The 115,343-nt window shown below is 34.1% G+C and carries 102 protein-coding genes, 2 tRNA genes and 1 other RNA gene (1 of these 105 only partly in view); 60 read left to right on the top strand and 45 right to left on the bottom strand.

Going from position 1 to position 115,343, the window contains the following annotated elements:
• The 8 genes from aroB to FA045_RS08835 form a co-directional block, all read left to right on the top strand.
• Positions 1 to 425, top strand: the final stretch of a protein-coding gene (gene aroB, locus FA045_RS08870) for a 3-dehydroquinate synthase (RefSeq protein WP_136876633.1). Its footprint begins 634 nt before the window's first position; only the last 425 of its 1,059 coding nucleotides appear in the window; its start codon lies off the left edge, out of view; it ends in the stop codon at positions 423 to 425.
• A gap of 1 nt (position 426) precedes the next feature.
• Positions 427 to 1,362, top strand: a complete 936-nt coding sequence (locus tag FA045_RS08865) for a sterol desaturase family protein (protein ID WP_136876631.1) — start codon at positions 427 to 429, stop codon at positions 1,360 to 1,362.
• Positions 1,363 to 1,772: 410 nt separating this feature from the next.
• The gene (locus tag FA045_RS08860; protein ID WP_136876629.1) at positions 1,773 to 2,204 is read left to right on the top strand and encodes an endonuclease domain-containing protein; all 432 of its coding nucleotides are present in this window, start codon (positions 1,773 to 1,775) and stop codon (positions 2,202 to 2,204) included.
• A gap of 587 nt (positions 2,205 to 2,791) precedes the next feature.
• Complete coding sequence (locus tag FA045_RS08855; protein WP_136876627.1) at positions 2,792 to 3,628, top strand: prephenate dehydratase; 837 nt, start codon at positions 2,792 to 2,794, stop codon at positions 3,626 to 3,628.
• A 137-nt stretch (positions 3,629 to 3,765) separates the two neighbouring features.
• A complete protein-coding gene (locus tag FA045_RS08850; RefSeq protein ID WP_136876625.1) occupies positions 3,766 to 4,902 on the top strand; it encodes a chorismate mutase in 1,137 nt (378 codons plus the stop codon).
• A 78-nt stretch (positions 4,903 to 4,980) separates the two neighbouring features.
• The gene (gene aroA / locus FA045_RS08845; RefSeq protein WP_136876623.1) at positions 4,981 to 6,267 is read left to right on the top strand and encodes a 3-phosphoshikimate 1-carboxyvinyltransferase; all 1,287 of its coding nucleotides are present in this window, start codon (positions 4,981 to 4,983) and stop codon (positions 6,265 to 6,267) included.
• Positions 6,268 to 6,383: 116 nt separating this feature from the next.
• Positions 6,384 to 7,484, top strand: a complete 1,101-nt coding sequence (gene aroC, locus FA045_RS08840) for a chorismate synthase (RefSeq protein ID WP_136876621.1) — start codon at positions 6,384 to 6,386, stop codon at positions 7,482 to 7,484.
• A 178-nt stretch (positions 7,485 to 7,662) separates the two neighbouring features.
• Positions 7,663 to 8,268, top strand: a complete 606-nt coding sequence (locus FA045_RS08835; RefSeq protein ID WP_136876619.1) for a DUF1684 domain-containing protein — start codon at positions 7,663 to 7,665, stop codon at positions 8,266 to 8,268.
• 69 nt (positions 8,269 to 8,337) lie between these two features.
• Here FA045_RS08835 and FA045_RS08830 read toward each other — a convergent pair whose 3' ends face one another.
• Positions 8,338 to 10,764 carry an alpha-ketoacid dehydrogenase subunit alpha/beta gene (locus FA045_RS08830; protein WP_136876617.1) on the bottom strand — a complete coding sequence of 809 codons (2,427 nt, stop codon included), beginning with the start codon at positions 10,762 to 10,764 and terminating at the stop codon, positions 8,338 to 8,340.
• Between the two features lie 190 nt (positions 10,765 to 10,954).
• On the opposite strand from FA045_RS08830, the gene FA045_RS08825 reads away from it, so the two are divergent.
• Entirely contained in the window at positions 10,955 to 11,347 is a 393-nt protein-coding gene (locus FA045_RS08825) for a DUF1573 domain-containing protein (RefSeq protein WP_136876615.1), read from the top strand.
• A gap of 107 nt (positions 11,348 to 11,454) precedes the next feature.
• The gene (locus FA045_RS08820) at positions 11,455 to 12,654 is read left to right on the top strand and encodes a pyridoxal phosphate-dependent aminotransferase (RefSeq protein ID WP_136876613.1); all 1,200 of its coding nucleotides are present in this window, start codon (positions 11,455 to 11,457) and stop codon (positions 12,652 to 12,654) included.
• A gap of 79 nt (positions 12,655 to 12,733) precedes the next feature.
• Here the strand turns inward: FA045_RS08820 and ssrA are convergent.
• Positions 12,734 to 13,102: a transfer-messenger RNA gene (gene ssrA, locus FA045_RS08815) on the bottom strand.
• 921 nt (positions 13,103 to 14,023) lie between these two features.
• On the opposite strand from ssrA, the gene FA045_RS08810 reads away from it, so the two are divergent.
• Entirely contained in the window at positions 14,024 to 14,368 is a 345-nt protein-coding gene (locus FA045_RS08810; RefSeq protein ID WP_136876611.1) for a DUF6864 domain-containing function, read from the top strand.
• On the top strand, positions 14,365 to 14,712 hold the full coding sequence (locus tag FA045_RS08805) for a hypothetical protein (protein ID WP_136876609.1): 348 nt from the start codon (positions 14,365 to 14,367) through the stop codon (positions 14,710 to 14,712). Before FA045_RS08810 ends, FA045_RS08805 begins: the two co-directional genes overlap by 4 nt.
• A 52-nt stretch (positions 14,713 to 14,764) precedes the next feature.
• Here the strand turns inward: FA045_RS08805 and FA045_RS08800 are convergent, their stop codons facing one another.
• Positions 14,765 to 15,316 (bottom strand): DNA-3-methyladenine glycosylase I, encoded by a 552-nt coding sequence (locus FA045_RS08800; RefSeq protein ID WP_136876607.1) that lies wholly within the window; start codon positions 15,314 to 15,316, stop codon positions 14,765 to 14,767.
• Between the two features lie 196 nt (positions 15,317 to 15,512).
• On the opposite strand from FA045_RS08800, the gene FA045_RS08795 reads away from it, so the two are divergent.
• The 8 genes from FA045_RS08795 (at position 15,513) to FA045_RS08760 (ending at position 28,430) form a co-directional block, all read left to right on the top strand.
• On the top strand, positions 15,513 to 16,838 hold the full coding sequence (locus tag FA045_RS08795; protein ID WP_136876605.1) for an MFS transporter: 1,326 nt from the start codon (positions 15,513 to 15,515) through the stop codon (positions 16,836 to 16,838).
• Between the two features lie 46 nt (positions 16,839 to 16,884).
• Positions 16,885 to 23,250: an alpha-2-macroglobulin family protein gene (locus tag FA045_RS08790; protein WP_136876603.1), complete on the top strand. Its 6,366-nt coding sequence runs from the start codon at positions 16,885 to 16,887 to the stop codon at positions 23,248 to 23,250.
• A 79-nt stretch (positions 23,251 to 23,329) separates the two neighbouring features.
• A complete protein-coding gene (locus FA045_RS08785) occupies positions 23,330 to 23,614 on the top strand; it encodes a hypothetical protein (RefSeq protein ID WP_136876601.1) in 285 nt (94 codons plus the stop codon).
• Entirely contained in the window at positions 23,611 to 24,186 is a 576-nt protein-coding gene (locus tag FA045_RS08780) for a hypothetical protein (RefSeq protein ID WP_136876599.1), read from the top strand. The genes FA045_RS08785 and FA045_RS08780 overlap by 4 nt, the downstream gene beginning before the upstream one ends.
• Positions 24,187 to 24,456: 270 nt before the next feature.
• A complete protein-coding gene (locus tag FA045_RS08775) occupies positions 24,457 to 24,930 on the top strand; it encodes a phosphatase PAP2 family protein (RefSeq protein ID WP_169305038.1) in 474 nt (157 codons plus the stop codon).
• Between the two features lie 476 nt (positions 24,931 to 25,406).
• Complete coding sequence (locus FA045_RS08770; protein WP_136876595.1) at positions 25,407 to 26,780, top strand: exonuclease domain-containing protein; 1,374 nt, start codon at positions 25,407 to 25,409, stop codon at positions 26,778 to 26,780.
• Between the two features lie 353 nt (positions 26,781 to 27,133).
• On the top strand, positions 27,134 to 28,030 hold the full coding sequence (locus FA045_RS08765; RefSeq protein ID WP_136876593.1) for a helix-turn-helix domain-containing protein: 897 nt from the start codon (positions 27,134 to 27,136) through the stop codon (positions 28,028 to 28,030).
• A complete protein-coding gene (locus FA045_RS08760) occupies positions 28,008 to 28,430 on the top strand; it encodes a DUF983 domain-containing protein (RefSeq protein ID WP_136876591.1) in 423 nt (140 codons plus the stop codon). The genes FA045_RS08765 and FA045_RS08760 overlap by 23 nt, the downstream gene beginning before the upstream one ends.
• A gap of 8 nt (positions 28,431 to 28,438) precedes the next feature.
• Here the strand turns inward: FA045_RS08760 and FA045_RS18855 are convergent, their stop codons facing one another.
• The gene (locus FA045_RS18855) at positions 28,439 to 28,597 is read right to left on the bottom strand and encodes a hypothetical protein (RefSeq protein ID WP_169305037.1); all 159 of its coding nucleotides are present in this window, start codon (positions 28,595 to 28,597) and stop codon (positions 28,439 to 28,441) included.
• Between the two features lie 144 nt (positions 28,598 to 28,741).
• Positions 28,742 to 29,344 (bottom strand): LURP-one-related/scramblase family protein, encoded by a 603-nt coding sequence (locus tag FA045_RS08755; RefSeq protein WP_136876589.1) that lies wholly within the window; start codon positions 29,342 to 29,344, stop codon positions 28,742 to 28,744.
• Between the two features lie 158 nt (positions 29,345 to 29,502).
• Between FA045_RS08755 and FA045_RS08750 the strand changes: the two genes are divergently transcribed.
• The 3 genes from FA045_RS08750 to FA045_RS08740 all read left to right on the top strand — a co-directional run bounded on the left by FA045_RS08750 (position 29,503) and on the right by FA045_RS08740 (position 32,343).
• Positions 29,503 to 30,348: a CvfB family protein gene (locus tag FA045_RS08750; RefSeq protein WP_136876587.1), complete on the top strand. Its 846-nt coding sequence runs from the start codon at positions 29,503 to 29,505 to the stop codon at positions 30,346 to 30,348.
• 211 nt (positions 30,349 to 30,559) lie between these two features.
• Positions 30,560 to 30,757: a cold-shock protein gene (locus tag FA045_RS08745; protein ID WP_136876585.1), complete on the top strand. Its 198-nt coding sequence runs from the start codon at positions 30,560 to 30,562 to the stop codon at positions 30,755 to 30,757.
• Positions 30,758 to 31,017: 260 nt separating this feature from the next.
• Positions 31,018 to 32,343 (top strand): sensor histidine kinase, encoded by a 1,326-nt coding sequence (locus FA045_RS08740; protein WP_136876583.1) that lies wholly within the window; start codon positions 31,018 to 31,020, stop codon positions 32,341 to 32,343.
• A gap of 18 nt (positions 32,344 to 32,361) precedes the next feature.
• Here the strand turns inward: FA045_RS08740 and FA045_RS08735 are convergent, their stop codons facing one another.
• Complete coding sequence (locus FA045_RS08735; RefSeq protein ID WP_136876581.1) at positions 32,362 to 33,807, bottom strand: ATP-dependent DNA helicase; 1,446 nt, start codon at positions 33,805 to 33,807, stop codon at positions 32,362 to 32,364.
• A gap of 52 nt (positions 33,808 to 33,859) precedes the next feature.
• On the opposite strand from FA045_RS08735, the gene FA045_RS08730 reads away from it, so the two are divergent.
• From FA045_RS08730 to coaD, 3 genes are all read left to right on the top strand, one after another.
• Positions 33,860 to 34,678: a DUF3822 family protein gene (locus FA045_RS08730; protein WP_136876579.1), complete on the top strand. Its 819-nt coding sequence runs from the start codon at positions 33,860 to 33,862 to the stop codon at positions 34,676 to 34,678.
• Entirely contained in the window at positions 34,669 to 35,211 is a 543-nt protein-coding gene (locus FA045_RS08725; protein WP_136876576.1) for an RsmD family RNA methyltransferase, read from the top strand. The genes FA045_RS08730 and FA045_RS08725 overlap by 10 nt, the downstream gene beginning before the upstream one ends.
• Positions 35,212 to 35,422: 211 nt before the next feature.
• Complete coding sequence (gene coaD, locus FA045_RS08720; protein ID WP_136876574.1) at positions 35,423 to 35,884, top strand: pantetheine-phosphate adenylyltransferase; 462 nt, start codon at positions 35,423 to 35,425, stop codon at positions 35,882 to 35,884.
• 125 nt (positions 35,885 to 36,009) lie between these two features.
• Here coaD and FA045_RS08715 read toward each other — a convergent pair whose 3' ends face one another.
• The gene (locus tag FA045_RS08715; RefSeq protein WP_136876572.1) at positions 36,010 to 36,618 is read right to left on the bottom strand and encodes an NUDIX hydrolase; all 609 of its coding nucleotides are present in this window, start codon (positions 36,616 to 36,618) and stop codon (positions 36,010 to 36,012) included.
• Between the two features lie 292 nt (positions 36,619 to 36,910).
• Here FA045_RS08715 and pyrE point away from each other — a divergent pair, with 292 nt between their 5' ends.
• The 7 genes from pyrE to FA045_RS08685 all read left to right on the top strand — a co-directional run bounded on the left by pyrE (position 36,911) and on the right by FA045_RS08685 (position 46,832).
• Positions 36,911 to 37,564: an orotate phosphoribosyltransferase gene (gene pyrE / locus FA045_RS08710; protein ID WP_136876570.1), complete on the top strand. Its 654-nt coding sequence runs from the start codon at positions 36,911 to 36,913 to the stop codon at positions 37,562 to 37,564.
• A gap of 35 nt (positions 37,565 to 37,599) precedes the next feature.
• Positions 37,600 to 37,998, top strand: a complete 399-nt coding sequence (locus tag FA045_RS08705) for an SRPBCC family protein (RefSeq protein WP_136876568.1) — start codon at positions 37,600 to 37,602, stop codon at positions 37,996 to 37,998.
• Between the two features lie 125 nt (positions 37,999 to 38,123).
• Positions 38,124 to 40,784 carry an alpha-L-rhamnosidase gene (locus FA045_RS08700; RefSeq protein WP_136876566.1) on the top strand — a complete coding sequence of 887 codons (2,661 nt, stop codon included), beginning with the start codon at positions 38,124 to 38,126 and terminating at the stop codon, positions 40,782 to 40,784.
• A gap of 345 nt (positions 40,785 to 41,129) precedes the next feature.
• Positions 41,130 to 41,639, top strand: coding sequence for a hypothetical protein (locus tag FA045_RS19060; protein ID WP_225871307.1), 510 nt, complete (start codon positions 41,130 to 41,132; stop codon positions 41,637 to 41,639).
• 9 nt (positions 41,640 to 41,648) lie between these two features.
• The gene (locus FA045_RS08695; RefSeq protein WP_225871315.1) at positions 41,649 to 42,839 is read left to right on the top strand and encodes an alpha-L-rhamnosidase-related protein; all 1,191 of its coding nucleotides are present in this window, start codon (positions 41,649 to 41,651) and stop codon (positions 42,837 to 42,839) included.
• 547 nt (positions 42,840 to 43,386) lie between these two features.
• Positions 43,387 to 45,987 carry an ATP-dependent chaperone ClpB gene (clpB, locus tag FA045_RS08690; protein ID WP_136876564.1) on the top strand — a complete coding sequence of 867 codons (2,601 nt, stop codon included), beginning with the start codon at positions 43,387 to 43,389 and terminating at the stop codon, positions 45,985 to 45,987.
• 197 nt (positions 45,988 to 46,184) lie between these two features.
• Positions 46,185 to 46,832, top strand: a complete 648-nt coding sequence (locus tag FA045_RS08685; RefSeq protein ID WP_169305036.1) for an outer membrane beta-barrel protein — start codon at positions 46,185 to 46,187, stop codon at positions 46,830 to 46,832.
• A 71-nt stretch (positions 46,833 to 46,903) separates the two neighbouring features.
• On the opposite strand, the gene FA045_RS08680 is transcribed toward FA045_RS08685, so the two are convergent.
• Positions 46,904 to 49,411 carry a S9 family peptidase gene (locus tag FA045_RS08680; protein ID WP_136876560.1) on the bottom strand — a complete coding sequence of 836 codons (2,508 nt, stop codon included), beginning with the start codon at positions 49,409 to 49,411 and terminating at the stop codon, positions 46,904 to 46,906.
• Between the two features lie 198 nt (positions 49,412 to 49,609).
• Between FA045_RS08680 and FA045_RS08675 the strand changes: the two genes are divergently transcribed.
• The gene (locus tag FA045_RS08675) at positions 49,610 to 50,488 is read left to right on the top strand and encodes a polysaccharide deacetylase family protein (protein WP_136876558.1); all 879 of its coding nucleotides are present in this window, start codon (positions 49,610 to 49,612) and stop codon (positions 50,486 to 50,488) included.
• A gap of 86 nt (positions 50,489 to 50,574) precedes the next feature.
• Here the strand turns inward: FA045_RS08675 and FA045_RS08670 are convergent, their stop codons facing one another.
• The 3 genes from FA045_RS08670 to FA045_RS08660 all read right to left on the bottom strand — a co-directional run bounded on the left by FA045_RS08670 (position 50,575) and on the right by FA045_RS08660 (position 52,324).
• Positions 50,575 to 51,027, bottom strand: coding sequence for a 3-oxoacyl-ACP synthase (locus tag FA045_RS08670; RefSeq protein ID WP_136876556.1), 453 nt, complete (start codon positions 51,025 to 51,027; stop codon positions 50,575 to 50,577).
• Between the two features lie 93 nt (positions 51,028 to 51,120).
• Positions 51,121 to 51,696, bottom strand: a complete 576-nt coding sequence (locus tag FA045_RS08665) for a nitroreductase family protein (RefSeq protein WP_136876554.1) — start codon at positions 51,694 to 51,696, stop codon at positions 51,121 to 51,123.
• 76 nt (positions 51,697 to 51,772) lie between these two features.
• Positions 51,773 to 52,324, bottom strand: a complete 552-nt coding sequence (locus FA045_RS08660) for a hypothetical protein (protein WP_136876552.1) — start codon at positions 52,322 to 52,324, stop codon at positions 51,773 to 51,775.
• Positions 52,325 to 52,581: 257 nt separating this feature from the next.
• On the opposite strand from FA045_RS08660, the gene FA045_RS08655 reads away from it, so the two are divergent.
• Positions 52,582 to 54,207, top strand: coding sequence for an ABC-F family ATP-binding cassette domain-containing protein (locus tag FA045_RS08655; RefSeq protein WP_136876550.1), 1,626 nt, complete (start codon positions 52,582 to 52,584; stop codon positions 54,205 to 54,207).
• Positions 54,208 to 54,333: 126 nt separating this feature from the next.
• Entirely contained in the window at positions 54,334 to 54,963 is a 630-nt protein-coding gene (locus FA045_RS08650) for a Uma2 family endonuclease (RefSeq protein WP_136876548.1), read from the top strand.
• Here FA045_RS08650 and FA045_RS08645 read toward each other — a convergent pair.
• Entirely contained in the window at positions 54,960 to 55,193 is a 234-nt protein-coding gene (locus tag FA045_RS08645; RefSeq protein WP_136876546.1) for a hypothetical protein, read from the bottom strand. The genes FA045_RS08650 and FA045_RS08645 overlap by 4 nt on opposite strands.
• 205 nt (positions 55,194 to 55,398) lie before the next feature.
• On the opposite strand from FA045_RS08645, the gene FA045_RS08640 reads away from it, so the two are divergent.
• Both FA045_RS08640 and FA045_RS08635 read left to right on the top strand, forming a co-directional pair.
• Positions 55,399 to 56,430 carry a LacI family DNA-binding transcriptional regulator gene (locus FA045_RS08640; RefSeq protein ID WP_136876544.1) on the top strand — a complete coding sequence of 344 codons (1,032 nt, stop codon included), beginning with the start codon at positions 55,399 to 55,401 and terminating at the stop codon, positions 56,428 to 56,430.
• Between the two features lie 84 nt (positions 56,431 to 56,514).
• The gene (locus FA045_RS08635) at positions 56,515 to 57,597 is read left to right on the top strand and encodes a phosphotransferase enzyme family protein (RefSeq protein WP_136876542.1); all 1,083 of its coding nucleotides are present in this window, start codon (positions 56,515 to 56,517) and stop codon (positions 57,595 to 57,597) included.
• 252 nt (positions 57,598 to 57,849) lie between these two features.
• Here the strand turns inward: FA045_RS08635 and FA045_RS08630 are convergent, their stop codons facing one another.
• Positions 57,850 to 59,208 carry a DUF3472 domain-containing protein gene (locus FA045_RS08630; protein WP_136876540.1) on the bottom strand — a complete coding sequence of 453 codons (1,359 nt, stop codon included), beginning with the start codon at positions 59,206 to 59,208 and terminating at the stop codon, positions 57,850 to 57,852.
• Between the two features lie 347 nt (positions 59,209 to 59,555).
• Here FA045_RS08630 and FA045_RS08625 point away from each other — a divergent pair, with 347 nt between their 5' ends.
• From FA045_RS08625 to FA045_RS08615, 3 genes are read left to right on the top strand one after another with little or no spacing between them, the layout of a single operon-like run.
• Positions 59,556 to 60,185 carry an ABC transporter ATP-binding protein gene (locus tag FA045_RS08625; RefSeq protein WP_136876538.1) on the top strand — a complete coding sequence of 210 codons (630 nt, stop codon included), beginning with the start codon at positions 59,556 to 59,558 and terminating at the stop codon, positions 60,183 to 60,185.
• Positions 60,182 to 61,411, top strand: a complete 1,230-nt coding sequence (locus tag FA045_RS08620; protein ID WP_136876536.1) for an ABC transporter permease — start codon at positions 60,182 to 60,184, stop codon at positions 61,409 to 61,411. Before FA045_RS08625 ends, FA045_RS08620 begins: the two co-directional genes overlap by 4 nt.
• Before the next feature lie 12 nt (positions 61,412 to 61,423).
• On the top strand, positions 61,424 to 61,867 hold the full coding sequence (locus FA045_RS08615; RefSeq protein WP_136876534.1) for a hypothetical protein: 444 nt from the start codon (positions 61,424 to 61,426) through the stop codon (positions 61,865 to 61,867).
• A 425-nt stretch (positions 61,868 to 62,292) separates the two neighbouring features.
• Here FA045_RS08615 and FA045_RS08610 read toward each other — a convergent pair whose 3' ends face one another.
• Genes FA045_RS08610 through FA045_RS08600 form a run of 3 tightly spaced genes read right to left on the bottom strand, consistent with a single transcriptional unit; the run spans position 62,293 to position 64,444 of the window.
• Positions 62,293 to 63,930 carry an FMN-binding glutamate synthase family protein gene (locus FA045_RS08610; RefSeq protein WP_136876532.1) on the bottom strand — a complete coding sequence of 546 codons (1,638 nt, stop codon included), beginning with the start codon at positions 63,928 to 63,930 and terminating at the stop codon, positions 62,293 to 62,295.
• Positions 63,931 to 63,939: 9 nt separating this feature from the next.
• Positions 63,940 to 64,194, bottom strand: a complete 255-nt coding sequence (locus FA045_RS08605) for a Txe/YoeB family addiction module toxin (protein ID WP_136876530.1) — start codon at positions 64,192 to 64,194, stop codon at positions 63,940 to 63,942.
• A complete protein-coding gene (locus FA045_RS08600; RefSeq protein WP_136876528.1) occupies positions 64,187 to 64,444 on the bottom strand; it encodes a type II toxin-antitoxin system Phd/YefM family antitoxin in 258 nt (85 codons plus the stop codon). The genes FA045_RS08605 and FA045_RS08600 overlap by 8 nt, the downstream gene beginning before the upstream one ends.
• A gap of 118 nt (positions 64,445 to 64,562) precedes the next feature.
• Here FA045_RS08600 and FA045_RS08595 point away from each other — a divergent pair, with 118 nt between their 5' ends.
• The 5 genes from FA045_RS08595 (at position 64,563) to map (ending at position 72,618) form a co-directional block, all read left to right on the top strand.
• Positions 64,563 to 65,183: an L-threonylcarbamoyladenylate synthase gene (locus FA045_RS08595; RefSeq protein WP_136876526.1), complete on the top strand. Its 621-nt coding sequence runs from the start codon at positions 64,563 to 64,565 to the stop codon at positions 65,181 to 65,183.
• 177 nt (positions 65,184 to 65,360) lie between these two features.
• Entirely contained in the window at positions 65,361 to 69,518 is a 4,158-nt protein-coding gene (locus FA045_RS08590) for a T9SS type B sorting domain-containing protein (RefSeq protein WP_136876524.1), read from the top strand.
• 15 nt (positions 69,519 to 69,533) lie between these two features.
• The gene (locus tag FA045_RS08585) at positions 69,534 to 70,457 is read left to right on the top strand and encodes a PorP/SprF family type IX secretion system membrane protein (protein WP_136876522.1); all 924 of its coding nucleotides are present in this window, start codon (positions 69,534 to 69,536) and stop codon (positions 70,455 to 70,457) included.
• A gap of 189 nt (positions 70,458 to 70,646) precedes the next feature.
• Positions 70,647 to 71,843, top strand: coding sequence for a Na+/H+ antiporter NhaA (nhaA, locus tag FA045_RS08580; protein ID WP_136876940.1), 1,197 nt, complete (start codon positions 70,647 to 70,649; stop codon positions 71,841 to 71,843).
• Between the two features lie 10 nt (positions 71,844 to 71,853).
• On the top strand, positions 71,854 to 72,618 hold the full coding sequence (gene map, locus FA045_RS08575) for a type I methionyl aminopeptidase (RefSeq protein ID WP_136876520.1): 765 nt from the start codon (positions 71,854 to 71,856) through the stop codon (positions 72,616 to 72,618).
• 69 nt (positions 72,619 to 72,687) lie between these two features.
• Here map and trpA read toward each other — a convergent pair whose 3' ends face one another.
• The 5 genes from trpA to FA045_RS08550 form a co-directional block, all read right to left on the bottom strand.
• Positions 72,688 to 73,458 (bottom strand): tryptophan synthase subunit alpha, encoded by a 771-nt coding sequence (gene trpA, locus FA045_RS08570; RefSeq protein WP_136876518.1) that lies wholly within the window; start codon positions 73,456 to 73,458, stop codon positions 72,688 to 72,690.
• An 84-nt stretch (positions 73,459 to 73,542) separates the two neighbouring features.
• Positions 73,543 to 74,724 carry a tryptophan synthase subunit beta gene (gene trpB, locus FA045_RS08565; protein ID WP_205943127.1) on the bottom strand — a complete coding sequence of 394 codons (1,182 nt, stop codon included), beginning with the start codon at positions 74,722 to 74,724 and terminating at the stop codon, positions 73,543 to 73,545.
• Between the two features lie 78 nt (positions 74,725 to 74,802).
• Entirely contained in the window at positions 74,803 to 75,429 is a 627-nt protein-coding gene (locus tag FA045_RS08560) for a phosphoribosylanthranilate isomerase (RefSeq protein ID WP_136876516.1), read from the bottom strand.
• 89 nt (positions 75,430 to 75,518) lie between these two features.
• Positions 75,519 to 76,508 (bottom strand): anthranilate phosphoribosyltransferase, encoded by a 990-nt coding sequence (trpD, locus tag FA045_RS08555; RefSeq protein ID WP_136876514.1) that lies wholly within the window; start codon positions 76,506 to 76,508, stop codon positions 75,519 to 75,521.
• Positions 76,509 to 76,757: 249 nt separating this feature from the next.
• Positions 76,758 to 80,000, bottom strand: coding sequence for a S41 family peptidase (locus FA045_RS08550; RefSeq protein ID WP_136876512.1), 3,243 nt, complete (start codon positions 79,998 to 80,000; stop codon positions 76,758 to 76,760).
• A gap of 344 nt (positions 80,001 to 80,344) precedes the next feature.
• Between FA045_RS08550 and FA045_RS08545 the strand changes: the two genes are divergently transcribed.
• A complete protein-coding gene (locus FA045_RS08545) occupies positions 80,345 to 80,911 on the top strand; it encodes a DUF4377 domain-containing protein (RefSeq protein ID WP_136876510.1) in 567 nt (188 codons plus the stop codon).
• Between the two features lie 180 nt (positions 80,912 to 81,091).
• On the opposite strand, the gene FA045_RS08540 is transcribed toward FA045_RS08545, so the two are convergent.
• Genes FA045_RS08540 through recR form a run of 4 tightly spaced genes read right to left on the bottom strand, consistent with a single transcriptional unit; the run spans position 81,092 to position 84,191 of the window.
• Positions 81,092 to 81,988, bottom strand: a complete 897-nt coding sequence (locus FA045_RS08540) for an alpha/beta hydrolase (protein ID WP_136876508.1) — start codon at positions 81,986 to 81,988, stop codon at positions 81,092 to 81,094.
• The gene (locus FA045_RS08535; protein ID WP_136876506.1) at positions 81,989 to 82,804 is read right to left on the bottom strand and encodes an SDR family oxidoreductase; all 816 of its coding nucleotides are present in this window, start codon (positions 82,802 to 82,804) and stop codon (positions 81,989 to 81,991) included.
• A complete protein-coding gene (locus FA045_RS08530) occupies positions 82,794 to 83,567 on the bottom strand; it encodes a PI-PLC domain-containing protein (protein ID WP_136876504.1) in 774 nt (257 codons plus the stop codon). Before FA045_RS08530 ends, FA045_RS08535 begins: the two co-directional genes overlap by 11 nt.
• Before the next feature lie 6 nt (positions 83,568 to 83,573).
• Entirely contained in the window at positions 83,574 to 84,191 is a 618-nt protein-coding gene (gene recR, locus FA045_RS08525; protein ID WP_136876502.1) for a recombination mediator RecR, read from the bottom strand.
• A gap of 269 nt (positions 84,192 to 84,460) precedes the next feature.
• Here recR and FA045_RS08520 point away from each other — a divergent pair, with 269 nt between their 5' ends.
• The 3 genes from FA045_RS08520 to FA045_RS08510 all read left to right on the top strand — a co-directional run bounded on the left by FA045_RS08520 (position 84,461) and on the right by FA045_RS08510 (position 87,424).
• The gene (locus tag FA045_RS08520) at positions 84,461 to 85,969 is read left to right on the top strand and encodes a sodium:solute symporter (RefSeq protein WP_136876500.1); all 1,509 of its coding nucleotides are present in this window, start codon (positions 84,461 to 84,463) and stop codon (positions 85,967 to 85,969) included.
• A 115-nt stretch (positions 85,970 to 86,084) separates the two neighbouring features.
• On the top strand, positions 86,085 to 86,792 hold the full coding sequence (locus FA045_RS08515) for an LOG family protein (protein ID WP_136876498.1): 708 nt from the start codon (positions 86,085 to 86,087) through the stop codon (positions 86,790 to 86,792).
• Positions 86,793 to 86,929: 137 nt separating this feature from the next.
• Positions 86,930 to 87,424 carry a hypothetical protein gene (locus FA045_RS08510; RefSeq protein ID WP_136876496.1) on the top strand — a complete coding sequence of 165 codons (495 nt, stop codon included), beginning with the start codon at positions 86,930 to 86,932 and terminating at the stop codon, positions 87,422 to 87,424.
• 3 nt (positions 87,425 to 87,427) lie between these two features.
• On the opposite strand, the gene FA045_RS08505 is transcribed toward FA045_RS08510, so the two are convergent.
• Both FA045_RS08505 and FA045_RS08500 read right to left on the bottom strand, forming a co-directional pair.
• Positions 87,428 to 88,018, bottom strand: coding sequence for a DUF502 domain-containing protein (locus tag FA045_RS08505; protein WP_136876494.1), 591 nt, complete (start codon positions 88,016 to 88,018; stop codon positions 87,428 to 87,430).
• Positions 88,019 to 88,514: 496 nt separating this feature from the next.
• Positions 88,515 to 90,968, bottom strand: a complete 2,454-nt coding sequence (locus FA045_RS08500) for a bifunctional UDP-N-acetylmuramoyl-tripeptide:D-alanyl-D-alanine ligase/alanine racemase (RefSeq protein WP_136876492.1) — start codon at positions 90,966 to 90,968, stop codon at positions 88,515 to 88,517.
• Positions 90,969 to 90,990: 22 nt separating this feature from the next.
• Between FA045_RS08500 and FA045_RS08495 the strand changes: the two genes are divergently transcribed.
• The 3 genes from FA045_RS08495 (at position 90,991) to FA045_RS08485 (ending at position 91,856) form a co-directional block, all read left to right on the top strand.
• On the top strand, positions 90,991 to 91,515 hold the full coding sequence (locus tag FA045_RS08495) for a regulatory protein RecX (RefSeq protein ID WP_225871306.1): 525 nt from the start codon (positions 90,991 to 90,993) through the stop codon (positions 91,513 to 91,515).
• 129 nt (positions 91,516 to 91,644) lie between these two features.
• Positions 91,645 to 91,717, top strand: a tRNA-Gly gene (locus FA045_RS08490).
• A 54-nt stretch (positions 91,718 to 91,771) separates the two neighbouring features.
• A tRNA-Leu gene (locus FA045_RS08485) sits at positions 91,772 to 91,856 on the top strand.
• A 45-nt stretch (positions 91,857 to 91,901) separates the two neighbouring features.
• Here FA045_RS08485 and rhuM read toward each other — a convergent pair.
• Positions 91,902 to 92,897 (bottom strand): RhuM family protein, encoded by a 996-nt coding sequence (gene rhuM, locus FA045_RS08480; RefSeq protein WP_136876490.1) that lies wholly within the window; start codon positions 92,895 to 92,897, stop codon positions 91,902 to 91,904.
• Positions 92,898 to 93,008: 111 nt separating this feature from the next.
• On the opposite strand from rhuM, the gene FA045_RS19135 reads away from it, so the two are divergent.
• The gene (locus FA045_RS19135) at positions 93,009 to 93,137 is read left to right on the top strand and encodes a hypothetical protein (protein ID WP_262709609.1); all 129 of its coding nucleotides are present in this window, start codon (positions 93,009 to 93,011) and stop codon (positions 93,135 to 93,137) included.
• Positions 93,138 to 93,202: 65 nt separating this feature from the next.
• Here the strand turns inward: FA045_RS19135 and FA045_RS08475 are convergent, their stop codons facing one another.
• Together FA045_RS08475 and FA045_RS08470 are read right to left on the bottom strand one after the other, a co-directional pair.
• On the bottom strand, positions 93,203 to 93,895 hold the full coding sequence (locus tag FA045_RS08475) for a hypothetical protein (RefSeq protein ID WP_136876488.1): 693 nt from the start codon (positions 93,893 to 93,895) through the stop codon (positions 93,203 to 93,205).
• Between the two features lie 153 nt (positions 93,896 to 94,048).
• Positions 94,049 to 94,717 (bottom strand): response regulator transcription factor, encoded by a 669-nt coding sequence (locus FA045_RS08470; protein ID WP_136876486.1) that lies wholly within the window; start codon positions 94,715 to 94,717, stop codon positions 94,049 to 94,051.
• Between the two features lie 102 nt (positions 94,718 to 94,819).
• Here FA045_RS08470 and FA045_RS08465 point away from each other — a divergent pair, with 102 nt between their 5' ends.
• From FA045_RS08465 to FA045_RS08445, 5 genes are all read left to right on the top strand, one after another.
• Positions 94,820 to 95,230: a hypothetical protein gene (locus FA045_RS08465; protein ID WP_136876484.1), complete on the top strand. Its 411-nt coding sequence runs from the start codon at positions 94,820 to 94,822 to the stop codon at positions 95,228 to 95,230.
• Positions 95,231 to 95,236: 6 nt separating this feature from the next.
• Entirely contained in the window at positions 95,237 to 95,866 is a 630-nt protein-coding gene (locus tag FA045_RS08460; protein ID WP_136876483.1) for a hypothetical protein, read from the top strand.
• Positions 95,859 to 96,635 (top strand): sensor histidine kinase, encoded by a 777-nt coding sequence (locus tag FA045_RS08455; RefSeq protein ID WP_136876481.1) that lies wholly within the window; start codon positions 95,859 to 95,861, stop codon positions 96,633 to 96,635. Before FA045_RS08460 ends, FA045_RS08455 begins: the two co-directional genes overlap by 8 nt.
• Positions 96,636 to 96,757: 122 nt before the next feature.
• Positions 96,758 to 98,872 carry a glycoside hydrolase family 97 protein gene (locus tag FA045_RS08450; RefSeq protein WP_136876479.1) on the top strand — a complete coding sequence of 705 codons (2,115 nt, stop codon included), beginning with the start codon at positions 96,758 to 96,760 and terminating at the stop codon, positions 98,870 to 98,872.
• A 516-nt stretch (positions 98,873 to 99,388) separates the two neighbouring features.
• The gene (locus FA045_RS08445) at positions 99,389 to 99,802 is read left to right on the top strand and encodes an SRPBCC family protein (RefSeq protein ID WP_136876477.1); all 414 of its coding nucleotides are present in this window, start codon (positions 99,389 to 99,391) and stop codon (positions 99,800 to 99,802) included.
• Between the two features lie 76 nt (positions 99,803 to 99,878).
• On the opposite strand, the gene FA045_RS08440 is transcribed toward FA045_RS08445, so the two are convergent.
• From FA045_RS08440 to FA045_RS08390, 11 genes are all read right to left on the bottom strand, one after another.
• Entirely contained in the window at positions 99,879 to 100,472 is a 594-nt protein-coding gene (locus tag FA045_RS08440) for a 2OG-Fe(II) oxygenase (RefSeq protein ID WP_136876475.1), read from the bottom strand.
• 119 nt (positions 100,473 to 100,591) lie between these two features.
• Entirely contained in the window at positions 100,592 to 101,995 is a 1,404-nt protein-coding gene (locus FA045_RS08435; protein WP_136876473.1) for an efflux transporter outer membrane subunit, read from the bottom strand.
• Positions 101,996 to 102,006: 11 nt separating this feature from the next.
• Positions 102,007 to 105,183: an efflux RND transporter permease subunit gene (locus FA045_RS08430; RefSeq protein WP_136876471.1), complete on the bottom strand. Its 3,177-nt coding sequence runs from the start codon at positions 105,181 to 105,183 to the stop codon at positions 102,007 to 102,009.
• A gap of 54 nt (positions 105,184 to 105,237) precedes the next feature.
• Complete coding sequence (locus tag FA045_RS08425; RefSeq protein WP_136876469.1) at positions 105,238 to 106,407, bottom strand: efflux RND transporter periplasmic adaptor subunit; 1,170 nt, start codon at positions 106,405 to 106,407, stop codon at positions 105,238 to 105,240.
• 34 nt (positions 106,408 to 106,441) lie between these two features.
• Positions 106,442 to 107,026, bottom strand: coding sequence for a TetR/AcrR family transcriptional regulator (locus FA045_RS08420; RefSeq protein WP_136876467.1), 585 nt, complete (start codon positions 107,024 to 107,026; stop codon positions 106,442 to 106,444).
• A gap of 145 nt (positions 107,027 to 107,171) precedes the next feature.
• Complete coding sequence (locus tag FA045_RS08415; protein WP_136876465.1) at positions 107,172 to 107,750, bottom strand: peroxiredoxin family protein; 579 nt, start codon at positions 107,748 to 107,750, stop codon at positions 107,172 to 107,174.
• Positions 107,751 to 107,813: 63 nt separating this feature from the next.
• The gene (locus FA045_RS08410) at positions 107,814 to 108,830 is read right to left on the bottom strand and encodes a WD40/YVTN/BNR-like repeat-containing protein (protein WP_225871305.1); all 1,017 of its coding nucleotides are present in this window, start codon (positions 108,828 to 108,830) and stop codon (positions 107,814 to 107,816) included.
• 314 nt (positions 108,831 to 109,144) lie between these two features.
• Positions 109,145 to 109,576: a DUF2147 domain-containing protein gene (locus tag FA045_RS08405; RefSeq protein ID WP_136876463.1), complete on the bottom strand. Its 432-nt coding sequence runs from the start codon at positions 109,574 to 109,576 to the stop codon at positions 109,145 to 109,147.
• 89 nt (positions 109,577 to 109,665) lie between these two features.
• Complete coding sequence (locus FA045_RS08400) at positions 109,666 to 109,914, bottom strand: hypothetical protein (protein WP_136876461.1); 249 nt, start codon at positions 109,912 to 109,914, stop codon at positions 109,666 to 109,668.
• 76 nt (positions 109,915 to 109,990) lie between these two features.
• On the bottom strand, positions 109,991 to 110,455 hold the full coding sequence (locus tag FA045_RS08395) for a VOC family protein (RefSeq protein ID WP_317130572.1): 465 nt from the start codon (positions 110,453 to 110,455) through the stop codon (positions 109,991 to 109,993).
• Positions 110,456 to 110,545: 90 nt separating this feature from the next.
• Positions 110,546 to 110,971, bottom strand: a complete 426-nt coding sequence (locus FA045_RS08390) for a DinB family protein (RefSeq protein WP_225871304.1) — start codon at positions 110,969 to 110,971, stop codon at positions 110,546 to 110,548.
• Positions 110,972 to 111,095: 124 nt separating this feature from the next.
• On the opposite strand from FA045_RS08390, the gene FA045_RS08385 reads away from it, so the two are divergent.
• Positions 111,096 to 112,064, top strand: a complete 969-nt coding sequence (locus tag FA045_RS08385) for a GlxA family transcriptional regulator (protein ID WP_136876458.1) — start codon at positions 111,096 to 111,098, stop codon at positions 112,062 to 112,064.
• A 319-nt stretch (positions 112,065 to 112,383) separates the two neighbouring features.
• On the opposite strand, the gene FA045_RS08380 is transcribed toward FA045_RS08385, so the two are convergent.
• The 4 genes from FA045_RS08380 to FA045_RS08365 all read right to left on the bottom strand — a co-directional run bounded on the left by FA045_RS08380 (position 112,384) and on the right by FA045_RS08365 (position 115,006).
• Positions 112,384 to 112,875, bottom strand: a complete 492-nt coding sequence (locus FA045_RS08380) for a cupin domain-containing protein (protein WP_136876456.1) — start codon at positions 112,873 to 112,875, stop codon at positions 112,384 to 112,386.
• A 1-nt stretch (position 112,876) separates the two neighbouring features.
• The gene (locus FA045_RS08375; RefSeq protein ID WP_205943126.1) at positions 112,877 to 113,650 is read right to left on the bottom strand and encodes a pirin family protein; all 774 of its coding nucleotides are present in this window, start codon (positions 113,648 to 113,650) and stop codon (positions 112,877 to 112,879) included.
• 24 nt (positions 113,651 to 113,674) lie between these two features.
• A complete protein-coding gene (locus tag FA045_RS08370) occupies positions 113,675 to 114,247 on the bottom strand; it encodes an isochorismatase family protein (protein WP_225871303.1) in 573 nt (190 codons plus the stop codon).
• Positions 114,248 to 114,424: 177 nt separating this feature from the next.
• Positions 114,425 to 115,006, bottom strand: coding sequence for a Crp/Fnr family transcriptional regulator (locus FA045_RS08365; protein WP_136876452.1), 582 nt, complete (start codon positions 115,004 to 115,006; stop codon positions 114,425 to 114,427).
• Between the last annotated feature and the right edge of the window lie 337 nt (positions 115,007 to 115,343).

Genomic DNA, 115,343 nt, shown 5'->3' with positions numbered 1-115,343 from the left:
AGATTAAAAATGAAGTTGTAACCGAAGATCCATTAGAAAAAGGCTTACGCAAAATCTTAAATTTTGGGCATACCATTGGTCATGCGGTAGAAAGTTATGCGTTAACCAACAGCAAAAAACCTCTAACGCATGGCGAAGCAATTGCCATTGGTATGGTTTGCGAAGCGCATTTATCAGCAAAATATTGTAACTTAAAGGATGATGAACTTGCAGATATCAGCAAATACCTATTGTCCATTTATCCTAAATACAACATTAAAGAAAAAAGCTTCGATAAATTAATCGAGTTAATGCAAAGCGATAAGAAGAATGAAGATGGACAAATTATGTTCTCCTTATTAGATCAAATTGGCGAATGCGCTTTTAATTGCAGAGTAACCAAAGAAGATATTTTAAACAGCCTAACTTATTACAATAGTTTATAAAATGAAGTTTACCGGGAGCGATATATCTGTAGGGGGATTATTTGGTTTTGTGATCGTTTTAACCTTGGTTGAAATGTACATTAGTTACATACACGACAAGAAAATCTACGAAAAAAAAGATACTTGGACCAATATATACTTAATGACAGTTGCTGTAATCATTAATTTAGGAATGAAAACGGCCACTTTCTTTTTATTAGAATATTGCTATCAATTTAGGTTATTTCAAATCCCTAATTTCTGGATATATTGGATTGTACTCATTCTTGCGCAAGACTTTTTATACTGGTTTCTACACACCGTTGGTCACTATGTACGCTTTTTTTGGGCTATGCATGTAACGCACCATTCGTCAGAACATTTTAATTTAACTACTGGGTTCCGCTCAACAGTTTTCGAACCTTTGTACCGCGTTTTCTTTTATTTGCCTTTAGCTTTTATGGGTTTTACGGCTCTGGATATTCTTTTTGCTTATTTGGTAACTCAAATTTATGGCAATTTGGTACACACACAAGCCATTGCTAAAATGCCTGCTTGGTTCGAGTATATTTTTGTAACACCATCCCATCACCGTGTTCACCATGCTAGCAATGTGCGTTATTTAGACAAAAATATGGGTATGGTTTTAATTCTGTGGGATAGGTGGTTTGGCACTTTTCAAGAAGAATTACCAGAAGACACCATCAAATACGGCTTAACAACACAGCCAAAAGATACCGGACCAGTAAACATCATTTTCCATGAGTTTATCGCTTTAAAAAACGATGTAAAAAAAGCACCCACTTTTAAGGATAAAGTTAAATATATCTTAAATCCACCAGGCTGGAGCCACGATGGCAGTACTAAAGTTGCCAAAATTATGCAACAAGAGCTACACGAGCAAGAAAAAGAAAAGCGTCAAATTATCCAGTCAGATCAGTTTTTAAAGCAGGCTTAACAAAGTTAGTCATTGCCAGCATCACTGGTAATATTAATGCTCTAGATGGTAAATTTTAAAGTTTTAGCAAGAAAAAATCATAAATCTTGGTTTCGAAAGTTAAAGTTAGAAGCTTTTGGCAAAACCTGTCCTGCTATCCGTTTTACTGCTCCGCCGCGGCGGATACGTGCCCACTCCTATCAGGCTTAAATAACAAAGGCAGTAGTTCATTGGAAGATTAAGCTTTACAAAACCACCCCCAACCCCCGCCAGCGGGGGACACAGGATGTATAGCCCTTCAAAATGTAAATTCCAATTGCAAGTACTTTGTCTATTTGCAGGTAGTAAACTTTGCTGTCCCCCTCCTCGAGGGGGTTAGGGGGAGGAATAATAACAGAATTATTGAAATTATTCCATAGCTTTAATAACCTATGGAAAAAGCTAACAAAGACAATTTATATCATTACAATCAAAATCTCAAAGATTTTGCAAATGCAAATCGAAAAGAAATGACCAAGGCCGAAGCCTGCATTTGGAAGTATCTTTTAAGTAGAAAACAGATGATGGGATTTGCTTTTCGCAGACAGCGGCCTGTATTAAATTATATAGCAGACTTTATGTGCAAGGAACTAATGCTCATTATAGAAATTGATGGAATTACACATCAATGGGAAAATGTTTCTAAAAACGATAAAATAAGAACACAAATGTTGGAGGAAATTGGATTTACTATTATTCGCTTTAATGATGATGAAGTTTTAAGTGATATCAAAAATGTAAATCAAACAATTTGTTTTTATATTGAGGAGTATTTAGCAAAAACCACCCCCAACCCCCGCCAGCGGGGGACACTGGATGCTTAGCCCCCTCATAGCTCCAAATTTACAGTACAAAATAATGATAACATCCTTTGTAGGTAAGCAACTCTGCTGTCACCCTTTTGAGGTTTTTTTTTTTTGGGGGGGGGGAGGATTTATAACCATGAGGGTCAAAACCCAGCCAAGCACCACTACCTTTGTAATATAAACCCTACAGTCGTGTAGGTATTTTCATGCTAACGTGTACCGATATTTCATCGGTAGCGTAGTCGAAGCACACTACCGAAACAATGGCGGGGCTAAAGCTGCGATGGAAGACTGACATTGTTTTTCAATCAATTAAACATCCATGAGCAACAAATGAACCACTTCGCAAAACAGCCTTCTTAAAACAAAATTAAATTTTATTTAAAATATTTTCAATTAGGTATTGACAAATTAAATTTGGAAGTGTACATTTGACACCAAGAAAGAAAAAATGCAATTAACAAACACATATTACTTTGGTTACTTTTACTATTTTAGTAAGAGCCGGGGCTAGTATGCAAAAAGATAGATAAAAATATTTAAATGTATAACAAAAAGTCCCGGCCAAAAGCTGGGACTTTTTTTGTTTAACGCAATCAACAACAATGAAAACAAAAAAACCAAGAGTAGCCATACAAGGTATCAAAGCATCTTTCCATGAAGAAGCTGCATTTAAATTTTTTGGCAGAGAGATTGAAACAATTGAGTGTACCTCATTTAAACAGACCTGTGAAGTTTTAGAAAATGATGATGCTGATTTCGTTATTATGGCTATCGAAAACTCAATTGCTGGTAGCTTATTACCAAATTATACCTTAATTAGAGATTATAATTTTGCAGTTTATGGTGAAGTTTATTTACCTATCCAATTGCATTTAATGGCTTTACCTGGTGTTAAATTTGATGATATTAAATTTGCTACCTCGCACCCTATTGCCATTAGACAATGTGTTGATTTTTTTGACGATTACCCTAACATACAAGTAATTGAAAGTAGTGATACTGCGGCTTGCGCAAAAAAAATACGCGACGAACAATTAACTGATACTGTTGCAATTGCAAACACTTTGGCCGCAGAACTTTACGGATTAAACATTATTGAACGTAGAATAGAATCTAACAAGAAAAACTACACTCGTTTCCTGATCCTACAAAAAGACAAAACCGAAGACAGCAAAAAAATAAATAAAGCATCTATCTGCTTCCAAGTTGGCAACCATGTTGGTGCATTATCTAAAGTGTTAAATATCTTCGCAGAGCTTAACGTAAACTTAACCAAAATACAATCTATGCCTGTTTTAGGTAAAAGAAACGAATACTATTTTTATGTAGATATGGAATGGAAAGACATGGAAAATTATGATACCGCCATTCGCAAAGCGTTAAAATACACGGTAAACTTTAACATCATGGGCGAATACGAGAAGAACGATAAAGTATAAATGATGGAAGAGGTAAAATGGAAGATGGAATTAAAATCTGTGAAATCTTTTTAATCCCTGCCTGCCGGCAGGCAGGTGTGTAATCATCCGCAAAGCGAAATAAAAAACTAAATACTTAAATACAAATCCCAATAAAAATGAAATTAGAACTAAACATCCAACCATTAAATACTTGGATAAACATTAAAAACGAACCTTTAATTATCTCTGGACCATGCAGTGCAGAAACTGAAGATCAATTATTATCTACTGCTCATTTATTAAAAGCAACTGGAAAAGTTAGCGTTTTAAGAGCTGGTATCTGGAAACCACGTACTCGCCCAGGAGAATTTGAAGGTATTGGAAGCATCGGTTTAGAATGGTTAAAACGTGCTAAAGCAGAAACTGGATTACCTACAGCGGTAGAAGTTGCCAATGCAAAACACGTTGAAGAAGCGTTAGCCGCAGGAGTTGATATCCTTTGGATTGGTGCTCGTTCTACTGTTAACCCCTTTACTGTACAAGAAATTGCTGATGCATTAAAAGGTGTAGATATACCTGTGTTGGTAAAAAACCCTGTAAACCCAGATTTACAATTATGGATTGGTGCTTTAGAGCGTATCAACAAAGCTGGCATTACTAAATTGGGTGCAATTCACCGTGGATTTTCATCTTACGAAAAAAGCGCTTTCCGTAACGAACCAATGTGGGAACTGGCTATTCAATTGAAAACTTTATGTCCAGAATTGCCAATTATCAACGATCCAAGTCACATTTGTGGTAACCGTGAGTTAATTCCATACATCTCGCAAAAAGCGTTGGATTTAGATATGCAAGGCTTAATGATTGAGTCGCATTTAGACCCATCGGTTGCATGGACAGATGCTAAACAACAAGTTACACCAGCTGCTTTAGCAGAAATGGTAAGTAAATTTACATTACGTCAGCCTGAATCTAAAAATGAAGAATTTGCCGATAAATTAGCTGATTTAAGAAAAGAAATTGATAAAATTGATGATTTAGTTTTGCAAAAATTAGCTGAACGTATGAGCATCACTCAAAAAATTGGTGAATTTAAAAGAGACAATAAAGTAACCATTTTACAGGTTAACCGTTGGGATGAAATTATGCAAAAACGCACTTCATTTGCTAAAGCGTTAAAATTAGATGTAAACTTTACAGAGAAATTTTTAGAATTGGTACACGGAGAGTCTATCCGCAGACAAACAGAAATTATGAATGCTGGTAAAGTTGAAGCTGGAATTGCAGCTGAAGCACATGCTGAAGTGAAATAGCGAACAGCGACAAGTGTTTTGCGTTTTATACGCCACACGCAAACCGCTAAACAATTTTAACTAAGAAAATACATCAGAATGTCTAAAAACGTATTGCTTTCTTTTAAAGGAAACAAACAGATTGATACCGAAATAAAGCTAACTGGCTCAAAAAGCGAATGTAATAGAGCTTTAATTATCAGCGCTTTAAGTAAAGGAACCGTTAGTGTAGAAAACTTATCAGTTGCTGCTGATACAGTTACGCTTAACAAAGTACTTATTGAGTTGAGAGAAAAAAGTTTAGAGTTTGGAAATGTCTCAAATCTCAAATCTCAAATCTCAAATCTAGTTGACATCGGTCCGGCAGGTACAGCAATGCGATTTTTAACCGCTTTTTTAGCTATTCAGGACGGTAAATTTGTATTAGCCGGTTCTGAAAGAATGAAACAAAGGCCTATTGGGATTTTGGCCGAAGCTTTAAAAAGCATTGGAGGGAATATTTCTTACGAAGAAAAAGAAGGCTTCCCTCCTTTGCAAATTCTTGGTCCATTTAAACAAACAGCTAAAGAGGTAAAAATTAAAGGCGATATCAGTAGTCAGTATATTTCTGCTTTGCTAATGATTGCTCCTTCGCTCCCATTGGGATTAACTTTAGAAATTGAAGGCGAACTCACCTCTAAACCTTATGTAGAAATGACTTTGGCTATGTTGGAGCAAGTTGGTATTAGAAATGATTGGAATGAAAATACCATCACTATAGAACCTCAAACTTTTAATACTGCTAAACTTTACGTAGAACCAGATTGGAGCGCCGCTTCTTATTGGTACTCAATTGCGGCATTGGCTGATGAAGCCAGTATTTTTTTACCAGGATTAAATGGCTACAGCTTACAAGGTGATAGCAAAATCACCGAAATAATGGCAAATTTTGGCATTACCTCTCAATTTAAAGATGGAGGCGTTTTCCTAAAAAAAGAACCTAAAAAGGTAGAACGCAAAATTTTTGACTTAAAAGAATGCCCAGATTTGGCGCAAACTATTGTGGTAATTTGTGCTGTTTTAGGTCAAGATGCTACATTTACTGGCTTAGAAACTTTAAAGATTAAAGAAACTGATCGGGTTTTAGCTTTGCAAACTGAATTGGCTAAAATTGGGGTTAAATTCATCGAAAAAAACTTTAGCTATAAATTAGATTGCTCTGGTTTACATTTCCCAGAAAAAATTACCATCAGTACGTATGAAGACCACAGAATGGCGATGGCTTTTGCACCTTTAGCTTTAAAAATTAAGGAAGTAGAAATTGAAGAAAAACAAGTAGTAGAAAAATCTTATCCTTATTTTTGGGATGATTTGGAGAAGGCAGGGTTTGAAACAAGAGAGATTTGAGAAGTGAGATTTGAGATATGAGAAATCAAATCGTCTAATAATCATAGATTTAAAATAAATTTAATTGAAAAGTTACAAGTCTCATAGCTAACTTCTCAAATCTAACATCTAAAAAAATGGCAGGCAATACATTCGGTAAATTATTTAAAATCACAACCTTTGGCGAATCTCATGGTGTAGCAATTGGCGTAATCATTGATGGTTGTCCGGCTGGATTAACGATTGATATCGATTTTATCCAATCAGAATTAGATAAACGTAAACCTGGCCAATCTAAAATTACCACACAACGTAAAGAGAGTGATATCGTTCAGATTTTATCAGGTACTTTTGAAGGAAAAAGCACAGGCACACCTATCAGTTTGTTAATTCCGAATGAAGACCAACGCAGTAAAGATTACGGTCATAATGTAGATGTTTATCGCCCATCTCATGCAGATTACACCTATGATGCAAAATATGGCATCCGAGACCACCGTGGTGGAGGAAGATCATCTGCTCGTGAAACTGCTGCCCGTGTTGCGGCAGGTGCTATTGCAAAGTTGTTATTAAAAGAAAAAGGAATAGAAATTTTTGCACATGTTACCGCTGTTGGACAAATTAATGCACCTAACTTTAATTCGACTAATTTAGCAGAAGCTTTAGCTATTAGAGAAGAAAATATTGTGCGTTGTGCCGATCCTGCAACGGCTAACCAAATGATAGATTTTATTGATTCAATTAGAAAAGATGGTGATACCGTTGGCGGTAAAATTGGCTGTATCATTAAAAATTGTCCTGTTGGCCTTGGCGAACCAGTTTTTGATAAATTACATGCAGATTTAGGCAAAGCGATGTTAAGTATCAACGCTGTACATGGATTTGAATATGGCTCTGGCTTTGCTGGTAGCGAAATGAGAGGATCTGAACATAACGATCGCCCCATCCCAAACCCTTCCCCAAAGGAGAAGGGCTTAATAACCTTAACCAATTATTCTGGAGGCATACAAGGTGGAATTAGTAACGGAATGGATATTACCTTCATTACTGCTTTTAAGCCTGTTGCAACCATTATGCACAACCAACAAACCATAAATGCTGCTGGCGAAGCTGCCGAAATTAAAGGAAAAGGTAGGCATGACCCTTGTGTAGTACCACGTGCTGTAATTATTGTAGAAGCAATGGCGGCTTTGGTTTTAGCTGACCATTTGTTAAGACAAAGGAGTAATAAAATTTAATTAGTTCAATTGAGAATAAATAGATTTACTTTTTATTAGAAACTGTTTAAATTTCGACCAAATAATTTTCGTAATGCGTAGTCACCCTGAGCGTAGTCGAAGGGTTTATGTAGGGTCTTCGACTACGCTCAGACTGACAGTAATATTTAAATTCTATTTTTAAACAGTTTCTTAGTCTATGAAATTTCTCATCATTTTAATGGCATTTATCAGTTCTAATGTGTTTGCTCAAAGCTACAAAGAGCAAATTGCCAAACATAGAGAAGCTTATAAAGAAGATTTCTTAAAAGAAACACAATCTCCTATAAAAGAAGCCGACTTAAAAAACCTCCAATTTTTTGAGCCAGATAACACTTATAGCATTATAGCTATAGTAAAACTTCTAAAAAACGAAAAGATTTTTAAAATGCCAACTTACGATGGCACAAGCAAAGATTTTATCCGCTATGCGAAAGTTAAGTTTATATTAAATGATAAGCCTTTAGAACTAACGCTGTATAGAAACATTGGTTTAATGGTTAACCCAGCTTATAAAAATTTACTTTTTTTACCTTTTACCGATGAAACAAACACTACTACAACTTATGGTGGCGGAAGATACATCGATTTAGACTTAACTAAAATCAAAAATAAAAAGATAGAAATCGATTTTAACAAAGCTTATAACCCCTATTGTGCTTACAGCGACGGCTATCGTTGTCCTGTACCTCCAAAAGAAAATGATTTAGCTATTGAAATTTTAGCGGGAGAGAAATTATTTACTGGCGAGAAGAAACATCAATAGGTTAAAAACATAAAAAAGGCTTCGATATAATTTCCGAAGCCTTAAATTTTTAATTAAAAACAATATTCATTATTTAAACAATGCAGGAAATTTGGCTGAATTCGCCTCATTCATCATGGCATAAATTGCCTCAATAACATCATCTACAGATGGTTTAGAAAAATAATCTCCATCAGAGCCATACGGCGGACGGTGTGCTTTGGCCGTTAAAGTTTTTGGTTGCGCATCTAATAAATAGTAACCCTGCTGCACTTCTAAAATTTGCTGCAAAATATAAGCAGAGCCTCCACCAGGCACATCTTCATCAACCACTAAAAGCTTGTTAGTTTTAGCTAATGATTTTTTGCAAAGCTGGTCTGTATCAAATGGCAATAAAGTTTGCGGATCAATAATTTCAATTGAAATACCCAACTCTTCTAATTCTTCAGCTGCTTCTTCTACAATACGTAAAGTAGAGCCATAAGTAACTACCGTGAGATCTGTACCTTCTTTAATAATTTCGGCTTTGCCTAATGGCACTGTAAATTCGCCAACATTATCTGGCAGTTTTTCTTTTAAACGATAGCCATTTAAACATTCTATCACCAAAGCTGGTTCATCAGATCTAAAAAGTGTGTTGTACATACCAGCAGCTTGTGTCATGTTACGTGGTACACAAATATGTAAGCCACGTAATGAGCCCAAAATCATACCCATTGGAGAGCCAGAATGCCAAACGCCTTCTAAACGGTGACCTCTTGTACGTACAATTACTGGAGCTTTTTGCCCCGCTTTGGTACGGTATGATAAACTTGCCAAATCATCACTTAAAATATTTAAGGCAAATAATAAATAATCTAAATATTGTATTTCGGCAATTGGTCTTAAACCACGCATGGCTAGTCCAATTCCTTGTCCAACAATAGTCATTTCTCTAATACCAGTATCAGTAACTCTTAAATCGCCAAATTTAGCTTGTAAACCTGCAAAACCTTGGTTTACATCGCCAATGTTTCCTAAATCTTCACCAAAAGCAACTAAACGTTGGTCTCGGCTAAAATTAGCATCAAAACAGGCATTTAACAATTCTCTGCCATCCAACATTTTACTGTCTTCGCTGTAAATTGCAGGTACATTATTCACTAAAAACGGACTTTCTATTCCGTCAGTAAATAATTTAGAACTATATTTTTCTTCGTTAACTTCAACTTGTTTTTGGTACCATTTCAACAAAACATCACGCTCTGCCGATGGCAAATTTACACTTTGGCGTATGGCTTTTCTTGCAGATGAAATCACCTCTCTTCGTAAAGCATCTGGCGTAGAAGCCAATTGAGCAGCAATTTTACTTAAAACCGGATTTCCATTCGCAAAAGCATTGATCATTTGAATAACCTGAGTTTGCTCTTCCTTAATGCTCGATAAAAAATCACTCCAAGCCTCTTTCTGAATTTCTTTCACAAATTTCTTTGCGGTATTTTCTAATTCATCGAGTTCTTCGGCGGTAGCAATAGCCGATTCAATCATCCATTTGCGCATTTGCACAATACAATCGTATTCCTTTTCCCACTCTAAACGGTCTTTTAATTTATATCGCTCATGCGAGCCCGAAGTAGAGTGACCTTGCGGTTGTGTAACCTCAGTAACATGTATCAAAACAGGTACATGCTCTTCTCTACAAACATCAATTGCCTTTTGGTAAGTTTCGCATAAAGCGGGATAATCCCAACCTTTTACTTTAAATATTTCGTAACCGTTTGTACCTTCTTCTCGCTGAAAACCTTTTAAAATTTCAGAAATATCTTCTTTAGTAGTTTGATATTTTGCCGGAACAGAAATACCATAACCATCATCCCAAACTGATATCGCCATTGGCACTTGTAAAACACCCGCAGCATTTATCGATTCGAAGAAAACACCTTCAGAAGTTGACGCATTGCCAATTGTACCAAAAGCAACTTCGTTTCCTTTAACAGAAAAATTCTTTAAATAATCGAGTTCTGGATTTTGCCTAAATAATTTAGAGGCATAAGCCAAACCCACTAAACGAGCCATTTGTCCGCCAGTTGGCGCAATATCCGATGAGCAGTTTTTGATATCAGTTAAATCTTTCCAAGAGCCATCATCATTTAAAGAGCGTGTTGCAAAATGGCAATTCATCTGTCGGCCCGCTGATGAAGGATCTGCTTCTACACTCGGATTTGCATACAATTGGGCAAAAAATTCCTTTATGGTTGTAATTCCAGTTGCAAATGCAAAAGTTTGATCGCGGTAATAACCTGAGCGCCAATCGCCTTTTTTAAAAGCCTTAGCCATTGCTATTTGAGGTACTTCTTTTCCATCGCCAAAAATACCAAACTTGGCTTTTCCGGTAAGCACCTCTCTTCTTCCTAATAAACTTGCTTGACGGCTCTCGTAAGCAATTTTATAGTCGTTTATAACGATCAACTTAAAGTCATTAAAACTCAATTCCGAAGCGTCAATCTGATTGGTGGTAAGCTTGCTGTCTGACTTCATGGGCAAAATTGGTTAGGGCTCAAAGATACAATTCTTTCTAATTATGATGGAATATTCTGTGTAATATAAATATTGGAATACTTTTTGTTTAGCTTTAAAAACATTAAATTTGTTAATATCAATAAGATAACAAACAACATTATAATAAGTTGGGACAATGTTCTTATTGAATTAAATAAAACACAAAAACATGAAAAAGTTAATTTTAGTAGTAGCCTTGGTATTTGGAATTGGAATTGGTGTAAATGCACAAACTAAACCTGCAGAATTTAAGTTCGAGACCGAGACTTATGATTTTGGCAAAATTGCGCTGAATAAAGCGGCAGTTTATACTTTTAATTTTACCAACACTGGTGATGCACCTTTAATTATATCAAATGTAGAAACTACTTGCGGCTGTACAGTGCCCGAATATTCTAAAACTCCAATTAAAAGTGGCGAAAAAGGCTTTGTAAAAGTTACCATTACACCAGTTGGCGCAGCTTTACCATTTAACAAACAAATTACCTTAACCTCAAATGCCCGTCAAACCACTAAGGTTTTAATCATAAGAGGTCAATCGGTAGCTGGTGCTACTAAATAAAAAACAATAACATTTAAAACCTAATCAAAAGATGGTTTTTTTTTATTTTCATTATTATTTTACACTTAAAACCCCAATAATATCACGGGGTTTTTTATTTTTGTGGCATGCCAAAAATATCAGAAAAAGGGGTTCAAATGCCCGCTTCACCTATCAGAAAATTAACCCCATTTGCCGATAAAGCTAAAGCTAGTGGTAAAAAAGTTTATCATTTAAATATCGGTCAGCCAGATATTGCCACACCAGAGGGAATGTTAAACGCTATAAAAAATATTGATTTTGATGTTTGGGCTTATACGCCTTCTGAAGGAACCCTTTCATATAGAAAAAAACTTACTGAATATTATAACAAACTTGGTTACAACATTACGCCAGAAAACATATTGGTTACCGTTGGCGGTTCTGAAGCTATCACCATTGCCATGCAAACTTGCGTTAACGAAGGTGATGAAATTATCATTCCTGAACCTTTTTACGCCAATTACAATGGTTTCGCTTGCATGAGCAACGTAGTTGTTAAACCTATTTTATCTTACATCGAAAATGGCTTCGCTTTACCTCCTATTGCCGAGTTCGAGAAATTAATCACTGATAAAACCAAAGCTATTATTATCTGTAATCCAAATAATCCAACAGGCTATTTATACAGCAGAGAAGAATTAGAAGCATTAAAAGCGCTTTGTTTAAAATACGATTTATTCCTATTCTCTGACGAGGCTTACCGTGAATTCTGTTATGATGGCCGTGAATTTATCTCACCAATGCATTTAGATGGCTTAGAAGAAAACGTAGTAATTATGGATACAGTTTCTAAACGTTATAGTGCTTGTGGTGCTCGTTTAGGCTGTTTAATTACCAAAAACAAGGAAGTTATTGCTTCTGGCTTAAAATTCGCACAAGCGAGATTAAGTCCGGGTATGGTAGAGCAAATTGCTGGTACTGCTGCAGTTGATACGCCTGATAGCTATTTTGAAGAGGTAAACAAAGAATATACTTTACGCCGTGATACTTTGGTGGGTAGATTAAATAATATTGATGGTGTTTTTTGTCCTAACCCAGGTGGCGCATTTTATGTAGTAGCAAAATTCCCGATTGATGACGCCGATGCTTTTTGTCAATGGATGTTAGAAAGTTTTGAGCACAACGGATCGACAGTAATGATGGCACCAGCAACAGGTTTCTACTCGAGCGCTGGTTCTGGCAAAAACGAAGTTCGTATGGCTTACGTTTTAAATACTGATGATTTAAATGCAGCTATGGATTGTTTGGAGGTAGCTTTGGCGCAATATCCGGGCAGAAAGGTTTAAGTTAAAGATTAAATAAAAGTTTGATAAAATCTATTATAAATTACAAAAGACCCATTCTCAAAAGGATGGGTCTTTTATTTTGTGGAGCCGAAGGGGTTCGAACCCTTGTCCAGTTGTGTGATAAATTATGCCTTCTTCATGCTTATTTTCCAATTAGTTGTCGGGATCAGTCGGGCTGGAAACCGACCTTAACTTTCTCCTTAGATACTTTGTTTCGCGATGATGCCGTACCCTCATCAAAGCTAGCATTGTTATTATGATGCCTCTATTACTAACCTAACATTGCAGCAGTTAGCGAGACAAAAGCTTACGTAATTCTAAATTAGGCAGCTAAGGCGTAGTTATTTTCGCCAATTATTGTTTTGAACGTTCTCTTTAAAGTGCTCTCCGTACAACGCACTGCATGCTAACATACTTAGCTCCACCCTGTCAAATCCAAAACGGCCCCATGTCAGTTTTCAGTTAACAGTTTATAGTTTACAATTGTCGAACACAACCGCAAACAAACTCATAACCGAACCACAAATGTACAAATAAAATGCCAAAATTAGGTTAAGCCAAATTGGCAAAAACTAAGAAATGTTGATTTAATTGTTATTTTGAAAAGGAAATTCAGTAATCCTTTTGAGATTTCAGTCCCGCCCTCGCTTCAATCTTTTTGTTTTAATCAAACTTACGAAGTCTCTTGCCAGCGCTTTAAAAGACTTCGTAAGTTTAAAACAAAAAGTATTTCTCGCTAAGTCGGGTTTACAATTAAAGCAAAATGGTATTGGTAAAATTAATATGCTGCGAATTATATTTCTTCTATGGGCTGGTGTCCCACCTGCCGAAACCACATATTATTTCTGTCGGTGAGACACCGACCGATAGGTCAATATGCTGTGAATTATATTTCTTCTATCGGCTGGTGTCTCCACCCGCCGAAACCAAATTTTATTTATTTCGGTAACACACCGACCGATAAGTCAATCTTTTTGTCTTAATAAAACTTACGAAGTCTCTTGCCTGCGCTTTAAAAGACTTCGTAAGTTTAAAACAAAAAGTATTTCTCGCTAAGTCGGGTTTACAATTAAAGCAAAATGGTATTGGTAAAATTAATATGCTGTAAATTATATTTCTTCTATGGGCTGGTGTCCCACCTGCCGAAACCACATATATATTTTGCTCTGAAAGAAACTTATTGGTATTCCAATAATTTTTATTATAAACATAATCAGTAAAATCAATAATAAACAAAAGATACTTTTACATAAACAAAATTGCTAATTATAATTAGTATTTATTACATTACACATAGATTTTAAATAGAAAACAGAAGATGTCCCATTTAATTGATAATAGCACAAATATTAGCAATCTAAATCATATAATGACTAAGGTTGGTGAACTAGAAGTTGTAGATAGCAAATCTATTCAAGTAAATGATGACTATCCACTGACTTTGTTTATAGAGGATCTTTCCTTAAAGTTTGTATTTATTACAGATAGTAATTTTGAGGGTTATAAGACACAACTAATTACCATTACAGACAAAGATGTAGAATTGCGTTTAATAAACTTTACTTCCATACAACCAATAGGTTCTATGAAGCCTTTAAGGTTTGGCTCGGCATTTAATAGACATTGGTATTTCAATTTTAATGCATCTACACTAGATATAAGTAATGGGTTGAGAATAATCAATTATTCAATATTATTAGGAGAAAATGTATGAGTTTTATAAACATTGAGAATGAAAATATTTCACCTCCAAAAAGAACAAGAGCTAAGATTACAAATAACCATGACGATATTCCAATATCTATGGGCACAGTGCAGAAAACTATTGGAACTGGAGATAATGCTAAAAATTCCATTGTTTACTTAACAATTAAATGGGCGTTTATTTCTGCAACGATTGTGAGTTGTTTAATAGTGGCAAATGGATGGTTATTTAGGGAAAACGAAAAAATTCCAGACTTTACTGAAGATATTCAAACTGTATGGAAAATAGTTATACCAATTATAACTTTGGCATTAGGCTATGCATTTGGAAGACATGAAAATAGAGTTAAGTAAATATCTAACTTCATTTTTCTAATACGCATAATTTTTTTAGCTTAATCCAAACCTATAAATTCTCCCTCCACTTCACCCCTACTTTAAAAACCTCCTTATTCACCCAACAATTCTCATCATGAGCACCTGGCAAATAACCAATACTCATTAAAAATTCGTTTACAATTTCTCCGCCAGTAAATTTAAAAGTCATTTTAAACAGCTTAACCCACTCGGCTTTGGTTTTAGGATGATGATGGTCTAACCATTTTTCGAAAGAACCAAATTCTTGCTGCAGCAATACTATTGTTTTTGCGTTTTCAATGGCTGCGTTAATTTTCAATCGGTTGCGGATAATGCCCGAATCGTTTAGTAATCTTTCTCTATCCACTTCGGTAAAGGCCGCTACTTTTTTAATATTGAAATTGGCATAAGCATCTCTAAATGATTGCTGCTTTTTTAAAATCAACTCCCAACTTAAACCCGCTTGGTTAATTTCTAATACCAATCTGCAAAAAAGTTCATTGTCATTGTGTATGGGGAAACCATATTGAAAATCGTGATAGGCTTTGTGTAAAGCTTTTCTTTCTTCGGGCATTGTTTCAATTACAGTGCAATATGACATTTAGCGTTTGTTTTTGCTAATGTAGCAATTTCATTAAAAAATAATTTGGTTATCTTAGAAGCTGTCTTAATTTCATTAATTTTTATACACCTTGTCAGGTTGAGCAGCTTGTATGCTGAAGCTGATTTTCAAAAGACCATAAGTTAAAAATCTTCGACTACGCTCAGACTGACATACTAAAAATTTAATTAAATAAATGAACCAAACCACTCATCAAAAAGCAGAAGATCAAATTTCATCCAAAAGATTGAAAGCAATTTTTGGTGGCTCAATTGGCAATTTAGTAGAATGGTACGATTGGTACGCATATTCGGCCTTTGCGATTTACTTTTCAGCTTCATTTTTCCCGAAAGGAAATACAACTGTGCAATTATTAAATACAGCAGGGATTTTTGCTTTAGGATTTTTAATGAGGCCTTTGGGTGGTTATATCTTTGGTCGTTTGGCAGATCGAATTGGTCGTAAAAAATCGATGATGTTTTCGGTATTGCTGATGTCTTTCGGTTCATTACTAATTGCTTTTATCCCAACCTACCAAACCATTGGAATTGTAGCTCCTATCCTATTATTAACTGCTAGATTATTGCAAGGCTTAAGTGTGGGCGGCGAGTATGGCGTTTCGGCAACCTACTTAAGCGAAATGGCCTCAAAAAACCGTAGAGGTTTCTACTCTAGTTTTCAATATGTAACGCTAATTGGTGGTCAGCTGTTGGCATTGGGCATTCAATTGATTTTACAAAAAGTACTACTTACCGATGCGCAAATGCATGATTGGGGTTGGCGAATTCCTTTTGTTGTTGGCGCAATATTGGCTATTGTAGCACTTTACCTCAGAAAAAACCTGCAAGAAACAGAGGCCTTCGAAAGTCAAAAAAATCACTCATCTGATAAAAAAGGAACCATAAAAGCTTTGCTTAAACACCCAAAAGCGGTGATTAAAGTGGTTGGTTTAACATTAGGTGGCACTTTGGCTTTCTACACCTACACCACTTACATGCAAAAGTTTTTGGTAAATACCATGAGCATGAGCAAAGAAGATTCTACCTTAATGTCTTTCGCTACGTTATTCATTTTTGCTTGTCTGCAGCCTGTTTTTGGAGCATTGTCTGATAAAATTGGTAGAAAACCTTTACTTATTGGTTTTGGAGTTTTGGGCACCGTTTGCACAGTTCCATTACTCACCATTTTAAGTACAACTACTTCTCAATGGCAAGCATTTTTACTACTAATGTTTGCTTTGATTATTGTAAGCGGTTATACCAGCATCAACGCTATTGTAAAGGCAGAACTTTTTCCGGCAGAAATTAGGGCTTTAGGGGTGGGCTTGCCCTATGCATTAACTGTTGCTATTTTTGGCGGCAGTGCAGAATACATCGCCCTATGGCTAAAAGATATGGGCCAAGAAAATTATTATTATTGGTACATCACAGCCTGTATTTTTATCTCTCTGATAGTTTACATTAGTATGAAAGACACTAAAATTAAATCTGAATTAGATAAAGATCTAATCAATAAACCATAATTTATGGAATTTGTACAAAAATTCCATCTCCATACAAAACTTGCTTATGAAATCTATTTTACGCCTCCTAGCGCTCATCATTTTATGTGTAGTATATAATTTAACTGGTTTTGCGCAAAATTATACTGTACATGATTTTTACAAAGTAGATTCTATTGCAAAAGAAGCGCAACCAAAAGATGCTTTAGCATTAATAAACAAGATTAATTTACAGGCCAGAACCGATGGCAATTCAGCATTGCTAATTAAATCTGTTATTTATAGAATGATGTTTCAAAGTTATTTGGAAGAAAACGCATTCGACAAAATTTTAATCGACCTAAGAAAAGACATTAGTACGGCTAAACAACCAGAAAAGAGCATTTTACAATCTTTATTGGCAGAAAGTTATTGGAAATTTTACCAACAAAACCAATGGAAAATTATACAAAGAACAAACGTACAAGGCAACATTGGCGATGATATCAATACTTGGTCTACCAGAAAATTAATTGAAGAAATTACCAAAACATATTTAGCATCGCTTAGTGAACCTGAACTTTTACAACAAACCAAAGTAGATTTTTTAGATCATGTTTTGGCGGGAGATAAATACAACAGAAATTTTAGACCAACACTTTACGATTTATTGGCTCACCGAGCAATTGATGTTTTTACAAATACGCAAATTGCACTTACGCAAGCAGAAGAAGAAAGCTTAAATTTTAACGATCCGATTTGGTTTGCAGAGCGAAATGTGTTTTTAAATATTCAACTTCCAAAAAATGATAGTTCGTCATTTTACATCAGTACGTTACAAATTTTTAAAAACCTACTAAAAATTAAACCTAGCAATGAAATGGCATCAGCCGATGCAGATTTGAGAAGATTAAAGTTTATTTCGCTTAGAAACGATGATAAACAACAGTATTTTAAAGCGTTAGAAACACTAGCCAACCAAACAAAAAACAATGAGGTTTATGCGGATATTTTATTCGAACAAGCATCACTTTACAAAAATAATTTACTACCTGATAGCTTAAACCAACACTTAATAAAAGCAGTTAATTTAGCAAATAAAGCAGTTATAGCTTACCCAAAAAGTATTGGTGCACAAAATGCATCGAACATGATTTTGGGAATTAAATACCCAGAATTAGGTTTACAAACTAAAGCTAACATAGAACCACATAAAGCTGCTCAACTGTTAATAACTTATAAAAATTTGGATACGGTATACTTTAAACTTTATAAAAGACCAATTGACGAACAAACCGAAGCTGAACTTGACAATAAGGAAGATCTCTTTAAATTTTTAACTCAAAATAAACATCTCAAAAAATGGCTTATTGTTGTGCCTAATTCTAAAGATTTTAGATCACATACTTTGGTTACAAAAATTGATGGTTTGGATTTTGGTAAATATCTATTAATTGCTCAAAACACCAACAGCAACGAAAGCAGTAAAATTATTAATTACACAAACTTTACAGTAACCAATTTAGCTGTTACCGATAGATTATTAGCCAATAACTTGCATGAATATTTTGTAGCAAATAATACAACAGGTGCTGCAGTTAAAGAGGCAAAAATTCAGCAAAGAAAATATAACAATAAAGGTGTATTTATCAATTCGCAGCTATTAATAACAAACGAATTAGGTTATGCTACAACTAATGAAACACAAGGCATTTCGAACGCTATTGTTTATCAAAATAAAGATAGTTTAAACGTTAATATTAGCAATTACAATTATCGAACTAACAAAGATGAGGAGGATCAAAAGGTTATTTTATTTACCGATAGACCAATTTACAGACCCGGACAAACCATTTTTTACAAAGGGCTTTTTATAGGTTACAAAAACGATAAAAATACAATCCTGCCAGGAGAAGAAATAGACATTACTTTTGAAGATGTAAATGGTAAAGAAATTGAAGAAAAAACGCTAAAAACTAATGAATTTGGCACTTTTCAAGGCTCTTTTGTTATCCCTATGGGTAAACTAAACGGACAAATGGAATTGCAAACCGCTTACGGTAGCATTAAAGTACAAGTAGAAGAATATAAAAGACCAACTTTTGAAGTAGCTTTCGATGAACTTAACCGAAAGTATAAATTAAACGATAGTGTTAGCGTAAGTGGTAAGGCTATGGCTTTTGCAGGTTATTCGGTTAACAGCGCCAAAGTTTCTTATAAAATATTTCGCAGAGCGCTATACGATTATAGGATTAATTATTATGATAACAATTTCATTTATGGAAGCAGTATTTACAACAGACAACAAATTGCTTTTGGCAATACTATTACTAAGGACGGCGGTAAATGGGATTTTAATTTTTTAGCTAAAACACCTAATGAAAAGTTCAATTTTGCTTTTGATATAGAGATAACTATAACCGATTTAAATGGTGAAACTAGAACCAAATCAACATCAATTAACATTGGTAAAAAAGATATGGCTTTATCAGTTGCTAATGATCAAATTATCTTCTTAACTAGCAAGGAGACTAAAATTCCTTTTCACGTTAGCAATTTAAATAACGTTCCAATTAATGCTACTTTAACTGCCGAATGGTTTTTATTAGAAACTCCAAATCGATTGACTAATAAAAGTCCGTTTTACGCAGAAAATTATACTTATAGTAAAGATGAATTTATTAAAATTTTCCCTACAGATGATTATAATAATGAATTTGATTTAGCGAAATGGTCAATTTCTAAAAATCAGCTTAACCAAAACAGCAACGCTGATAAAGGAAAAGGAGCTTTTATTGTTAATCACAAAGATTTAATTGCGGGATATTACAAAGTAAAATTTACTGCAAAAAATGAAGCAAATGATACGCTAAATATTGAAAAATATGTAATTGTTTACACAGAAAAACCAGCAATAATTAAAACAAACACAGAATGGATTGTTGCTGAAACCAATTTGATTGAACCGAATGAAAGTGCAGTTTTTAGATTGGCCGGCTTAACACCAAATAGCTTAGCCTTTTACGAAATTTATTACAAAAACAATATTGTAGAAAAGGTATGGGTAAAAATTTCGCCTAAGCAAACCATTATTAAAATTCCAGCTAAAGCAAACTTCGAAGATGCTTTTGCAGTACAATTTACCATGATAAGCAATGGTACAACCTACAATTCTTTGCAAAATATTTACATCAACAACCTTAGCAAACAGCTAGATGTTAAGTTTTTAACTTTTAGAGATAAATTACAACCTGGCGAAAAAGAAAGTTGGAAATTACAGATTAGTAATAAAAATGGCGAAAGAGAAATGGCCGAGATGGTAGCTACTCTTTACGATGCTTCTTTAAACGATTTTAGGCAAATGAGTTGGAGCCAAAATTTGCGAAATACTTATAATTATCAAACCTATGTTTGGAGATTTAACAATAATCAACTTGCTCATAGCAACGAATTTTGGTTTACAAGAAACCATCCCTATTATGGTGTTAAAGTAAGGCAATATGAAACACTAAACCTGTTTGGTTACAACTATTACGGTGGTAATAATTACAACTACAGAAATTACCTTCAAAATATACAAAACAGACCAATGAAAGGATTATCGGCCGCTGCCGAAGTTAAACTTAAAGAACTGGAAAATGACAAAGTTTTACATGGTGTTGTGTTTGATAACCAAGGTTATGTAGTACCTGGAGCGATAGTAAAATTTGGCAAAATAAGCACCAGCACAAATTACTTAGGCATTTATACCATTAATGCAAAAGCAGGCGACGAATTAACCATAACCAGTTTAGGCTACAAAATATTAAAACAAAAAGTTGGACAAAAGAAAAGGTTAGATTTTAGGTTGTTTCCTGATGGTAACGCACTAAATGAAGTGGTAGTTACTGGTTATGGTGCTCCTATGAAAAAACAGAGTATAACTGGAGCTGTGAGTTCTGTTCAAGCCCAAGAAATTAAAATAAGAGGTACCAATAGTTTACCAGCAAAACAGGCTGGGCTAAAAACTGAAGCAGTTGTAGTAGAAGATAACACTGTTTACAATTTCATGAGTATGGAAAGTTACGACCCTAAAACTGGAATTGAAATGGTCAATGGGAAACCCATTTATAGAAAATCGACCATAATACCCCGTACCAACTTCAACGAAACCGCTTTCTTTTATCCTCAATTAAAAACGAATGAAAACGGCGAAATCAATATCGAATTTACCATACCACAATCATTAACTCGCTACAAAATGATGGGTTTTGCCCACACCAAAGATTTAAAAACTGCAACTGTTACAAACGAATTAATTACCCAAAAACAATTGTCTATTTCGGCAAATGCACCACGCTTTTTCCGCGAAGGCGATACCATTTTATTTAGTGCTAAACTTAATAACCTTTCTGGTAAAAGTTTAAAAGGCGATGCTTTATTAGAATTAAAAAATGCCTTAACAGGAAAACCAATTCAAATTTTAGCACTTAACGAAAATTTAAATCAAAACTTCGAGCTTGAAAATGATGGCAATAGCGTTTTAAAATGGAACTTGATTATCCCGACAGGAATTAGTGCAGTTACTTATAAAATTGTAGCACAAAGCGGAAAATTTAGCGATGGCGAAGAAATGACTATTCCGGTTTTACCAAATACCATGTTGGTAACAGAGAGTATGCCGATTAACGTTAGAGCTAATACCAGCAAAACGTTTACGATGGATAAACTGTTGAACTCAGGTTCATCTACTACTTTACGCAATCAGGCATTAACATTCGAATTTACGGCTAACCCTGTTTGGTATGCCATACAAGCACTACCCTACTTAATGGAATATCCTTACGAATGTGCAGAGCAAACTTTTAGTCGTTTTTATGCCAATAGTTTTGCAACTGGTATTATCAATAGTTCACCAAAAATTGCTGACGTTTTTAAACAATGGCAAAGCACCAACAATGGCGAAGCACTTCTATCAAACTTGGAGAAAAACCCTGAACTAAAATCAATTTTATTAGAAGAAACACCTTGGGTTAGAAATGCCAATAACGAAACTGAACGTAAAAAAAGATTAGCTAATTTATTCGACTTAAACAGAATGACTTATGAATTGAAAAGCAATTTCGAAAAGTTAGAAAAAATGCAGTACGCCGATGGTTCTTTTCCGTGGTTTACAGGCATGGAAGGCAATAGATACATTACTCAACATATTGTTTTAGGCATTGGTCAGCTCAAAAAGCTAAAATTAATTGACGAAAAAGCTTATCCAAACCTGAATATTGTGCTCAATAAAGCGATTATTTATTTAGACAAGCAGTTGGTTAACGATTACAAAAATGAACTATCTGGAAAGCGATTTGGTTACTTACAATTACATTATCTTTTTGCGAGAAGTTATACAAACCAGATTAACAAAAACACTGATTTTACTAAAGCAAAAGAATACTACACCAATAAAATAGCAACAAACTGGAAAACATTCGACAGCTATCAATTGGCACAAACTGCTTTAGTTTTACACCGAAATGGAAATAAAATAGAACCAGCTAAAATTATTACCCTACTAAAACAAACTGCACAGCAAAGCGATGAAATGGGTATGTACTGGTCTAAAAATACAAGTGGATGGTGGTGGTATCAAAATCCGATAGAAACCCAGTCTTTATTAATTGAAGCATTCGACGAAGTGGCTTCGGATAATAAAGCAGTTGAGGAAATGAAAATTTGGTTGCTTAAAAATAAACAAACCAACGATTGGAAAACTACCAAAGCTACCGCTGCCGCTTGTTATGCGCTTTTAATGAAGGGTTACGATATTTTATCAGAAAATAAAGACCCAGAAATTAAAATAGGAAACCAAACTATTGCACAATTAGGCTTTGCAAATTCGCCAAAAGAAGCTGGTACTGGTTATCAAAAAATAAATATTAACGGAGCCGATATAAAACCAGAAATGGCAAAGGTTGAAATTAAAAATAATAATAAAAGTATTGGTTGGGGCGCTTTATACTGGCAATATTTCGAACAATTAGATAAAATTACACCTGCAAATACTGGCGTTAAAATTAAGAAACAGCTATTTATACAAAATACTACCGTAAAAGGAAATTTGTTAACACCATTAACACCAACAAACGTATTAAAACCTGGCGATTTGCTAAAAGTACGCATCGAAATTTACAGCGATAGAGACATGGAATACATACATTTAAAAGACATGCGCTCTTCTAGTTTTGAGCCTGTTAATGTAATTTCTCGTTACAAATATCAAGATGGTTTAGGGTATTATGAAAGTACAAAAGATGCAAGTACAAACTTTTTCATCAGCTATTTACGTAAAGGAACTTATGTTTTTGAATACGAATTGAGGGTAACGCATAGTGGTAATTTTAGCAATGGCATTACTACGCTACAAAGTATGTATGCGCCCGAATTTACAACAAATAGTGAAGGAGTAAGAGTTATGGTGAAGTAAAATACTCATTTATTGGTATTGAATTAACTTAAAAAGAGGACTAGTTTTGAGGAACCTTTAACTTAAAAGAAAAATCAAAATGAACCAAGCAAAAAAATTCTTACTAATGGCAATGGCATTACCATTACTAATTGGCGGTTGCGAACTTTTAGAAGCAGAACCAGAAGAAGAAGAGCAAGTAGTAGACAAGACGACTTATACTTACAGCTACACTTGCCCTACTGGAAGAAAAAACACCATTCAAATTCCAAATCGTTTATCTGCTTCTTGTAAATCAAATTGGGAATATTACGCCAGAACTTATGGGTGTAACGATGCAAACAATTTTGCAGAAGCAGAAAGAAGAAAAAGACAATGTCCATGAGAGCGTTAATTTTTGGATTGCTGATTTGTATCTCGGCATTTGCTAAAGCACAAATTAACTTAACTTCAGGTCAATACATTACCGATGATGGTTATTATACCGTAACTATTAATTTCGGTGAAACCAGTTTAACACTTATAGAGCCAAACTTAACATCTATCTATAAAAAGGTTGCCCCAAATATATACTCTTATGTACACGCTCGTAATAATGTAGATTATAGAATTGAGGTTAAAGATGCAGCCACAATTCAGACATTTAAACCCAGTGTGAATAACAGCAGATATACTTTAAAACTTACCAATAGCAGTGATGTTGCTAGTTCAGCTCAATTTAAAAAATATTACGCATTAGCAGAACAGTATAAGGCAAAAATGCAGACTGATAAAAAGGACGCTCAATTGTGGTCGTTTTGTGCCGCTGCCGCAATGGCTAAAAGCACAATGAACGACGAAGGATTTATAGATTACGCTACAAAAATAGCTTTATCCATTAAACAAATTATCATCAACAAAACGAAATGCCCATGCGAAGATGCCATCCCACCAGATGTGTGGAATAATGCAAAATAATAATCAAACCCTCTCTAGGTGTCTTAGTCAAAAGCTAAGGCATTTTTTATTTTCAAAAATCTTTACTAAATCCTATATTAGTTTTTCACATTAAACCTAGTAGAATTTACAATGCGCCTAAATCGTAGTTTTTTAATCTTTTCATTTTTTGCGCTTGTTATTTCATTCATCATTTTAAGTTTTCTGGTTACAAAGCACCCAGTACCTAATTTAGATGTTCAAATTTCTCTATTTGTTCAAAAAATACAATCTCCTATTCTAGATCAAATTATGCTAGGCATTAGTTTTTTTGGAGAGTTACCATGGTCGCTCATTATGGTTTTAATTGTAGCAAGTATATTTTTTATTGCCAAATTCCGCCATGAGGCTTATTTCATTACTTCAATTTTGTCTTCTGGATTAGTTATTCTAGGTATAAAAAATATCATCAACAGACCAAGGCCTACAGAATTTTATGTTCGTTTGGTAGAAATTAATCGTTTTCAAAGTTTCCCCAGTGGGCATGTAATGTCTTATATTTTATTTTTCGGCTTTATCATTATACTAATGAAAAACCTTAAAAGCATACCCAATAGCATTAGGCAAACTGTAACTTACATTTCACTTTTTTTAATGCTTTTAATACCTTTTTCTAGAGTTTATTTAGGCGCACATTGGCTTAGCGACACTATTGGAGGCTTTATTTTGGGATTAATTTGCCTTTATCCAATCTGCTATTTTTATTTCAAAAAGAAACGGGAATAAAACTTTAGTCTTATCCCCGTCATCTAAATTAACGCTCTCATATATAAAAGCGTTCAAAAACCTATTTTATTGTTTAGCAGAATTATTTACTTACAACTTTAGAGAATAAACCTTTAAAAATATGTTCTTAAAAAAAGAGACGGCGATAAAACCTAAGTCCTATCGCCGTCATCTAAATTAACGCTCTCATCTATATAGACGATTAGTTTTTCATTTTATTATATCAGGGTGTATTTTTTTTATGGAAAAGCCAAACAAATGCTACTATAAACGTAAGCCTTGCTTTCCGCTAAACTCCCAACCGATGAAAAATCGGATCGGGATGTACCGCTGCAATCAAGTTTAATAAACAAAATTTATTGCTACTATTAAAATTAGCAACCCACCAAAACCATTAATTATAAGTTTAAAACAGACAAAAAACAACTTGTATTACTAACAATTTTAGTATACATTTGTCGCTACAATTAAATAATATGTTGTACGCAGTTGTAGATATTGAAACCACAGGAGGCTATGCAGCAGCACATGGCATTACCGAAATTGCCATTAAAATACACGATGGAGAAAGAGTTATAGATAGTTACGAAACTTTAATTAACCCGCACCAACATATTCCTATACATATACAAGCACTTACAGGTATTGATAACCAAATGGTAGCCGACGCACCTGATTTTAGGAGTGTAGCTGCTGAGATTTACAATTTACTGAAAGATAAAACCTTTGTTGCACATAATGTAAATTTCGATTATTCTTTTGTTCGTCATCATTTAGATGCTTGCGGCTACACACTTAACGTTAAAAAACTTTGTACGGTAAGATTAAGCAGAAAGATTTTTCCGGGTTTTGGTTCTTATAGTTTGGGTAAACTCTGTAATTCTTTAGGCATTTTGCTAAACAATAGGCACCGTGCTGGCGGAGATGCCGATGCTACCGCTATTTTATTAGGTATGCTAATTGCAAAAGACGAAGCTAATTTAATTAGAGATACGTTAAAAAAGACTTCAAAAGAGCAAACATTGCCTCCAAACTTGCATCGCTCAGAAATTGACAAACTACCCAATACACCTGGCGTTTATTATTTTAAAGATGAAAAAGGTAAAGTGGTTTACGTAGGTAAAGCAAAACAGTTAAAGAAAAGAGTTTGTACACATTTTAGTGGCAACAGCAGCAGTTTACAACGACAAAACTTTCTAAAAAGCATTCACAGCATAGATTTTAATACCTGCGGAACAGAATTAATGGCCTTTATTTTAGAAGCTGCAGAAATTAAAAAGCTGTGGCCAGAGAACAATAGAGCCATGAAACGTTTTGAGCAGAAATATTCGCTCTATTTTTTCGAAGATCAAAATGGTTATATCAGACTAGGGATAGATAAATACCGAAAAAATGGTTCGGTTTTATATAGTTTTAATAATCTTCTAGAAGGGCATCAACTTTTACGCACTATAGCTACAGATCATCAGCTTTGCGAAAAATTGTGCTTTATACAAACTACTAAGCTTGCCTGTACTGGCCATGAGTTGGGTACTTGCCAAGGTGCATGTGTAGGTTTAGAAACCACTGCAGTATATAACTTTAGAGTTAAGAGGGCAATTAAAGCATTGCAAGATTTATTACCATCATTTGCTTTAATTGATGAAGGCAGAACAGAAGATGAGAAAAGTTGTTTATGGATAGAAAAAGGTAAATTTTACGGTATGGGCTATATTTCAGACTATGTAGACATTAATGATACCGAAACCTTAAAATCTGCCATTACACCTTACCCATCAAATGATTATATCATGAATATGATATTATCCCACAGCTCACAATTCCCTCAAAAAATAATTTCTTTAGTTTAGTATTACTCAACAAGACTTTTTAATTCACTTTTTAGAGAAATGTTTATAAGGGTATGTATCATTATTGAACTTCAAAACTTATTAGCAGAATATTCCAACGGTCGTCATTCCCGTGAAAACGGGAATCGTAATGCAATAGAAAAATAAAAATCACATCATATCTAATGCATTACGATGCCCAGTCACGTGTCCAAAATTTACTTCGGGAAGCTGAGCAGGACGAATCTACCAAATTTAATTCTTCTAGAATTTTATGATTTCCTATTCTCAAAAACATCATCATCAGTAAATAGCACCATTTTATCTAAAGATTATACCATTTTAAACCACATTTTAAATGGTACTTTTGTAAGATGAAATCTGGTATTCCCATTTATGAGATCAATAACCTTAAAGCTTACAAAAATGATGATATTTTAGTAAGCAGGTTTCGTCATTATGCTAAAGAACATCAACATTTGCATACTGCTCACCGGCATACTTTTTATCATTTGGTATTTTTTACCGATGGGAGTGGCAAGCAACAAATAGATTTTAATACCTACGATGTAAAACCCGGATTGATTTATTTTATGATACCCGGCCAAGTGCATAGTTGGGATTTTGAGACCGAGCCAGAAGGATTTATCATCAATTTCTCTACAAATTATTTGAGTTCATTCCTTCTAAATCAGGATTACTTAGCTAAATTTAGTTTTTTTAGCGGTAAAACTAACCAACAGGTTATTGAACTGCCAATAGAAACGCAGCAAAAAATTACTGCTATTTTTGAAGATATTTTAAGAGAAGGGCATACCGAACTTACAGCAGAAGACGATTTAGTGAAAACTTTATTACTGAGGTTATTTATTGAAGTTTCAAGAAATTCTTCAAGCAATCAAAACCTAACCAATAACCTTTACAATCATACTTTGCTAAAGAGTTTCCAAAATTTAATTGAGCAGAATTTTACCAATTTACGCTTACCAAAACAATATGCTGCACTTTTATACATAACGCCCAACCATTTAAATGCTTTATGTAATGATTTTTTAGGCATCTCTGCAGGCACATTAATTAGACAAAGGGTAATTTTAGAAGCAAAAAGATTACTCATAAATTTAGATCTAATGGTTTCAGAAATAGCAGACAAACTAAATTTTGACGATCAATCTTATTTCATCAAATTTTTTAAAAAATACGAAGGAATTACCCCAGAAAAATTCAGAAAATTAAACACCAACAATCATGTCAACAATACAAGAAAATAAAAATATAAGATTATCTCAGTGGAGTGCATTTACTAAAGCTAAATGCCCAAGATGTAGGGTTGGTAATACTTTTAGCGGTCCAACTTATGGCTTTAAAGTACAGCAGATGAATGAATTTTGTCCGCATTGCAAGCTAAAATTTGAACGTGAGCCTGGTTATTTTTATGTGGCTATGTTTGTAAGTTACGCCATGAATGTAGCCGAAATGGTAACCGTAAGTGTGGCCGCTTACATATTCGGGCTAAAATTAGATTATGAGAATTTATGGTACTTTGTAGCTTTACTCTTTGGTACTACTTTAGTATTTTCGCCGTTCAATTACCGTTATTCAAGAATGATTTTATTGTATTGGTTATCGCCAGGTTTAAACTATGAACCAGAACGCAGTAAAAACAATTAATATTTGGCTTAGTGTGAGCTTTGATTTTTAATCTGTTTTTCGGCTTTTTTATTGCGGTTTTTTATATAGGTCTCTACAACAGGCGATGCGTGAGCACTTTGAGGTTCTTTTACAGGTTTCTTACTTTTCTGATTAATGTTTTGTGATGATGGATTTAATGAATTCATAATTATCAAGTTTAATCGTTATTTAAAACAAATTCGATAAAGAATAGTTTTCATAGATTATAGACAAGTATAAATTTCGCTTAAAAAAAATCCTTGTTGAAGATGCTCAACAAGGATTGATAGATTAAAATAACACAATTTCAACTATTTACTTTCTTTTAAAACCATATCAATAGTAATAGCTGTGGCTACAATAGCTACTTTTCTGTTATTCTCTGCATAATTCGGATCTATAGAAACATTATACTTATCTGCACTCGTAAAAATTTCTTTAACTGCTCCTGCCCATTTTTTGCTAATTTTTCCCATTTCTGCACCAGCGGGATTAGTAATGGTGAAATTCCAAGCTTTCCAATCGCCAGTTATTTGGGCAATATTTTCGCCACTAGCCGGATCGTTGATTAAAAAAGTAGGTTTAAAAAATTTAAATTTCTGTTTAATATGCCCTATTTCTGTTCCGCTCGGATCAGTAACTACAATTTTTGACATCCAAAATGTCCAACCTCTAGAAATAGTTGCCTGTAGTTGATTATTTGTATCCGTAATTTCCAACTGAAATGGCATCATAGCTTTGTTAATTAGCAAGGTTAAGGCTTTATGCCAACCACTCATCCGCTGCTTAATTACTCCAATTTGAGCACCTTGTTCATTATACACTTTATATTCATTTGTGAACTTTAAAAGATTCACCTTCTCATCGATAAAATATTCATCGCCAAGAAAAAATGTTGGTATTAACTGACTCATTAATTTAGTTTTTATATGGTAAATATGAAGTAAAGCTATTAATTTTTAATTCATTGAGCTGTATATCTACTACCTTTTTACCTCATAAAGTTTATGTAACTTTGCGCTAAGAAAATTTAATAGCCATTGAAGAAAATGGCTTAACTGAAAATTAAAAAATGATAGAAATTGGAAAATACAACGACCTAAGAATTGTTGCGAAAAATAGTGATGGCTTAAGTTTAAGCGATGGAGATAGAGAAATTTTATTACCCTACCAACACGTACCAACTAACATAGAACTAGGAGATAACATTAAAGTTTTTGTTTTTGTTAATAAGGATGGTAACACCATTGCAACAACACAACAAGCATTTGCTGAAGTTGATGATTTTGCTTTTTTAACTGTTGTTGATGCTAACGACGATGGAGCCTATTTAGATTTGGGCATTGGTAAAGACATTTATGTACCTACCCGCGAGCAAAAACGCATGATGGAAATTGGTGAAAGTTATGCTGTGTATGTTTATTTAGATGAAACAAATAATAGAATGCTTGCCTCATCTAGGTTAGATAAATTTATTGAAGAAGAGGATTTTGATTTTGATGAAGGTGATGAAGTAAGTTTGTTAATAACCGAAAAAACCGATTTAGGTTACAATGCCATTATTAACGATAAAAATATAGGTTTACTTTACCATAACGAGCTATTTGCCAATTTAAAACCTGGCGAAAGAAGAAAAGGTTGGATTAAAAAGGTACGTGTAGAAGGTAAAATTGATTTAACCTTACAACCCACTGGTTTTGGCCATATACTTGATTCGAAAGAAGTAATATTAAAAGAATTAAAAGAATGCGGAGGCACAATTGAGCTTGGTGATAAAAGCACACCAGATGAAATTTATGATCGTTTCCAAATTAGTAAAAGTGCGTTTAAAAAAGCAATTGGAGGTTTATATAAGGAACGTAGAATTACTGTGAGCGACAATGAAATTAAAATCGTTGTTGATCATTTGGCTGATTAAAATTTTTGTTACTAAAACAACCTATTTCAGGTATTTAAGTGTGTATTAGATAGTGTTTTTTCTACTCAAGGGTGTTTTTTTGTGAGGTTCGGCTTTACCGAGCGTACCTTTTGTTTTAATTTAAAGTGATTAAATTGTAATAGTGCGAAAATAATTTAACCTTTTATATTGAAATTGTTATCTTCACTTTTTAATTTAATAAAAAGAAGTTATGACAGGTACAGTAAAATGGTTTAATGATGCAAAAGGTTTTGGTTTCATTACCCCAGAAGAAGGTGGTAAAGATATTTTTTGTCACCACTCTGCTTTAGGAGGCACAAGATCTTTACAAGAAGGACAAGTTGTTGAGTATGAAGTAAAAGAAGGAAAAAAAGGTCCAGAAGCTGAAAACGTAAAAGTAGTAGGATAAGTAATAAAAAATTTATTTATTTATTTGATGCAAAAAAGCCATTACCGAAGGGATAATGGCTTTTTGAGTATAAATTGGTTTTTAAATCATGCTATTAAAACTTTAATAATTGTACAAGCCTTGCATTTTAAACCAAATTGCAGCGGCAGCTACCGATATAGCCGAAGGCATCGGTACTATAGCGTAAAGTTGGGCTATCTTTTTTATTTGCAGGCATTTGCTTTCAAAATAGTTGAATATTCCAATTAAATTATGTTATTTTGAAACCCTTTAATCATCCTGTATTGTTAACTCTTTTTAGCTATAAAACTCCTCTACAATTTATAGGTGAGTTTAAAAAATTTTACACCACTGCCAACCTAAAACAGGTTAAGGCATTAAGTATGACGATTTTTATCATCACCATATTAATTAGATTAATTGGCTTAATTTTTAAAGAAAAAACCGTTTTAATTATAAACTACGATGAGCATTCGCTAGGAAACTGGGTACAAATGGGTGGTGCTCTTGTGTTTTATTTGTTAAGCCGTTGGGCATTAAATAAACGAAACTTAAATTACAAAATAGGCAAAACCATTACCTTGCTTTTTGTAATATATGTATTATTAATTACACTTGGCGTAAGTTATGTAGTATCTCAGCACAATACCAAAAATACATTAACCATGTTTTTAATTGGAATTGTTACAGTGAGTTTGTTTTTCTCTTTAGAATACAAAGAAATTATTGCCATTTCAACTTTCATAGTTTTTGTTTTTTATTTCAGCATGGTGATGCCAAAGCCAACATTTCAAGACCAAATGTTAAACTTAGTGGCTTCAATTGTTTTAGGATCGATTTTAATTTCATTTTCTAGATATAGTTATTACTTTAAGTCTCAGCATTTTGTACGATTAAAAATGTTAGAAGAGAAAACTATAGAAATTGAAAAATTGAACACTCAGAAAAATGAAATTTTAGCTTTTGTAGCTCATGATTTAAGAGGACCTATAAATAACATCGAATTTTTAAGTCAATTGTTAACAGCAGAAGAAAAAGCAAAAGAAGAAGTTGAAATGATAAATGCTTCGGCAAAACAAGCGAAGGAAATTATCAATGATTTAGTTCAGGCAGTTAGCCCAGATGAACCTGTTTTAAATACAGAAACAATAGAGATTTCTGCATATTTAGATAACTTCATCAAAAAGTGGAGGATGAATACTATTAGAGAAATTTCATTTAAAAAGCTGGATAAGGGTTTAGTTAAAATTAATAGCTCTAAGATAGAAAGAGTTTTAGATAACTTGATTACCAACGCTTTAAAGTTTTCTGTAGACGACAAACCTATAGAAGTTGATCTTTTACCTCATGGAGAAAATATTTGCATTGTAGTTAAAGATTTTGGAATAGGTATACCAAAGCCATTACAAAAACATGTGTTTAATAAATTCTCTACTTCTGGACGAAAAGGTTTAAAAGGTGAAAAATCTTTAGGCTTAGGATTACACATTAGTAAAAAAATTGTAGAACAACATGGTGGTAAGCTTTTAATGAAAAGTAAAGAAAATGAAGGTACTGCATTTACCATTTTATTGCCAATTGTATAAAATGGAGCTATTATTTTGTTATTCTGATTGATTTGTAGCGAAAAGATTTTGTGCAAAATTAACCAGAAAAAGTTCTCTTTTTGCTCTTGTTAAAGCAGTATAAAGCCACCTTAAAAAATCTATATCAATCATTTCATCGGTTAAATAACCTTGGTCTACAAAAACAGCATCCCATTGGCCACCTTGTGCTTTATGGCAAGTAACTGCATAGGCAAACTTAATTTGTAAAGCGTTGTAATATGGGTCGTCTTTTATAGCCTGCATTTTTTCACGTTTACTATTTAAATGATCGTAATCTAACATTAAACCCTCAAACATTTGTTTGCTTTTTTCGTAAGGTAAATTAGGTGTTTCGGCTTGTAAGGTATCTAAAATTACTTTACAGGTTACAGTTCCAATTTCTGGAAAGTCTAAAAACTCGAGGTTAACTTCTGCAAATCGTAACCCGTAACGCTCTTCTTCACGGCGTACTCGTGTAATTTTCGCCATATCGCCATTGGCAATAAAAGCAGCTTTGGGGTTTTCTGGCAACCAAAAATAATTATTACGCACAACCATAATTTGATCGCCCCCACTCAATTCCTCATCACGATACAATAATCTGGCTCTAATTTGATTATTGTAAACATTTGCCGATTTATTAGATCTACATACAACTAAGCTATTTTCTATTCCAAATTTACTGTAAGCATACTCTAACCCTTCAACCAATTTAATGCCCGTCATGCTAAAAATATCTTTGTAACTCTTGGTTAAAAATTTTGGTAATATTTTTTTGTCATCATTGTAATCATTTATCAGTTTCCTAAGCATGGTTGCATTTGCCAAAATACCCGATTTTTTCTCTTGCCTAACCACTTCTTTTAACTCAACAGCAGTAACTTGCAATCCAAATTTATCAACCAAATATTTTTCGTTTAATGCTGGGCTATCTAAACTACCAACTGGCGGAAGCTGAGCTGTATCGCCAACAAATAATAATGAGCAATTTTTATCTTTTCCTGTGGGCGCAGGTTGATAGACAAACTCAATCAAATCTTTTAAAAATGATGAACCGTTTTGCGGATTCCATTCATCGGCAATCATCGATGCTTCATCTACAATAAATAGTGTGTTTTCTGCCAAGTTTGGCGCAAGCTGATAAGCCATTTCGGTAGCAACTGCACTACGTTTTCTGTATATTTTTTTATGGATGGTTAGCGCTGTTTTACCCGTATAATTACTAATTACTTTTGCCGCCCTACCTGTTGGCGCTAATAACACTACTTTAACATTAAAAAATGGTAAGGCTTTAACCAATGCTGCAACTGATGTTGTTTTACCTGTACCTGCATAACCTCTTAAAATAAAACTTTTATACGTTTCCTTTTGGGTTAAAAATGAGGTGACTTTGCTGCAAAAAATCAGCTGTTCGGCTGTAGGCTCGAAAGGATATGATTGGGCAATAAGGTTCACTTTATCCATTTCACAAAGATGCAATGGTAATGTTATAGAAAAAAGTTATTTTTGCCAACATATGGATAATAAAAATAGCATCTTATTGATAAATCCAACTTTCGAACCATCAACTTCAACTAATTGTAGTTTACTGGTTAAAATTGGCTTAAAAAGTTTCTCTTATGCAATTATAGATAGGGAAACTAACAAAGTAAATGCTGTTTATGATGAGCAGGAATGCGGAGATGGAGCTAAAAAATTAGCTGATCGTTTAAAAACAGATCCCTATCTAACATTAGCTTATCAGGATGTTAAAATTGCCATAAACACGCCAAATTCAATTACCATACCTATTGAACTGTATAGCGAAGAAAATATTGGTGCTAATGCGCAATATTTCCCAGAACATCATTCAAACAATATTTATGTTGATGCTCAGCAGCATTTTAATTTTCGCACCATTTTTTCTTTGCCAAAAAATACAGATGACGCTTTAAATTTTACAGCAGCTAAAAGATTTCATGAAAATGCTGGTTTATTAAATCAAGCTGAGCAATTAAATTCAGCATCCCTGATTTTAGATTTTACGGTGGGCAATGTAAACTTGATTTACTTAAATGATAATCGCGTTATTTTTCAGCAAAGTTATGAGATAGCTGATGTTGAAGAATTTAATTATTACCTATTATTAATGATTAATCAATTAAAGGTTGAGCGTAGTACCATGGTTTATATTTGTGGAATTATTCATGAGAACGACCATCAATACAATTGTTTGCTAAAATATTTTAATGCGATTGAATTTTTAACCATTTCAAATGATTTAGATCAAGATATTTTAGACGATATGCCTGCTCATTATTACAGTAGTTTATTAGCCCTAAGCAAATGCGTATAATCGGTGGAATTTTAAAAGGAAGACAATTTAATGCGCCAGCAAATCTTCCCGTTAGGCCAACAACAGATATGGCCAAAGAAGCATTATTTAACATACTTTACAATACTTACGATTTTGACGAATGTGATGTATTAGATTTATTCAGTGGAACTGGAAGTATTTGTATTGAATTTGCTTCGCGTGGCATTAAACATGTTAGAGCGGTAGATAAACATCCGGGTTGTGTAGCGTGGATAAAATCGGTTGCAGAAAAATTTGAATTGGCGCAAATTGAGCCTCAAAAAGCTGATACATTTAAGTTTTTAGCACAAGATAACCATCAATATAATATCATTTTCGCAGATCCACCTTATGATTTGCCCAATATCCCGATGATACCAGAATTGGTGATGAAACACAATTTATTAACGGATAATGGAACCTTGATAGTTGAACATCCACCGTTTTTAAAATTAAAATTATTGCCAGGTTTTACTGAAGTAAGGAAATACGGCAATAGCTCCTTTAGTTTTTTTGAGAAAGTTGAAGGGTAATTTGATGTCATTTCGATCCCGATTTTTCTTCGGGAGAGAAATCTCTAGCCTGCAAAGCAGTGCCTAAAACATAAAAATTCTGCTATTTTTAAAGATCTCTCTCCATTGGTTAAGACAAATAGTTGAAAATGCCTCCTCTCAAAATTCCCAACTTTCTGACTTTTCTGACTTCCCAACTTTCTGACTTCTAATTTTTCTATATATTTACTTTATGAAAATCGCACTATTTCCAGGTTCTTTTGATCCCATGACCATTGCTCATGTTGATATTTTAAAAAGAGCATTACCTCTGTTTGATCAAATTGTAATTGGCATTGGTTTAAATAGCTCGAAACAAAACTTCCTCTCGGCCGAAAAAAGAGAAGAAATGGTAAGAAAGATTTTTGTTGGAAACGAAAAGGTAGATGTACAATTGTACGAAGGTTTAACGGTAGATTTTTGTAGAAAAATTAACGCAAAATACATGGTAAGAGGTATTCGTTCGGCATCAGATTTTGAATACGAAAGAGCTATTGCACAAATTAATCAGACCATGATGCCCGAAGTAGAGACCATTTTACTATTGAGCAAACCTGAATATTCTGCCATCAGCTCAACTATCGTTAGAGATATTTTAAGAAACAAAGGAAATATTAGTCCGTTTGTACCAAAAGAGGTGATTGAGTTTTTGTAAATAGTTTAATATCCCTTGAAAATCCTCAAAGGATTGTCAAATTTTTAAATATTGTGAAAAATCATGAGTCTTAAACTTTGTCAATCTGTAAAGATTTACAAAGTAGAAAAGATTTAAAAAGTAACCTAAACCAAGCCGCCAGCTTTTAAAACATCCAATATTAAAGGATAAGTATTTTTCATTTTAGCCTTAATACCCAATGGTGCCACCCAAGATGCGGTGGTAATGCCTTCTTCAACTTGTGGTATTAACTTAGGACTTCCTTTAACCTTCATTTTATACCAAGTTGTTCGCTTTAAAATCACTTTTCCTTCTAATTCGTAAACGTGATAGGTTTTACACAACAAGTCTTCGCGTTTTTCGATAGTTACACCACACTCCTCTTCAACCTCTCTAACTGCGGTAATTTTAATTTTTTCGCCTTTCTCAACTTTCCCTTTGGGCAAATCCCATTTTTTGTTTCTAAAAATAAATAGGAAATCGCCGTTAGCATTGGCTACTAAGCCACCTGCTGCCTTAATAATGTTCAATTTCTTTTTAATTTTTTTAAATAGCGCTTTTGGGTTTTCATCAATTAGTGCATAATGTTTGTTACCACCTTTACGCAAAGTTTTATAAAAATCTAAAAAGCTAAAATCGTTTACCGAAAGTTGCTGTATTTTTTCTATTTGATTTGGAATAGAATCTGCAATATACAGCGTATTATCATTAAAATAAATTCGGTAGCTTTTCATATTTAGTAAAGGCATTAAATAAGTAGAGAAAAATTAAACATTAAGCAGCAAGTTTTGTTAGCTTACCGTGAACTGCATTTTTTAAAAGTATAAAAAATTATTAAAAGCAATAAATGTTTTAAGGAATAAAATCCAAGCATTTTAATGCAATCACCACTTTTAGATATTTTAGAAAATTGTTCACAAAACAATCATCTCAAATTCAATTAGTTGTATTTAATAGATCAAAAATTGTGGATATTCAATTTAAAACAAATCAATATCATTCATATAAAATAGTTATTTTTGAACCATGTATAATAAAAGTGATATTGAATTAAAGGTAGCTGAATTTTTATTACAAATTAAAGCAGTCAAACTTCAACCAAATAACCCATTTACTTGGGCTTCTGGCTGGAAATCTCCTATTTATTGTGATAATCGCATCACTTTATCACATCCATCTGTTAGAACTTATATTCGCCAAAAATTAGCACAGCAAATACAAGAAGAATTTGGTGCTGTAGATGTTATTGCAGGCGTTGCCACAGCAGGTATTCCGCAAGGTGTTTTAGTGGCCCAAGAATTGGGTTTGCCATTTATATATGTAAGAGCTAAGGCTAAAGAACATGGCACAGGTAGTTTAATTGAAGGAGAATTGATTGAAGGTCAAAGAGTTGTAGTAATTGAAGATTTAATTTCTACTGGTAAAAGTAGTTTACAAGCTGTAAATGCATTACGTGAAGCAGGCTTGTCTGTTGCCGGTTTAGTTGCTATATTTACTTATGGTTTTGACCAAGCTGATGAAAATTTTGCCGCTGCAAAGTGTCGTTATTCTACTTTATCGAACTACAGCGCCTTAATTGATTATGCAGCAGAACATAGTTTTATTGCTCAAAACGACATTGATTTATTAAACAAATGGCGTGAAAACCCTGCGGAATGGGGTAAAGAAGTTTTGAGTTAAGCGTTAAATTTATTTTAAGTTATTAGACCAAATATATGACAGTTATAGAGAGTGCAGTTGAGTTAAATTTACCAATTGATAAAGTTTATCACTTTTTGGAGGATTTAAATAACCACCAACAATTAATGCCCGAAAATATTTACAATTGGTCTTCTACAGCTGATGAAGCTAGTTTTACTATTCAAAATATGGCTAAATTGGCTATTAAAATTTCTAGTCGTGTGCCAAACAGCGAAATCATTGCTGTACCTACAGAAAAACCTCCTTTTGATGTTGAATTAAAATGGACAGTTGAACCAAGTGAAAATGGAGGTACCATCGCAAAACATATAATCACAGCCGATTTAAATATGATGATGAAAATGTTAGCTTCGGGACCTTTGCAAAAACTAGCTGATCATCAAACACAAAAATTAAAAGAAGCCATAGTTTAATAGCTTTTAAAATTTATATCAAACACCATCACAAAATGATGGTGTTTTTTTGTGTCTAAGATTTTACAGCCAACAAATTTGATTTTAACTCATTTTTAATACCTTAGTTATTCAAATAGTATAAAATGATGTTATCCAAAACCTTCTTATTTTTTTCCTTTTTATTTTCCTTTTTAAATTCCTTTGCTCAAGCACCAACAAACTTAAAAGCCGAGTATTTGGTTAACCCAATTGGTTTAGATAATCCAAATCCTCGTTTTACGTGGCAAATGGACGATAAAAGAATTGGCGCCAAACAAACTGCTTTTAGAATTTTAGTAAATACAGATTCCAATGCTTTAGCACAAGGTAAAGCCATACAATGGAACACGGGATGGTTGCAGACCAGCTCATCGCTAAAAACTTATGCTGGGCAATTACTAAAACCTTTTACTAAATATTATTGGCGAGTAGATATCGCTGATCAAAACAACATTAAACATAACAAATTTAAAATTGCCAGTTTTGAAATGGGGATGATGAACGAGCAAAATTGGCAAGGTTCATGGATTTCTGATAATCAAAATGTTAATCTTAAACCCGCACCCTATTTCCGTAAAACTTTCGAAACAGCAAAAAAAATCAAATCAGCTCGGGCTTATATCACCGCTGGCGGATTATTTGAACTTTCGTTAAATGGAGAAAAAGTTAGCAATCATAGAATGGACCCTATGTACACCCGTTTTGACAGAAGAAATTTATACGTTACTTACGATGTAACCCATCACTTAAAAAATGGTAAAAATGCAATTGGTGTGTTGTTGGGCAATGGTTGGTACAATCATCAAAGTACTGCAGTTTGGGATTTTGAAAAAGCACCTTGGCGCAATAGGCCAACTTTTTGTTTGGATTTGAGAATTACCTATACCGATGGCACTACAGAAAACATTAAATCTGGCAAGGATTGGAAAACGGCATTAAGTCCGATAATTTTTAATAGCATTTACACAGCCGAACATTACGATGCCAGATTAGAGCAAGACGGTTGGAACAAGGTTGATTTTGATGACACAAAGTGGAAAAGAGTAATTTATCGCTCTGCGCCATCTAGTAAAATTGTAGCGCAAGCGATGCATCCCGTTAGGAATGTGGAAGAAATTTCGGCAAAAAGCATCAAAAAATTTAACGATACTACTTACCTATTCGATTTAGGAAGGAATATTTCTGGCGTGAGTAAAATCAAAATCAATGGCCCAGCTGGCACAATTGTAAGGTTAAAACATACCGAAAGATTGTACGCCAATGGCAGGGCAGATATGTCTAACATCGATGTTCATTATCGCCCAACAAATGATAAAGACCCTTTTCAAACTGACATTTTAATTTTAAGTGGCAAAGGCGAACAAAGCTTTATGCCTCATTTTAATTATAAAGGTTTCCAATATGTAGAAGTTAGTTTAAGTGCACCAATAGACTTAAAAAAAGAAGATTTGGTTGGCTATTTTATGCATAGCGATGTACCTGTGGCAGGTAGCGTAAAAGCATCAGATCCTTTAATTGACAAAATTTATTACGCTACTAACAACTCCTATTTATCTAACCTTTTTGGTTACCCAACCGATTGTCCGCAACGCGAAAAAAATGGTTGGACAGGCGATGCAGCCATTGCCATAGAAACAGGTTTATATGGTTTTGATGGCATTACTATTTACGAAAAATGGCTGGCCGACCATAGAGATGAACAACAACCAAATGGGGTTTTACCATCAATTATCCCTACCGATGGTTGGGGTTACGAATGGGGCAATGGACCAGATTGGACCAGTACAATTGCCATTATCCCTTGGAATATTTATCGTTTTTATGGCGATACCAAAATATTAGCAGATAATTATGAGAACATTCGCAAGTATGTTAATCACATAAACGAAACCTACCCCACTGGCCTTACAACTTGGGGTTTGGGCGATTGGGTGCCTGTAAAATCTGTTTCGCCTGTTGAGTTAACTTCTACCTGTTATTACTATGCAGATGTAGTTATTTTGGCTAAAACAGCTAAAATTTTAGGCAAAGCCGATGACTTTAAAAAATACACTGCAGTAGCTTTAAAAATAAAAAACGCTTTTAATGCCAAATACTTAAATAAAACAACGGGCATTTATAACAAAGGCTTACAAACAGAATTAAGCGTTCCGTTATTTTGGGGTATTGTACCCGAAGAAAGTAAGGCTTTAGTTGCAGAAAATTTAGCTAAAAGAGTTGAAGCAGATAATTTTCATTTAGACGTGGGTTTGTTGGGCACAAAAGCCATTTTAAATGCGTTGAGCGAGAATGGTTATGCAGAAATTGCTTATAAAGTTGCTTCACAAAAAACTTTCCCTAGCTGGGGTTGGTGGATTGCCAATGGTGCAACAACTTTGTATGAAAACTGGCCAATTGATGCAAAATCTGATATTTCGATGAACCACATTATGTTTGGAGAAATTGGAGCTTGGTTATATAAAGCACCTGGCGGCATCAAGCCGGATGAAAGCCAACCAGGATTTAAAAATGTAATTCTCCAACCCTATTTTGTTGAAGGATTAAATTCTTTTGAAGCAACTCACGATAGTCCTTATGGAAAAATTGTTTCTGCTTGGAAAAGAACACCTACGGGAATTGAATATAAAGTCATTATCCCTGCAAATTCTAATGCAACAGTTAAATTAGAGCTTATTAGAGATAGAAAAACGCTGTTAAATGGAAAAGAAATAGCTGGTGGAACTTTTAACTTACAGGCTGGCGAATATAAAATTGAGTTGAAATAAACTATTGAAGGTTGGTGGGTACACCAACCTTGGGAGTCTTCCTTGGTTGGTGTCCCCACCAACCAATAATCAATACCTTAAATATCTATGCTAATGAAATATTTTGTCTTTCTAATTTCACTTCCTTGGTTGGTGTCCACACCAACCAATAAATGAATAACTTAAATGGCTGTGTTAATGAAATATTTTGTCTTTTTAATTTTACTTCCTTGGTTGGTGTCCCCACCAACCAATAATTGAATAACTTAAATGGCTGTGTTAATGAAATATTTTACCTTTTTAATTTTACTTCCTTGGTTGGTGTCCCCACCAACCAATAATTAAATAACTTAAATGGTTGTGTTAATGAAATATTTTACCTTTTTAATTTGTCTGTTTTTTTTAACAAACACCTATGCTCAAAAAGTTAAAACTGGTAACGAGCGTGTAACTGAATATGTAAGTGCAACTAGGGTTTTATTTAAAGCTGGACTTGTAAAAAACGAAGCTCAATTACTAAAACCTGGAACTGGGCAAGCTGATGTAAGCAATAAAAATATTTGCATTCTAGAAAATAAAAAGGAAGACAAAGCTAGTATTTTGTTAGATTTTGGTAAAGAATTACAAGGCGGAGTTCAAATTGTAACGGGTATTTGGGCTGGAAACAAACCCATCAAAATACGTTTGCGTTTTGGCGAGTCTGCAAGCGAAGCAATGTCTGATATTGGCGGAAAAGGTGGTGCCACTAACGACCACGCCATTAGAGATTTAGAAACCATTTTACCTTGGCTGGGCATTGCCGAAATTGGAAATACTGGTTTTAGATTTGTGAGAATTGATTTGGTTGAAGATGATGTTAAACTGGTTTTGAAATAAGTTAGAGCAATCTCAAAGTATAGAGATTTAGCTTACAAAGGCTCTTTCAATTCTAGCGACACTTTATTGAACAAAATTTGGAAAACTGGCGCTTACACCGTTCAATTAAATATGCAAGATTATTTATGGGATGGTATTAAACGAGACAGATTAGTTTGGGTTGGCGATTTAAACCCAGAAATAGCTACCATAAACACTGTTTTTGGCTATAATGAAGTAGTGCCTAAATCCTTAGATTTTGCAAAAGCCACTACACCTTTACCCGAGTGGATGAATGGAATTAGTGCTTACTCTATGTGGTGGATTATTAATCAGCGGGATTGGTTTTACCACAACGGGAATTTGAAATACCTAAAAGAACAGCAAGCTTATTTAACGCCACTACTTAATCAGTTAATTCAAAAAATTGATAGTGATAATAAAGAAAAATTAGATGGTCAACGATTTTTAGATTGGCCATCTAGCGAAGATCCAAAAGCCATACACGCAGGTTTACAAGCAATGATGGTTTTAGCTTTACAGGCTGGCAGCGATTTATCAACCAAATTAGGAGATATTGTAACTGCAAAAAAATGTATGGAAGCTGTAAACAGATTAAAGAAATACATTCCGCCACACAACAATTCTAAACAAGCTGCAGCTTTACTTTCATTAGCTAAATTGATGGATGCTAAACAAGCCAATGAGGTTTTAAGTGATGGAGGTGCTAAAAATTTCTCTACCTTTTTTGGTTATTATATGCTACAAGCCAAAGCTAAGGCAAGCGATTATCAAGGTGCAATAAATATTATCCGCGAATATTGGGGTGCAATGTTAAACTTTGGTGCTACTACTTTTTGGGAAGATTTTAATATGGATTGGACTAAAAATGCTGCAAGAATTGATGAATTAGTTCCTGATGGAAAAATTGATATTCACGGTGCTTACGGTGCTTATTGCTACATCGGTTTTAGACATAGTCTTTGCCACGGCTGGGCTTCTGGACCAACACCTTGGCTAACAGAACACGTTTTAGGTATTTCTGTTATAGAGCCAGGTTGTAAAGTTGTGCGTATAAAACCACATTTGGGCGATTTGAAATTTGCCGAAGGTACATTCCCTACTCCAATGGGTTTAATTAAGGTGAAACATCAAAAAATGGCTGATGGCACAGTTAAATCTACTATTTCAGCTCCAAAAGCAATTAAGATTTTGAGATAGTTTGATGAAAATTTAAACACATAGGCACATAGTTGATATAGAAGAAACTACTCAAGCCTATGTTTTGTAGGTGGTTATTCCTTGGCTGGTGTCCTCACCAGACATTAATAAAATGTGGCTAAAGCCAGGATATTTCATTCCTATTCCGTTGGCTGAAGCCAACGGCAATGAATATAGATTGTTTCTTAAATTCTGGTGTTACCTTTAGTATGATCTAAGAGTTTATACCATTTGCTTAGGCTTTAACCGCCCAAGAACCACTAGCTTTGTTAAATAAACCTTATTGAAGTGAAAATATTTTGTCAAGCTGAGCGTAGTCGAAGCTCAAAATATTGTAACAAAAAGAAGGACTAAAATAGCCAAGAACTACTCACATTGTTTTTCCTCCTTCGACTACGATCAGGATGACAATCTTTTACACAGCCAAAATTTCAGTATAAATCACTTATTTACAGTCAATTAGTCTTACAAAATCAAGTCTTACCGACAAAATTTCCGATTAACAAAGCGAAAAACCTGTGGCATTTGTTTTGAATGAAAGGAAAATATGAACTTCAACAACTTTACAATTAAAGCACAAGAAGCTATCCAAAAAGCTTCTGAAATAGCGCAGGGCAATCAGCAACAAGCTATTGAAACTGCACATCTATTAAAAGGTTTGCTAACAGTTGATGAAAACGTGGTTAGCTACGTACTAAAGAAACTAAATGTGAACCTAAACGTGGTTGAGCAAAACTTAACCGAAGCTATAGAAAAATTAACAAAAGTAACAGGTGGCGATGCATATCTGTCATCTAGTGCTAATTCGGCACTGCAAAAAGCAACTTCTTATCTAAAAGAATTTAAAGATGATTTTGTTTCCGTAGAGCATTTGTTATTGGGCTTATTGGCTGTTAACGATGCTACTTCGAAATTGCTAAAAGAACAAGGCGTTAACGAAAAAGACCTCAAAAAAGCAATTACGGCTTTGCGTGGCGATAATAGAGTAACCGATCAAAATGCCGAAGCTACTTATCAAGCTTTAAATAAATACGCCAGAAATTTAAATGAATATGCCGAGAGCGGAAAATTAGACCCCGTTATTGGCAGAGATGAAGAAATACGCCGTGTTATTCAGATTTTATCTCGTAGAACGAAAAACAACCCAATTTTAATTGGCGAACCAGGTGTTGGTAAAACCGCTATTGCAGAGGGAATTGCTTTTAGAATTATTAAAGGCGATGTACCCGAAAACTTGAAAAGCAAAACGGTTTATTCGCTAGATATGGGTTCGCTAATTGCTGGCGCAAAATACAAAGGCGAATTTGAAGAACGTTTAAAAGCAGTAGTTAAAGAAGTAACGCAAAGCGATGGCGACATTGTTTTGTTTATTGATGAAATACATACTTTGGTTGGTGCTGGCGGTGGCGAAGGTGCAATGGATGCGGCAAACATTTTAAAACCTGCTTTGGCCAGAGGCGAATTAAGGGCAATTGGCGCTACTACTTTAGATGAATATCAGAAATATTTAGAAAAAGACAAGGCCTTGGAACGTCGTTTTCAAAAAGTAATGGTTAATGAGCCTGACACGCAAGATGCAATTTCGATTTTGCGTGGTTTAAAAGAACGTTACGAAACACACCACAAAGTGAGGATTAAAGATGAGGCCATTATTGCGGCGGTAGAAATGAGCCAACGTTATATTGCAGATCGTTTTTTACCAGATAAAGCAATTGATTTGATGGACGAAGCGGCTTCTAAATTACGTATGGAAATGGATAGCGTTCCAGAAAATGTAGATGCTTTAGACCGTGAGATTATGCGTTTGGAAATTGAACGTGAAGCAATTAAACGAGAAAAAGACGATAAAAAGGTTAAAGAACTTTCTGTAGATATTGCAAATCTTTCGGCTGAGCGTGATGAGTTAAAAGCAAAATGGCAAGGCGAAAAAGACTTGGTTGATGCCGTAAACAATCAATTAGAACAAATTGAAGCTTATAAATTAGAAGCAGAACAAGCAGAACGTGCTGGAGATTATGGTAGAGTTGCCGAAATTCGTTATGGAAAGATTAAAGAAGCACAAGACAAAGTTGAAAAGCTAAAAGTTGATTTAGAAGGTGTGCAGAGCGAAAGCAGAATGCTAAAAGAAGAAGTTACTGCTGATGATATTGCAGGTGTAGTTGGACGATGGACGGGCATACCGGTTACGAAATTGATTGCAAGTGAGCGTGAGAAATTACTGAACTTGGAAGATGAATTGCACAAACGTGTAGCCGGGCAAGATGAGGCTATTGAAGCAATTTCTGATGCGATACGTAGATCTAGAGCAGGTTTACAAGATAAACGTAAACCAATTGGATCTTTCATTTTCTTAGGCACAACTGGTGTTGGTAAAACCGAATTGGCAAAAGCATTGGCTGAGTTTTTATTTAACGATGAAAACGCAATGACAAGGATTGATATGAGCGAATATCAGGAAAGACACGCCGTTTCTAGATTGATTGGTGCGCCTCCGGGATATGTGGGTTATGATGAAGGCGGGCAATTAACAGAAGCTGTACGCAGAAAACCATATTCGGTTGTATTGTTAGATGAGATTGAAAAAGCACATCCTGATGTGTTTAATATCTTGTTGCAAGTATTGGATGATGGGCGTTTAACCGACAATAAAGGTCGTGTGGTGAATTTTAAAAACACGATTATTATTATGACATCGAACATTGGTTCGCATTTAATTCAGGATAATTTTAAAGCTTTAAGTGATGAAAACAGAGACGAAGTAATTGCAAAAACTAAAAATGAGCTGTTCGAACTGTTGAAACAAACCATTCGCCCTGAGTTTTTAAATAGAATTGATGAACTGATTATGTTTACGCCCTTGCAAAGAAGCGAAATTAGAAACATTGTTGATTTACAATTTAAACAAGTTCAACATACTTTAGCAGAAATGGGCATAACTATGGAAGCTAGTGTAGGAGCTTTAGATTGGCTAGCAGAATTAGGTTACGACCCACAATTTGGTGCTAGACCATTAAAAAGGGTAATTCAAAAAAGGATATTGAACGAGTTATCTAAATCAATTTTAGCAGGTAAGGTTGATAAGGATAGTAAAATAAAACTAGATATGTTCGATCATCAGTTTGTGTTTTTGAATGAGAATGACAAATAGTTAAAAAATTATTTCCACAGATGAAAAGGTTATTAAGTGTACTCTATTCATCTGTGGCTTTATCAGCTCCCTACACCTCAAAAAACAATTGTAAATCAAATACTTAGTAACGTAAAAGTTTCAATCCTGAAGCAGGTATTCTATTGTTATTTTTATCGATAATGATTAATATTGATTACACACAAAATGAAATCAATATGAAAATTAAATTACTTTTAATGGCCTCATTATGCGCCATCGGGTTTGTTACACATGCACAATTACAAAAGGGAACTACTATTGGAGGCTTAAGTTTTAGTTTTGGTACTTCAAATCAAAACAGCAACTCAATAAATTTAAATTCTCTAGCCATTAACCCCAGAATTGGCTATTTCTTAAACAACAACTTCGTTTTAGGAATGGAGTTTAATTACAGTCTTTCGAAATTAAACGGCGAAAGTTACGAATACTATGATAATGAGATTGGTACAACAATAAGTAGTTTTGGTTTTAAAGAAGAAAACTTTGGTCTTTCCCCTTTTTCCAGATATTACATTCATGTAAAAGAAAACTTCAAGTTCTTTGGTCAAGCAAACCTCAGTTTTCAAATTAATAGTTACAAAAACATTGATGACACTGGTTATTTATATCGCACAGATTATACTTTTAAAGGTTTTGGAGCGAGTTTAAATCCTGGTTTTGCATTTTTACCCACTCAAAAATGGAATATCGAGTTTTCTTTTCCATTAATCAGCTATTTTAATGAAAGAAATACAAATATAGATTACCCTTACAGAAGCAAAAGGAATGTAAAGCTAGTCTTAGATAATTTCACTCCATCATTTGGTGTTAATTTTCATTTTTAATTTCATTAACATAAAAAAGCCGCTGAAATGTAATTATTCTGCAAATCAGCGGCTTTAAATTCTTTATAATCTTAGTTTTTCCGTTCTACTTCTCTATCCATCTCTACAATATTTACTTCCGTAGATTTTGAAAAATCTCCTAGTAAATAATTGTTAAAATAATCAGCTAAACGCCAAAACATGTACTCGGTCATCTCACCAAAACCATGTCGCTGACCAGGAACAATGATGTAGTCAAATCTTTTACCTGCTTTAATTAAGGCGTTAGCTACTCTAATCGAATTTGCCGGATTAACGTTATTGTCCATATCACCATGCATCAATAATAAATGACCTTTTAGATTTTTCGCTAAATCTGCGTTTTTATCAATAGCATATTTAAAAGTGGTATCGCCTTTGGCAGAAACAATTTCTTTTACACCATGGTGTTTTTCGCTCCACCAACGGTTGTAAATGCTATTATCATGATTACCTGCAGCAGAAACAGCCACTTTAAAGAAATCTGGGTAAACCAATAATGCAGCTGTAGACATGAAACCGCCACCAGAGTGACCAGTTATCCCCACCCTATTTACATCAATAAATGAATGTTTATCAGCCAATTGCTCAATTGCAGCTTTTTTATCTGCTAAACCGTAATCACGTAAATTTCCGTAACCGTAAGTATGATACCATTTAGAACGAGCTGGGTGGCCACCTCTGTTACCTACCGTAATTACGATGTAGCCTAATTGTGCCAATCGATCCATTCTATCCATGCTTCTGCCAAAAGATTTGTTTACAGCTTCCGTTTGCGGACCAGGATAAACGTACTCGATAATTGGATATTTTTTAGTTGGATCGAAGTTAAATGGCTTGTACATTACACCATAAATATCCGTTACTCCATCATCAGCTTTAACTTTAAAAGGTTCTGGAAATTTGTAACCAGTTGTCATTAATAACGATAAATCTGCAGTTTCTAATTCCATTAAAATTTTGCCAGAATTATCCATTAATACAGATTTTGGTACTGTATTTACTCTAGAATAATTATCAACAACATATTTCGCTTCATCATTCATGCTTGCAGCATGATCAAAATCACCAGCGTTTAATAATTTCATGCCACTACCATCAAAATTGATGCTGTACAAATGCATAAAATAAGGATCTTCTTTAGCTTCACGGCCATTAGCAGTAAAATAAAGCTTTCTATTTTTTTGGTCGATGTTTACAATGCCTTCGCAATGAAATGCACCAGAAGTGATTTGATTTTTCAACTTTCCATTTCCATCAAACAAATAGAAATGACCCCAACCATCACGCTCACTCCAATGTATAATCTCTTTACCACCATCAATTAACCCAGGGCGTTGAACTTCTACATAAGTATTAAAACGTTCATCAATTATTGGTGTAACTTTTAAAGTGTTGATATCAATAGTACAAACATCGATACGTTTTAAATCTCTGCTGGTGCGAGAAAAGTAGAATTTACTATTATCTCCCATCCAAATTGATGGTCTAAATTCGTTATCTCTATCTTTTACTAAATTTTCTTTACCCCAAGTAGAAATACTCTGATCTTTAAATGCAGTTGTATTAATTGTTTTGTAGGTTTTAGTAGCAAAATTGAACAATATAAACTCGTCAATGGGCGATTCTTTTTCGCCTGGCATTTGATATTTGTAGGTTTCTAAAGTTGGTCTACCAGCAGCAGTACTATTAATTACCCAAAAATCTTTTACCTTTCTAGAGTCTGTTCTATCTAACACAAAATGTTTCGAATCTGGCGACCATAAAACATAAGCACCTCTTCTTTTTTTGTTATTTTTCGCATTCAATTCATTATCCTCACCATCGCCATTGCTACCATAAGAATGAAATTTTTCACCATCTTTTGTTAATTGATGTTCTACAATTGTACTATCATCTTCATTTTTAACAGCTTTTTTATAATTTTCTTTATCCATCCAATACAAATTATAGTTTCGAGAAAAAATAATTGCGGATGAATCTGGAGCTACTGAACCCCAATTTGGTTTAGCTTTTGGCTTTTCGTAATTTTTTACTTCGGTAAGTTTTGCAGTAGCTAAATCGTAGTTAAAAAAGAATATTTTTTTCTGCATCGAATCTGCAGCTTTTTTATCCTTTCTATCTTTTTTTAATTCTTCAATTGTACTCTTTACTTCAAAATTGATACTTTTTTCATCTTTAGCAAACTTTAAATTTTCAATGGGCAAATGTTGCGCATCAAAAGGATCGCGTACTATTAAAGTTATTTCAGCAGCCATTTTATTGTTATCGAACATCAGTTTTTTGCTTCTAACTGCAGGTTCTACTATGTACCATTGTTTGCCATTTGGTGTTTCGTACTGGTACCAAAACCTATTTGTTAATTTTAGCCAATGCGGATCTACTGCTGTAGAGTAAATAATTTTACGAAGTTTTGAAGGCGAAAAACGAGCCGCAGCCTGATAATTTGCTCTTTCTGGTGCTTGCGTTGTTTCTGTAAGCGAAATTGTTTTAGTTTGCGAAAAAGCATCGGCAGTGCTGATGAGCAATACAAATGTGAGTAAAGAGTAGAGTTTCTTCATTGATGTTGATTGAATGTTAAAATAAAAGTCGAATTTATTTATTAAAGCTTATTTTACAGCTATTTAATGTGTAATAAAAAAGATAGAAATTCATCAAAAAACAATTAATAAACAAAATGTTAAATAATTTATCCACAGTGTGGAAGAAAGTTGCATTAATCTATAGCGATTTTATAGTTTTGTAAAATAGATTTACTTATGAATAAGAACTTTTTAACTTTAATTGCTGCAGCTTTAATATTTACTGCTGGCTGTCAATCAAAATCGCAACCTACAGACAAAACTACAACAGATACCACTGAAAATTTAGTTTCAGAAAACACAGCAAACGCAGCAAAAGTTGATGTGAGCAAAGTTAAAGTTGCAGATGCAAAAACAATTTTAGCACGTAAACAAGTACCTATTTTATGTTATCATCAAGTGCGAAACTGGAAAGCAACAGACGGACAAATGGGTAAAGATTATACAGTAGAAATTCAGAATTTTAAAGATCAGATGAAAATGTTAGCTGACAGTGGCTACCACACTATTTTACCCGATCAATTGTATGCTTATTTAAATGAAGGCGCTAAGTTACCATCAAAACCAATTATGTTAACTTTTGATGATACAGTTTTAGATCAATATACGGTAGTAAACCCAACTTTAAAGAAACATGGTTTTAAAGCTGCCTATTTTATCATGACTGTTTCAATTGGCAAACAAGGTAAGTTTGTTAACTACATGAGTAAGGAGCAAATTAAATCGCTTGCTGACGAAGGTAATACAATAGGAAGCCATACTTACGACCATAAAAACTTTAAAAAATACGAAGGCAAAGATTGGGAAGAACAATTAGATAAACCAACTAAAAAATTAGAAGAAATTACTGGTAAAAAGATTGAATATTTTGCATATCCTTTTGGCTTATGGAATGCTGCTGGTATACCAGAATTAAAGAAACGTGGATTTAAAATGGCATTTTCTTTAGCAGATAAACGCGATGAAAAAGATCCTTTGTTTACAGTAAGAAGAATTATTGCCAGCGGATTTTGGAGCCCGAAAACGTTGCATAACAGTATTGTAAAGAGTTTTTAAACGAATTGTCATTCCGAGCCTGCGAGGAATCTCTTTTATGATATTGACTAAAGAGATCCTTCGTTGCACTCTGGATGACAAGTATTTTATGCCACTTCCTTTATCAAATATTTTTTACCATTAAAATCAAAAGAACTTCCTTTTTGTTTACCTAAAAGCATTTTACCTATTGGTGAAACCGCAGATATGGCGAAAATAGTTTCATTATTTAATTGTAACTGACCAGCACTAATACTCAAGTAAAACTTACCCTGATCGGTAATTACTAAACTACCATTTCTGGCAGAGTCAGAAAAAGGAACATCTTTTATAGAGGTTAAAACTCGCTGATTTTCTTCTGCATCAATTAATAGTCTTTTATTTCTATCAATATCTTGCTGCATCATTTCTCTACTGGTTTCGTACTTATCACCAGCACTGCTTTTGGTATCATCATTACTGGCTTCACGAGCCTGTTTTAATGCAGTTTCTGCAGTATTAATTCTTTCGTTAATAAAATTTAAACAAAGTTGATATAGGGATAACTTTAATTCTTGCATATTTATGTGGTTTGAGCAAAATAAATATATCAAAATTTTGGTAGCAAAACTAAAAGCAAAAAATATTTAAGTTAATCCACTGTTAATCAAACATTAACTTTCCATCCAAATTACTTTTTCTTCAATTGGAGTTCTGTTTGCTACAAGCGATGTTTCATTATGGTAGCCCATATAAAACAAACCAATACATTTTTCGTCGCTACTTAGCGAAAGAAAATCTTGCAAATGATCTATTAACGGAGGTGAGCTCCAATAAGCACCAATATTTAACGCCTGAGCAGATAAAGCCATATTTTGCACCGCACAACTTACTGCTGCAAGTTCTTCCCATTCTGGTATTTTGCCAGAAACTTTCATATTTATGGCTATAATGCAAGGTGCTTGTTGGGTTTTAACCGAAAAACTGTCGAATTTCTTTTGCAAAAATTTTTCAGCAGGTATGGTTTTTTTGTAAAATTCGCCAAGTGCCAAGCCTAACTTTGCTTTTGCATTGCCTGTAAGTACTACAAAACGCCAAGGTTCAGTTAGTTTATGTGTTGGTGCATAATTTGCATTTTCCAAAATCTGCTCAATTGCTTCTTTAGGAATTTCTTTTTCGAGATAACTGTCAGGATAAATGCTTCTTCTATGCTTTATAATACTAGTTAAAATTTCTATTGGCGTACTCATTTTTCAAAAATATAATTTTTGGTGTGCAGTTTTAAAAAAGAATTGCTTTATTGCTTTGTTGTTGCATTGTTAAATACTATTTCAATTGTTTTTTAATTTGTTTAACTTTTGCATAAAATGCGATGCTTTCTTTATCAACTAAAAAATTCATGGTTTGTAACAACTCGTCTTTTATCCAATTATGCTTAGTACTTAAATTAGCTAAAATATTTAAACAGTGTGATTTAATGGCTACAGCAACTTCATCATCTATTAACCATGCGAAAACGGTTTCTACTATATCATCGGTTTTAAACTGTTGAACAATTTCTTTTATTTCTTTTTGGGCATTCTTTTTAGTAATTAATGCTAATATTTTTGCGAAATTTCTTCTTGCTGATGAGTTTTGTTGCTGAGGAAAATTTATTAAGAACCAATTGAGGTGAGGAATAAATTTTTGTGGATTAGCCAAGTAAATATTTTCTAAAATCCACGCCGCTCTAAAAGTAACTTCGGGTTTAGGATGGAAGGAAAATTCTAATAACTGCTCAAACAACTCATCATTTTCTAACGCAATTGCAGTTAATTCAATAACTTTTTTCTTAGCTATAGCATTTGCAAGCGTAACTAGTAAAATTTCTGAATGCATAAGTTTTAAAATTAATAAAATTATCCAAAATATAGCTTTTGGGTTTTAAAACAAGCCATAAGAACCAAACTTAAAATTTAAACCCAATTGAAGCGGCAGCCCGAATCCCGATTTTTTTTATCGGGAAAGGCTACAGCGAAAAGTGGGACTAACTTGCCATGAAATACAAACATTAGTTTACAAGTTTAAAAACCTTTCATCTTCTCCCTTCCTACCCTCAACCTTTTTCTGTACCTTTGCACTTTATTTAAAACAATATGATTTCAGTTTCTAACCTATCCCTTCGTTACGGCAAACGCACTCTTTTTGAAGATGTTAACTTAAAATTTAATCAAGGCAATTGTTATGGCGTAATTGGTGCTAACGGCGCTGGTAAGTCTACTTTTTTGAAGATTTTAAGTGGTGAAGTTAACCAAACATCTGGTTCGGTGGCATTTACTCCGGGCGAACGTATGGCGGTTTTAAAACAAAATCACTATGAATTTGATGAAAATACGGTGATTGAAACCGTGATGATGGGCCACAAAGAGCTGTACGACATCATGATTGAAAAAGATGCAATTTACCTAAAAGAAGATTTTAGTGATAAAGATGGCGAGCGTGCTGGCGAATTAGAAAATATTTTTGCCGAAAAAGATGGCTGGAATATGGAAAGTAATGCCGCAACTTTATTGAGCAACCTGGGCATTAAAGAAGAGTACCATTATAAACAATTAAAAGAGCTTGACGGTAACCAAAAAGTACGTGTTTTATTGGCACAGGCTTTATTTGGTAATCCTGATATTTTATTATTAGATGAGCCTACCAACGATTTGGACATTGATACGATTGCGTGGCTAGAGAACTTTTTGGCTGATTATCAAGCGATTGTTTTAGTAGTAAGTCACGATAGGCACTTTTTAGATGCGGTTTGTACCCACATTGTGGATATTGACTTTAGCAAAATGAGCATTTACACGGGTAACTATACTTTCTGGTACGAAAGTAGCCAATTGGCGTTAAAACAACGTAGCGATCAGAACAAAAAACTGGAAGAAAAAGTAAAAGAATTACAAGAATTTATACAGCGTTTTAGTGCAAATGCTTCGAAAAGTAAGCAGGCAACTTCGCGTAAAAAAGCGTTAGATAAAATAGATATTTCTGAAATTAAAGCATCGAGCAGAAAATACCCTGCAATTTTGTTTAACAATTTAGGTAGAGAAGCTGGCGATCAAATTTTACAGGTAGAAGGATTAACCAAAGTTGGTAACGATGGAGAAGTTTTGTTTAAAAACGTAAACTTTATGGTTAACAAAGGCGATAAAGTGGCAGTTATTTCTCAAAACAGTTTAGCTACTACCGCTTTTTACAATGTACTTTCTGGCAGAGATAAAGATTTTACTGGCGAATTTAAATTTGGCGTAACGATTAGTCCTGCTGATATACCTAACGATAACTCTGATTATTTTGAAGGCAAAGATGAGAACTTGGTAGATTGGTTGCGTGAATATTCGGGCACCGATGCTGATGAACAATTTGTAAGAAGCTTTTTAGGCAGAATGCTATTTTCTGGCGAGGAAGTACTTAAAAACGTAAAAGTTTTATCCGGAGGTGAGAAAATGCGTTGTATGTTTTCGAGAATGATGTTGCAACATGCCAACTTCTTGATGTTTGATGAACCAACCAATCACTTGGATTTGGAATCGATTACTGCATTAAACAATGGAATGAAGGATTTTAAAGGAACAGCTTTGTTTACTTCACGAGATCATGCTTTAACAGAATCTGTTGCTACAAGAATTATTGAAATTACACCAAAAGGCAGCATTGATAGAATGATGACTTACGATGATTACATTAACAATGAAGATGTAGCAAAGCTGAGGGAAGAAATGTATAAATAGTTAATTTATTTATCAGTTTAGATAATTTTTTACTTATTAAGTAAATTTCGTAAAAGAGTTTTGAACCTATTCAAAACTCTTTTTTATTTTAGTTATATTTAGTTTGTAGTTTAAATTATCAATGCCATGAGCAACCCAAAACCGTACCCAACAGAGGAGGAATTACCTAGCTACTCTACTGTAAATGACATAGATTTTTCTGCAACTTATAGCTATGCAGATTACATGCGGTTTACGTTTGATGAAAGAATGGAATTGATTAAAGGTCGTCTTTTTCAGATGAGACCAGCACCTTCTAGGTATCATCAAAAATCTTTTGGCAGTATCCATAATTCTCTCTATAATTTTTTAGAAGGACATAAATGCGAAGTTTACGGTGCGCCATTTGATGTTAGATTACCAAGAAAAAGCAAAGAAGATGCAGCTATTTTTACTGTTGTACAGCCAGATATTGTTGTAGTTTGCAATCCTGAAAAATTAGATAAAAGAGGCTGTATTGGTGCTCCAGATATTGTTGTAGAAATACTTTCGCCAGGGAATAACAAAAAAGAGCTAAAGTTTAAATATGAAGTTTACGAAGAAGCTGGCGTTAAGGAATATTGGATTGTAAGCATAAGCGATCAAACATTTTTTAAATATATTTTAGGTAATGATGGCAAATTTGAGCCTACGAGATTATTAGTTGGAGGAGAAAAAGTTACTACTCCAATTTTACCAGGATATGAGCTTGATTTAGAAAAGGTGTTTAATTTTTAAAGTTCGCCATCCTCTTCTTCTTTCAAAATTTTGTAATCAGATTTTTCATCATTCTTAAATAATTTACCAAAAAGCATAAGATGAAATGGCCCGGTTCTTAAATATAAATCTCTAGCATCTTCATTTTTACCGTATTTCCTCTTGTATCGTAAAGTTTTATACAACACATATAAATAATAACAAAACAGTAAAGAAGCACATAAGATCAACAATAAAAATTTGATTTCCATAACAATTAGTTTATAGCTAATATACTGATTAAATTACCTATACCAAATCATAAAGCTTTAGTAAGTAACATTCAAACTATAATTCAGCATTTAAATTTTCAGATATCTCTTCACTCCTTAACAATTTATTTTAATGAAAGAATTTGCAATTATTAGGGTATATACTAATTTTTAAATAACTTCATCAACTAATTTATTTGTTTTGATGAGCAATAAACCAACAACAATTAAAGAAATAGCTGCAATACTCAATGTTTCCGTATCAACGGTTTCTAGGGCATTGCATAATCATCCTAGCATTGGCATTACCACACAACAAAAAGTCCAAAAACTTGCAAAAGAGTTAAATTACGAACCCAATCAAAGTGCTATTTTTTTTCAAAAAGGTAAAACATCAACCATAGGATTAATCTTACCCGAACTTTCAGAAGCTTTCTTTTCATCGGCTGTTAGCGCTATTGAAGATTTAGCCTATCAAAAAAACTACACCGTGCTTATTGCTCAATCACATGATGATGAACAACGAGAAAAACAATTGATAGAAATGATGAAAAATCATCGAGTTGATGGATTAATCGTTTCTGTTGCTAAAACAACTTCTAATTTCGATCATTTTGAAGTGCTTGAAAGATACGGCATTCCAATTGTTTTTTTCGATAGAATACCTCCCATAAAAAATATCCATTCGGTTGCTTGCAATATGGAAACTGGAACTATAGCAGCCGTTACTTATCTCTTGCAAATAGGACACCGTTGCATTGGTATGATTAACGGACCAGCTACACTTGCCGCAAGTGAAGAACGTAAAAAAGGATATTTTGAAGCAATTACCAAAAATAGATTAAAGTTTGATGGCAGTTTGGTTGTGAGTTGCGACTTAACCGAAAAAGGCACACAAGAAGCTTTAGATAAATTATTATCGAACAAAAGGAGGCCAACTGCTATTGTTACCTTTAACGATTACAATGCGCTTTACGCCATAAAACATGCCAGAAAACTAAACATCAATTTAGATAAAGACCTCAAGTTTGTAAGCTATGCGAATTTGCCACTCATTAATTATATGGATTATGTGCCTATTGCATCTGTAGAACAATTCCCAGCGTTGCAAGGGCAAAAAGCTGCCGAAATTTTATTCGAATTGCTGAAGAATAAAACAACCTCATCAGATATTTTTTATCACAAGGTAACTATCGAATCTGAATTAATTGTAAATCAACTAAACAGACAAGAATAATTTAAAATTGCAAAAAGATAGCGCAAACGTTTGTGCAGAGAAAGTAATTTTGTAATAATTAGCTTTGATAAAAGCGGCAATGACATGTTAAAAGACACTCTTCAACAATTTAATTTAAATTACGATGATTACCAGATTAGTACTTTTGGTTCGGGATTAATCAATAAAACCTATAAGCTTACAGCAAAACAAGGCACAGAATCATACATTCTTCAACAGATTAATAAAAGCGTTTTTAAATCGCCACTCTTAGTCACAAAAAACATCCAAAATGTTGGAGAATATCTATTAGGCAAATATCCAAATTACTTATTCGTTGGCTTAATACCATCTCTAAATGGCGAATTTTCTGTAAAAGATACGGATGGTGAGTTTTATAAATTATCAAAATTTATTAAAAATTCTTTAACGATAAATACAGTTGATAATTGTAAGCAAGCTCATGAAGCTGCACTTAAATTTGGCGAATTTACCTCGCTTTTAAAAGATTTTGACATTAATGATCTTCATTATACACTCACAAATTTCCATAACCTAACTTTTAGATTTGAAGAATTTGAAAAACAACTATCCACAGCAGATAAAGTTAGATTAATAGCCGCCAAAGATGCAATTGATTTAATTTACAAGCACCAAAACATAGTAGATACCTATAATGAGATTGTTAAGAACAATTTAATTCCTATACGGGTGGTTCATCACGATACTAAGATTAACAACATTTTATTTGATGAATTTAACTCTGGCTTATGTGTTATTGATTTAGATACCATTATGCCTGGCTATTACATTAGCGATTTGGGCGATATGTTTAGAACATATTTATGCCCGGTTGATGAAGAAGAACAAGATCTAACTAAAATAAAAATTAGAGCTGATATTTTTATCGCAATTGCAACAGGATATTTAAAAAAGATGGGTGAGATGCTCACACCATCAGAAAAAAGATTATTTGTTTATGCTGGAAAATTTATGATCTACATGCAGGCCATTAGATTTTTAACAGATTTTTTAGCGAATGATGAATACTATGGTGAAAAATACCCCGGACATAATTTAGCGAGAGCAAAAAATCAATTAACACTTTTAGAGCAATACGTCTCATCATCAAGTTTGTTTGAGAAAATGGTTGCCGATGAACTTGGAAAAGCTGTTGCTGTCCAATAATTTTCTGAAAAAAGAAGAAGCTGTATCAAAATTCAAAAAGAAATATCGAAAACGAAATTAAATTTCGTAGCTTTTCCTACTTATAATTTCAATTTAATTTTTAGCTGTTTTTGTCAGTCTGAGCGTAGTCGAAGACTTTATAATGCGCTCCGACTACGCTCAGCGTGACAGTCTATGAAATTAAATTTGCATAGATTTTAGTGAAAATGCTTTATGAGACAACCTCATTTCAATTTATTGAGATGACTTTGATTACGGCAATTGATTAAAATCTATTACCGGAGTTTTATTTTTGGCTGGTTTGGTAAACAAACTATTTAAACTTGTGCTTTCGTTATAAAAGCCTCCATTTCGCAAAAAGAATTTACCATCTCTTATTCCACCAGAAAAATCATTCCTGAAATTAATTCGAGCAATATTATCACCAGTAAATTTTGCTACATTTAACTCTTTCCAAACACCAGTTTCAGAACGCACCCAAGCATTATCATAATTTGCAATTCTAGTTAAATATCCTTTGGTATTGTTAAAATTCTCTAAAAATGAATGCATTCTTTTTAAATAAGTTTGCGTTTTCGGACGTTTAAATGAAGCTATAATTTGCCAACTATTTAACTCAGGGGCATAAAAATAAGCTGTATATATGGTATAATTATCGGTAGTGGGTTGCCCTTTAAGTAAAAATTTATAAGTTGTCTCTGGTTTCCAGTTGTAAACTAAATAACTCTGCCCGCCAGAACCTTCATTGCCAAATTCACCGGTTTTTACATTTGCTCCCTTTTTTAGTAGGATAATTTTCTCGTCATCTGGAATAGCACTTGGGTTATCAGTTTTAAACGGGCTCCAAACAGAAAACAAAACTCTTCTTTCTGAAGCAGAATTTACCTGAATGCCAAAATAACCCTCTGCAAAACCATTAGCCATAAAATAAGACCCTACAACATCTCCACCAGCAGGAATAGTTAATTCATTGTAAAACCATTCTGCATTAAATTCAGTTGGCGCTTGATAGGCAAGATGAACCGAAGGCCCTCTTCTACCCCAATAATAATTACTTGATTCATTATCTTTAACGTAAATTAAGTTATCGGTAACTTTATTTCCTTGCAAAACTAAATCGGTTACGTTACCAAAATTTACTCCTGTTTTAGTAATTCCTTGCAAATCAACTTTAACATATCCTTTCACATTAATTTCAAATTCGCCAATACTTACGGTATCAAAACCTGTATTTGTGAGCTTTTTAATTATAGTTTGCCCACCAATAGAAACTTTGATTTCGCTCAAAGAACCCTCATCTACTTTAGCTCTTAAGTATAAATTTACCTTACCAATATCTTGTACCTTGAAATAAACACTTACTACCGTATTTGCATTAGTCCAATTTGTTAAACCTGTTGCACCTCGATCATCAATTTTTTCAGTAAATGAATTATCACTTGTGGTTATGTAAGCATTGCCACCCAAAGGGATAGTTACTTTTTGGCCTTCAGCTACATTATTCACAACTATAGTTGGTGTAGCATCTGTCTTAATCAGCTTTAAATTTTCATTTTTTGAACAAGAAAAAATTGCAACAATGCTAGCGATACAGGTGAGGTATTTGATCATAATTTTTAGTTTGTACACAAGTTAAATCAATATTTAAATTACACTGCTCATTTTGTTAGCACAAACGTTTGCACAATGTCTTATCAAATTAGCAATTTATTTTGTCTGATCAATTGACTAGTTAAAACACGTAGTGAAGAAAAAAAATGTGACTAAAAACTCTTAAGAAAAGTTAATTTAGAAGGTTTTAATGCATGTTATTCCAAATAAAAAGCCAGAATGCAAACGTTTGTTCGATATTTAAACAAACGTACAATTTTTGGTAGTAGCAAATACTTTACATGCTTAACTACTCATTTCATATCTATCTATTACTTTTGTAGCATCAAAAAAACTAATCAAATTAGATGATTTCGATCAAATCTGTTTCACATACCTACAACGGCGCCCAACAAATTAGTTTTAAAGATTGGGAAATAAATAATGGCGAACAATGGTTGCTTTTAGGTCAATCTGGAAGTGGAAAAACTACACTACTGCACATTTTAACTGGTATTTTAAAACCTACACAAGGTGAAGTAAATATTGATCAAACCTCAATCTATCAACTTTCGTCAAAAGCTTTAGATCAGTTTAGAGGACAAAAAATTGGCATCATTTTTCAAAAACCACATTTAATTAAAAGTTTAAGCATAGCCGAAAATTTAACCATGGCGCAAAGTTTCGCTAAATTACCAGAAGATTTAAACAGAGTTGATGAAGTTTTAACCTCATTAGGGATTGCCGATAAAAGAGCTGCATATCCAAGCGAGTTAAGTCAGGGGCAATTGCAACGTGTTTCTATTGCTAGAGCGGTAATAAATAAACCAACTTTACTGATAGCTGATGAACCTACATCTAGTCTAGATGATGAAAATGCCGCAGCAGTTTTACAATTATTAATGCATCAATCTGGTTTAAACCAAGCAACTTTGGTTGTAGCTACCCACGATAAAAGAGTTAAAGACGCATTTACAAACACCTATAGTTTAACATGAGCCCATTAAAAATAAGTTGGAAAAGCATTTGGTCTAAACCATTATCGGCGTCGTTAAATATCATGTTAATTGCTTTCGGCACAGGTATTTTAACCATTTTGCTATTGGCATCAACTCAAATAGAAGAAAAATTAAACAATAATTCTAAAGATATTGATTTGGTTGTTGGCGCAAAAGGTAGTCCGCTGCAATTAATTTTAAGCAGCATTTATTACATCGATTTTCCTACTGGAAATATCCCTTTAACAGAAGCCAACAAACTAGCTAAAAACCCATTTGTAAAAAGAGCAACTCCCCTAGCTTTGGGCGATAATTTTGATGGCGTGCGAATTGTAGGTACCGATAGCAATTTCATCAGCCTTTATGGCTTAAAAATACAAAGTGGAAAATTTTGGAAAGCCGATTTAGAAGCTACAATTGGATCTGCAGTAGCCAATGAAAAGAATTTAAAAGTTGGCGATACATTTTTTGGTGCACATGGTTTAACCGAAAACAAAGACCAACACAAAGACCACGAGTATAAAGTTGTGGGTATTTTAACACCGCAAGGCAACGTTACAGACAACCTTATTTTAACCAACATTGGCAGCGTTTGGAAAATGCATGAAGAACATGAAGAACCTCTCGAACATGAAGAAGGCGAAGTACATGACCATGAAAAAGAAGAAGCCGAGGCGATGGAAAGTAGAGAAATCACTTCCTTATTAATTCAATATCGTTCTTACATGGCGGTTGCTATATTTCCTCAAATGGTAAACCAAACTACCAATATGCAAGCTGCTAGTCCGGCACAAGAAAGCACCAGGCTTTTCTCTTTAATTGGTGTTGGAGTAGATACTTTGCAATGGTTTGCTGTTTTAATCATGCTTATTGCAGCTATTAGTGTTTTTGTTAACCTATACAATTCTTTAAAAGAACGCAGTTATGATTTAGCTATCATGAGAACTTTGGGTGCCTCACGAACCAAATTATTTGTAATTGTGATACTAGAAGGACTTTTATTAACCATTGCTGGTACAATTATTGGAATAGCTTTAGGGCATTTAGGCTTAGAAATGATAGCAAATTATCAAGATAGCACTCAGGCAAAATTAACAGGTAGTATTTTTATTACAAGCGAACTCTACTTATTGCTTGCTGGATTAGGTATTGGTATATTTGCAGCTATAATTCCGGCATTGCAGGCCTACAAATCAAATATTTCTAAAATATTGGCAAAGAATTAAAACACACATCAAATGAAAAAAATTAGTTTAATCATCTTATTATTAGCAGGTTTTGGCTTCGGTGCAAAAGCACAGCATGATCCTAGCGACCAAATTTTTTCGAGCAATTGGGATGTAATTGGTAGTGTAGATTTTAAAACTGTAAAAGACACCGAAATGTACGCCATATTTGGTAACGATATTAAAAAACACGCCAATAAACCTTTTGAATTAGAAGGTTACATTGTACCAATTAAAGATGGCATGAAACAAACTAAGTTTATGCTAAGCACTTTACCCATTAACCAATGCTTTTATTGCGGTAAAAACGGTGTGCCAATTATGGTGCAAGTAGAATTAAAAGAACCTGTAAAATTTACCTACCAAACGGTTAGGGTAAAAGGCATATTAAAATTAAGTACTGCTAATGCAATGGATACCTCTCCTATTAGTTTAGTAGCAGGTACAGCTTTATAAATTTTATTGAAAACGAATGTAAGTTTTCCATTGGTTGGCGAAGCCCCGCTTTACTTTCTGCTCCCGAAGAAAAATTGGGAGCATTCATCCAATCGGGTTTAATTTACAAAGGATAGTGTAGGAAACTTCCGTTTACCTGCAATATCATTACGATTGCCAGTTGAGCTCGGAATGACGCAAACTCTGCAACCCCTCATAGCTAAACAAGCTTAAGTTTAATAAACCCGATAGTAGTGGATGCCGATTTTTCCAGAAGAAGTCGGAACTAAAATCATCGGCAGAAACGAATAGCGGGACTGAAATAGTAAACTAGCACTCGTTTTCCTTTTCAAATTATTAATAATATAATTTTTAGATGCGAGTTTTTATGAAAACTTTGACAAAGCATTATTTAAATCTCTAAAGCTTTGTCAAAGTGTGTTTAATTAATTATTGGCACTAGCGGTTTGATAATCAACATTTGAAACTCTGTAATCTGTTGGCGCAAAACTTTCTGCTGTACTTAAAGCCATTAACAATTCAAACTGCGATGGGTAAGGCGTTTGCAACAAACTTCCCTCTGGTATATATGGAAAGGTTTCCATGTAAGACTGCATTAAACTCGGACTAACTCTTCTATTAATGTACGCTCTTGTTAACTCATACGGATGGCGCAAACCTGCAGCTCCTAAAAGTTCTACTGCACTTTGTACCGTTAAACGATGAAAATTAAATACACGAACGGTTTTATCTTCAACAACTAAACCTTTCATTAAACTAGCATCTTGTGTTGCCACACCAGTTGGACAGGCATTGCTATTACATAACAAAGCTTGCAAACAACCTAAAGCGAACATCATACCACGAGCTGAATAGCATAAATCTGCTCCTAATGCAATATTTTTTACCAAATCAAAACCCGATGAGATTTTACCAGAGGCGATAATTTTAATGTGTTTTTTTAATCCAAAACCGCTTAAAATATCATAAACAAATGCCACGCCTTCACGCAAAGGCATACCAACTGCATTAGAAAATTCTTGCGGAGCGGCTCCAGTACCTCCTTCGCCCCCATCTACTGTAATAAAATCTACATAAATACCAGTTGCTATCATCGCTTTGCAAATGGCTAAAAACTCGGTTCTGCGACCAATACACAATTTTATACCCACTGGCTTACCACCCGAAAGTGTTCTAAGTTGCTGCACAAACTGTATCATTTCTTTTGGATTTGAAAATGCAGAATGTGCAGGCGGAGAATTCACATCAAATCCTTCTTTAACTAACCTAATTCTGGCAACTTCTGGCGTTACTTTTTTAGCGGGCAACATACCTCCGTGTCCAGGTTTTGCCCCCTGTGATAATTTAATTTCGATCATTTTAACTTGATCACTTGTAGATCTTTCGGCAAAAGCTTCTGGATTAAAAGATCCATCAGGTTTTCTACAACCAAAATAACCTGTACCAATTTGCCAAATTAAATCTCCTCCTGGTTGTGTATGATAATCACTAATACCGCCCTCGCCTGTATTATGCGCAAAACCACCCATTTTAGCTCCACCATTTAATGCCAAAACTGCATTTTGACTTAGTGAACCAAAACTCATGGCAGAAATATTATAGATACTGGCATTGTAAGGTTGTTTACAATGTGGGCCACCAACCATAACTTTCGGATTAATATCTAACTCATGATGACTGATTGCCGCAATAGAATGACTTAACCATTCGTATCCGTTTTCATAAACATCTAATTGTGTACCGAAAGGAATTGTATCGTTATCAGTTTTAGCTCTTTGATAAATTAAGGATCTATTAAGACGACTAAAAGGCTTTCCATTGGTATCACTCTCTATAAAGTATTGATAAATTTTTGGCCTCAATTCTTCCATAAAATACCTAAGTCGCCCAAAAACAGGGTAGTTTCTCATAATGCTTCGTTTGGGTTGATACAAATCATAAATACCCAAAATCACGAAAGGTCCGGTAAATAGAAATGTCCACCACAAAAATGGGTGGTAAAGCCCTAACATAATGGTAAATGCGACTAAAAACGCAGCAATGGCAACAAATGCTTTTCTCATAGGTAAAAATTAGGTGTGATATCTACATTGAAGAATCACTATTGAAAAATTCTCTATTTTATAAACTAATCGATGTTCTAAATTTATTCTTCTAGACCACCAACCACTATATTGATGTTTCAAAGGTTCGGGCTTACCTGTACCTTCAAATGGTGTTCGTTCTATTTCTTTGAGCAGAATATTTATCTTTTTAAGCATTGATTTATCTACAGATTGCCAATGCAAATAATCTTCCCAAGCTCCCTCAACAAACAATTTATTCATTGTCTATTAATTCTTGTTTTTGCGTTAGGCCTTTTTCATAATCTTTTAATCCTTTTTCTAACCTAACCGCATTTGCAGGATTTTTTAGCAAATAAAAAGTTTCCTGCATGCTATCGTAATCTGCCTTTGACATTACAACCACATCCTCACCTTTTGCCCTAGTAACAAATAGCGGAGTATGATTTGAAAATACTTTATCCAAATAGAATTTAAGGCTCTGCCTAAATGTAGTATAATTAGTGATTTCCATTATTAAAAAATTGAATTTTAAAGATACAAAATTAAAAATATTGTACAAAATTCTGTACATGTAAATTTTTATATTGTAATGATTAAACATCAACGACCTTAATTTGTTATTTTTGGGTATGCTTATTAAAATATATCCAGAGAATCCAAATCCGAGAGCAATTGAGCAAGTAGTTGAAGTGCTAAAAAAAGGCGGTTTAATTATTTACCCAACAGATACTGTTTATGGTTTAGGTTGCGATATTACCAACCAAAAAGCAATTGAAAAAATTTGCAGATTAAGGGGTATTAAACCAGAAAAAGCTAATTTTTCTTTCATTTGTTCTGATTTAAGGCACATTTCTGATTTTATAAAACCAATTGACACCACCCTATTTAGAGTATTAAAAAAAGCTTTACCCGGTCCATTTACGTTTATTTTTAATGCGAACAATAATGTTCCGAAATTATTAAGTTCTAATAAAAAAACAGTTGGTATACGTGTACCTGATAATGATATTGCAAGAGCAATTGTAGAAGCCTTGGGTAATCCGATTTTATCTACTTCAATTAAAGATGATGATGAATTGATCGAATATTCTACTGATCCTGAATTAATTTATGAAAAATATCAGGAGCTGGTAGATGCAGTTGTAGATGGCGGCTACGGAGACAATGAACCTTCTACAGTAATAGACTGTACTACAGGAGATTTTGACATCATTCGCGAAGGTAAAGGAAATATTGAAGATTATCTTTAACAGCGTTTTTTCTTAACATTAGCAGAAATTTTCCTCACATTTTTCACCTCTAATTTGTTTCCAACGTTTAAATTAACAAATAATTACTTTTAGTTTTCCACAAAGACAATAATTAACAACAAGTTAACATTGCGAATAGGGTTTATCATCTACATTTGTTTAAATAAACAAATTCATATGAAGAAACTTTTACTATTCAATTTTTTAGTATGCTTCTTATTTATCCAAAACTCATTTGGACAAAATTTTACAGCAACTTATACGTTTGCCAACTCTACCTCAACATCTGGCAAAATCGATCCAACTCCAGTTCCTACTGCAACAGGAGTTACATTTAGTTCATTTTCTGCAAGTGCAGCTTTGCCTACAAACCCAAACGCCAGCAGCAGATTTTCGTTTACCAACCAGCCTTTAGGTGCTGCAAACGGCTCTGATATTTTTACAGGAACAGCAGATTTAGGTAAATATTTTGAGGTTACAATTACACCTGCATCTGGCTTTTCGATAGATTTATCAACCATTAAATTTACGGTACAACGCTCTGGAAGTGGTATAAGACAGTATGCAGTAAGATCTAGCAGAGATGCTTATGCAGCAAATTTGCAAGCTTCAATAGCACCAGCAAATGCTGACTTACAAGTTGTAGCTACAAATATTTTTCAGGTTGTAGATGCATCTACCTCTGCTGAAACAGGAACCACTGTTACATTAACTGGCTTTACAGCAATTAATTCTGCAGTAACTTTTAGATTTTATGGCTTTAATGCCGAATTAACTGGCGGTACTTTTAGTATTGATGATGTGATAATTGCAGGTACAGCAAATGCGGGAGGAGATACAACTCCACCAACTTTTACGGCAACTTATCCTAAAAGCAGTAACATCAGCACAAATGCATTTACCTTAACTAGCAATATCAGCGAAGTTGGCACAACCTACTTTGTGGTTTTGCCTGATGGAGCTGTTGCACCAAATTCTTCACAAGTTAAATTAGGAAACAATGCAAGTAATACTGCTGCACTTTATGCCGGAAATTTTGCTAATATCACCGCAAATGCAGATTATTCGAGTAATATTACTGGCTTGTCTCAAAATACAAATTACGATGTTTATGTAGTAGCCGAAGATGGCATACCAAATTTGCAAACAACAGCAACGAAGCTAGATTTATTAACCACAAACGTAGCTACACCTGTAATTACTACCACTCCAACAGCAATTACATTTCCTGGTTTTACAGCACAAAATAAAACCTCAAACTCACAAAGCTTTACCATTACTGGTGCTGATTTACAAAGTGATGTACAAATTGCTTTAACAGGAAATTATTTAATGTCTAAAACCCTAAACGGAACTTACGCAAATACCAATCTAACGTTTTTACAAAGTGAATTTAATGGTGGCACTAGTCAAACTGTTTACGTTAAATTTAATCCACTAAATAATATTGGTGCACAAACTGGTTCGCTAACACTAACTAGTACAAATGCGGCAACTAAAATGGTAAGTTTAGCTGCTGTTGCCATTAATCCATACCTACAAGATTTTAACAATACCAACTTTTTAACCAACTCTGGTTGGAGCCAAGTTAGTGTAAGCGGAACTTTAAATAGCTGGGTTTATACATCAACGGCACCAAACTCTGCTCCTGGTGCTGCTTTAATGAATGGATTTTCTGACACTAATACACCAAGTAACGATTGGTTAATTTCTCCAGCAATGGATTTAACCGCTTTTAACAATTTTGCAACATTGCAATTTTATAGTCGCGAGTTTTTTGCCGGACCAGATTTAAAACTGATGGTTTCTACCACCTATAATGGTTCTGGGGTAATTAATACAGCAGATTGGACAGAAATCAACGGCAATTTCCCAGCTACCACAGGTGTTTGGCAATTATCAGATAACATCAATTTAAACAATTATAAATCAGCAAATACGTATGTTGCTTTTGTTTATCAAACTACAGCTGGCGGCACAAACAACTCATCAGAATGGAAAGTTGATGATTTTAAAGTAGAAAATAAAGCTAATTATTTATCTATCCCAGATCAAACTTTTACTTATGCAGAAACTACTGTAGGTAATACATCCACAAGTACAAATTTTGTTTTAGCAGCTGGCGGATATGGAGACATTACCGTAACTGCACCAACAAATTTTCAAGTTTCTTTAAACAATACTAGCTTTAGTAATAGCATCATTGTTTCTCAAGCAGATGCCTTAGCAGGAAAAACGATATTCATCCGCTTTGCGCCAACTACAAAAACGATTGTATTAACAGGTAAGTTAACTTTTACAGGAACTGGATTAAACACAAGCTTGATTACCTTAACCGGAAGTTCTATTTTAAGATCAGAAACATTTGATATTGCAACTTATAATATTGAATTTTTTGGTACAGATGTTAGAGATGCCTCAAATGTAGAATTCGGACCGACAAATGATGCTTTACAAATCACCAACGTAACTACGGTTTTGCAAAAATTAAACTTAGATGTAATTGCCGTAGAAGAAGTATCTGATTTACCATCATTTAACCAACTTATTGCAAATTTACCTGGTTACGCTGGCACGCTTTCAACTAGATATTCTTATTCATTTGATGCTGCCGATCCAAATTTCCCTCCGCAGCAAATAGGCTTTATTTACAACACTGCAACTGTAACAAAAGTTAGCGAAGAGCCTTTATTTGTAGCTCAATTTGATGCTGCAAGAACAGGAAATACTAGCATTTTCCCTAATTATCCTACTGGTTCTGGCGCTTCATTTTGGTCGTCGGGTCGTTTACCTTTCTTAACTACCTTTACTTCAAATATTGCAGGTAATCCGCAAACATATAGGGTTGTGGTTATTCATGGTAAATCAGCAGGTACAACTGCCGATCATAACCGTAGAGTGTATGACAATAAAGTTTTGTACGATTACTTAAATGCAACTTATCCAACCGATAAGATTATCATTTTAGGCGATTTTAATGACCAAGTTGTGGGTTCAATTAGTTCAAGTCCAACATCAAGTTATAACGTATTTGTATCAGATGCAGCAAATTACACTGCTTTAACACAATCAATAAGTCAAACTCCTGGTTTAGGTACTTTTGTTGGGGGCAACACACCTAGTTTTATAGATCATATCATGATTTCTAATGAACTAAACAACAGTTACATTAGCAATTCAATTGCTATAGAAGATCCGAGATCATATATTTCATCTTACTCTACTACTACCTCTGATCACTTACCTATTTATGCTCGTTTTTCGATCCCACCTTTGCCAACAGCAACAATATCAGGAAACAGCAATGTTTTAGTTGGTGCTACTTCTCCACTAGTTACTTTTACTGGCGCAAGTGGAACTGCTCCTTACACATTTACTTACAAACTAAACAACGGTAGTAACCAAACTATTACAACAAATAGTGGAAACTCGATTACTTTAAGCGTACCAACTGCAGCTGCAGGCACATTTGTTTACACTTTAGTAAGCGTGGCAGATGTAAATGGAAATCAATTACAAACTGGTACAGTAACAGTAAGAGTAAACCCTTTAGCTACAGGTACCATAACTGGTAATAGCAGTGTTTGTATTAACTCAGCACCTCAAAATGTAACCTTTACAGGCGGTGTTGGTACTGCCCCATTCACTTTTACTTATACTGTTAATGGAAGCGCAAACAGAACAATAACCACAACTACCGGTAATTCTGTGTCTATTTCGCAACCAGCTAATGTTGCAGGTTCTTTTGTTTACACATTGGTTCGCGTAGCGGATGCAAATGGATCACAATTACAAACTGGAACCGCTACAATTATTGTAAACTCACTGCCAGTTGTAAACATTAACAGCAACAATACAACTTCAATTTCTAAAGGTAGCAGCGTTGTACTTTCTGCAAGTGGAGGTGTAAGTTATAATTGGCTACCTAACACGGATATTGTAAGCGGACAAACATCAGCTACGCTAACAGTTAGGCCAAAACAAACCACAACTTATACCGTTAACGTTACAAACGCATCTGGCTGTACTGCAAATCAATCAATTACTATTCAGGTAGCTGATGATTATAAAGTAAAACCAATAAATATTTTAACACCAAACGGTGATGGCAAAAATGATAGGTTTATCATTGAAAACATAGATTACTATCCAAACAACACATTAACGGTGTTTGATAGAGCAGGTAGATCTGTATATACAAAAAAAGGTTATGCCAACGAATGGGATGGAACGTTAAACGGGAGTACATTAGCCTCCGACACGTATTATTACATTCTCGATTTCGGACCAAACCTTGGTCAATTTAAAGGCTACATCACATTAATTAGAAACTAAATTGTATTACAGATCATGAAGATTAACTATAAAAAATATCAACAGCTTAGCAATACAGCTTTATTTTCATTGCTAATTACCGCCATTATTTTCATTTCATCAAATGAAGTTAAGGCACAATTAAACCCTTTAAGTTCTCAATATTTCTTAAATCAATATCAAGTTAATCCCGCATATGCGGGATTAAATGATGGTTTAAACGTAAATTTAAACTATCGCAAACAATGGAGCAACATACCTGGCTCACCGAGTACCCAAAACATCACAGCTGATTATAAAATAAACAAAGTTGGATTGGGTGTTAATGTTTATAACGAAAAGGCTGGCTCTTTGCAACGTACCAAAGCCATGGTTAGCTACGCTTATCATTTACCGTTAAACAATGACAACCAAAAATTAAATTTTGGAGCATCTATTGGTATTTTAGATGAAAGAGTTGATTTTAGCCGAATTAACGGAGATATGACCGATCCTTCATTAGCTCAATTTAACAACAAAGGATCTATTTTTGAAGGAGATTTTGGGGTAGCTTATACAAGTAACACATTAAATATTGAAGGAGCAATACCAAACATCAGAAGTTTTATAAAGCAAGAGAATGAAAACAATGTTGATCGATCTCAATTTTATGCTGCTGCGAGTTATAAAATAAACAGCGGAACAGGCGAAAACTCAGTTTTAATAGAACCAAAAGTTGCATTTAGAGGAATTAAAGGTTATGACAACATTTTTGATGCTGGGGCAAATGTAACTTTTGCCGAAAAACTTTTTTTAATGGGAATGTATCACAGTACCAATAGCGCATCATTTGGTGCAGGTATCAATTACAAAAACTCATTGTCGTTTATGGGTTTTTACACCACCGAAACTTCAGCTTTGCAAGGCTCAGCTAGTGGAACATTTGAAATTAGTATTAAGGCAACTTTATTTGGTAAATAACTAAATTAATACGTTAAGTAACCAAGCCGCTTTATGAAAATAGAGCGGCTTTTTTCGTGATCAATTTATTCTTTAAATGCACTGATTATAAAAATCACAACAACCTTTTTAATATGTTTTTTTGAATAAAAACAGCTTAATATGATCAATTTTTATGGCAAAATTGCCCCGAAAAGCTTACTTTTGGGTATGTCGAAAAAAATTAATCTAAGCGTTTTTAGAAAGTTCTTTCATTCGGGTAAAGTTGGTGGAATTATTTTATTGATCTGCGTAATTATTTCATTGGTTATAGCCAATTCGGGAATGTCAACAGCATTTGCTAATTTCTTAGCCACACCTTTCGGTTTTACAAATGGTTTAATTGACTTAACTTATACTACATCTGCGTGGGTTAACGATGGCTTAATGGCTATATTTTTCTTATTAGTGGGTTTAGAAATTAAACGTGAGTTAGTAGAGGGTGAACTTTCGAACCTAAAAAAGGCATCATTACCCGTTTTGGCTGCCATTGGCGGAATGATTGTGCCTGCTTTAATTTACTTTTTCTTTAATAAAAATGAACCAACAGCATCTGGTTGGGGTATCCCGATGGCTACAGATATTGCCTTTGCTTTAGCAATCATCGCCCTGTTGGGTAAAAATGTACCCGCTTCGCTTAAAATATTTTTAGCAGCATTGGCTATAGTAGATGATTTAGGAGCTATTTTAGTTATCGCCATATTTTATACCAATCAAATCCATTGGATGTATTTATTTATCGCGGGAGCGATTTTTGCATTCTTGCTTTTACTTAACTATTTCAAAGTAACATCACTTTGGTTTTATTTGATACCGGGTGTTTTCTTATGGTATTTTGTACATCATTCTGGCATACACGCCACAATTGCTGGTGTACTTTTGGCGTTTACAATTCCCACAAACAATACCGCTATAGAATCGCCGTTAGAAAAACTAGAACATTTCCTTTCTGTACCTGTTAACTTTTTAATTATGCCAATTTTTGCTTTGGCAAACACCAATATCACTTTCGAAAAAGGAATGTTAGCAGGCTTAAATTCGCCATTGGGTTATGGTATTATCATTGGTTTATTTGTTGGAAAAACAATCGGAGTAACATTTTTCTCGTGGTTTGCGGTTAAAATTAAATTGGCCAAACTACCATCTGGCGCAAATTGGAAACACATTATGGGTGTTGGAATGTTGGCGGGCATTGGATTTACCATGTCGATTTTTATTGCCTTGTTATCATTTAGTGACGCTTTTCATATTACAGAGGCAAAATTTGCTATTCTTTGCGCATCGATAATAGCTGGAGTTATAGGATTTGTATTTTTAAAATCGATAAAACCCAAAGTAAAAAAAACATTACTACAACAGCCAATTTAAACACCAAACCATGTCTATAACCAAAGAAGAAGAATTGATAGGAATGCAAAAAGCCAGTGAAGCGGTTGCAGTTACTTTAAAAGAAATGAGAAATTTTGCAAAAGCAGGTATTTCTACCAAACAATTAGATGATTTTGGCGCTGCAGTATTAGCGGATTTTGGTGCTAAGTCTGCTCCATTTTTAACTTATAAGTTTCCAGGCTATACTTGCATTAGTGTAAACAACGAGTTTTGCCATGGTATTCCTTCGGTAAAAAATATACTTAAAGAAGGCGATTTGATTAATATTGATGTATCAGCTGAGCTAAATGGATTTTGGTCTGACAATGGCGGTTCTTTTGTAATTGGAAAGGATATCAACCAACATCAAAAATTAATTAATGCTTCGAGACAAATCCTTCATAAAGCGATACATAATATTAAGGGTGGTGTTAAAATTCAAGACATTGGGCTTTTAATTGAAACTGAAGCCAAGAAAAATGGCTATCGGGTAATTAAAAACCTTACCGGACATGGAGTTGGTAGAAGCTTACACGAAGCGCCAAGCGAAATTGCAAATTATAGAGATCGTTATAATCAAACCAGATTTAAGAAAAATTCTGTGGTTGCTATTGAAACATTTATCTCTACAAATTCTACTTATGCAGAAACTTTAGCCGATGGCTGGACAATGGTTGGTGACAAAGGTGGTTTTATGGCTCAGCACGAACATACGATTGTAGTTACTGATGGTAAACCGATCATATTAACAGAGATGAATGAAATTTGGAATTAGCATTCTAATTTGAATTTACCACATAGAAACATGTTTACCAATATGTATCTATGTGGTTATAAGCAAGTATTACCTAAACTGTTTCATAAAAGCACTTATATTTTCTTCTATTTCGCCTTCGGCGGATAAAGCTTTCACAAAAGCACTCCCTATAATTGCCCCACTTGCATATTCGTTTGCAGAATCGAATGTTTGCTTATCAGATATTCCGAAACCAATCATTAATGGATTGTTTAAATTCATTGCTTGTATACGAGTAAAATACATTCTAGCAGCAGTAGAAACATCTAAATTTTTTCCGGTAGTTGCCGCAGATGATAATAAGTAAATAAATGCATTACTTAAACCGTCTATTTTACGGATACGTTCTTCTGAAGTTTGAGGTGTTACCAAAAATATATTGCTAATTCCATTTTCTTCAAAACACGTACGGTACATTTCTTCGTACTCATACATCGGTAAATCGGGTATAATGCATCCATCAACACCTACTTCCTTGCAAGCTTTACAGAAATTATCTACGCCATATTGTAAAACAGGATTAACATAACCCATTAATAAAATTGGGATAGTAATTGTTTTACGTAGATCTTTTAATTGATCAAACAAAACCTGTAAGGTCATTCCTTGATCTAAAGATTGTTTACTGCTTGCCTGGATAATTGGTCCATCTGCAACAGGATCTGAGTATGGAAAACCAATCTCCAAAAAATCTGCTCCTGATTTTTCTAATGCCTCAGCAATTTTCAGTGTATCTGGCAAATTTGGATAACCAGCTGTATAATATATCGAAAGAATATCTTTCTTTTTATGTTGAAATAGTTGTTGTAAACGGTTCATATCTTGAGATGTGAGATAGGAGATGTGAGATATGAGATGCTTGAAACTTAACAGGTCTCAAATCTCAAATCTAACTTCTCAAATCTAAAGTTTAAAGTGTTTCATATAAGTTTCCATGTCTTTGTCTCCCCTACCGGATAAACAAATTACTACATTTTCATCACCCTTAAAAGTCATATATTCTAAGTGCGCAATTGCGTGAGCGCTTTCTATAGCAGGGATAATTCCTTCTAATTGGGTAAGTAGCAAACCTGCATTTAACGATTCATCATCTGTAATAGAAACATATTCGCAGCGACCAGTTTTAAACAAATGTGCATGTTGCGGACCAATACCAGGATAATCCAAACCAGCAGATACAGAATGTGGCTCTACCACTTGCCCATCAGGTGTTTGCATTAAAATACTTCTACTACCATGCAAAACACCTTCTTTACCTAAATAAGTTGTAGCTGCAGAATAACCAGAACTAACGCCCATACCCGCAGCTTCAACAGCTATAAGTTTTACATTTTCATCATTAATAAAATGATAAAACATACCCGCAGCATTGCTACCACCGCCTACACAAGCCAACACATAATCTGGCTCATCTTTACCTGTTTGCGCTAGCAATTGTTTTTTAGTTTCTTCAGAAATTACCGATTGGAAAATAGATACCATATCAGGATAAGGATGTGGACCAACAACAGAACCAATAATGTAATGTGTATCAACCGGATTATTGATCCAATCTCTCATGGCCTCATTTGTAGCATCCTTTAAAGTTTTACTACCAGATGTTGCTGGTACAACTGTGGCACCTAGCATTTTCATTCGGGCAACGTTTGGTGCTTGACGTTTAATATCAATTTCACCCATGTAAACCACACACTCTAAACCTCTTAAGGCACAAACTGTAGCTGTTGCTACACCATGCTGACCAGCACCTGTTTCGGCAATGATGCGTTTTTTACCTAACTTTTCGGCTAACAAAATCTGCCCAATGGTATTGTTAATTTTATGGGCTCCCGTATGGTTTAAATCTTCGCGTTTAAGAAAGATGTTTGCACCATATTTTTGCGACAATCTTTTAGCCAAATACAAAGGCGATGGACGACCAACATAATCTTTAAGTAGAGCTTTAAACTCTTCTTGGAAGCTAAGCTCGTTAATAATACCTAAGTATTGCTGCCTTAATTCTTCTACGTTTGGATATAACATTTCGGGAATGTATGCTCCTCCAAAATCTCCGTAATAACCTTTTTCGTTTACAAAATAGCTCATAATTTTATCATGTGTTGTCATTCAGAGCGTAGCGAAGAATCTTTCTTAAGAGATGCTTCGTGCCTCAGCATGACAATATTAAGTATTCATCTCTTTAAATAATTCTTTTAACTTTTCAATGTCTTTTAATCCAGGTTCTAATTCGAATTTGCTGTTTATATCTATCGCGTACAAACGCGGATCGATAATTTCTTTAATAATACCTGTATGTACTAAATCAATTCCACCACTTAAAAAGTACGGTTTTTCGAATGTGTAGTTTTCCAATAATTTCCAATCAAAAACTTTACCCGAGCCACCATGTGCAGGTGTTTGTGTATCGAACAAAAAATAATCAACAACGTTTAAATAAACTGATAATCTATTGAAGTCGAAATTTTCATCAACCCCAAAAGCTTTAATTATTTCTACACCAGCTGATTTGAGCTCTTCGCAATAACTAGCATCTTCATTACCATGTAATTGTACTGCTTTTAAATTGTATTTAATGATGTATTGTTTTACGATTTGTAAATCTTCATTTACAAAAACACCAGTTGTTTTAATTGTTGATGGCACATATTTAATCAGCTCTGCAGAAACCTCAGTAATAAAACGCGGTGATTTTTGGTAGAAAATAAAACCTAAATAATCAGGGTGTAACTCTGCTACCGAAGCGATGTTACTCGCTTGCCTCATTCCACATACTTTAATTTTTACTTCCATTTTATTTAAACTTTGCGTCACCCTGAATTTATTTCAGGGTCAGTTCTGCTTAGCAGATGCTGAAACGAGTTCAGCAGGACGCCCATTTTTTATACAGCTATCAATTTTTTAAAACTTTGTAATGCTTTTTTCTGCATTAATGCTTCTTCTGCTTCGTAATAACAATCAGCAAATGGGGCATTGTCTTTGATGGTTTGAATAGCTAATGCAGCGTTACATAAAACAACATTTATTTGTGCATCAGTACCTTCTCCATTTAAAATATCAACAAATATTTTTGCCGATGATTCTACTGTATCACCGCCTTGAATTTCTGTTTCAGTAATCTCTTCAAACCCTAAATCGCTGATTTTATTTAAAGCCTCTCCTTTTTTACTAAAAGTTTTGAAATCGCATGTCATTGATACTTCATCAAAGCCATCAACAGCATGTATAATGGTATAGTTTTTATCAGTTTGCTGGTATAAATAAGCGTACAACCGGGCTAATTCTAAACTAAACACTCCAACTATTTGGTTTTTGGGCTGTGCCGGATTAACCATTGGCCCTAACATATTAAAAAATGTTTTTACGCCTAATTCCTTTCTAATAGGTGCCACCGTTTTCATAGCTGGATTAAATAATGGCGCATGTAAAAAGCAAATACCAGCTTGTTCTAAGCTGCGTTTTAAAGCATTTTCATCATTGGTAAAAGTATAGCCCAAATATTCCATCACGTTAGATGATCCACAACCAGAGGACACTCCATAATTGCCATGTTTAGCAACTTTATAACCAGCACCAGCTACAACAAATGATGCTAATGTTGAGATGTTAAAGGTATCTTTTCCATCGCCACCAGTACCACAAAGATCAACCAATTCAAACTCAGATAAGTCAATTTTAAGACATAAATCTAACATCGCATCGCGGAAGCCTTGCAATTCGTCTACTGTAATATTTCTCATACCAAAAGCAGTAATAAATGCTGCAATTTGAGATGTATTAAACTCTCCTAAAGCAATAGAGGTAAGTATTCGTTGTGCTTCGTCTTTACTAAAGGTTTTATTTTCGAACAGATGATTAAGTATTTTTTTCATCAATTAATTTATAGTTTTTATGGTTGATGGGAACTCTCCCTTTAAATCAGGATTAGTTCATGGTTTTAAAACAAAAAGGGTTGCTTTTTTACGAGCAACCCTTTATATATTTTTTTAAAAAATAAACGTACAAAAAAGGATTACATCACGCTAATGCGTTATGCCACCACCAATTTCTATTTACATTTACTTGTTTCATTCTGTTGGCAAATATGTGATTGTTTTTGATTAAATGCAAACTTTTTGTAATTATTTAGGTTTAACTTCTGTCATTAATTCTTTAATTGCCACTAAAAGCTGTTCATCTTTACCTTTATCAATCATTCCGGGCATATTTTTAACCTGTATATCTGGCTTTGTTTCGTTGTTTTCTAACCATTCGCCTGCTTTATTTTTAGCACTTACTGGTATCGATCCCCATCTTGTACCATCAATTAATGTTTCCCATCCTGCAAAACTACAAGTGCCAGGAACGGGCATACCAACAGTTTTACCAATTTTTAAATCTTTATAACCACAAGAAAAACAATGCCCATCGCTATAATTTGCCTCATTAAACATGGCTAATGTTGGCTTAGTCCACCTAAAAGTCGGCTCACCACCTACTGAGCGTTTATCAGTTGCGTAATCTAAAAACTTCTGACCAGTAAAAAACATGGCTAAATCTGAAACTAAATCACCACCACCATTAAAGCGAGTATCAACAATTACTGCCTTTTTATCGGCATATTTACCCATCATTTCTTCATAAACATTTCTATAAGGTCCATCACTCATTCCAGGTATGTGTACATATCCCAATTGGCCATTACTTAAACTATCAACCTCTGCTTGGTTTGTTTTCACCCATCTTCTGTACAAAAGCTGATTTTCTAAACCTATACTAATTGGCTTCATTGTTAACTGCTCTCTTTGTCCGTTTTTTGGATTTAAAACTTCTAACAAAGTCAGTTGCCCAGCTTTTCTATTCAAGTATTTTGCAATATCTTGATCAGCGGCTATCAGTTGACCATCTATTTTTTCGATGACCATTCCTTTTTTGGCCACCTTATTTGCGGCTCTATCTAATGGACCACCTGCTAATATTTCATCAATCAATATACCATCACCTTTATGTTTATGATCAATTAATACCCCTAAAGAAGCCGTAGCATCATCACTAGGCGAGTTACTCGAAAACCTTGCACCAGAGTGAGAAACGTTTAGCTCACCCAACAGCTCTGAAAGCATTTCAGCAAATTCATAGCTATTGCCAATGTGAGGCAAATATTTTTTGTAGGCAGGTTTTAATGCTTCCCAATCTGCTCCATGCATATCAGCTGTGTAAAACATCCCTTTATTTCTTAGCCAAACATGCTCAAACATATATTCCCTTTCAGCTTCTGTATTTACCATCACTTCGCCTTCGATGGTAATGGGTTCTCTTTTATTATTTTCGGTGTTAATCTTAGCAATTCTTCCGCCACTTAATAAATACAAGTTTTTTTGAGCTTTGTCCCAAGTTAAACTACCACTAGATCCATCAAGGGCAATTTCCATTTTAGTTTCCTTGGTTCTCAAATTTGTACTCCATAAGTTTGTTCCCTTTTCGAAACTTGCTAAATAATAAAGCTTTTCGCCATCCTTTGAAATTACAGCATCGCTTAGCGACGAAGAATGTATAGTTAATCTAGCTTTTCTCATTTCTATTCCATCCCAATCAAAAGTTATTGTAGAATCTGGTTTAGCAGGTTTTTTACCCGTTTCTTTTTCTACTTTTTTATCGGCCTCATCTTTAGCTTTCTTTTGAGCAATCTCCATGTCTTTTAACAATGAGAAATCATCTTTATCCAAGTTAAATCTATCCCAAGCATCTTTGGTAAAAAACATTCCGTAAACATCACGTTGCGAAGAACCTGAATTGGCCTGAGATTTCATTCCATCTCTGTTGCTAAACCATAACATTTGTTTACCGCCATTTACCCATTTAGCATTGCCATCGCCAAAACCGCTTTTTGTTAGGTTACGCATAGGCAATTTTCCTTTTGAATCTAATAAAACAACTTCGCCATTAGACATTGTGGGGCGGTACGTTGCTAGCAGCCATTTGCTATCTGGACTCCAGGTAAAATATTGGTCGCCATCTTGCATGTAAAACAATTCATCTGGTGATAATAGCGTTACAGTTTGCTTACTTGCTAAATCCATCACTCGCAAAGATCTTCTATCTTCTATAAAAGCTATCTTTTTACCATCTGGTGAAATATTTGGCATATAATTATCTTTGCTGTTGCTCACCAAAGGTTTTTCATCTAACAAAGTTGATGCAAAGAAATAGGCTTCTTCTTTACGAGCCTTTTTCACTTCGTAAATGCGCCATTTCCCATCTCGTTCACTTGCATAAACAATAGACTTTCCATCTGGCGCAAACTCTACAAATCTTTCCTGTTCTGATGTATTTGTAATACGCTTGGTCATTTTACCATCGGCAGAAGCTACAAACACTTCACCTCTTGCAATAAATGCAACTTCTTTGCCATCAGGCGATACAGCCATTTCTCTTACTCCACCATTAATGGCTATTACACTTTCGTTGTTGTTTTTATCTTGTGTATTGATAACGATATCTACTTTTTTTGGTTGTTGATTAGCTTGAAGTGTATAAATTTCTCCATCATAACCAAAACATAAAACACCATTTTTTGCTGAACTCAAAAATCGAACTGGAAAAGTTTTAAAATTAGTAATTTGTTCACTCTTCGCATTAGCGGATAATGGCATTTTGTGAATGTTAAAGTTTCCACTTTGTTCACTTAAATAAAAAATACTTTTATCCTGGTCTGCAAATACGGGATTTCTATTTTCGCCATAGAAACTACTTATTTGTTGATGTTTATCCGTTTTTTTATCATAAAGCCAAATTGCTCTTGCAACTGCAGATTTATGATGTTTTCTCCACTCGTTTTCTCCACCTTTTTTATCATGATAAATCATCTTATTACCATCATTACTAAGCTGTACATATTCTGCAGGGATTGTAAAAACCTGATTTACGCGACTTCCTTCTGTAGCTACGCTATAAAGTTCTGGCTGTGAACCTGTCGGGAATTGACGGTGAATGGCATCATCTTGTCTAACACCGCCAAATATGATCGATTTATTATCAGCTGCAAAACTATAAGGAAATTCATCGGTAGAATGGTAGGTTAATCTTTTTGCGGCACCACCATTTGCATTCATTAAAAAAATATCAAAATTGCCCAATCGATTAGAGGCAAAGGCTATTTGCTTTCCATCTTTACTCCATACTGGCATAAAATCATGAGCATCATGAAAAGTAATCTGTTTTGCTGTACCACCGTTACTTTGTACAGTATATAAATCACCTTTATAGGTAAATACAATGGCAGTACCATCGGGTGAAATTGAAGGATAACGCATCCATTGAGGTTTATCTTGTGCGCCAGCAAACAGGGTACAAAAACATAATACGAGCGTAAAAATTTTGTTCATTTTAATTAAATTTTAGATGAACTAATGTATAGCAAATAGATTTACCTTAAACGCAATTTTAGTAACATTTAAGTGATATTATATTTTTAAAATTTAATCTTGTAGCGTATTACTGCTTCATATCGTTATCTCAAAAGTTTTCAAATTATAATGTATCAATAGATTTATGCTGAAACTTATCTTAAAATGTTATAATTATTTACATTTAAAAAAAATTAACTATTAATTAATTATAATTTGACAAAACAGCAATAATAAAAAGAATAAATCCAAAAACTATAGAAATAGTTATTCTAAAATTAAAATTTATATTTGTTTTCAATCAACCCTTTAACAATCTCAAAATGATTAAATTTTTAAAAACTACTAAAATCTTATTTGCAACATTAGCACTTCTCGCTTTTTTTACCTCATGCGAAAAAACAGAACAACCTATTAAATTAAGAGTAAATCAATTTAAACAAACTGCTGTAGCTGTTGGCCCAATCATGACGTTATCTATTCAAAAAGAAACACAAATAGGCACCCAGAATTGGACACCACTTTACGGAGATATTGTTGGCTTTGAATATCAACCAGGGTATATTTATGATTTACTTGTTACAGAAGTAGAAATATTAAATCCACCTGCAGATGGCAGCCAAAAAGGCTATCAACTTAAACAAATTTTAACTAAAACTAAAGTTAGCTCAAATGATAATTTCACGTTAGATTTAAAATTAAATGATACAATTTTTGTTAAAGGGAGCTTAAGTGCAGGTTATAATATATTAGAACAGGTTGATATAGATTGTAGTAATTTATGCACCGATTTTAACAATCTACTACAGTCTAATGCTGTAAAAATTAGAGGTAAATTTACCTTAAACAGCAATGGATCAATAAAATTGATCGAATTAACTACAGATTAAAATTATTTTTAAAAAGCAAAAACAAATTTGTTTAGGTGATGTTCTTTTCATGAATTACATTACTCAATACGATAAAGTATTTTTATATATTGGATAGTGATAAAATTCAAATAACATCTACCCATGTTTAACAAAACCCTTACCTTTTAGTGAGGGTTTTGTTTTTTAATCATTTTATAACTATTTCGTCTCTTTTAAAAAGTTTGAGATATAATTATAAAGCTTATTGTTACCCCAAATCATTTGAGCAATCATAGGAACGTGTTTTTTACCTGCTATTAAATGCATAGTGACTGGTATTTTTTTTTCTTTTAACGTTTTATAGATCCTTTCTGATTGAATTTGAATTGCTGGATAGGTTTTACTTCCATATAAAATTAAATGAGGATTGTTGATTTGATTAACATAAAATAATGGAGAACCCATTTGCCAAGTTTTTTTATCAGATGAAAATGTTCTAACAAAATCATCATAATAGCTATCTTTTTCTGCTTTACTTAAATATTCTTCCATATCTAAGCCAAAAGCATCATTTAATATAATACCTTTTATTGGATTGTTAATACCAAGTGTTTTAAAATATTGAGGGTCTGCGTTAATCAGCTCTGCTAAATGACCACCTGCAGAATGTCCCATTAAAAAAATTCTTTGTGGATTGCCACCATACGTTGCAATACTATCTTGCACCCATTTTACAGCCTGAGCACTTGCCTGAGCCATTTCTTTATAAGTAGCATTTGGTGCCAAAGGATAATTTATGATTGCAGTTACAACATTGTTTTTAGCCAAATTACGCCCCAACCACCAGTAAGTTTCTTTTTTGCCGCTGCTCCAAGAGCCGCCATGTATAAATACAATTACATCTTGATTTTGTAAATTATCTTTTTGGTGATAAATATTTAATGAATAGGCTTCATTAGCATTAGCTGTGTAATTTATATTCTTATGAACTCGAATTTGTGCAGAAGCAGTAAAAACCTGACCAATAAAGGCTAACAACATAATGAGCATTTTGAGATTGGAGATATGAGTTGTGAGATAGGAAAACAACTCACTCTTACCTTTTACATTTTCCATTTATTTAATTAAGGGATTTTTCTCTTTCGCAAACAGTTCAAAAACTTTTTTATCAGTAAATTTCGGAAACAATTTATTCATCCATACGGCTAATTTTCCTTGCCCAGTCATAATTAATGTTCGTTTTTTTGCTAAAATGCCATCACTAATTCTTTCTGCAACTTCCTCTGCCGACATCATTTTACCTTCTTCCATGCTTGTTTCTCCGTGGGATGAACCATCTTTAGCCAATGCCGCAACGCGGATATTGGAAGTGGTAAAACCCGGACAAGCCACCATTACATGCACCCCTGTTTTTAAATTTTCTGTTCTTAAAGATTCCATAAAACCATTCATTGCAAATTTTGATGACGAATAACCAGTTCTACCTGGCAAACCTCTGTAACCTGCAATAGAAGATACGCCAACAACACTACCTTTGGTTTTTAAAATTTCAGGAAATGCATATTTTGTACAATAAACAGTTCCCCAAAAGTTAACATCCATTAAATTTTTAAGTACAGACAAATCAACATCATTAAATAAAGCACGCATAGAAAGCCCAGCGTTGTTAATTAATACATCAATTTTACCAAAGGTGATTAATGTTTGTTTGATCAACATTTCGCAATCTTCTTCTTTACTCACATCACATTGTACAGCAAGTGCTTTTACCTTATATTTTTCTTCCAGCGAAGCTGTAATTTCACAAAGTGTTACATATTGGCGAGCAGCTAAAACAACATTCGCACCGCGTTTAGCTAATTCATCGCCCAATGCTTTACCAATTCCAGATGATGCACCAGTAATGATGACAACCTTATTTTTATAATCCATTTTTATTTTCGAAGTAAGTTTTACATTCTTCAATTTTGTCGGTGTTGATGATTACTAGACCTAACTTGCTGAGTTGTTGCCAGCAATCTTTGTTATCTGGGGCGCCCCAAAACCGAAAGTATCTATTCTTTAAGTTGGCCTTTTTTACAGCCTCCAATAATTTCTTTTGATCAGCTGATGAAATTTCTCCTACCTCATTCCATTTGCTATAATTAGTAAATTTATCACTAATCATTGTTACTTTTTTAAAATCAACTTTAGGATAATTGATGTTAGGTAATCCATCAAAAAATAACCAATTAGGATAAGTATGAAATTTGGTAAATTCTGGTCTATTGCCACTAATTACAAGCTGGATATTTAACTTGCGGTTACTCCTCTTAAAAATAGATCCATATTTTTCAATCTCTCTTTTTAATACTGGATAAACTTTTCCCCACTCATCTTTGATATCAATCATTAAGCTAAAAGTGTACTGTTTATCGTTGCTAACTCTTTTAATATTTTGTTTAAAAAGTTGAGCAATGGGGTCGAGGTAAATTTTTCCTAAAGTATTTTTTGGATCGATTTCTTTTCTGCTGTGAGCAACAATTAACGAATCGCCTACTAAAAAAACATCTACCTCAATTTCAAATATTTTATTTTGGTAAGCCGTAAAAAATGGCTCTTGCTGTAGGTAATCGTTATGCGAATGAATTTTAACTTGAGCAAAACAAGCTACACCAATTAATAAAAATAAAGCAAGGCAGATTAACTTCTTCATCGCCGATTATTTGATGAATGAACCTTCATACGGAACTCGAGTAATAATTGATCGACCTAAAGTAATTTCATCGGCATATTCTAATTCTCCGCCAAAGGCGATACCTCTTGCGATTGTTGTAATTGGAATTTGAAAATCTTTTAATCTTTTATGTAGATAAAAAAGTGTAGTATCACCCTCCATGTTTGCACTTAGCGCTAAAATAATTTCTTTTACGGGCCTTGTTGCCACACGTTGCACTAAACTATCTATAAATAAATCTGATGGCCCAACTCCATCCATCGGAGAAATTAAACCTCCTAAAACATGGTAAACCCCAAAAAATTGATTGGTATTTTCTATTGCCATCACATCTCGAGTATCTTCTACCACACAAATGGTTTCTTTTTCTCTCTTTACCGAAGTGCAAATGCTACAAGTTTGATGATCGGAAATATTATGGCAAATGTTGCAGTGTTTAATTTCTTCTTTTAACCTTATTAAAGTATTGCCAAAATGCGAAACTTCTTCTTGTTCTTTACTCAATAAATGCAATACCAAACGTAAAGCAGTTTTTTGCCCTACTCCAGGTAATTTAGAAAATTCGTTTACAGCATCTTCAAGCAGTTGAGAAGAAAAATTCATTTTGCAAATTTAGGTTTATTTATAGCATCTAAAAAATATAAGTTAGGCTAAACGCAGTTTAATGAATAAGCAGCTAATCTCTAAGTTTAAAACAAACATTAAAAATTAGCTTTCTGTATTTTAATTAAGTGTGTAGCCATTTAACTAGATAGAGATTATTTTATCTCTAAATTAAAAAAAGCCAAATTTACGGCTCGATATAAAAGAAAATCATATTCGTTGTAGAGAATAAAGTGTAAATTCTTACATTTAACAACTAAATATAAATTATGAGTCCAACTATACTACTGTGTTTTCTAATTGGCTATTTTGCCGTTTTAATTATTATTGCTTTTGCAACCTCAAAAAATTCATCAGACAATGCTACTTTCTTTTTAGCCAATAAAAACTCTAAATGGTATTTAGTAGCTTTTGGTATGATAGGCACAGCGCTTTCTGGTGTAACTTTTATTTCGGTACCTGGAGAAGTTGGTGCACCAAGTGGTAATCAGTTTCAATATTTTCAATTTGTTTTAGGTAATGCTGTAGGCTTTATCATTATTGCTACTGTACTTTTACCTTTATACTATCGGATGAATTTAACATCCATCTATAGCTACATTGAGCAAAGATTAGGGCATTACAGTTACAAAACTGCAGCATCTATCTTCTTATTAAGCCGTACTTTAGGTTCTGCAACAAGATTATACTTGGTTGTAATCGTTTTACAGCGCTTTATATTTGATAGTTATGGTATCCCTTTTTGGGCAACAGTGTTAATATCATTAGGTTTAATCTGGTCATACACTTTTAAAGGTGGCTTAAAAACCATCATCATTACCGATACCTTACAAACATTTTTCTTGGTGTTATCGGTATTTTTAACCATCTACTTTGTTTGTGATAGTTTAAGTTTAAGCATACCTCAAGCTTTCGAAACCATTAAAAATAGCAGTTATTCTAAAATTTTCTTTTTAGATGATTTCGTTACCAACAAGTTCTATTTTAGCAAGCAGTTTATAGGAGGTATTTTTGTAACCATTGCCATGACGGGTTTAGACCAAGATTTAATGCAAAAAAACTTGAGCATGAAAACCATTGGCGAAGCAAAAAAGAACATGTTTACTTTTACAGGTATATTTGTAGTATTGAATATTTTCTTTTTAAGTGTTGGTGCATTATTATATGTTTTCGCTACCAAAAACGGCATCGAAATTCCTTTAGATCAAGTTACCGGCAAACCTAGAACAGATTTTCTTTTCCCAGAAATTGCCCTAAATCACTTAACTACAATACCAGCAATCGTTTTTATGTTAGGCTTAACTGCTGCAACATTTGCAACTACAGATAGTGCTTTAACCGCGTTAACCACATCTTTTTGTGTTGACTTTTTAGGCATGAGCAAAAAAGAAAACTTAGAAAAAACAGATGCCGTAAAAAAAAGACACCTAGTACATATTGGTTTCTCTGTTTTGATGTTTTTAGTAATATTAGTGATTAACGCATTGAATAGTTCATCAGTAGTTACCTTAATTTTCCAAATTGCCTCTTACACATACGGACCATTATTAGGACTTTATTCGTTTGGATTATTTGTGAGAAACCGTGGTTTACACGATAAATTAGTACCCGCTATTTGTATTATTGCACCATTTTTGTGTTTCTTATTGGCAACCTATTCTAAAGAGTTATTAGGTGGTTATGTTTTTAGTGTAGAGCTAATTTTAGTTAATGGATTAATTACCTTTGTAGGCTTATTACTGATCAGTAAAAAAACAGATCAACAAACTAAATTTTAAATGGTTCATTAGTTCAATTGTTCATTAGTTAATTAGTTCATTTGTATTTGATGTTTATCATCAGCCTAATGAACCAATGAAACCAATGAACTAATGATTAAAATATTTTAAGAAAATGACAAGTGAAGAAAAGATAAGAAGTGCTTTTGCAAATAAAGATTGGCAAGAAATAAAAGTTACAGATAGCTGGCAGATTTTTAAAATTATGGCAGAATTTGTAGATGGATTTGAGAAGTTGGCTAAAATTGGCCCTTGTGTAAGTATTTTTGGTTCTGCTCGTACAGCAGAAACTAATCCGTATTATGAAATTGCTGTAGAATGCGGCAGATTATTAACTGACAGAGGCTATGGCGTAATTACGGGCGGTGGCCCAGGTATTATGGAAGCTGGTAACAAAGGTGCTCACATGAATGGTGGTAAATCTGTAGGTTTAAACATCGATTTACCTTTCGAGCAGTTCCACAACAAATACATCGATCATAACAAACTGCTAGAATTTGATTACTTTTTCATCAGAAAAGTAATGTTTATGAAATACTCGCAAGGCTTTGTAGTTTTACCTGGCGGGATGGGAACCATGGATGAATTGTTCGAAGCAATCACCTTAATTCAAACTGGAAAAATTGCTCGTTTCCCAATAGTTTTAGTTGGTAAAGCTTATTGGGGTGGATTGGTAGACTGGATCACATCGACCATGTTAGAAAAAGAACATAACATACATGCCGAAGATTTAAACTTATTTAGATTAGTTGATACTGCCGAAGAAGCAGCCGAACACATTTTTAGATTTTATGATAAATACGTATTAAAGCCTAATTTTTAATAAAAATCGTCATTTCGACGATAGGAGAAATCTATATCAAATTTTAATAGCCAACTTTTTAGTTGGCTATTTTTTTGACATTGATTTTTGTAACTAAACGTTGCTTTTTTTATCTATAAGTTACAATCATTAACAAAATGGAAAAATTTTACACTTGGAATAAAGGCATTTTTGATAGTAACTATCAAATTTTTGAAGCTGGGCAAATACAAAGCACCATGTTTTTTGATACTTGGAGAAATGAAGCGAAAGTGATGGCTAAACAAACCTCCTATTTATTTAGAAACGATGGATTTTTAAATCCCACCACTCAAATTTACAATGATAAAAGTGAAATTATTGGTACTATTACCTATGATACTTGGAAAACCAAAGGAATAATTTTACTAAAATCTGGAGAGCAATTTACTTGCGATTTTGTAAACATTTGGCATTCTAAATGGACCGTTACAAACTTTTCCGACAAACAAATCAATTATGATTCATCAACATCACAAGGTACGGTAATGGCAAATACCGATGATGAATTAATGCTTTTTGCAGGATTTTATGTGAGAGAATATTTTACCAAAGTATTAATGGCAATTATTATAATGGTTATATTTTTCCCAATTATTATGAGGAGCTGTTAATACTTAAAAATGGCTTACACCGCCACTAACTACTAGTTTCATAGCTTCAGAAGCACTCATTTTTAAAGGCGTAATTTTTTCTTTACTCACTACGTAAACTTGCCCAGCAAACGAATAAGAAAATGGGAAATAAACAATTGCATCGCCTGGTAAATCAAGTTTTGATAAATCGTTTTGTGTTAAAAAACCAATTCGTTTGATACCGCTTTCTGCCTCAACCAAAACAGGGTTGTTAAATTTCTTTTCATCGCCTACAAAAGCTTCCGTTAAATCTTTAATAGAAGAAAAGATAAAATTAAGCAATGGAAGTCTGTTCATGGTACGCTGAAACCAATTGTACATTGGTTCGGTTACAAAGTTGGTTACCACCACACCAGCAACTAAAATTATAAATAACACCAATCCTAAACCTAAACCTGGTATATTTCTATTTTCGCCAGTTAAAGGGTTCACACCAAAAATATTATTGATGTTTAACCAACTATCTACAGTTGTAACCGCCCAAACAACAATAAATATGCTTAGGGCAATTGGCACTACAATTAACAGTCCTTTTATTAGGTAATTTAAAAGCGCTCTTCCTATCCTATTCATGCCGCAAAATTAGGTAAATTATACTGTAAACTAAACACAATTGGTTGCTCATTTTTTTTTAAAAAAGGCAAATTTGGTTCATTTAGGAAAGTTTAGTCCTGCTGTTCATTCCCTGCCTACCGCAGGCACAATCATTAAGTTAAGTACAAACGCTGTCAGTCTGAGCGCCTGCCTGCGGTAGGCAGGTAGTCGAAGACCTTTCAATGGTCAAAAACAAAAAATAAATTTTTCCTTCGAGTACCTAATGAAGGCAGGCAAGTCCTCGCCTAATAAAAAAAATTGGCCCCGGGCTTTCCATTTCCATTATATGCTTAATAAACATGGGCTTTGCTAACATGAGGGGTTTTAATAGCACATGCCTAAGTTTTTAGCCCCGATATGAGCGACATACTTTTGGCTGCAGAACACGGTGAAAAACCAGCAACGTTAAACAAAAGATACAGCGATTAGCGGGATTAACCTTAATTTTTACAGTAAAATTGCGCTTCAAAAATACTTATTCGTAAAAGTAAACTCGCTTTACACGTTGCGAAATGTTAGTTAAAATTTCATAGGGAATTGTGTTAATTTGTTTCGCTAAATCTGCAATGGTTTGTTCGTTATTAAACACGATAACCTCATCTCCTGTTTTAACATTTAAACCAGTAACATCCAACATACACATGTCCATGCAAATTGAGCCTATTGTTGGTGCCAGTTTCCCATTAATTAACATTTTACCAACGCCATTACCAAAAGCCCTGTTATAACCATCTGCATAGCCAATTTTAACTGTAGCAATAGTGCCTCCTTGGGGCATCACTCCTTTTCTACTATACCCTACTGTTTCACCAGCTTTTAATACTTTAATTTGTGTTACCGTAGTTTTTAAAACAGCAACAGTTTGTAAATTTTTACTGGTTAATGCACTATCAAAACCGTAAAGACCAATTCCCAAACGCACCATATCCATTTGAGCATTTTTCCACCTGCTAATTCCTGATGTATTTAAAGCATGTTTTATTGGTTTATAGGTTAAAAAATCAGCTATTTGCTTATAAATTTCATCAAAACTATGTAGTTGCTGAGTGGTAAATTCGTCATGTACTTGGTCTGCACTAGCTACTAAATGTGTAAAAATAGACATCACCTTAAGTTCATCAGTATTAAGAATTGGCAACAGCTCCTTCACATCATCTTGCTCAAAACCTAACCTATGCATGCCTGTATCAATTTTTAAATGGATGGGGTAATGTTGTATATCAACTGGTAAAAAATGAAGAAAACTTTTAAGAATTTGTAGATTATAAATTTCTGGTTCTAATTGATGTTTAATCATTGCATCAAATGCAGATGGTTCTGGACTCATCACCATAATTGGCATTTTTATTCCAGCTTTGCGCAGGGCGATACCTTCATCTGCATAAGCTACAGCCAAATAATCAACCTTTTGGTGTTGTAAAACATTGGCAATTTCGAAACTTCCACTTCCATAAGAAAAAGCTTTAACCATTACCATCAATTTCACTCCGGTTACTAATTGCGAGCGATAATATTGCAAGTTGTTTGTTAATGCGTTTAAATTAACCTCGAGCACAGTATCATGAATTTTTTGCGTTAAAAGCTTACTAATTCTTTCAAACTCAAACTTCCTAGCTCCTTTTATTAAAATGGTTTCGTTTACAAAATGAATAGCTGGCAACTGCTCTATAAAAGATTGTGTACGCTCAAAAAAGCATTTATCCATTTCAAATAAATCTGCAAATGATGAAATATTTGAGCCGATACCAATTAACCGATTTACATTTTTTTGGATAAGTAAAGCTGCAATTTCTCGATATAAAACTTCGCTACTTTTACCTGTTTCGTAAATATCTGATAAAATTATTGTCTTTTTGGGATGTTGATTTTGAAGGTTTAGAAAATCTAAAGCAATGGCCAAAGATGAAATATCGGCACTGTAAGAATCATCTATAATTGAGCAATTATCAACACCGTTTATTAACTCCAAACGCATACTTACTTGAGTTAACTTTTCTAACCTAACATCAGCCTCTTTTGCGGTGTAACCCAAAGCCAACAAAGTTGCCCAACAAATGATTCCATTTTCTACTGCAGCATCATCAATAAAAGGAATTAAACATTCAATTTCTTCATTTTGGTAAATAGCTCTGATGTAACTTCTACCTTCAATAGGTTCTATAAAAGTTATTTTTAAATCTGCCGCTGATGATAAGCTCCAAGAGAATTTATTTTTACCTGGTAAATCATCGATATTAACTCCAGAAACATATTCTGGCGAATAAATAAATAATTCGGCATTGTTAAATAGCAGTAGCTTTTCTTTAAGTTTTTCAATACCATTTGCAAAACCTTCTGCATGGGCTTCTCTCACATTTGTTAAAATACCAATAGTAGGATTAATTACTTCGGCTAAATGTTGCATTTCTCCTGATTTTGAAATTCCAGCTTCAAAAATCCCTAAGGTATGCTCTGGCTCTATTTGCCAAACACTTAAAGGCACGCCTATTTGCGAATTAAAACTTTTGGGACTACGAACAATATTATAATCGGCTGCTAATAATTGATATAACCATTCTTTAACAATGGTTTTACCGTTGCTTCCGGTTATACCAATTACTTTTAAATCGTTTAGTTTTCTTTTGTGTGCAGCTAAATTTTGTAGGGCTTTAATTACATCTTGTACCAATAAAAAATTGGCATCGGGATATTTTTCCGCATAGGTGGGATCAGCAATCACAAAATTCCTAATTCCATTTTTATAAGCATCGGCAATAAAAATATGCCCATCACGCTGTGCTGCAATGGCAAAAAATAAAGTTATTTGCGCATTTATTATGGTTCTGCTATCAATAAGCAGCATTTTAATTACCGAATTTGGTGTGGGTAAGAACGATTTAGCTTTTAATATTTCGGCAATATGAGCAATGGTAAACTGTTCTGGTATCATCAATTAAAAGATAAATGCTTAAATGCTGTTAATTTTTTACGAATTTCAGCAATTAATTATGAATAGCCATAAAGATAAGCCTCTCATTTTAGATAAAAAAACTGCTTTGCTTAAAGCAGAAAGTTGGTGTGCCTACCAAGAACGCTCGCAACAAGAAGCTAGAAACAAACTTTACGAGTATGGTTTGCACCAAAACGAAGTTGAAGATTTGATTACAGAACTGATTGTAACCAACTTTTTAAACGAAGAAAGGTTTGCCATGGCTTACGTATCTGGCAAGTTTAACATTAAAAAATGGGGCAAAATAAAAATTAAGCAAGGCTTGAAATTAAAAAAAGTTCCAGATAGGTTAATTCAAAAAGCACTAAATAGCATTGATGGCGATAAATATTTGGCCAATATTTTGGCAACTGCCGAAAAAAAATTAAAAGTTTTAGCAGAAAAAGATCCGCTAAAAAAGAAATATAAGCTCATTACCTACCTCCAAAGCAAAGGATTTGAAAAAGATTTAATTTTTGATGTACTGAAAGCCAATAACTTAAGCTAAACAGCTAAAAATTTATTAAATTTTTCTTGACAGAAATATAAATCTGTGTATATTTGCATTCCCAAACACAGAGAGACACTTTAAAAATCTCGAAATGTAAAAGGAACAACATCGGATGATGTTAACAATGCGAAAGTAGCTCAGTTGGTAGAGCACGACCTTGCCAAGGTCGGGGTCGCGAGTTCGAATCTCGTCTTTCGCTCTAAATGCCTTCCTACCAGGAGGCATTTAATTTTAAAAGCTTTATTGCTTTTAAGCTCGGATGGTGGAACTGGTAGACACGCAGGACTTAAAATCCTGTGCCCTCAACAGGCGTGCGGGTTCGATTCCCGCTCCGAGTACAAAAAATCGAATTGAAACCTTAGAGAAATCTAAGGTTTTTTTGTTTAATAATTATTTGAGTTGATTAGATTTACAATAACCTTAACCATCATTTCGTGTTCTTCGGGTTTGCTTTCAGCTATCATTAAAGTAAGCGCCACTAAAGCGTTATCAGCAATACGCTTAGTACCATCTGCTCTGTACAACAAATCATTTCTATCCAAAAACCAAATGAACAAATAGGCAGCAATACGCTTATTTCCATCAGAAAAGGAATGATTTTTTACCACAAAATACAACAAATTAGCTGCCTTTTCTTCTACACTTGGATATAGATCTACACCATCAAAAGTTTGGTAAATATTATTTATAGAACCTTTAAAAGAATCGTCTTTTTGATTTCCGAAGAGAGAACTGCCACCAAATTTATTTTTAAGATCTTTTATTGCGTTTATTGCTTCAATATAACCAATAACAAATAATTGCTTTGTTGTAGTGCTTTCAATTTCTAATTGTTGGTGGTCATATTTATCTAGAATATCTAATGCATAAGCATAATCTGTTACAACTTTAAGTAATCCGTTAGCCTCATCAGAGTTAAGCTCTTTACTTTTTAAAACATTACTCAACAGATTTACCGTACTTTTTAAATTTGCCAGCTGTTCAGCTTGTTCTTTTAAAAGTTTCTCATTGATGGCATAACCTTTAATCAGATATTCTTTTAATATTTTATTTGCCCAAATACGGAATTGTGTGCCTTTTTTTGAATTAACTCTATAACCAACAGAAATAATCATGTCAAGATTATAAAATTTCAGCTTCCTCCTTATATTTCTTTTACCCTCTTTTTGAACTACCGAGAAAAGCTCGGTTGTTGATTGCTCTTCTAATTCGCCATCTTTTAAAATATTTTTAATATGTAAACCAATAGTATCAGAATCTTTATCAAACAATTCCGACATTAATTTCCGCGTTAACCAAACCGTTTCATTCTCCAATTTAACATCAATACCAGTTTCTCCATCCTTAGTTTGGTAAAAAATTATTTGATTTGCTTCCATTGAGTAAATGTTTAATGTAAATGTAATTAATAACATTAAATTTAAACGAGCTCACATTTCCCTCGCCCAAACAAAAAATATTTTTCTACCTTTAAAAAAAATTCAGATACTATGGGACCTCAATCACCAGAAGGCTTACAAACCTTACTAATTTTAGCTTCAGTTTGTGTGGTAATTTTTATTACTGCTTTTTCATTAACTTTTTTCAGAAAAGCCGATACTAGCGATAAAAAGCACTAAACGCAAATTTTAAAATAATAGGTTGGCAGAAACACCAACCTATAAGAGAGGCATTGATTAAATTCTTAAATTATGGCCAAAAGGTTAATGTTCTCCATTTTCCTTCTACTTAGTTCTTGTACCATTTCTGTATCATTCAATCTTACTGCCCAAGCAGGCACAATATCGAATTTTTGCGAACTTTTAAAATATTTTGACTCATGGTTATAAGTGAGACCAATAGATGCTCCTAACTTTGCTACTTTAGCGTACGATGGCGAGTTTTCTACATGTACTAATTTTCCTTTTGTATTTTTTTCGAAAACGCCAACATAAAATGATAAACCAAAATTTGAGTTAGCAATTTTTTTATTTTTAAATTGTTTTTGCTTTTTAGGTTTATCCATTAAGCGAATACAGATTCCATTTTTAGCCGCTAAATAAATTAATTCTTTAGCAAAAAGAACAACTTCTTTAGACATTGTATTGAGCATTAACATATTGCTCTGTTCAACTTCAGCAGGAGTGATTTCTGTTTCCACATCTTGCTCTATTAGCAGATCATATAAGGCATCCCAAGTTTTATCCCACACATAAGCATCATGTCTTACATTTAATTTGTGTTGAATATTTTTAATTAAAATTTCTGTATTTAAATCGTAAGGAACTGAATTAAATAAAAGATAATACACATGAAGCCACGTTTTTGATGATGCCACGCCATCTGTTTCTATGCCAGCTTTTTCTTGTAATGCTTTAATTTTATCAGAATAATCCATATCAATAGCTTTTAAGTAAAACTTATTAAAACAACGTTTAATAAATCGCACTGCTAAATGACGGATTTTAAGAAGATTTTTTGAGCGCAGTTATACTTGTTGTAATGATCAGGTATTTTTGCTCAGCAACTAGGTAAAAATACCTGGTTGTGTTTAATTAGATAGCGTATCCAGATCAAATAATTTATGTTTAAGTGCATATAAAACAAGCCCTGCTGTATTTCTACTCTTTGTTTTTAACAATAAATTATTTCTATGCCCTTCTACTGTTCTATTGCTTAAAAATAATTTGTCAGCTATTTCATTGCTGTTCATCTGTTTGCAAATTAAAGATAATACTTCTTTTTCTCTATTAGTAAGGTTATCTTGGTCATCTAATTTAATGATATTTGCTTTTTTAACTAAGCCTTTACGCATAATTTCTAACATGGGTAAAGTGAAATAGAAATCATTTTTATAAACTTCTCTAATGGCTTGCTCAACTTCTTCTGGTTCGGCATTTTTAGCTAAATAACCATTTGCACCAGCTTGTATGGTTGCCAAAATAAAACTCTCTACCTCATGGCTACTTAATATAATTACCCTAATTAAAGGATATTTTTCTTTTAATAATTTTAAAGCATCTAAACCGTTCATCTCTGGCATAGATAGATCAAGTAAAATGATGTCTGGCTTATTAGCAGAGCTTTCACATAAAGCAAGTAATTCGAGCCCATTTTCGGCTTCAAATACAACTTGCATGTGCTCAAAAGATTTTATTAATGCAGTTATCCCCTTTCTAAAAAGTTTTTGATCATCTGCAATGGCAATTTTAATATTCATTTAGGTGGATTAAAAATTGAAAGTATAAAAAATGTGCGTTATAACATTTAAATGTTGATTTTTTTTTAATTTAGCATAAAAATAAACTTAAAATTAACGCAAATGAAACCACTACTAAACGTACCCACTATTTCTGTACCTGAAGCAAAAGCAAGAGTAGAAAGATTTAGAAAAGTATTAGCTGGGGCAATGCCAGAAGAGAATATTCCAAGAGCTGTTTTAATACCTATTGCTGATATTTTAGCTATTATAGATAAATATCAATTTACAGATAAGGATGGAAATACTAGAAATGAACTTCAAGGTGTTAGAGCATATTTTGCAATTAAAGAAGCTGATGAAAGTTTACCAAATGATGTTACCGCACTAATTGTACCCGTTAATTTAAAAGGAAATGATATCATAAATACAAGCAATTCTTTAGGAGATGAGGAAGACGATACTGACATATATGATTTTACTAAACCTTGCCCAGATGTTTGCGACCCAGAAAGCCCATTGTTTGTACCTTAATTAATTATGTTCTTAACTTATATTGTTCCTTTAAGTATTTTAATTCCTATACTTATAGGTCTTTTTAACTATAAAAATTTACAAACTAGCGGCAAGTTTGTTTTTTACTACTTAGTGGCATCTGGATTAATTAATCTAGCCGCCATTGTGCTTGTAGCATTTAGGATGACAAATTTACCTTTGCTGCACCTCTATACAATTGTTGAAGCCGTGCTGCTTTTAAGTTACTTCCGAACAATTTTCACCAATCATTTAATCAGAAAATTCCTGCTATACATCATAATTATTTTCCCCTTGCTTTGTATAATCAATTTTACTTTTATACAAAGTATTTTCACTTTTAATACCTATACAAGACCATTAGAAGCAATTTTGATCACTTTTTTCTGCTTGCTTTATCTTTATAAAAGCGGTTTTACAGAAAACTGGATTAACAAACAAACCAGTTGGTTTAACATGGGTATTTTGTTGTATTTTCCGGTAGTGTGTATCATTTTCATCTTATCAAACTACATGGTTTTTGTAAGTAAAAACAAAGAATTAAACCTAATGATTTGGCAATTTCATGCTATTATGTCTATGGTGATGTATTTGGCTATGGCCAAAGGATTTAGCTTAACCAAAACAGATGGATAATATTTATTTGCTGATATTTTATAGTGTATTGTTCATCTTTTTATTAGTTACCTTTTTTTTGGTGATGTATATCAGAAATCAAAATATGATGTGGCAACAGAAAAGACTATTTCAAGAGACTGAAATTTTACAGCAAAAAGAATTATTAAGTGCGGTTATCGAATCTCAAGAAATAGAGCGTAAAAGAATTGGAGAAGATTTGCATGATGAGATTGGCGGAACTTTATCTGCCATTAAATTGATGTTAAATGCAGCTAAAAACCAAAACACGCTTAATATAAATACTATTACTGAAGCCAAAACATTAATTGACCAAATGATTGTTGATGTGCGTAACATCGCACATGATTTATCGCCACCTGGCCTAGCCATGTTTGGACTTTACACTACTATTGAAGGCTTTACTGACTTAATTAATAATACAAAGCAAATTGAAGTAACAGTAAGCCACCAACCTTTTATTGAGCAACGTTTACTGAACGAAAAAGCCGAATTAGCTTTATTTAGAGTAATTACTCAACTAATTGCAAATACATTAAAACATGCCAACGCTTCTCAAATATCAATTGTTTTTAAACCCAATGAGCAACAGCTCGAAATAGATTATATGGATAACGGTAATGGTTTTGACCTAGTCGTTTTAGACAATAAAAAGGGGATTGGCATGCAAAACATTTACAGTAGGCTACAAATGATTAATGCCATTTTCACAATTGAAACCAAACCCAATAATGGTTTTAAAATAAACATCGTATGCCCTATTAGTTAGAAAAAGTTGATTTTTCTTCAAACTTACCCATCCAATTCCTTAAAAATCTTAAATAAAATTTTCTTTCGGAAACGTTCCCGATTTCTGTACTTTTGGTATTTATTATGCTAACCAAAATATACATGAAAAATATTTTAAGCACTTTCTTGCTTTCCATATTCATTTGCAGCGGTCTATTTGCCCAAGAGCTAAAATCGCCCAATGGCAATTTAACAATGACATTTACTTTATTAAATGACGGTGCACCAACCTACCAGCTCAATTACAAAAACAAACAAATTGTTAAAAGCAGTAAACTTGGTTTAGAACTAAAAAATGATAAAAAGTCTTTGTTAAATGATTTTACCATAGCAGATACCAAAACCACTTCTTTTGATGAAAGCTGGTCGCCAGTTTGGGGAGAAGTAAAAACTATTCGCAACCATTATAACGAATTGGCAATTACGCTAAATCAAAAAGAAAGCAACCGACAAATCATAATTCGTTTCCGTTTATTTAATGATGGATTAGGCTTTCGTTATGAATTTCCAACGCAAAAAAACCTAACATATTTTGTTATAAAAGAAGAAAAAACACAGTTTGCAATGGCAGGTGATCATACTGCTTATTGGCTGGCCGGCGATTATGATACGCAAGAATACGATTATACTACCTCTAAATTATCAGAAATTAGGGCGTTAAACGCTAAAGCGGTTACTGCCAATTTATCTCAAAAACCATTTTCGCAAACGGGAGTGCAAACTTCATTAATGATGAAATCTGCAGATGGAATTTACATCAACTTGCACGAGGCTGCCTTGATCAATTATCCAGCCATGCATTTAAACCTGGATGATCAAAATATGATCTTCCAATCGTGGTTAACACCCGATATGAAAGGCGATAAAGGTTACATGCAAGCTCCAAGCACTACTCCTTGGCGTACGGTTATGGTTAGTGATGATGCTCGAGAAATTCTTGCCTCAAAAATGATTTACAACTTAAACGAACCAAATAAAATTAAAGAAACATCGTGGATTAAACCTACAAAATACGTTGGCGTTTGGTGGGAAATGATAACTGGCAAAAGTTCTTGGGCTTATACAGACGATTATCCATCGGTAGAGCTTGGTAAAACCGATTTTACCAAAGCAAAACCTAATGGCAAACATGGTGCAAATACGGCAAACGTAAAAAAATACATCGATTTTGCCGCACAACATGGTTTTGATGCCGTATTAGTTGAAGGCTGGAACATTGGTTGGGAAGATTGGTATGGCAACTCTAAAGATTACGTTTTTGATTTTGTAACGCCTTACCCAGATTTTAACGTAACAGAAATTAGAGATTATGCCAAAGGAAAAGGCGTAAAAATGATGATGCACCATGAAACTTCCTCATCAGTGCGTAATTACGAACGTCATTTAGATACTGCCTATAAATTTATGAAAGCCAATGGTTACGATGCTGTTAAAAGTGGCTATGTAGGCGATATTTTACCTCGTGGCGAAAACCATTACAGCCAATGGATCATCAATCACTACCAATATGCATTAGAGCAAGCTGCGAAATATAAAATTATGGTAAATGCGCACGAAGCAGTTAGGCCAACAGGTATTGCTCGTACCTACCCAAATTTGCTGGGCAACGAATCTGCTCGTGGAACCGAGTATCAAGCTTTTGGTGGTTCTAAACCAAATCACGTAACCATTTTACCATTTACACGCTTACAAGGCGGACCAATGGATTACACCCCAGGTATTTTCGAGATGGATATAAGTAAAATAAATCCCAGCAACAATTCTCATGTAAATAGCACATTGGCTAATCAGTTAGCGCTGTATTTAACCATGTACAGTCCGCTGCAAATGGCTGCAGATTTACCCGAAAATTACAACAGGTTTCCTGATGCTTTTCAATTTATTAAAGATGTAGCGGTAGATTGGGATGATAGTAAATATATAGAAGCAGAACCTGGACAATATGTTACAGTTGCCCGTAAAGCTAAAAATACAGGCCAATGGTTTTTAGGTAGCGTAAATGGAGAAACGGTACGTATATCAACCATCAAATTAGACTTTTTAGAAGCAGGCAAAAAATATACCGCTACTATTTATGCCGATGCAAAAGATGCGCATTATAAAACCAATCCGCAGGCTTATACCATTCGTAAAGTTGTGGTAACTAATAAAAGTAAATTGGCTCAATTTTGTGCAGTTGGTGGTGGTTATGCTATCAGTTTTGTGGAGAATAAATAATTAACCACAGATAAAAAGGATAAACACAGATTTAAAATGAAACACATAGGAACATAGTTAACGTAGCAAAAAAAATTAAACCTATGTTTTCTTCCTATCGGCTGGTGTCCTCACCAGCCGAAACCATTATACTTAACCAGATCAATGTAGCTCATAATAATAAAGAGTTGATTTAATTGAAAATGAAAGTTCGGTGCTTTCGGGCGACAGTCCTGCTATTGCCCATAGTTTTTTTGCCGATGGCAAAAAAAGCTATTTGGCGCTATCAGGTTTATAATTTAGGGCTTGTGCTATAAAACCCCTCAAAATTGCATAAGACCTTGCGTTTTAGCCCCGACATACGCGTAAATCTTCCTATTCTTCATCGGAAATTGAAGCATTGGCGGGACTTGCTTTATTATTTTGCAGTAATTTGCGCTTCAAATTAATCATCATTTCTGTAAACACCCAAAAGTTGTCTTGTTTGGCCTTTTTATTCTCTAATGCTAATGCTACCTTTAGTTATAAAATATACGAATGGAAAACAACGCAATTACGATTGAAGTTTCGATTAATGCTCCCATAACTAAAGTTTGGAAATATTGGACTGAACCAGAACATATAAAAAATTGGGCTTTTGCAGCTGATACTTGGCATGCCCCGCAAGCCGCAAATGATTTACGCGTGAGCGGTAAATTTAGCACCACAATGGCTGCTAAAGATGGTAGCGTAAGTTTCGATTTCTGGGGAATTTACACTGATGTTATTGAAAATAAACTGATTGCTTATGAAATGGGTGATGGTAGAAAAGCTAAAATAAGTTTTAGCGAACAAGAGGGCAAAACGCATATTGTAGAAACTTTTGATCCAGAAAATGAAAACCCACTAGAAATGCAAAGAGATGGATGGCAAGCAATTTTGAATAATTTTAAGGCACATGCGGAGCGTTAATCAATTAACGGATCCTTCGACTACGCTCAGGATGATAAATCCACCTTTGGTTGGCTAAAAACCAATTATCCACCTATCAATTGGTTTTTAACCAACCTGTAATGCTCATTCGTGGTTCGTTGGTTATTAAAACTTCATGAGCTAATTCGTTACTTTTAAAAAAGATAGATTTACCGTTTAGTGGAGATATATTTTGTTGGCTATCTAGATGATGAATTCGCAGTTCGCCACCGTCAATTTGCTTCCAGTTTTGATTTAAATACATCACCATAGAATAAGCTCTACTGCCATTTGCTTGAAATTGATCGATGTGTTTTTTGTAGAAACTTCCCTTTTCGTAAAGCGTGTAATGAAATTCGTAGTTGGTAATGCCAGTATAGCAAGTTGCATTGAGGTGCAAAACAAATGCATCCATTAAATCAAAAAACGCGTTTTCATGCTGGTCATTATGACTTCTATCTAGCCAATAAATAATATCGCTCCTTATTAATTTATCGTGATTAACAATTGTGTGGTTGCCCGTGCCTGCGGCCAACATTAAATTAGTTTGAAATAACTTTACCAAATTTTGTTTTAAGCTTTGAGCTAAATTTTCAGTTAAAAAATTATCTGCTATTCCTACTTTATTTACAATAAAACTATCAATAATGGCATTAAATATCTTTTCCAATAAAGTAAATTTAACCGGCGTCCGCCGATTGGTAAGGTAGGTTAAAATAAACCAGAAACAGCGAAAAACAAAAAAGGTTCGTATTGCTACGAACCTAATTAATCAATTAAAAGATTGAATTATTTCCAGCCGCCACCTAAAGCCCGGTATAAATTAACCACAGCTTGTAGTTTCTGTAACCTATCACTCACACCACTTAATTGTGCAGCTAATAAACTTTGCTCAGAAGTTAACACATCGGTATAATTGGTTGCTGAGCTGTAGCGCAATAATTCTTGCGTAAAATCTACTGCCTTAGTTAATGAAGCAATTTGTTTAGCTCTAGTTGTTTCTTTTTCTGTAGCAGTTTGGTAAGCATACAAAGCATTAGAAACTTCTTGTCCGCTGGTTAAAAGCGTTTGCTGAAAAGTATAAAAAGCTTGTTGCTGTTGAGCTTGTGCCGTTGTTAAACGGGCTTTGTTTTGTCCACGGGCAAAAATTGGTTGCGTAATACCGCCAATTAAGTTGTAAAAAACAGAATTGTTAAAAAAATCTGCCAATTGTAATGTAGATAAGCCACCACTTGCTGTTAATGTTAATGATGGATAGAAAAACGTTTTGGCAACATTGGTATTTTCAAAAGCAGCTCTAAAACTAAGTTCAGCAGCTTGTACATCTGGCCTATTTTTTAATAATTGAGCCGAAACACCTGTCTGTAAATCACTGTAAGGTGTTTGACTATCTAAATCTGAGCGTAAAATTGTACCAGGTACTCTGGCTAACAAAACATTTAAAGCGTTTTCAGTTTCTCTGATACTCCTTTTCAAATCGGGTATAGTTACTTCTGCTGCATATAAATTAGCTTCACTTTGCACAACTGCAGCTCCATTAACCAAAGCACCTTCTTTTAGTGCTTTCATCGTTTCTACGTTATTAGTTCTACTTTTTACAGTTTCTAATGTAATCTTTAGCTGTTTATCTAAGGCAATTAAATTGTAATAAGCATTGGCAATATTGGCTATTAATTGGGTTTGCACAGCTCTTTTTGCAGCATCTGTTTGTAATAAGTTGGCATAAGATGCTCTTTTGGCGCTACTTAATTTTCCCCAAATATCAGCTTCCCAACTTGTGCTTAATTGAGCTCGGTAGGTTTGCGTTTCTAAATTAATGTTTACCCCAGGAGGAAAGTTTAGTGCCGCTTGAGATTGTTTGGCATCAGTTACCGAAACATCTGCTTGTAAAGTTGGTAAAAATGCAGCTCTACTTTGTTGCAAGGTAGCTTGAGCTATCCTAATTCGCTCAATAGCTTGTTTTAAATCTAAATTTTCATTTAAACCTTGCTGTATTAACGTTTGCAAATTGGCATCATTAAACAAATTTTTCCACGGTAAATTTGCAATGGTTGTTGTATCAGTTGTATTGTTATCACGATATAAATCTGCTGTGGTAACTTTTGGTGTTTCGTATTTTTGTGTAACGCAAGCACTTAAAATTAATACGGCAAAGCCGATAATTACAAGTGAATGTTTATAGATCAATTTCATTTTTATAAATGTTAATTTTCGCGATTTGTGTTTGCTAATGCTAATTCATCTTCCGATTCTATTTTAGCATCTTCATCAAATGGAGATTTGTTACTTATTTTTTCTTGCAACGTTTGGAAGATGATAAACAAGGCCGGAATTACAAAAATCCCGAAAATAGTACCAATCAACATCCCTCCAACAGCACCAGTACCAATAGATTTATTACCTGCTGCTCCAACTCCAGAAGACAACATTAAAGGCAATAAGCCTAAAATAAATGCAAAGGAAGTCATCAAAATTGGGCGTAAACGAGCCGTTGCACCTTCTATAGCAGCGTTCACTATCGTCATTCCTTTTTTCCTCCTATCTACGGCATACTCTACAATTAAAATTGCATTTTTAGCCAATAAACCAACAAGCATAATGAGTGTGATTTGTGTATAGATGTTGTTATCTACCACAAATATTTTATCGAAAATAAATACACCAGCTAATCCGATAGGTAAAGAAATTAGCACTGCCAATGGTAAAATATAGCTTTCGTATTGCGCTGCTAGTAAAAAATAAACAAAGATTACACACAGTAAAAAGATAAAAATCGTTTGATTTCCGCCAGCCATCTCTTCTCTAGATAAGCCAGAAAACTCATATCCATATCCGGCAGGTAAATGTATGGCAGCTTCTTCCTCAACAGCTTTTAAGGCATCGCCAGAACTAAAACCGGCTTTAGGTGCACCAGTTACGGCTATTGAGGTATATAAATTGAAACGTGAAATAGCTTGTGGACCATAAACTTTAGTTAAGTTAATAAATTCGCTTACTGGAGCCATTGCACCTTTATTATTACGTACGAATATGCTATTTAGGTTTTCTGGGTTGGCACGATAAGAAGCATCAGCTTGATACATTACCCTAAATTGTTTACCAAATTGATTAAAATTTGAAGCATAAACACCACCAAAATAACCTTGTAAAACACTTAAAACATCAGTAACTGTTAAGCCTGCTTGTTTTACTTTAGCTACGTTTACATCAATTTGATATTGCGGAAAGTTCGGATTAAACGAAGTTGATGCGTATTGAATTTCTGGACGTTTTGCTAATGCAGCTAAAAAAGCATTTCCAACATCGTTAAACTTATTGATATCGCCACCTGTTTTATCTTGTAGTTGAAACTCGAAACCACCACTTGTACCAAAACCTTGTATAGTTGGTGGGGCAAAGAAAATAATTTTTGCTCCTTTAATTCCAGCAGTTTTAGCAAATAATTCACCAATAATTGCTTTTACATCTCTTTTTCTTTCATCCCAAGGTTTTAAACGAGTAATTACCATCCCATAAGAACTACCAGAACCACTAATCATACTTCTACCAACAATTCTTAAAGCACTTTTTACCTCCGGAATGTCACGAACAATTTTATCGATTTGAGTGATAATTACATTAGTTTCTTCTTGCGAAGTACCAGCAGGTAAAGAGATATCAGACATGATTACGCCCAAATCTTCATTTGGCACAAAACCTTTTGGTGTGGTATTCATTGTCCAAACTAAAATGCCCACAAAAGCTAAAATACCTACAATAGGAATCCATTTTTTGCGAGACAAAAACGCAACCGATTTTTTATAGCGATTGGTCATTAACTCAAACGAGGTGTTAAAACCTACATAAAAACGCTGCATAAAGTTTTTAGGCTTGTCGTGGTCATTTTTGTGCGGCTTTAACAATAAAGCACACAATGCCGGACTTAACGTTAACGCATTCACAGCTGATAAAATAATCGCGATAGCTAATGTTAAACCAAATTGCTTATAAAATACACCAGATGAACCTTCGATAAAACTAACAGGTATAAATACCGCAGCCATTACCAATGTAATTGATATAATTGCTCCAGTAATATCTTCCATTGCATCTACAGTAGCTTTTTTGGCAGAAGTGTAACCACTATCTAATTTAGCGTGAACGGCCTCTACGACTACAATTGCATCATCTACCACAATACCAATGGCCAAAACCAATGCGAATAAGGTTAACAAGTTGATGGTAAAACCAAACAAACTCAAAAAGAAAAAAGTACCAATAATAGCAACCGGAACAGAAATAGCTGGGATTAAAGTAGAACGGAAATCTTGCAAAAAGATAAATACTACAATAAACACCAAAATAAATGCTTCGATTAAAGTATGAATTACTTTTTCGATTGAGGCATCTAAGAAATCGTTTACGTTAACCAAAGAAGTGTAATGTATGCCTTTAGGAAATGATTTTGAAGCTTCTTCTAAAGTTTTTAAAGATGTTTCGATTACTTCTTTTGCATTTGAGCCTGCAGTTTGGTTTATGGCAATACCTATAGAAGAATTACCATTATATTTAGAGGTACTTGCATAACTTAAGGCACCCAACTCTATACGAGCAATATCTTTTAAACGCAAAACTTGTCCGTTTGCATCTGCTTTAATAATGATATTACTAAATTCTTGTTCTGTTTTAAGTCTGCCAGTATATTTAATGGTGTACTGAAAAGATTGATCTCCTTGCTCGCCAAATTGACCCGGGGCAGCTTCCACATTTTGTTCTGCTAAAGCTAAATTTACATCATTCGGGATTAAACCATAAGTTGCCATCACATCTGGCTTAAGCCAAAGTCGCATACTGTAATCCATTTGCCCGAATGAACTTGCATCTCCAACACCTGTAATCCTTTTTATTTGAGGGATGATATTGATATTGGCATAGTTTTGCAAAAACTTCTGATCGTATTCGGCATTGTCGCTATGAATTACGAAAATTAACACATTACTGGCTTGTCTTTTTGCAGTAACCACACCAGAACGTGTAACCTCTGCAGGTAATAAACTACTTGCTCTTGCTACCCTATTTTGTACGTTTACGGCAGCTAAATCGGCATTGGTACCTAATTTAAAGTTTACTGTTATGGTTGCAGAACCATCATTACTTGCGCTAGAAGTCATGTAGGTCATGTCCTCTACACCATTAATTTGTTCTTCTAATGGGATAACCACACTATTCATTACCACATCGGCATTTGCACCTTGGTACGATGCAGAAACCTGAACGGTTGGTGGAGCAATTTCTGGATATTGAGATACAGGTAAAGTTACCAAACCCAGTATACCCAGTATTACGATGATAATTGATATTACAGTTGATAAAACTGGCCTATCTATAAATTTTTTAAACATAATTTGAATTTACGATGTATGTCCCGAGCTATCGAGATTTGATTGATGGTCTACCTATTTTTTAACTTCTGCGTAAACCGAATCCGTATTTAATTCTTGTGGTTTAATTTTAGTGTTATCCTTTAAAGATTGAAATCCTTCTAAAACCACTTTATCACCAGGTTTTAAGCCTTTTGTTACTACGAAAAACTTACCTTTAGTAACCTGCATTACCTCTACTGGTGTACTCATCACTTTAGCAGAATCGCCCAAAACATACACAAATTTCTTTCCTTGTAAATCAGTTGTTGATTTTTGAGGAATTAGAATAACATCACTTACATTTTGAGGAATACGAACCGTTGCACTAGCTCCATTTTTTAAAATAGATTTAGCATTTGGAAAAGTAGCTCTCAAACTTGCAGAACCTGTACCTGTATTTATTTGTCCATTGATTGATTCGATTTTTCCATCCTGTGCGTAAATGCTTCCATCGGCTAAAACCAAAGTTACAGGAGGGATATTTTTCATCTGCTCTGCTAAGGTTTTGCCTTTATAGGTGTTAGAAAAATCTAATAATTGTTTTTCGTTTAAAGAGAAATAAGCAAAAACTTTTGCAGTGTTAGATATGGTTGTTAACGGCTCGGCATTTGTACCACTAACCAAACTACCAGCTTTAAATGGCAAACTACCTACCAAACCATTAACCGGACTAGTTATACGTGTATAACCTAAATTAACCCTTGCATTAACCAATGCCGCTTTAGCCTGCGCCAATGCAGCTTTTCTACTTTGTAGCGTTAATTGTGCAGCCTCTAACTCATATTTACTGATAATATCTTTATCAACCAATGGTTTTGTTTTGTTAACTTGTAATTGAGCAGCATTTACATCGGCTTCTGCACTACTTATTGCCGCATTAGCAGTTCTTACTTGCTGCTCATATTGTGGTGCATTAATGGTAAACAACAGTTGACCTTTTTTTACAACCGCTCCTTCATCAACAAAAATTCGCTCAATAAAGCCATCAACTCTAGGTCTAATATCTACATTTTCTATGCCTTCTATAGTAGCTGGATAATCAGAATCTAAAGTGGTTGATTGAGGGATTACTGCAAAAACAGGGTATTGCTGTGGCCCAGCTGCTGCTGCAGCGGCTTGTGCAGCCTTTTCATCTTTACCACCACAAGAAGCCAAAAAAAGTGCTAAAGATGTGAAGAGTGCTAACCGAATTGTTGTTTTCATATTTATGTTGGGATTATTTGTGTGTTTCATGCTTTTATTGATAGATCATTTCAAAAATTAACTTTTTTCTGTCCTTCATCAGTTTCAAATATTCATTATCGTTGATGTTATAGATAGATTTATTTAAACAGTTGGTAATTAACGGATAAGCCATTAAAGAAAATAAGTTCATCAAAAACTGGCGTGGATCCATCTTTTTTATTTTACCTGCATCCATTTCTTCACTAATTTCTTTTAAAAAAGCTTTAATTCTAACTTTCTTTTCTTCTGGTACAGCCTTATCTGTTCTATTTAATTCGGTAACGATGTATACTTCCCGGTAAGGAAATTTCATGGCTTGATCCATAAAAACATTAATCAGCTGCTGAAGTTTTTCTTTGAAAGCTAATTGCGCAGTAAAAACATGGTCTAATACCGCAGACATTTCTTCTCTTGCTTCTATGGCTACCTGTTCAAATAATATATCTCTAGATCTGAAATAATAATTCAATAAAGTTCGGTTTACACCTGCTGCATCTGCAATATCTTGGGTGGTTGCATGCAGTTTGCCTTCAGAAAAAAAAATCCGCTTTGCGGTGTCCTTAATTAATTGCTCTGTACCTGTATCTCGCTGCGCCATTTACAATTATGTTTAACATTTTTGTCAAACAACAAAAGTAATTATATGTTTCACCATTTAAAGTTTATATCAGAAATGTAGCTGATTTATGACAAAATGTTGATATAACAAAAAACCCCGAATGCTGAGTTCAGGGTTTACAATGTTATAAATTAGCTGCCAAATTTTTAACCGAAGGCCGCTTTTTATAATCTTTATCAAAAAATACGTATTTGATTTTCCCAGATTGATCAATGATATAAGTTGCTGGTACAGGTAAAACATAATCGGTTTGTCCGTTAGCTAATGCAACATCTAAACCACCCTTTTTATATCGCTCTGCTAAACCAGGTTCCATTACGTAATTTACTTTATAGGCTTTCATTACGTTATAATCTTTATCGCTAATGATGCTAAACGATGCTTTAGTCTTTTTTATAGTTTTATCAATACCTGCTGCAGTTTCTGGTGATATACCTATTACATAAGCGCCTTTTGCAGCTAATAGTTGTAAACTATCTTGCAAATTTTTTATATGTTTATTACAATGTGGGCACCACTGGCCGCGGTAAAAAAATAACACTACAGACTTGTTCTCTTTTAATATCTTTTTAAGATCTACTTGTTTACCTGCATTATCTTTTAAACTAAACAAAGGTGCTTTAGCACCAATTTTTAGCGGTTCTTGAGCAAAAAGCTGAGTTGAAATTAATAAAGCAAAGCATGATAACAATAATTTTTTCATCTGAATATAAATTTAAGTTTAGCTTTTAGTCGTAACAGTTGCGCTATCCTTACAAAAAATTATTTACCAGAGTAATTGATAAATATTGCCTTTATTACCAGTTAATAAAACCAAATTTCCTGTTTTTGCTTTTTGTAACGCGTTAAAGTTTTGTGTCGAAATGTTTGTCCAAGTATTTCCTCCATCTAAAGAATAATCTGTACCCGAAGAGCCTGTTGCAAAGCAAATTTGATTGTTAAAATATTCTACCGCAGAGCGATATCCTAAAACGGGTTTTTCTGGCTTAAACCAACTTTTACCCCCATTTTTAGTTAATAGCACGTTATTTGTGTTTTCTTTATCTTTTAAATAATTTCCGCCAACGGCGATCCCTATTTTTGCATTAAAAAATGTGATGGAAAACGGCCCTGTGCTACTTTCGCCTTGTATAATGGGGCATGAATAAACTTTCCAAGTATACCCATAATTAGCAGAATAGTAAATATTTGATATAGCACCACCCGTGGCAACCCAAACTTTGCCTCCATCGGCTGTTCTAATTGTTGTTCCGCTAGCTGCAAAACCTGCTTCTCCTAATTTTAATTGTTTTTTTAGGTTTTCAGAAATATCTTGCCAGCTTATACCGCCATCTGTAGTTTTTAAAAGTTGCATTTTATTTTTAATCGGATCTCCAAAAATTATTCCTTGTTGATTATCCCAAAATGCCATGCCATCTAAAAATATGGCTGAGTCTGTGTTTTTATAAACCTCGCTCCAGCTTTTACCACCATCTACGGTTTTTAAAATAAACGCTGGTGAACCAGCATTTACAACAATTGCTTTTAATTTGTCAAAAGCTTCAATATCTCTAAAATCTAATTTTTCATAGCCTTTTGGCTGCATCCACTCCCAAGTTTTACCGCCATCTAATGTTTTACCTACATGGCCATTGCTACCACTTACCCACGCAACAGAGTCAGACAAAACAGACAAACCACGCATACTTGTATTTTTGCCTGTAGCCAATTGCTTAAGCGTAAAGTTTTGCGCAAAGCTGATAAAAGGCAAGATTAAGAAAAGTGATAAGAGACTTTTTTTCATGTTAATTGATGATTTTGGGAAGAGAGGATTTGAATTTTGAGGTGATATGATCTAATACAATTTGGTGTTTAAGTTATTTAATTAGTATTTGAAACTAGCGCATTAATAAGCGTAATTTTGTCATCCGATAGCTATCGGATCCGAGTCACAGCTTGTCCCGAAATTCAGGAAGGAATTTCATTTTCAAATTCATTTAAAGAGACACTTCTCAGCCGCGGCGGATCTGGATGAAAAAGCGAGCTGAAATTAATGTCAATTGTATTGATCTATACCAAATCAATTAACCCTCAAGCTGATTGAGAATATAATTATTGCTATTTAACTCGTTTCCAAGCCTCTGTTCTTCCAATTAAAGAAATTCCGATAAAACCTCTCATATTAAGCTTATTAGCTCCTTCTAAAGTCATTTTACCACTATAAGTTTTGCCCGTTTTTGGATCGTAAACTTTTCCATCTATATATTCTTTGTCTTCGTATACAAAATCTTTAACAATCTCTAAACCTAAAATAGGCTTTGCTCGTAAATTTGCATTCGGATTTTTGACATCTACTTTTGGTTTACCATTTTCATTTGGCTCTTTTATCCAAACTAACTTTCCAAAATATTTATCGCCTTTTTTAAAAATTTCTAGTTGACCTTCGCCAGATGAGTTGAGCCATTTCCCTAAAATATCATCTTTAGCTTGGGCAAATACCAATTGTGTTGAGGCGATAAATAGAAATAAGATAACAAGTTTCTTTAACATACAAATAGGTTTAATGTATTTAAAGGTAGTAAAAGGCTTTTAATAATGAAATCTCATTTAAGCCAAATAAATAAAATGACATTAGTATTTTAAAGAATTTGATCAACTTCAGGAGCAAAATCATCAAGCAAAACAGTTGATTTAAAGCCCTTTTGCTTCAATAAATAAATTATTTGATCAGCTGCTATATCTCCAGTTATAGATTTAACTCTTAAGATGCGATCACAATCATCGAGATCGAAGTTTACTTGATAAAAATTAAAGTTTTTTTCTATGATATCAATTATCCCTTTTGCATCTTCAGCAGTAGAAACATTAGTTTTAAAAACTTCAACCATGGCATTAATTTTTGAATGTCTATCAGCAATATAGCATTTAAATAGCTGATAGACAAAATTGTTACAATATTAATCGCTATTTTGATGGTTCGTTTTTGCCTTGAAATGCTGCGTTAAAACTAATCATCCACTGTGTGGCATACTTATCGGTTAACATGCCATAATAATCGCCCCAAAAAGTATCTTGCATGGGCATTTCTACTGTACCGTCCTTGCTTAAACCTGCAAAAAATTCATCAGCAGCTGCTCTATTATCAGTGCTAATGCAAAGCGATAAATTTGTACCGAATTTCACAGCTTCCATATTTGCCGGCACATCAGTACCCATTAATATTGTTGAGCCAATATTTAAAGCGATGTGCATAATTTTATCTCCATCTTCGTTTTTAACTCCTTCTGCACAGCCATCTTCTAAATTTTCGCCAGCTGGCAAGTCTTTATAGCGCATTATGGCTGCAAACTCGCCACCAAAAACTGATTTGTAAAAATTGAAAACTTCTTCGGTATTACCATTAAAGTTTAAATACGGATTAACTAACATAATTTTATATTTGATTTGATTTTACATATACTTCATGGGTTCATAACCCAATAATCTTCTCCACAAAGCAATTTGACCGATGCAGTTTGCTTAAAGATAAATATCAAAAGAAGTCATCTCAAAAACTGAAAAGCTCATTTCTGGATAAGTTAAAATTTTATCTAACTCTACATCTGTGGCGTTCAATAACCTTTCCCTTAAAAGTGGTGTAATTTTTTCCCAATCATTTTCATATTCAGCCAATGCTGGATATCTATCTAAATCCTGAATACCCTTATGTTCATTAAACAATTCATCAGCCGCAGACTTTAATTCCAATCCGAAAATATTAGCCAGTTCATATCTTTCTTGAACTAAACTCCCTGCTAACCAAGCAACGTGATTTGCATTTGTATTTAATCGCTCATGTGCGTCATCATCACTAATTCCGTTAATGGCATTTTTAAAATATTGGGTATGCATATCAAAAAGTATGATCAATCCATACATTCGGTTGCTAATTGGTTTAATTTCCATGTGCTTAATTTTTGGTTATGCTAATGTACATCAACTATTTGATGATAATAACTATCATTAAAGTCAATACTTAGGGGCATTTAAGACAAACTTTAATATATTTATACTAACAAAAATTTAACGCATGAGAAAAATAGCCATTTTATTGAGCAAAAATTATAAACTACTAAGCGTAGCTGCAATTTTAGATGTTTTTGAAACGGTAAATAAAACTTACAGAACAACAAAATTACCAGAACCTTTTTCAATTAGTTTAATGGCGAATGAAGATTTTGTACTGCAACAAAGTGAAGCTTTTGGATATCAAATACAATCGATTAATAAAGCCGAGCAAATGGACTTAGTGCTAATACCAGCTTTTACTACTGATAATATGCAGCAAACTGTAAAAGAGAATGCGGCATGTATACCAAATATTATTAAACAATATCAGCAAGGAGCTGGCATTGCCACATTTTGTACAGGTGCTTTTTTACTTGGTGCAAGCGGTTTGTTAAATGGAAAAATCGCTACCACCCATGTTGATGCCGGTAATGGATTTGCAAATGCTTTTCCGCAAGTAAAACTTAGGGTTGATAAAACTGTAACACAAGATGGTAGATTATATACAAGCGGAGGTGCAACTTCATCATTTCATTTGTTATTACATTTAATACAAGAATTTTGCGGCAAAGAAATGGCAATTAAAATAGCCAAAATTTTTGCCATAGACATGGATCGAGATAAGCAATCATATTTTAGCACCTTTCAACCTTCTAGAAACCATACAGATGATTTGGTAGCCATTGCACAAGATAAAATAGAAGCCAATTATCATGATGCAGCCACCATTGAAGAATTGATTAAAGATATACCCGCAAGTAGAAGAAATATTGTTAGACGATTTAAACTGATTACTGGCATAACACCTATCGAATACCTACAGCAAACTCGGGTAGAAGCAGCCAAAAAGCTTTTGGAAAACACCAATAAACAAATGACAGAGGTAATTTATAATTCTGGCTACAATGATCCCAAGGCTTTTAGGAAAATTTTTAAGAAAAACGTTGGGATGACACCAACTCAGTATAGAGATAAATTTCAGGTAAGGTGATTGACTAAGAGACTTATAACCTCACCCAAATTAATTATCAAGAAGTTTTGTACCGATCAGCAGGAATACTTTGAACATTTGAATCGCTTTTTATTGCTTATTGAACCCATAATTGAGGATTTGGAACGAAAAGGATTCATATAAAAAGAGCATGAAAATTTTTCATTTTTTCATCAAGGATACCTTGACCAGATTATGTTAGAACAAAAAAGTTGGCAAGTATTAAAGAGAATAGTTTTGCTTTTTTATTGAAAAAATTGAACGTTAGATAAAATGATTGTTTTTAGTTTGTGTCCAAGTGCTTATTCGATGTTGCTCCTTAGCCGAGAAAGTCTGGAGGATACGTTTTCTGATTGTATTTAATATCAATTTCTTTTAAGAATGCCTTTCTTTCAGGTGTTAGTTCTGGCGACGGCAGCATCTCTCCCGAAAGAACAGGTGTACCAATCTCTTCGAAAAGTTTTTCCAGACCGGCGGGTATAACCGTACAAAGCAACCTGACATTTGCTGTTGAGTTATTTTTGAAACAATGCACTGCTCCACCGAGAGGAATATTCACAAAGCCATTTTCGGTAACAGTATGCTTACCGGTTTCAGTTTTAAATTCTATTTCTCCCTCCAAAACATGAAACATTTCCTGGGTATCGGGATGGGCATGAGGTGGCGGCCCACCACCCGGTGGAACAACCATCTCGATAACTGCATAATTCCCATTGGTTTGCTCTCCGGAAATTATGATCCTGTAATTTCCTCCGGCAACGCCCAATCTGCTACCGGTTTCAGGGCTAATAATCTTTACACTTGAATCCATTTTACATTTGATTTCCGCTGTACATGCCACCTTTATAAATCTCTCCGTTTTCATCGGTTACAAAAAGTACCAATTCGGCATCTTCCGACGCTGTTATGCCAATAGGTTCGTCTTGGATAAGCAGGCTATCTTTTTTGCTCAAGTCAATCTCCCCATTAACCATTACCGACCCTTGAAAAACATATAATAATACGGTAAGCTTTTCTTTTGGCAACTGCGGAAGCTGGGCCTCATTTCCCTTCAACAACTTCATATCATAAAGCCAGGTCTGGCTACCAAACTGAAAGGTAGTTTCAGCATTAGGAGACCCGAACAAACGCCAGCTATTTTCGCTGTGCAGGTTCTCCAAATCTAAAAATACTACCTCAGGTTTAAGATCTTTTTTTCCTGGGCGGATGAAAATTTGTAACCCTTCCAGAGGCTCGCCTTCACCAATAATCTTTTCCTCATGGAAAAACGAGCTTCCAGCCTTCATCAACATCAATGTTTTTTTGCCGATTATTTTAACAAAACCTTCCGAATCGCTATGTTCGGCTTTACCTGTACGGAAATAGGAAAGTATCTCATCATTGATGTGCGGGTGCATCGAAATTACGGTGTTGCCGTGTATTTCGGGATGATCGATTCTGCCGATACTTCCGATTCCAGTATCGTTATCTGATATACCTATACCTGGGTATAAGATTTTTATTGGCCCACGGCCCAAAAATCTATCACTGTTTATTTTTTTCAACACGATATTGTCTTTTAAAAAAATCCGGCAATGGATATCCATCGTCGGACTTTGTTGTGTTATTAATTATGAAAACTGACCAACTTTGGACATTACCTCTTCAAAAAGAATTGGAAAAACACGCTGACCTTCCTCTGTAGCCCAGTTGTGTACCAACTCAGAAATCAATTGGTTAATGGTTGTTGTTCTGACGCCCTGTCCTTCCCAGGTTTGTTGCGCGATATCATCAGCAATTTGCGATGGAGATCCTCCGGCATCGATAACTACCTGCACATCAAAACCATCGGCCACCATTGATATCGAAGGCCAGACGATACAAACATCATTGGTTAAGCCTGCCATGATGATATTTTTCTTACCATTAGCCGCTTTCAACACTGCCGACTTGTAATTTTCATCATCCCATGCATTGGTAATACCCGCTCTTTTTACCCTAGCCTCAAATTCTTCGGGAAGAAGACTCTTTAAATCTTCCAATAATGGTCCTTGTGCCTGGTCTTCCTGGCTGCTGGTTAACACTACCGGGATATTAAGTGCTTTAGCTAAACGAGCCAACGCCCTGGTTCTGCTGATGATCATTTCGTGAGGTCTGTTAGCAGCAAAGTTTAAGGTTCCTGTTTGATGATCCACCAATAACATGATGGTATCGTCGCTTTTAAATTGTTTCATTTTTTATTAAGTGTTAATTGTTGTTTAAAAATCCCTTTAACTGATTTGATGAAACAAAATTACACTAACCGAACAGGTTGGAACGATGACATTTGTCAATATCGTACTTACCGTTATTATGCTATAGGCACCTATTACAGTACTCAATTACTTATGTACATATTTATTTCTGACACGGCTCAGCGTTTCTTTACTAATGCCGAGATAAGATGCGATGGTATGCTGGGGGAAACGTTGTACAAACTCAGGATAGTGTTTTAGAAATTCTTCATACCTTTCCAATGCTGGCAATGAAATGGAATAATTCAATCTTTTTTGTGAGGCGATGAAATTGCTCTGGTTCATTTGCCAGAACATTTCCTTAATGGCCGGGATTGAATGGATACGTTCGAGGTTTTCTAAACTTAAAACCAATAAATCGGTATCCTCCCAGGCTTCTATATTATAAACCGAGGGGGCTTTCATCAGAAAGCTTTCCCGATCTACAGACCACCAGTTCTCGATAGAAAGCTGGATAACATGTTCTATACCGCTTGCATCGATGCTGAACTGTCGAGTTGCCCCCTTTATGATAAACCCTGTGTATTGGCAGACTTTGCCCTGTTCCAAAAAAAGTTCTTTTTTCTTTAAGCTTTTAAACAAGAATGATTTTTTGATAAGCATTATATCTTCATCCGAAAGTGACGATTCGCTATGGCGTTTTATGTAGGTTAATAGGGTTTCAAACATGTTCATTAATTTCTATAAAACTAAAAAATAAAGTGCTCATCTAATAATTGAGATGAGCACGTTATTTCAGTTAACTCTATTGAAATATAAAACTTTTAACCTGAGTTCAAAGTTAATCTTCTATTCCCCCTTAATTGTAAAAGCCTTTAGCAGGAATACTTTGAACAAGGCTGAGATAGCACTAAAGGTCGATTTGAACATAAAAAACCGGACTTTTTTATGTTCAAAGTCCGGTTTATGCCCTAAGCAGGAATACTTAGAACTGTACCCAAGAGGAGAGTACATAAATATACATAACAATGCATTTAAAATGATAAATAATAGGCTCAAAATCAGC

The sequence above is a fragment of the Pedobacter cryotolerans genome (genome assembly GCF_005116475.1).
In the GTDB taxonomy this organism is placed as follows: Bacteria; Bacteroidota; Bacteroidia; order Sphingobacteriales; family Sphingobacteriaceae; genus Pedobacter; species Pedobacter cryotolerans.
This window is presented reverse-complemented; position numbering and strand designations above follow the sequence as displayed.

Bases quoted from the DNA above. Each gene is read 5' to 3' on its own strand.
- FA045_RS08865 (WP_136876631.1), top strand. From the start codon at position 427: ATGAAGTTTACCGGGAGCGATATATCTGTAGGGGGATTATTTGGTTTT.
- FA045_RS08860 (WP_136876629.1), top strand. From the start codon at position 1,773: ATGGAAAAAGCTAACAAAGACAATTTATATCATTACAATCAAAATCTC.
- FA045_RS08855 (WP_136876627.1), top strand. From the start codon at position 2,792: ATGAAAACAAAAAAACCAAGAGTAGCCATACAAGGTATCAAAGCATCT.
- FA045_RS08850 (WP_136876625.1), top strand. From the start codon at position 3,766: ATGAAATTAGAACTAAACATCCAACCATTAAATACTTGGATAAACATT.
- aroA (WP_136876623.1), top strand. From the start codon at position 4,981: ATGTCTAAAAACGTATTGCTTTCTTTTAAAGGAAACAAACAGATTGAT.
- aroC (WP_136876621.1), top strand. From the start codon at position 6,384: ATGGCAGGCAATACATTCGGTAAATTATTTAAAATCACAACCTTTGGC.
- FA045_RS08835 (WP_136876619.1), top strand. From the start codon at position 7,663: ATGAAATTTCTCATCATTTTAATGGCATTTATCAGTTCTAATGTGTTT.
- FA045_RS08830 (WP_136876617.1), bottom strand. From the start codon at position 10,764: ATGAAGTCAGACAGCAAGCTTACCACCAATCAGATTGACGCTTCGGAA.
- FA045_RS08825 (WP_136876615.1), top strand. From the start codon at position 10,955: ATGAAAAAGTTAATTTTAGTAGTAGCCTTGGTATTTGGAATTGGAATT.
- FA045_RS08820 (WP_136876613.1), top strand. From the start codon at position 11,455: ATGCCAAAAATATCAGAAAAAGGGGTTCAAATGCCCGCTTCACCTATC.
- FA045_RS08810 (WP_136876611.1), top strand. From the start codon at position 14,024: ATGACTAAGGTTGGTGAACTAGAAGTTGTAGATAGCAAATCTATTCAA.
- FA045_RS08805 (WP_136876609.1), top strand. From the start codon at position 14,365: ATGAGTTTTATAAACATTGAGAATGAAAATATTTCACCTCCAAAAAGA.
- FA045_RS08800 (WP_136876607.1), bottom strand. From the start codon at position 15,316: ATGTCATATTGCACTGTAATTGAAACAATGCCCGAAGAAAGAAAAGCT.
- FA045_RS08795 (WP_136876605.1), top strand. From the start codon at position 15,513: ATGAACCAAACCACTCATCAAAAAGCAGAAGATCAAATTTCATCCAAA.
- FA045_RS08790 (WP_136876603.1), top strand. From the start codon at position 16,885: ATGAAATCTATTTTACGCCTCCTAGCGCTCATCATTTTATGTGTAGTA.
- FA045_RS08785 (WP_136876601.1), top strand. From the start codon at position 23,330: ATGAACCAAGCAAAAAAATTCTTACTAATGGCAATGGCATTACCATTA.
- FA045_RS08780 (WP_136876599.1), top strand. From the start codon at position 23,611: ATGAGAGCGTTAATTTTTGGATTGCTGATTTGTATCTCGGCATTTGCT.
- FA045_RS08775 (WP_169305038.1), top strand. From the start codon at position 24,457: ATGCTAGGCATTAGTTTTTTTGGAGAGTTACCATGGTCGCTCATTATG.
- FA045_RS08770 (WP_136876595.1), top strand. From the start codon at position 25,407: ATGTTGTACGCAGTTGTAGATATTGAAACCACAGGAGGCTATGCAGCA.
- FA045_RS08765 (WP_136876593.1), top strand. From the start codon at position 27,134: ATGAAATCTGGTATTCCCATTTATGAGATCAATAACCTTAAAGCTTAC.
- FA045_RS08760 (WP_136876591.1), top strand. From the start codon at position 28,008: ATGTCAACAATACAAGAAAATAAAAATATAAGATTATCTCAGTGGAGT.
- FA045_RS18855 (WP_169305037.1), bottom strand. From the start codon at position 28,597: ATGAATTCATTAAATCCATCATCACAAAACATTAATCAGAAAAGTAAG.
- FA045_RS08755 (WP_136876589.1), bottom strand. From the start codon at position 29,344: ATGAGTCAGTTAATACCAACATTTTTTCTTGGCGATGAATATTTTATC.
- FA045_RS08750 (WP_136876587.1), top strand. From the start codon at position 29,503: ATGATAGAAATTGGAAAATACAACGACCTAAGAATTGTTGCGAAAAAT.
- FA045_RS08745 (WP_136876585.1), top strand. From the start codon at position 30,560: ATGACAGGTACAGTAAAATGGTTTAATGATGCAAAAGGTTTTGGTTTC.
- FA045_RS08735 (WP_136876581.1), bottom strand. From the start codon at position 33,807: ATGGATAAAGTGAACCTTATTGCCCAATCATATCCTTTCGAGCCTACA.
- FA045_RS08730 (WP_136876579.1), top strand. From the start codon at position 33,860: ATGGATAATAAAAATAGCATCTTATTGATAAATCCAACTTTCGAACCA.
- FA045_RS08725 (WP_136876576.1), top strand. From the start codon at position 34,669: ATGCGTATAATCGGTGGAATTTTAAAAGGAAGACAATTTAATGCGCCA.
- coaD (WP_136876574.1), top strand. From the start codon at position 35,423: ATGAAAATCGCACTATTTCCAGGTTCTTTTGATCCCATGACCATTGCT.
- FA045_RS08715 (WP_136876572.1), bottom strand. From the start codon at position 36,618: ATGAAAAGCTACCGAATTTATTTTAATGATAATACGCTGTATATTGCA.
- pyrE (WP_136876570.1), top strand. From the start codon at position 36,911: ATGTATAATAAAAGTGATATTGAATTAAAGGTAGCTGAATTTTTATTA.
- FA045_RS08705 (WP_136876568.1), top strand. From the start codon at position 37,600: ATGACAGTTATAGAGAGTGCAGTTGAGTTAAATTTACCAATTGATAAA.
- FA045_RS08700 (WP_136876566.1), top strand. From the start codon at position 38,124: ATGATGTTATCCAAAACCTTCTTATTTTTTTCCTTTTTATTTTCCTTT.
- FA045_RS19060 (WP_225871307.1), top strand. From the start codon at position 41,130: ATGAAATATTTTACCTTTTTAATTTGTCTGTTTTTTTTAACAAACACC.
- clpB (WP_136876564.1), top strand. From the start codon at position 43,387: ATGAACTTCAACAACTTTACAATTAAAGCACAAGAAGCTATCCAAAAA.
- FA045_RS08685 (WP_169305036.1), top strand. From the start codon at position 46,185: ATGAAAATTAAATTACTTTTAATGGCCTCATTATGCGCCATCGGGTTT.
- FA045_RS08680 (WP_136876560.1), bottom strand. From the start codon at position 49,411: ATGAAGAAACTCTACTCTTTACTCACATTTGTATTGCTCATCAGCACT.
- FA045_RS08675 (WP_136876558.1), top strand. From the start codon at position 49,610: ATGAATAAGAACTTTTTAACTTTAATTGCTGCAGCTTTAATATTTACT.
- FA045_RS08670 (WP_136876556.1), bottom strand. From the start codon at position 51,027: ATGCAAGAATTAAAGTTATCCCTATATCAACTTTGTTTAAATTTTATT.
- FA045_RS08665 (WP_136876554.1), bottom strand. From the start codon at position 51,696: ATGAGTACGCCAATAGAAATTTTAACTAGTATTATAAAGCATAGAAGA.
- FA045_RS08660 (WP_136876552.1), bottom strand. From the start codon at position 52,324: ATGCATTCAGAAATTTTACTAGTTACGCTTGCAAATGCTATAGCTAAG.
- FA045_RS08655 (WP_136876550.1), top strand. From the start codon at position 52,582: ATGATTTCAGTTTCTAACCTATCCCTTCGTTACGGCAAACGCACTCTT.
- FA045_RS08650 (WP_136876548.1), top strand. From the start codon at position 54,334: ATGAGCAACCCAAAACCGTACCCAACAGAGGAGGAATTACCTAGCTAC.
- FA045_RS08645 (WP_136876546.1), bottom strand. From the start codon at position 55,193: ATGGAAATCAAATTTTTATTGTTGATCTTATGTGCTTCTTTACTGTTT.
- FA045_RS08640 (WP_136876544.1), top strand. From the start codon at position 55,399: ATGAGCAATAAACCAACAACAATTAAAGAAATAGCTGCAATACTCAAT.
- FA045_RS08635 (WP_136876542.1), top strand. From the start codon at position 56,515: ATGTTAAAAGACACTCTTCAACAATTTAATTTAAATTACGATGATTAC.
- FA045_RS08630 (WP_136876540.1), bottom strand. From the start codon at position 59,208: ATGATCAAATACCTCACCTGTATCGCTAGCATTGTTGCAATTTTTTCT.
- FA045_RS08625 (WP_136876538.1), top strand. From the start codon at position 59,556: ATGATTTCGATCAAATCTGTTTCACATACCTACAACGGCGCCCAACAA.
- FA045_RS08620 (WP_136876536.1), top strand. From the start codon at position 60,182: ATGAGCCCATTAAAAATAAGTTGGAAAAGCATTTGGTCTAAACCATTA.
- FA045_RS08615 (WP_136876534.1), top strand. From the start codon at position 61,424: ATGAAAAAAATTAGTTTAATCATCTTATTATTAGCAGGTTTTGGCTTC.
- FA045_RS08610 (WP_136876532.1), bottom strand. From the start codon at position 63,930: ATGAGAAAAGCATTTGTTGCCATTGCTGCGTTTTTAGTCGCATTTACC.
- FA045_RS08605 (WP_136876530.1), bottom strand. From the start codon at position 64,194: ATGAATAAATTGTTTGTTGAGGGAGCTTGGGAAGATTATTTGCATTGG.
- FA045_RS08600 (WP_136876528.1), bottom strand. From the start codon at position 64,444: ATGGAAATCACTAATTATACTACATTTAGGCAGAGCCTTAAATTCTAT.
- FA045_RS08595 (WP_136876526.1), top strand. From the start codon at position 64,563: ATGCTTATTAAAATATATCCAGAGAATCCAAATCCGAGAGCAATTGAG.
- FA045_RS08590 (WP_136876524.1), top strand. From the start codon at position 65,361: ATGAAGAAACTTTTACTATTCAATTTTTTAGTATGCTTCTTATTTATC.
- FA045_RS08585 (WP_136876522.1), top strand. From the start codon at position 69,534: ATGAAGATTAACTATAAAAAATATCAACAGCTTAGCAATACAGCTTTA.
- nhaA (WP_136876940.1), top strand. From the start codon at position 70,647: ATGTCGAAAAAAATTAATCTAAGCGTTTTTAGAAAGTTCTTTCATTCG.
- map (WP_136876520.1), top strand. From the start codon at position 71,854: ATGTCTATAACCAAAGAAGAAGAATTGATAGGAATGCAAAAAGCCAGT.
- trpA (WP_136876518.1), bottom strand. From the start codon at position 73,458: ATGAACCGTTTACAACAACTATTTCAACATAAAAAGAAAGATATTCTT.
- trpB (WP_205943127.1), bottom strand. From the start codon at position 74,724: ATGAGCTATTTTGTAAACGAAAAAGGTTATTACGGAGATTTTGGAGGA.
- FA045_RS08560 (WP_136876516.1), bottom strand. From the start codon at position 75,429: ATGGAAGTAAAAATTAAAGTATGTGGAATGAGGCAAGCGAGTAACATC.
- trpD (WP_136876514.1), bottom strand. From the start codon at position 76,508: ATGAAAAAAATACTTAATCATCTGTTCGAAAATAAAACCTTTAGTAAA.
- FA045_RS08550 (WP_136876512.1), bottom strand. From the start codon at position 80,000: ATGAACAAAATTTTTACGCTCGTATTATGTTTTTGTACCCTGTTTGCT.
- FA045_RS08545 (WP_136876510.1), top strand. From the start codon at position 80,345: ATGATTAAATTTTTAAAAACTACTAAAATCTTATTTGCAACATTAGCA.
- FA045_RS08540 (WP_136876508.1), bottom strand. From the start codon at position 81,988: ATGGAAAATGTAAAAGGTAAGAGTGAGTTGTTTTCCTATCTCACAACT.
- FA045_RS08535 (WP_136876506.1), bottom strand. From the start codon at position 82,804: ATGGATTATAAAAATAAGGTTGTCATCATTACTGGTGCATCATCTGGA.
- FA045_RS08530 (WP_136876504.1), bottom strand. From the start codon at position 83,567: ATGAAGAAGTTAATCTGCCTTGCTTTATTTTTATTAATTGGTGTAGCT.
- recR (WP_136876502.1), bottom strand. From the start codon at position 84,191: ATGAATTTTTCTTCTCAACTGCTTGAAGATGCTGTAAACGAATTTTCT.
- FA045_RS08520 (WP_136876500.1), top strand. From the start codon at position 84,461: ATGAGTCCAACTATACTACTGTGTTTTCTAATTGGCTATTTTGCCGTT.
- FA045_RS08515 (WP_136876498.1), top strand. From the start codon at position 86,085: ATGACAAGTGAAGAAAAGATAAGAAGTGCTTTTGCAAATAAAGATTGG.
- FA045_RS08510 (WP_136876496.1), top strand. From the start codon at position 86,930: ATGGAAAAATTTTACACTTGGAATAAAGGCATTTTTGATAGTAACTAT.
- FA045_RS08505 (WP_136876494.1), bottom strand. From the start codon at position 88,018: ATGAATAGGATAGGAAGAGCGCTTTTAAATTACCTAATAAAAGGACTG.
- FA045_RS08500 (WP_136876492.1), bottom strand. From the start codon at position 90,968: ATGATACCAGAACAGTTTACCATTGCTCATATTGCCGAAATATTAAAA.
- FA045_RS08495 (WP_225871306.1), top strand. From the start codon at position 90,991: ATGCTGTTAATTTTTTACGAATTTCAGCAATTAATTATGAATAGCCAT.
- rhuM (WP_136876490.1), bottom strand. From the start codon at position 92,897: ATGGAAGCAAATCAAATAATTTTTTACCAAACTAAGGATGGAGAAACT.
- FA045_RS19135 (WP_262709609.1), top strand. From the start codon at position 93,009: ATGGGACCTCAATCACCAGAAGGCTTACAAACCTTACTAATTTTAGCT.
- FA045_RS08475 (WP_136876488.1), bottom strand. From the start codon at position 93,895: ATGGATTATTCTGATAAAATTAAAGCATTACAAGAAAAAGCTGGCATA.
- FA045_RS08470 (WP_136876486.1), bottom strand. From the start codon at position 94,717: ATGAATATTAAAATTGCCATTGCAGATGATCAAAAACTTTTTAGAAAG.
- FA045_RS08465 (WP_136876484.1), top strand. From the start codon at position 94,820: ATGAAACCACTACTAAACGTACCCACTATTTCTGTACCTGAAGCAAAA.
- FA045_RS08460 (WP_136876483.1), top strand. From the start codon at position 95,237: ATGTTCTTAACTTATATTGTTCCTTTAAGTATTTTAATTCCTATACTT.
- FA045_RS08455 (WP_136876481.1), top strand. From the start codon at position 95,859: ATGGATAATATTTATTTGCTGATATTTTATAGTGTATTGTTCATCTTT.
- FA045_RS08450 (WP_136876479.1), top strand. From the start codon at position 96,758: ATGAAAAATATTTTAAGCACTTTCTTGCTTTCCATATTCATTTGCAGC.
- FA045_RS08445 (WP_136876477.1), top strand. From the start codon at position 99,389: ATGGAAAACAACGCAATTACGATTGAAGTTTCGATTAATGCTCCCATA.
- FA045_RS08435 (WP_136876473.1), bottom strand. From the start codon at position 101,995: ATGAAATTGATCTATAAACATTCACTTGTAATTATCGGCTTTGCCGTA.
- FA045_RS08430 (WP_136876471.1), bottom strand. From the start codon at position 105,183: ATGTTTAAAAAATTTATAGATAGGCCAGTTTTATCAACTGTAATATCA.
- FA045_RS08425 (WP_136876469.1), bottom strand. From the start codon at position 106,407: ATGAAAACAACAATTCGGTTAGCACTCTTCACATCTTTAGCACTTTTT.
- FA045_RS08420 (WP_136876467.1), bottom strand. From the start codon at position 107,026: ATGGCGCAGCGAGATACAGGTACAGAGCAATTAATTAAGGACACCGCA.
- FA045_RS08415 (WP_136876465.1), bottom strand. From the start codon at position 107,750: ATGAAAAAATTATTGTTATCATGCTTTGCTTTATTAATTTCAACTCAG.
- FA045_RS08410 (WP_225871305.1), bottom strand. From the start codon at position 108,830: ATGAAAAAAAGTCTCTTATCACTTTTCTTAATCTTGCCTTTTATCAGC.
- FA045_RS08405 (WP_136876463.1), bottom strand. From the start codon at position 109,576: ATGTTAAAGAAACTTGTTATCTTATTTCTATTTATCGCCTCAACACAA.
- FA045_RS08400 (WP_136876461.1), bottom strand. From the start codon at position 109,914: ATGGTTGAAGTTTTTAAAACTAATGTTTCTACTGCTGAAGATGCAAAA.
- FA045_RS08395 (WP_317130572.1), bottom strand. From the start codon at position 110,455: ATGTTAGTTAATCCGTATTTAAACTTTAATGGTAATACCGAAGAAGTT.
- FA045_RS08390 (WP_225871304.1), bottom strand. From the start codon at position 110,971: ATGGAAATTAAACCAATTAGCAACCGAATGTATGGATTGATCATACTT.
- FA045_RS08385 (WP_136876458.1), top strand. From the start codon at position 111,096: ATGAGAAAAATAGCCATTTTATTGAGCAAAAATTATAAACTACTAAGC.
- FA045_RS08380 (WP_136876456.1), bottom strand. From the start codon at position 112,875: ATGGATTCAAGTGTAAAGATTATTAGCCCTGAAACCGGTAGCAGATTG.
- FA045_RS08375 (WP_205943126.1), bottom strand. From the start codon at position 113,650: ATGGATATCCATTGCCGGATTTTTTTAAAAGACAATATCGTGTTGAAA.
- FA045_RS08370 (WP_225871303.1), bottom strand. From the start codon at position 114,247: ATGTTATTGGTGGATCATCAAACAGGAACCTTAAACTTTGCTGCTAAC.
- FA045_RS08365 (WP_136876452.1), bottom strand. From the start codon at position 115,006: ATGTTTGAAACCCTATTAACCTACATAAAACGCCATAGCGAATCGTCA.